Source organism: Pseudomonas sp. ML2-2023-3, from assembly GCF_037055275.1.
Classification (GTDB): Bacteria; Pseudomonadota; Gammaproteobacteria; order Pseudomonadales; family Pseudomonadaceae; genus Aquipseudomonas.
Genome location: NZ_CP146343.1, coordinates 4,035,796 through 4,151,138, shown reverse-complemented (window position 1 = coordinate 4,151,138; position 115,343 = coordinate 4,035,796). Strand labels below are relative to the sequence as shown.

Genomic DNA, 115,343 nt, shown 5'->3' with positions numbered 1-115,343 from the left:
GGAACCAGTTCAACAGCAGCGCGCAGATGCCGCCTGTGGCCACGCCGGACTCCAGCACGTTGCGCAGGGCAGCGGGCATGTGGGCGAGGAACTCGGGCACCTGGGACACACCCAGACCCAAGGCCAGGGAGACGGCAATGATCAGCAGGGCGCGACGGTCCAGGTGGATGCTGGCCAGAATGTTGATCCCCGAGGCCGCTACGGCACCGAACATCACCATGGCGGCACCGCCCAATACCGGCTCGGGCACGGCCTGAATGGCGCCTGCCACGCTTGGGAACAGCCCCAGCAGGATCAGCATGCCGGCGATCCATACGCCGATATGGCGGCTGGCGATACCGGTGAGCTGAATCACGCCATTGTTCTGGGCGAAAATCGAGCTGGGGAAGGTGTTGAAAATGCCCGCCAGAAACGAGTTGGCACCGTTGACCAGTACGCCGCCCTTGATCCGTTGCATCCAGATCGGGCCTTCGACCGGCTGGCGCGACACCTTGCTGGTGGCGGTCACGTCACCAATGGCTTCCAGGGAGGTCACGAGGTAAATCACCAGCATCGGAATAAACAGGGACCAAGAGAAACCCAGACCGAAGTGCAACGGCATTGGCACCTGGAACAGTTCTGCCTCGTGCATGCCGGTGAAATCCAGGCGGCCCAGATAACCCGCCAGTGCATAGCCCACGGCCAGCGCGATGACGATGGCGCAACTGCGCATCCATACCAGCGGGATGCGGTTGAGGATAACGATGATTGCCAGCACCACGCCCGACAGCATCAGGTTTTCGCCGTTGGCGAACGTACCGTTGGCCATCGCGGTAAAGCCGCCGCCCATGCTGATCAGGCCGACTTTAATCAGGGTCAGGCCAATCATCAGCACCACGATGCCGGTGACCAGCGGGGTGATCATGCGTTTTACAAAGGGCAGAACGCGGGAGATACCCATTTCGACAAACGAGCCGGCAATCACCACGCCAAAGATCGCCGCCATCACACCTTCAACTGGGGTGCCTTGCTTGACCATGAGTGCGCCGCCCGCAATCAGCGGGCCGACAAAGTTGAAGCTGGTGCCTTGCACGATCAGCAACCCGGCGCCGAAAGGGCCGAAGCGTTTGCACTGAACGAACGTTGCGATGCCGGAGATGACCAGCGACATGGAGACAATCAGGTTGGTATCGCGGCTGGACACACCCAGCGCCTGGCAGATCAGCAGGCCGGGGGTGACGATAGGCACGATGATCGCCAGCAGATGTTGCAGAGCGGCCAGAAAGCCAATCCATGGCTTGGGCCGGTCTTCAAGACCGAAGACCAGCTCGCTGGTCTGGGACTCGGCTTCAGGCGGGGTGTTGAGAGAGGTCATGGCGAGCGCCCTGGAAAAAAGAGCGCGATTCTACTGGTCTTGGGCCATTACGCCCAGCGCTGGATTGCTGGAGCAATGCTGGATGCCTGTAGTCGCTGACGAGGCACGAGGCTGCGATCGGTCGCGAAGCGATCGTAAATCCTGAGCCCCGTGCCGACAGACATACCGCACAACCTGAATTTACGACGACTCCGTCGCCGATCGCAGCCTCGTGCCTCGACAGCAACTACAAATGCACCCCTTACAGATGCAACGCATGCCCCAATGCGCGCAGGGCGGCTTCTTGCACGGCTTCACCCAGTGTCGGGTGGGCGTGAATGGTGCCTGCAATGTCTTCCAGGCAGGCGCCCATTTCCATTGACTGGCCAAAGGCAGTCGACAACTCCGAAACCCCCGCACCCACAGCTTGCCAGCCGACGATCAGGTGGTTGTCACGGCGCGCCACGACCCGCACAAACCCGGTCTTGGATTCCAGGGTCATGGCCCGCCCATTGGCTGAGAACGGAAAGGTGGCGCTGATAAAGTCCAGTCCCGCCGCCTCGGCTTCTGCCGGGGTTTTACCCACCACGACGATTTCCGGATCGGTAAAGCACACGGCAGCGATGGCCGTGGGGCTGAACTCGCGCTGTTTACCGGCAATGATCTCGGCAACCATTTCGCCCTGTGCCATTGCCCGATGAGCCAGCATCGGTTCGCCGGTCAGGTCGCCAATCGCCCACACGTTGCGCATGCTGGTGTGGCAACGGTTGTCGACGCGAATGGCCGGGCCGTTCATGGCCAGTGCCAGGGTTTCAAGGTTGAAGCCCTGAGTGCGCGGACGACGGCCGACAGCCACCAGCACCTGATCGGTTTCCAGGGTCTGGCTCTCGCCCATGGCGTTGCGCATGGAAAGGGTTTTGGTGCTGGCCTGGAAACCCTCGACACTGTGGGACAGGTACAGGGTTATGCCCAGAGCCTTGAGGGATTCGGCCACCGGCAGCGTGAGATCCTTGTCGTACGTCGGCAAGATTCGGTCACGAGCCTCGACCACGGTGACTTCGGCGCCGAGCTTGCGGTAGGCGATACCCAGTTCCAGACCGATATATCCGGCCCCGACCACGGTCAGGCGCTTGGGAATGGCGGTGGGCTGCAAGGCTTCGGTGGACGAAATAATCGCTCCGCCAATGGGCAGGATCGGCAGGTCGACGGTCTGCGAGCCGGTAGCCAGCAGCAGGTGTTCGCATTCGATGCGCTGTCCGTCGACTTCAACGGCCTTGCCGTCGAGGATCCTGGCCCAGCCGTGTATCACCTTGACGCCATGCTTTTTAAGCAGTGCGCCCACGCCGGAGGTGAGGCGATCAACGATGCCGTTTTTCCATTGCACGCTCTGGCCGATGTCCAGGGTCGGTGCCTGGGTCTTGATCCCCAGCGGCGAGTTGTTGGTGCTGTAGCGCTGGGTGGTATGGAACTGCTCGGCAACGTGAATCAACGCCTTGGACGGAATGCAGCCGACGTTAAGGCAGGTGCCGCCCAGGGACTGGCCTTCGATCAGGACCGTCGGGATCCCCAGCTGACCGGCACGGATCGCCGCGACATAGCCGCCAGGGCCGCCACCGATAATCAGCAGCGTGGTGTGTTGTGTTGGCTGCATGTTCACTCCAGAAACAGGTTGGCAGGTTGTTCGAGCAAGCCACGCATGGCCTGGATAAATTGCGCCGCGTCCATGCCATCGACCACGCGATGGTCGAAGGAGCTGGAGAGGTTCATCATTTTGCGCACCACGATCTGGCCTTTGACCACGACAGGGCGCTCGACGATGCGGTTAACGCCAATAATCGCCACCTCGGGCAGGTTGACCACCGGGGTGCTGACAATACCACCCAGCGCGCCAAGACTGGTCAGGGTGATGGTGGAGCCGGAGAGTTCTTCACGGGTGGCTTTGCCGGTGCGCACGGCGTTGGCCAGGCGTGCGATTTCATCGGCGGCGCCCCACAGGTTCAAGGTTTCGGCGTGGCGAACCACGGGCACCATCAGGCCTGCGTCGCTTTGCGCTGCTACGCCGATGTGCGCCGCGCCAAAGCGGGTGATGATCTGGGCTTCGTCGTCGTAACGCACGTTGATCTGCGGGAAGTCACGCAAGGCGACAACCATTGCCCGTACCAAAAATGGCAGCAAGGTCAGTTTGCCGCGGCTGTCGCCCCATTTTTGATTGAGCTGGGCGCGCAGTTCTTCGAGCGCGGTGACGTCCACTTCCTCGACATAGCTGAAGTGTGCAGCGCGGCGCTTGGCGTCCTGCATGCGCTGGGCGATCTTGCGGCGCAGGCCGATGACCGGGATCTGCTGCTCGTCATTGCGTTTGGCGTAACCACTGGCCGGTGCGGCGGCGGGGCTGGAGTCCTGTGCCAGATAGGCATCCAGGTCGTCATGCAGCACACGGCCAGCAGGGCCGCTGCCCACGACAAAGCGCAACTCGATCCCGGCATCCCAGGCGCGCTTGCGCACGGCCGGGGAGGCCAGCGGGCGTTCATTGGCTACACGAGCAACAGGCGCGACCCGCAGCACTGCTGCGGTTTTAATCGCGGGCGCCGAAACCACGGCAACTTCGACCCGGGCTTGTGGCGCAGTTTTAGGGGTGGCGGCAGGTGCTGGTGCAGGTGCAGGTGCCGCAGCAGGCTGGGCGCTTTCACGCAGGTTGCCCGCGCCTTCGACTTCGATGCGGATCAATTCACTGCCCACGGCCATGACTTCGCCGGGCTGGCCACCCAGGGCCAGCACTCTGCCGGCCACGGGGGAAGGAATGTCCACGGTGGCCTTGTCGGTCATGACATCGGCCACTACCTGGTCTTCGCTGACCATGTCGCCGACTTTGACAAACCATTCCACCAGTTCAACTTGAGCAATGCCTTCGCCAATGTCCGGCATCTTGATAACGTGCGTACCCATTCAGACCTCCATAACCCGTTGTAAAGCAGCACCCACTCGCGCCGGGCCGGGGAAGTAGGCCCACTCCTGAGCATGGGGATACGGCGTATCCCAGCCGGTGACGCGTTCGATTGGTGCTTCCAGGTAGTGGAAGCAGTGCTCCTGGACCAGTGCGATCAGCTCGGCGCCAAAACCGCAGGTGCGGGTGGCTTCGTGCACGACCACGCAACGGCGGGTCTTCTTGACGGAGGTGACAATGGCGTCCAGGTCCAGGGGCCATAGGCTGCGCAGGTCGATGACTTCAGCGTCGATGCCGGTTTCTTCAGCAGCCACTTGCGCCACATAGACGGTGGTGCCGTAGGTCAGGATGGTGACTTCGGTGCCGGGGCGCACGATGGCGGCGCAGTCCAGCGGTACGGTGTAATAGCCGTCGGGTACGGCGCTGGCCGGGTGTTTCGACCACGGGGTGACAGGACGGTCGTGATGGCCGTCGAACGGGCCGTTGTACAGGCGTTTTGGCTCCAGAAAGATGACCGGGTCATCGTTCTCGATGGCGGCAATCAGCAGCCCTTTGGCGTCGTAGGGGTTGGATGGCATCACGGTGCGCAGGCCGCAGACCTGGGTGAACATGGCCTCCGGGCTCTGGCTGTGGGTCTGGCCGCCGTAGATCCCGCCGCCGCAGGGCATGCGAATGGTCATCGGGGCGATAAATTCACCGGCGGAGCGATAACGCAGACGCGCCGCTTCGGAAACGATCTGGTCGGAAGCCGGGTAGAAGTAGTCGGCAAACTGGATTTCGGCCACAGGGCGCAGGCCATAAGCCCCCATGCCCACGGCAGCGCCCACGATCCCGCTTTCGGAGATGGGGGCGTCGAACACCCGCGAGCTGCCGTACTTGGCCTGCAGGCCTTCGGTGCAGCGAAATACGCCGCCGAAGTAGCCCACGTCCTGGCCGAAGACCACCACGTTATCGTCGCGCTCAAGCATGACATCCATGGCCGAGCGCAGGGCCTGGATCATCGTCATGGTGCTGGTACTCACGGCGTTCTCCATCTGAATTTTATTGTTGTCGTTCATCTGGTTATAACCCCAATTCCTGACGTTGCCGACGCAAATGCTCGGGCATTTCCTTGTATACGTCCTCAAACATTGTCGCGGCGCTGGGTATTTGACCGCCGGCCAGGGTGCCGAAACGCTCGGCTTCCTTTTGCGCGCCAATGATTTCGGCTTCGAGTTCAGCGCTGACCGCAGCGTGCTCTTCTTCCGACCAGTTGCCGGTAGCAATCAAGTGCTGCTTGAGACGAATAATCGGATCGCCCAGCGGGAAGTGGCTCCAGTCATCGGCAGGACGGTACTTGGATGGATCGTCAGAAGTGGAGTGCGGGCCTGCGCGATAGGTGACCCACTCGATCAGGGTCGGCCCCAGATTGCGTCGGGCCCGCTCGGCAGCCCAGGCCGAGGCGGCGTACACCGCGATAAAGTCGTTGCCATCAACCCGCAGCGAAGCAATGCCGCAGCCCACACCGCGCCCGGCGAAGGTGGTGGACTCGCCGCCGGCAATGGCCTGGAAGGTCGAAATGGCCCACTGGTTATTCACCACGTTGAGGATCACCGGGGCGCGGTAGACGTGGGCGAAGGTGAGGGCGGTGTGGAAGTCGGATTCGGCAGTGGCGCCGTCGCCAATCCAGGCTGAGGCGATTTTGGTGTCGCCCTTGATCGCCGAGGCCATGCCCCAGCCAACGGCTTGCACGAACTGGGTCGCCAGGTTGCCCGAAATGCTGAAAAAGCCGTAGTCGCGTACCGAATACATGATCGGCAATTGCCGACCCTTGAGCGGATCGCGTTCGTTGGACAGCAATTGGCAGATCAGGTCGACCAGGGGTACGTCCCGGGCCATCAAAATGCTTTGCTGGCGATAGGTCGGGAAGCACATATCGTCGATATTCAAGGCCAGGGCCTGGGCGCTGCCGATGGCCTCTTCGCCAAGGCTCTGCATATAGAACGACATTTTCTTCTGGCGCTGGGCGACCACCATGCGGGTGTCGAAAATGCGGGTCTTGAGCATGGCGCGCATGCCCGCACGCAACACGTCGGTTGAAACGCCTTCGGCCCACGGGCCAAGGGCTTGCCCCTGATCATCGAGCACGCGAATCAGGCCCTTGGCCAAATCAGCCGTGTCGGCAGGTTCCACGTCGATGGGGGGTTTGCGTACCAGACCTGCATCGGTCAGGCGCAGGTAACTGAAGTCGGTCTTGCAGCCTGGGCGGCCAGACGGTTCGGGAACGTGCAGGCGCAGCGGTGCATATTCATTCATGGCTTTCTCTACGCTCGATCTTGTCGTGTTTATTAGGCGCGGGAGCTAGGTGAAACGTCGAAGATCTGTCTGATATAAGACCAAGATCTTGTCCTACAACAATCATATTCCTGACGCTGAAGAATATTTCTCTGTAGTTCGTTGTGCTTTGAAGCATTTAAGGATAAGAATTCTTTATAAACATAAAAAACAGGTGTTTTTATCTCATGCGTAAGCTGGATCGAACGGATATCGGGATTCTCAACAGCCTTCAGCAGAATGCGCGCATCACCAATGCGGACCTTGCGCGCTCGGTCAATCTGTCGCCGACGCCGTGCTTCAACCGGGTCAAGGCGATGGAAGAGCGCGGCCTGATCCGTGAGCAGGTGACCTTGCTCGACGCCGATATGCTGGGGTTGCACGTCAATGTGTTTATCCATGTCAGCCTGGAGAAACAGGTCGAAGAGGCCCTGCAGCATTTTGAAGCGGCGATTTCCGATCGCCATGAAGTCATGGAGTGCTATTTGATGGCAGGCGACCCGGACTATCTGATCCGGGTGCTGGTGCCCAGTATTCAGGCACTGGAGCGCTTCATGATGGACTTTTTGACCAAGGTTCCGGGTGTGGCCAATATCCGCTCAAGCTTCGCCCTCAAACAGGTGCGCTACAAAACCGCCTTGCCGCTGCCACCGGGTGGGCTAACGCTGGAGGAGTGATTCAAACCCGCAGCCGCCAGCGTTCATTGAAGCGCAGGTCAACCACCGACAGCGGTTCTACGTCAATCAGGTTGAAGGAGGACGTGTCCGCTGCGAGTGCATGCAAAATGGCGGCACGGATCACAAAGGGATGAGTCACCACGGCAAAGTGGCCCTCTTCGCGAAACTCATCGAGCCAGGCGCTGACGCGCAGGCAAAGGTTTTGCACGGACTCGCCGCCGTGGGGCACTGAAAACGGGTTGTTGATCCAGTTTGTGAGCACCTGCGGCATGCTCTGTTGTAGGTCCGACAGACGCAGCCCCTGCCAGTCGCCGACATCGTAGTCTCCCAGGGCGGGTACGATTTCTATTTCGCCGCCCAGTGCCTGGGCAGTTTGCAAGGTCCGGGTTTCGGGCGCACAGAGTATGCGTACCGGTTTTTTCAGCCTCGCACTCAGTTCGGCTGCCAGCAGCAAGCCTTTTGGTTCTGCCGGTTCATCCAGTGCGAAGCGGCCCAGACGCTGGGCTTCAGTGCGGGCATGACAGATAAAACTCAGGCGTGTGGGCATGCTGGGATCCTTGCGGGGGAGGCGTCGGGTCAGGTTCCGGGTTGTTGCGTGCGCTCGCCCTTCAATCAGTTTAGGCGAGTATTATGACCGCGTATTTCACTCTCAAGGTACTGTGCAATGGCTGCTGCTCTCATGAAAAAAGTCCTCAATACCGCTGCATTGCTGACACTGATGGCCGGTGCCAGCGCGGCGTTTGCCCATGCCCATCTGGAACAGTCGACGCCCGCTGCCGGTAGCACCGTCAACCGTGCCAGCGAACTGCGTTTGGTCTTTACCGAGGGTGTGGAGCAGGCGTTCACCAAGGTCGTTGTGACCCGTGACCAGGCGCCGGTTGCAGTGAGCAGCATCAAGACCGAGCCTGCCAACAAGAAAGTTCTGATCGTGACCCCGGCCCAGCCGCTGCCAGCGGGCACCTATCAGGTGAAGTGGAATGCAGTGTCGGTCGACACTCACAAAAGCACCGGCGATTACAGCTTTACGGTGAGCAACTGAGTTGATTGTCAGTGAAATGGTCATCTGCCGTTTTGTGCATTTTTGCGCTATGCTGCTGATGTTCGGGGCCTGTGTTTTCAGGCCCTTGCTGTTAGGTGCCTGGCCATCAGTCGAGATTGACCAACAGCTGCGCAAGGTCAATCGCGTCCTGGCATGGGTCGGGCTTGGCAGTGGCGTGGCCTGGCTACTGTTGACCACCCATTCGATGGCCGGTAGCTGGCCCGAAACCCTGGAGCCCGCCACGTTGTGGCTGGTGCTGGGCAGCACGTTTTTCGGGCAGGTCTGGGCCTTTCATCTGGTGTTCTGCGTTCTGTTGCTGATCACCTTGTATGCCCCCGTCCGTTTTTACCTCACAGGGTTGCTGAGCCTGTTGCTGCTGGCCACGTTGGCGCCGGTTGGTCACGGCGCGATGCTGGATGGCTGGCGCGGTCAATTGTTGATGCTCAATCAACTGATTCACCTGCTGTGTGTCGCCACCTGGCTTGGTGGCCTGATGGGGTTGCTGCTGATCCTTGGACGCCCGGCCGGGCAAGCCGTGACCACGGTTTTGCATCGCTTCAGCAACCTGGGGTTTGTGCTGGTTGCCGGGATCATTCTGACCGGGCTGATCAACACCCGGGTGTTGACCGGAGCGTTCTGGCCCACGCCATTGTTTGAAGGGTTCGCACTGATCCTGTTGATCAAAGTGACTCTGGTGGGGGTGATGCTGCTGCTGGCGCTGTTCAATCTGGTCATGAGCCGCCTGGGGCACATCGCAATGTTGCGCAGCAGTGTTGCCCTTGAGTGGCTGTTTGGACTGGCGGCAGTGGCAGCGGTTTCGTTGCTTGGCACTTTGCCGCCGTTGGTGGTGGGTTAAGTACGGCGGCTACAAGCCTAGACCAGTAAAAAAATGGCCAGCAAACCGCCAAACACCAGCCATTTCTCCAGGTAGTAACGTGCGCGGTTGCGCTTTTTCAGCTCCTTGCCGCGCAGGCGGATCTTGTACAGCCGGGTAAACGCGCGGTTCAGGCCACCGGTTTTATCACTGGCACCGTTGGGTGAGCTGGCAGAGGCCATGACCGTGCGGCTGAACCACTGATTGAAGGCGCTGGCCCAGGGATATTTCATCGGGCGCTCGACATCGCAGAACAGGATGATGCGGTTCTTGTCGGTGGTGTTTTCGGCGTAATGAATAAAGGTTTCGTCAAACATCACGGCTTCGCCGTCACGCCAGACGTAGCTCTGGCCGTCGACATTGATATGGCAGCCCGGATCATTCGGTGTGTCCAGGCCCAAATGAAACCGCAGCGAGCCTGCATAAGGGTCGCGGTGGCGTACCAGTTTCGAACCGGGTGGCAACTCGGCAAACATGGCGGCCTTGACGGTTCCAATGCCGTTGAGCAACTCAATGGTTCGCGGGCACAGTTCGATCGCTGACGGGTGATTGTCGCCGTACCACTTCAGATAAAACCGCTTCCAGCCACTTTTGAAGAACGAATTGAACCCCACGTCGTTCGGCTGTTCGGAGCGTTTGATCTGGCCCGCTTGCATCAGGTTTCGCGCTTCCTCGCGGATCTCCTGCCAATGGGCTTGCAGGGGCTGCAATTCGGGGAAGTCTGAAGGTTTGAGGTACGGCTGGCTCGGTACTTTGGAGAACAGGTACAGAAAGCAGTTGATGGGTGCCAGAAAGGTGGAGTGATCGCTCAGCTGACGTCCCAGCTTATGGCGAACAGAGCCCCGCAGGTGGACGTAGGCGATGGACAAAACATAGACAGCAATAATGATGAGTTTCAAAAGTATCGTCACAAGTCAGGTGAAACGCAGCCCTGCATACACGCAAGTCGCCCGACATCCTGTAGGAGTTATCGGGCGCTGGTGTCGCTTGATGGGAGCCAAGGCGTAAGGTTAGTGCAGCACTTTGCGCATTTTCCAGCTTTTCATGATCTTTTTGAACATATCTGCTTACAGTCTTTGGTCGTGTTGCGGGTAGGGCTTTTCTATTTTTCTCAGGAAAGCATCCACCTCGTCGGCGCCTGGTGCTGTGGCGGGGCCGTGGCGGGTGACGGCCAGCGCCGCTGCGGCATTGGCCCGTGTAGCCGCATGCGCCGAGCTGCAACCGGTCGCCAATGAGGCAATCATCACGCCGGCATGGGTGTCTCCGGCACCGTTGCTGTCGACGGCCTGTACCTTGAACCCGGTCATGTGCTGCGGGCCGTGGCCCTCGATGATCCAGCAGCCCTGCGCCCCATCGCGCACAACCGTGAGGCACTGGTTGGGCAGGCGTGCAGGCAGGAGGGTCAGGGCGTCCGCCAGGGAGGAGCTGTTGGTGAAGACCTGCGCTTCGCTCCGATTGCTGGTCCAGAGGTCAAGGCGGGGCAACAGGAGGTTGAGCAGGTGCGGATCGATATCGGCCAGTAAGGGCCCAGGGTCGAACGACAGATGTACGCTGGGGGGCAAGCCCTGTATCCAGCTCAATAGCGGCCTGGCCTTGTCTGGATGGAGCAGGCTGTAACCGCTGACATACACGTAGTCGTCAGGCTGGACGGTGACGTGATCCAGATCCTGGGCGGATAACCCGCCTTCGGCACCGATGCAGGAAATAAATGTGCGCTCAGCGCTGGCTTCAGTGAGGGCTACGCACAGTCCGGTGTCCTTGTGCGGGTCGATGGGCAAGGCCATCTGTATGCCTTCGGTCTTCATGGCCTGGCGGGCCAGCTCACCGAACTGGCCCTTGCCATGACGCCCCAGGTACACAGTCTGTAGTCCATTGCGCTGGGCCGCGGCCATCACGTTGAAACCGCCGCCTGCGTGAAAGCGGGCGCTGTGGGCCAATGTATCGCCACCGGAACGGGGCAGAGTGTCGAGTGCCATTGCCAGATCGACGATGACCTGGCCGGTATGCAGCAATCTAGACATGGGCGTTATCCGATGCAGGTTGGCGACGGTCTTTGGCACCGCCCAGCAATGCGTACAAGCCACCAGCCACGACGAATGTCACGACCCAGCCCAAACCGTTATGACCCAACCAGGAGTCGGCCAGTGGTCCGACAAACGAGTCTGCGTCACTGCTGCCCACACGGGTAAAGCAAAAGCCCAGTACCAGGGCCAGCGCCCATGCTCCCAATGCTCTCCATTCAATGCCGCCGTTGTACCAGTAGGCGCTGTTGGCGCTGACGTCCAGCAGGTCCTTGGCGCTGTAGTACTGGCGGTGAACAAGGTCGATGACAAAGATTGCCACCCAGGCAGTAATCGGGATGGCGGTGAGTGAGATAAAGGTGATGAAGGGGCCGTAAAAGCTGCCAGCAAACAGCATGAAGTAAATCGAGCCACAAGAAATCGCCACGATATCGACGACGACGGCCTGAACCCGTTTGATCTTCACGCCCAGGGTCAAGGTGGTCAGGCCTGCCGAATACACTGACAGATGGTTGGACAGTAACAGGCCGCCAAATGCGCTTAGCAGGTAGGGAATGGCCATCCAGGAGGGCAGCATGTTGCGGATCGCGGCAATAGGGTCGGTGGCGGAAGCCAGGTCGTGGTTGCCGACAGACAGCAAGCCGCCAAGGGTAATCAGCAACACCAGTGGAATCCCGGCCCCCCAGGCCGCGCAGGCGACCAGCTGCGAGGCGCTGACGCTGCGCTTCTGGTAGCGCGACATGTCAGCCCCGGCGTTGGCCCAGCCAATGCCGGTGCCAGCCGCCATGATGCCGATCCCGATAATGACCGCGCTCATGGGGGCAGGGCGGGTGTTGAATACGCTTTGCCAGTCGATGGTGGCGCACAGAAAACCGCCAACCAGCAAGTTGAGCGCGCCGAACACGTAGGTTGCCCATTTCTGGATCAGCAGCAGCGTTGCATGCCCCAGTCCGGAAACGCTTAGGGTCAGCAGCGTGAAAATGCCGATAAACAGCAGGGTAAGCCCCGGTGCGTTTTTGGCTTGCGCAGGGGTGTCGAATACGATGGAGGACAGTGCAAGCAGCACGAATGCGGCGGTAGTGGTATTCACTGTTTCCCACCCTATACGTGAAATCAGTGAAACCAGTGTGGGGCCAATATTGCCACGTACCCCGAAGATCGCTCGCGACAGTGTCAGGCTTGGTGCTCGGCCCCGTCGTCCGGCAATGGAGATCACGCCGACCACGGCAAACGAGCCGGCAGCACCGATCAGGGCGACGATGACGACCTGCCAAATGGCCAGTTGATGAAAGGCCACCAGGGTCGCACCCAGTGGCAAGCCGAGAATGCTGATATTGGCTGCAAACCAGACCCAGAACAGTTGCAGGGGGTTGCCGTGGCACTCATTTTCGGGAACGGGCTCTATGCCGCGTGTTTCCAGTTGCCCGGCACTGTGCCCGGCGTTAGGAGGTGTCATGGAGAGTGGCTCCTGATGCGGTTGTTCTCGTTATCAGCAGGGTGTGTCCAGGGCAGGACTGCAAGGCCAGTCGCTTTGCTGCCCTTGGCAGGCTGCTTATTGATTACGAAGGGCCAGCAGTTGGTGGACCAACGGTTCCAGTTGCAGGCTGTTGACCTCGGTGATCTGTTCGATCAGCGCCGCTGGCCAATGATCCAGACCACCACAGGCGCCCAGCATGGCGCCGAGAATGGCGGCAATGGTGTCGGTGTCGCCGCCAAGGCTGGCGGCCATGCACAGGGCGTCAAAACTGCTCATGCTGGCGCTTGCCACGCGCTGTGCGAGGGCGAACGCTGCGACGACAGATTCCTGGGATGCGACTGATGTGCCGATCACGTCATACAACAAGTCGCCAATATTGTCAGGGTTGCACTCGGTACTTGCGTGTCTGGCCCAGCGAATGCGCGGGCCCATTCGGCCGCCCGCAACCCAGTGGCCGTGATGCTCGGCGATGAACGCCATTTCGGTGCCCGCATTGAGGGCGTGCTCCAGTTTTTTGCCATTGATCCCGCTGGAGACCACGGCGGCGACGGCGGCTGCGCTGGCAATCCCCAGGCTGGTGTTGTGAGTGACCTGGCACGCCTGAATAACGGCCTTGATAAAGCGTTCCGGATGGGCAATGTCGCTGGCGATACCCACCGGGGCGATGCGCATGGCGGCGCCGTTGGTGGTGCCGTAGCGGCCTGACTCTTCGGGGCTGTGGCCCGCGAGGATCATCTCTATCGCGCGCTTGGTGGAGGGCCCGAGCAGGTCTTGAGAGCCTTTGGCCTGCATGGCGGACTCCCAGCTGATCAGGCGCCGGGCAAGCTGGTCGGGGTCAATGCTGCCTTTGCCTTCCACCAGTAGTTGCGCCACCAGAATGGCTTGCTCGGTGTCGTCGGTGATTGAGCCCGCCACCATGCCCGGGGCAATGGGTTGATCGGCCGGGGCGTTTTCAAGTGTCGTGATGTGCCCGAACCGGGCCACAATCTGCCCCCGACTGAATGACTGGGTCGGCATGCCCAGTGCGTCACCCAGTGCCAGGCCGTAAAACGCGCCAAGCGCCCGGTCAGTGGGCGTCATGTGGGCGTTCCAAACGAGTGGTACATGCGAAAGTGCACCGGATCAAGCCAGCTTTCGACCAGCTCCATGAAACGTCCGTGGCGGTCGTAAGTGGTGCGCAGGGCCTTGAGGAAAACGGTTCCGGCAGGGCGTCCAAGCAATAGCGCGTCTTCTTCATTGAGAGGTTCGGCGCCAATCCATTGATCGCCCCGGTCGCCGACAAAGCCGTAGGCCGCCAGGGTGATGGTGAGCGAGTCGTCGATCAGCCCTACTCGTGGCAGGCCTTCCAGGCCGCCCGTGGCGGGCATGAAGGAGCGCTCCAGCGAAATCGCGGTGCCATCGTCCCGACGGCGTCGTCGCTCCAGGATGACAAACTGACTCAAGCCCAATTGATGGAGCAGATCCGGGCGCTCGATGGCCTCAAGTCGAAGCAGTTCTGTGTGGATGCGGGCGCCCGTATTGGCCAGCGCCTGGGTCCAGCCGTTGTTTTGGTCCAGCGTAATACCGTCATACGTGACGATGGCGCCGCCTTCTGTTCGCGTAGCGATATATTTTCGCCTTTCCAGTTCGGCCAGTGCTGCGCGCAACGTGCTGTGGCTGACCCGCAGTTCTTGAGCTAATTGGTCTTCTCCCGGTAGCAGATGTCCGTCTGCCAGGAGCCCGCTTTCGATACGATGGACGAGCTCGTCGACCACCCGTTGTTTTTTAGTAAATCGAACCTGTTTGATCATCCCGCAAGTAATAGCTCAGCAATGCAGGTTCGGCAATGTGCGCCCCCCTGAAAAAGCCATAATTCATTGGCTGTTGGTGGACATTCAATGGCAGGAGAAACGCCTTGAGCCTGCGCTGACATCAGGGCTCAAGGCTGTTGCAGTCGAGCAGAGGGGTTTCAGCCACAGGCCTTGAGGTTGACCGGGCCAACGAACTCGTTGCCGCGACCCATCACGCATGCCACCGCCTGATTGCGCTGACGCTCCCAGGACTGAACGGGATAGGACTTGTCCCAGGCTTCGTAGAGCTGCCGGTCCTGCTTTGAAAGGCGCAAGTTATAGCGCTTGCTCATGTAGAAGTAGGTACGAGCGATCATGCCGCGAATGTTGGGGCGGGGCATGACCTTTTTGGATTTGAAATCGACCTGTGTCAGGCACGAACCATACTGGCCCTTTTTCTCGGGCAGCCAGCCAAAGCTGAAGTTGCTTCTATCCCCGTTAACCTCGCCAATGCTGGGCACCAGGTTGTGCAGGTCAGCTTCGGCCACTTTGAATACCGGGTCGTTACGGGTGCAGTTTTTCCGCCCGCCACTTTGCCAGCACTGGCGCTGATGACCGATTTGCCAGGCAGGAACGATATGTTCCCACTCGATACGAGCGGCACGGTTGGCATTTTTGCGTGGGACGTAGCCGCAGGCTTTTAGGTCGATGCGGTTGCCGTTGTATTTGCAACCGCAGTAAAACTCGGTGGACTGGGGTGCGTAGAGTTTCCAGGCGACTTTTTTGGCTTCGCTGAAGGTTTGTGGGGCAGCAGCATGTGCGCTTGCAACGGTAAAAAGACTGAACAGTGCCAGTAAACAAAACCTCATTGACTCAGTCTTCCTCAAGCACGGTCCAGAAAATATTGACGCTGCCATCATCGCGATGGGCAACGGTGACGTTGTCGTTTTCGGAAATTTCTTCCAGCAGGCGTTCCCAGAACTCGGGATTGTCGCCTTCGAGTCGCTCAAGCACCGCCATTTTGTCTTTTTGGGCTTTGGGCGAACTGATGATTTTTTGTATGCGTGCGCCGAAGATTTCGTAGGGGCTCGGTAGGGTAGGCGCTTTCGCCGCTTTTTTAGCCATGATGCGATCCTTGGTGTGCTGTATGCGCATACAGTATTTAACTGTGTAAGATTTGGCAACTGTTTGGTGCGCGGGCGGGTACATCCGGTGGTTATTCAGCGCCAAATAAAAAGGCCGCCTCCCGGGGGGAGACGGCCTTTTCGAGTTCAAACCGCGAGCGCTGACGCGTGCGACTCAGTACTCCCAGAACATCCGCTGCAGCTCTTTGCTGTCCTGGGTCTTGGTCAGTGCGACCATCGCCAGGATGCGGGCTTTCTGTGGGTTCAGGTCGTGGGCTACAACCCAATCGTTTTTGTCGTCAGGCTGTTCTGCGTTACGCAGTACGAACCCGCCGTTGTTTACGTGGGAAGAGCGAATGATCTGTACGCCATCCTTGCGCAGTGCTTGCAAGGCCGGAACAACGCGGGAAGATACCGAACCGTTGCCGGTGCCCGCGTGGATGATGGCTTTGGCGCCGGATTGTGCCAATGCCTTGTAGGCGGTGTCATCGACGTTGCCATAGGAGTAGGCGATGCCTACGTTTGGCAGGCTCTTGATGTCTTTAATGTCGAATTCCGAATCCATGGTGTGACGCTTGGCTGGCAAGCGGAACCAGTAGGATTTGCCTTCAACGACCATGCCCAGTGGGCCCCAAGGGCTCTTGAATGCTTCGGTCTTGATGTTGATGGATTTGCTGACATCACGGCCGGACTGGATTTCATCGTTCATGGTGACCAGTACGCCTTTGCCACGGGCGTCTTTACTGCCGGCAACGGCAACGGCGTTGTACAGGTTCAGCATGCCGTCAGCCGACATGGCGGTGCCCGGACGCATGGAGCCGACCACGACGATTGGCTTGTCGGTTTTTTCGACCAGGTTCAGGAAGTAAGCGGTTTCTTCCAGGGTGTCGGTGCCGTGGGTGATAACGATGCCGTCGACATCATCGCTGTCAGCCAGCTCGGCTACACGGCGGCCCAATTGCAGCAGGTTTTCGTTGGTGATGCTCTCGGATGCAATTTGCATCACCTGCTCGCCACGAACGTTTGCCAGTTGGCTCAGCTCGGGAACACCGGCAATCAGTTTGTCGATACCCACTTTGGCAGCGGTGTACGTTGCGCTGTTTGCAGCGCTTGCGCCTGCACCGGCAATGGTGCCGCCTGTAGCAAGAATGACGACATTGGGCTTGGTGGCGGTTTCTTGCGCCTGAGCAATCGTTGGCAGTGCAAGCAGAAGGGCCAGTGCGCCCGGAACGATGGTTTTCAACACAGCATTTTTCATTGTTTTTTCTCTTATTAGTGAGTGTGCCGGTGTTCGCACACTAAACACGGCACAAGTGATCCATATGGCCGTGAGCGGTGTAGGGGAGCATTATTTATGCCAGTACACGCTCGCTCGGAATCTATGATAAGCCGTTGATTTATAAGGTAAAAATAAACGCATGAAATTTTTTGTATTGAATTGGTACGGTTTCCCGAACAAAAAAGGTTTTTGCGTTCGGAGATTCGAATGACCGCCGGTCTGGCATCGTCCTTTTTTCACATTGACAAATAACAGCCGGCTTTCCATAGTGAGGTTCAAGCAAACGTTTGCGCGGCGTTTTTTGAACCAGCCCTGGCAGGTTCATGAATCATGACCTATTGCCAGTCACACGGCTTTTGGCAGTCAGGCGTAGCGCGAGCAGGACGTTGCTCACAATAATCATAAGATCGGAGTTACTTCCATGAAGCTGCCATTTGCTGGACGCCTCCTCGCTGTCGCCATGCTGGCTGCGGCATCCCTTACCCTCCCTGTCGCTTATGCGGATACGCCTGAAAAACCCAAAGTCGGGCTGGTGATGAAGTCGTTGGCAAACGAGTTCTTTGTCACGATGCAAAAGGGTGGTGAGGACTACCAAAAAGCCCATGCGGCCAGTTTCGACCTGGTCTCCAACGGGATCAAGAACGAAACCGACACAGCAGGCCAGATCGACATCATCAATCAGATGATCATCGCCAAGGTCGATGCGCTGGTGATTGCACCGGCGGACTCCAAGGCTTTGGTATCGGCCATCAAGAAAGCCAAGGACCGCGGGATCGTGGTGGTCAACATTGACAACCAGCTGGACCCCGACGTGTTGAAAAGCAAAGGCATCGACGTGCCGTTTGTGGGGCCAAACAACCGCCAGGGCGCCCGTGAAGTGGGTGAGTACCTGGCGACAAAACTCCAGGCGGGCGATGAAGTAGGGATCATTGAGGGTGTATCGACCACCACCAATGCACAAATGCGCACGGCAGGTTTCAAGGACGCCATGACCGCCGCCGGTATGAAAATTGTGCCGGTGCAGTCGGGTAACTGGGAAATCGACGGTGGCAACAAGGTCGCGGCAGGCATGCTCAGCGAGTACCCCAACCTCAAGGCCATCCTCGCGGGTAATGACAGCATGGCACTGGGCGCGGTGTCGGCCATCCGTGCAGCAGGCAAGGTCGGCAAGGTTCAAGTGGTCGGCTATGACAATATCGATGCGATAAAACCGATGCTCAAAGATGGCCGGGTGCTAGCCACGGCCGACCAGGCTGCAGCCAAGCAGGCGGTTTTTGGCATTGAAACCGCGCTCAAGCTGGTCAAGAAAGAGCCGGTTGAAAACCTGAAGGACGGTGTCATCGATACCCCTGTCGAACTGGTCATCAACAAGTAATTCCACTCGGTGTCGCAGGCACCCGTCCGGTAGGGCGGGTGCCGGGAGAAATGATATGTCTGCTCCTGATGCCGGCGTGGTCCTCACGGTCAGCGGGATTGGTAAAACGTACACACAGCAGGCGGTGCTGGCCGATATCGATCTGTCGCTGTATCGCGGCGAAGTGCTGGCCTTGACGGGTGAAAATGGCGCCGGAAAAAGCACTCTGTCGAAAATTATCGGTGGCCTGGAAGTTCCGACTCTCGGTCAGATGCAATTCAATGGCCAGGCCTATGCCCCTGGCAGTCGCTCCCACGCCGAGAAGCAGGGCGTGCGCATGGTCATGCAGGAGCTGAACCTGCTGCCCACACTGACAGTGGCGGAAAATCTGTTTCTGGACAATCTGCCCAGCCGCATGGGGTGGATCAGCCGCAAGCAATTACGCACGTCGGCCATTGAGGCCATGGCCCAGGTGGGGCTGGAGGCGATAGATCCCGACACCCTGGTCGGGGAGCTGGGGATTGGCCACCAGCAAATGGTCGAAATCGCCCGCAACCTGATTGGGGACTGTCATGTCCTAATCCTGGATGAGCCCACCGCGATGCTCACGGCCCGTGAAGTTGAAATGCTGTTTGTGCAAATCGAACGGCTTCAGGCCCGCGGCGTGGCGATTGTGTACATCTCCCATCGACTTGAAGAGCTGGCGCGTGTAGCGCAGCGGATTGCCGTACTGCGCGACGGTTGTCTGGTCTGTGTCGAACCCATTGCCGATTACAGCAGCGAGCAACTGGTCAATCTGATGGTGGGCCGTGAGTTGGGAGACCAACTGGATTTGGGGCCGCGCACATTGGGTGAAACGGCCCTCAAAGTGAGTGGGATCGGTCGCTCGAACAAGGTTCAAGATGTCTCGTTTGAAGTAAGACAGGGTGAAATATTTGGTATTTCGGGACTGATCGGGGCAGGGCGCACCGAGCTTTTGCGATTGATCTACGGTGCTGACCTGCCCGATAGCGGTACCGTGGCGGTGGGCTCGCCGACGCGGGTGGTCAGTATCCGCTCGCCGGCTGATGCCGTGAAGAAGGGTATCGCCCTGATTACGGAGGACCGCAAGGGCGAGGGCTTGCTATTGACCCAGTCGATCAGTGCCAACATCAGCCTGGGCAACATGCACAGTATCTCCAGCGCGGGGGTGGTGAATGGTCAGCAGGAAGCCGCGCTGGCCCGGCGCCAGATCGACGCAATGGGGATCCGCAGCAGCGGCCCGGAACAAGTGGTGTCGCAATTGTCCGGCGGCAACCAGCAGAAAGTGGTTATTGGCCGCTGGCTGGAGCGCGATTGTACGGTCCTGCTGTTTGATGAACCCACTCGCGGTATCGACATCGGTGCCAAGTTCGATATTTACCGACTGTTGGGCGAATTGACGCGCAAAGGCAAGGCGCTGGTCGTGGTGTCGAGCGACCTTCGAGAATTGATGTTGATCTGTGATCGCATCGGCGTGCTGTCTGCGGGGCGTCTGATAGATACCTTCGAGCGTGACAGCTGGAGCCAGGAACAGTTACTGGCAGCAGCCTTTGCCGGTTATCAAAAACGAGATGCGTTGCTCGCAGAAGCCGCGCCAAAGGAAGCCTCATGAAAGCCACCCTCGTGCCGCAAAAAAATGCACACAACTATTACGGAACGGGCACATATCTGGGATTGGCGGGCGCCTTGCTGGTCATGATTATTCTGTTCTCCAGCCTCAGTGATCACTTTTTCTCCTATGACACGTTGAGCACCCTGGCCAATCAGATTCCGGATTTGATGGTGCTGTCTGTGGGCATGACGTTTGTATTGATTATCGGCGGCATCGATTTGTCGGTTGGGTCGGTATTGGCCCTGGCCGCGTCAGCGGTCAGTGTCGCGATTCTGGGCTGGGGCTGGGGCGTGATGCCTGCCGCGTTGCTGGGCATGGGGTGTGCAGCCCTTGCGGGTACGATTACGGGCTCAATTACGGTGGCCTGGAAAATCCCCTCTTTTATTGTGTCGCTGGGGGTGCTGGAGATGGCCCGGGGTGCTGCCTATCAAATGACAGGTTCGCGCACAGCCTATATAGGTGATGCTTTCGCCTGGCTTTCGAACCCGGTTGCCTTCGGGATTTCGCCCTCGTTCATCATTGCATTGCTGATTATCGTGATTGCTCAAGCGGTACTGACACGCACGGTGTTTGGTCGCTACATGATAGGCATCGGGACCAACGAAGAAGCAGTGCGTCTGGCCGGTATCAATCCCAAGCCCTACAAGATTCTGGTCTTCAGCGTGATGGGATTACTGGCAGGGGTCGCGGCGCTGTTCCAGATCTCCCGGCTGGAGGCTGCGGATCCCAATGCCGGCTCGGGTCTTGAGTTGCAGGTTATTGCGGCGGTGGTGATCGGTGGTACGAGTCTGATGGGCGGGCGTGGCTCAGTCATCAGTACTTTTTTCGGTGTGCTGATTATTTCGGTATTGGCCGCAGGACTCGCTCAAATCGGCGCGACTGAGCCTACGAAGCGTATCATTACCGGTGCTGTCATAGTGATAGCAGTGGTATTGGACACCTACCGCAGTCAACGTGCACAGCGACGGAACTAAGCGATGGCAACTATTAAAGATGTCGCGGCAATGGCGGGCATTTCGTACACGACGGTTTCCCATGTTCTGAATAAAACGCGCCCAGTGAGCGAGCCGGTTCGCTTGAAGGTCGAGGAGGCCATCGCGCGCCTCGACTATGTCCCCAGCGCTGTAGCGCGCTCGTTGAAAGCTAAAACCACGGCGACTATCGGTCTGTTGGTTGCCAATAGCCTGAATCCGTACTTTGCCGAGTTGGCGCGAGGGATTGAGGACTACTGCGAGCGCAACAATTACTGCGTGATTTTGTGCAACTGCGACGACGATCCTGAGAAGCAGCGCAATTACCTGCGGGTACTGCTTGAAAAACGGGTGGACGGCCTGGTGGTCGCTTCTGCCGGTGGCGACTTGGGCATGGCAAGCGGGCTGGTCGGGGTTCGAACGCCGATGGTCATCGTCGACCGCAGCCTTGAGGGTGTCGAGGCTGATCTGGTGCGAATCGATCACGAGCTTGGGGCGTATCTGGCTACACGTCACCTGCTCGACCTGGGGCACCGTGCCATTGCCTGTATTGGTGGGCCGGCAATCACCCGTGTAGCGCAGCTGCGCACGGCCGGGTATCTGCGGGCCTTGGCAGAGGCGGGTGTGATCGCGGATGAGCGCTGGATGGTCGAGAGCGACTTCAGCAGTGTGGGTGGCTATCAGGCCGCTGTCGGCCTGCTGGAGCACAATCGGCCCACGGCTATCTTTGCCTGCAACGACATGATGGGGATTGGTGTATTGCGGGCCGCAGCGGAGCGCAACATCCGGGTGCCGGAACAGTTGTCGGTCATTGGCTTTGATGATGTGCAGATGAGTCGTTATGTCTATCCGTCGTTGACGACGGTCGGGCAGTCGATTCTGCAATTGGGCGAAATGGCAGCACAACTCTTGCTGCGCCGCATTGCATCGCCCGAGCGAGCGGTAGAGCAGCGGATCGTGAAGCCTGACATCGTGTTGCGAGAGTCCACCAGAGCCTATGTCGAGGCACCTTTTAAGTATCCCCAAAATATCAATGGATGAGTGCCGATACATGCAAGCAAATGTAGTGGTGGTTGGCAGTCTGAACATGGATCTGGTCACGCGTACCGAGAGACTGCCTCGCCCGGGAGAAACGGTTTTCGGGCAGTCTTTTGGCACCGTGCACGGAGGCAAGGGCGCGAACCAGGCGGTGGCCGCTTCGCGCCTGGGGGCCCGCGTGGCCATGGTCGGGTGTCTCGGTGGTGACGCCTATGGCGTGCAGTTGCGTGAAGGGCTGCTGGCTGACCGGATTGATTGCCTGGCCGTACGCACCGTGCCCGGTACTGCAAGCGGTGTGGCGCTGATAACGGTCGATGCCGGCAGCCAGAACACGATTGTGGTCGTGGCGGGAGCCAATGGTTGTCTTGAACCTGAAGATATCAAGGCGTGTGATCAGGTGCTGCAAGGCGCGAAAGTACTTGTTTGTCAGCTTGAAGTGCCGATGGAGACTGTCGGCTGCGTCCTTGGTCGTGGGCGAGAACTGGATAAAATCGTGATTCTTAATCCCGCGCCTGCGAGTGGTCCGTTGCCCAAGCACTGGTACGGCGCCATCGATTATCTGATTCCCAATGAAAGTGAAGCCTGGGCGCTGAGTGGCGTGACCGTCGACTCACTTGAATCGGCGGAACTGGCTGCTCGCCGGTTGGTCGAGTTTGGGGCGCGCAAGGTGATTGTGACCCTGGGGGCCAAGGGCGCCCTGTTTGTCAGTGCGCAGCGTGTTGCGCACTTTGCTGCGCCCAAGGTTGAAGCGGTGGATGCCACGGCGGCAGGCGATACATTTGTCGGGGCATTTTCTGCCGGGTTGGCGGCGGGCATGGATCAAGACGACGCCATTCGCTTTGCTCAAGTCGCTGCAGCCTTGTCGGTAACCTGTGCGGGCGCTCAGCCTTCCATTCCCTCATTGCGTGATGTCCAGGGCTTTGCCACACCATGAAAAAAACACCCCTGCTTAATATTGCTCTGTCGCGGCTTGTTGCTTCGCTTGGGCATGGCGACATCGTGGTCATTGCAGATGCCGGATTGCCGGTGCCCAAGGGGGTAGAGCTGATTGATCTGGCTCTGACTCAGGGCATTCCGGATGTCGCCAGTACCTTGCGTACCTTGCTCAGCGAGATGCAGGTGCAAAGCCATGTGTTGGCCAGTGAGCTACTGCTCGCACCTTGTCCGGCTCTCATGTGCATCGAGGCGCTTGCCAGTGCGGGCGAGTTGGGTTCGAGGCTTACGCTTACTCACAGCGCTTTCAAGGAGCTGTGCTTGCAGGCAAAAGTGATCGTTCGTACTGGAGAGTGTCGTCCGTATAGCAATATTGCCCTGGTCTCAGGCGTAACCTTTTGAATGATTTTTACAGGGAGTTAGTCGTGTCGCGCTTTAAACAGATTGTTCAGCCATTGCTAAGGAGTGTCCTTTTCTTGTCCGCCATCACGATCTCAAGTGTTCAAGCCGCAGGCACGATTGATTTGATTATCGATACCGACCCCGGTGCTGACGATGTTGTTGCGCTGCTGTTGGCCCTGGCTTCGCCCGAGCAACTGAATGTGCGGGCAATCACAACCGTGGCCGGTAATGTGCGGCTGGACAAGACTTCGCGTAATGCCCGTCTGGCTCGGGAGTGGGCAGGGCGTGAAGACGTGCCTGTTTATGCCGGGGCGCCCAAGCCTTTGGTGCGTTCCCCGATTTATGCCGAGAACATTCATGGTCAGGAAGGTGTGACAGGTGTGCCTGTCCATGAGCCTGCAAAAGGGCTTGAGCCAGCCAATGCGGTTAACTACCTGATCGAGACACTGCGTGCTGCCAAGCCTGGCAGTGTGACCATCGCCATGCTCGGCCCACAGACAAACCTGGCGCTAGCCTTGATCCAGGCGCCTGACATTACTCGGGGAATCAAGGAAGTCGTGGTCATGGGCGGCGCTCACTTCAACGGGGGCAACATTACTCCGGTCGCCGAGTTCAACCTTTATGCCGATCCCCATGCTGCAGAGGTGGTGTTGAAGAGCGGTGTGAAACTGACCTATGTGCCACTTGATGTGACGCACAAGATCCTGACCAGCGAGGCCCGTCTCAAGCAGATCGCAGCGTTGGGCAATACGGCTGGAAAACTGGTCGGCGATATTCTGAATGAATATGTCAAAGGGGATATGGCGCACTACGGATTGCCGGGTGGGCCTGTCCACGATGCCAGTGTTATTGCCTACCTGCTGAATCCGGGGCTGTTTTCCGGGCGTGAGGTCAATCTGGTCGTGGATACCCGTGAAGGCCCCACCTTTGGCCAGACAATTGCTGACTGGTACAACACCTTGAACCAACCCAAAAACGCCTTTTGGGTCGAGAACGGCGACGCGCAAGGTTTTTTCGATTTGCTGACGACGCGCCTGGGTCGGTTGAAGTGATTTGGCGGGGCGCAGAGTCAGGTCAGTTTCGACAGTTCAGTCGGTTTGTACTTTTCGAAAACCTGGCTGACAAAAGCTCGGGCAGCCTCTGTCCCAAGCTCCTTGACTAAAAGGTCGATGCCGATGATGGCCAGCTCTTCAGGGCTGCCAGGGCTGTAGGAGCATTGCCCTTGATGCCATTTGGCCTTGATATCTGCATCGATGCTGACTGTTGTCATTGGGTGCTCATGATAAGGGGCGTGGGAAAGAGATTTTAGCAAAAAGTCGTCCCGAAGCTATCACGAGACCACCGTAAATCGTGTGACTGATATTTTGGGGCCTCAACTTTCCCATGAGATCCATGCTGCATGCCACACTTGCACTTTTCAAGAGTGGTGCAGGCCATGCAAATTGATCTTAACGACCCTGAAGGTTTAACCCTTGCTGCTGTACGTCAGTTACTGGCTTCGGCCAGTGACGATGCACATACGCAGTTGCGCGTGACCAAGGCGGGTATTGCCTACATTTCATCGGGTGTGGTGGGCGGTTTAGACATCGACGGGCTGCTTTTCAGGCTGGAGACATGGGCGGCAGGTTCAGGCTATGTCGGGAAAGTTGCGGCAAGTGATGAGGTCTGGGTGATGCAGATCTCCAATGCCCTTAAAGACAATTGGCCTAATCCGCCATTTGACTACATTGATGTGTACTGATTCCCACATATTTGGCAATGATTGGGTGTGCGCGTTAAATGCCTGCTCGGGCACACTTGTTCGTGCGTTGAGCAATCAGAAGATGCTATCAGGCACCATGAAACCTAATTGCGATATAGCTGTCGCAAGGGTTCGGACTATTTATTTTAAGGAGGCTTCATGTCTTGGAAGCTAGTGTCATTGGGTTCGTTGTTGGCGGTCGTAGCGCTGTCAGGGTGCAGCACGTCGAATTCGGATAAGGACCCCGTCACTGAGGCAGGGCATAGTCGTTGCGATGCTAAAGCTGCAGCATTTGTGATTGGCCAAAAAGCGTCGGCGCAGCTCCTGGAGCAGGCTCGTGTCAAGGCGGGAGCGCAGAATGCACGCCTCTTGTCACCGCACGACATCATGACGCTCGAGTATCGCTCGGACCGCTTGAATCTTAATACTGACGACAATGCAGTCATTACCCGCGTGAACTGCGGCTAAGCAGCACGGCTGGCTTTGTTTCAGGCATAAAAAACCCCGTCACATGGACGGGGTTTTTTTGTTCGAGGGAGATTTACTCCGGACGAACCTGTGCAGCTTGCATACCCTTTTGGCCTTTCTCAGCCACGAAGGAAACGGTTTGGCCTTCTTTCAGGCTTTTGAAACCGTCGCTTTCGATAGCTTTGAAGTGTACGAACAGGTCGTCACCGCCACCTTGAGGAGTGATGAAGCCGAAGCCTTTTTCATCGTTGAACCATTTTACGGTGCCGGTTTGGCGATTAGACATGGTGTATCTCCAAGAAACTTATATTTTCAGTAGTACTGTGCTGCTCAGGCCAACTGGGCACACCGAGGTATCATAGTCGAAATGTGCGCTTTGGGAGCCCCCCTGAGCTGCAGATTGCTGCAATGTTCGCTTTCTTTTACTGTTAAAAACTCTCGAAACCCCCGTTTTACGGGGGGTTGAGGGTTGAAAGCACTTAAAAAAAAAGCACGCCCGAATGCATGTTTTTTACGCAAAACAGGTTTTTAGGCCTGTTTTGCCCTCAATCAGGTCCCGATTCGTCATGGGGATGAGGGCTATTTAGTGGCTCGACAGGCCTGTATTGCATCCAGAGCTTTGGTTCTAAGCTCTGCGCTCGGCTGGGTTGTCTTGCTCATCAGTTGCTGGATTTCGGCAGTCGAAAACTTCTCGGACAACTTGTCCGCTCCGCATGCGCAATGCTGTTGGGCTGTCTTTACGTCGACGCTTTGGCTTGCCGCCGCTACGCAGTCCTTCATGTAGTCTTTTTTTGCGCCGGCTGGCCAGTTGTCGGCCTGGGCGCTCAGGGGTAACAGCATTGCCAAAGGTGCTGCGAAGGCGAGTAAGCGGATCATGCGCATAAGATGCTCCTTGTAAGCATTAAAACCGAGTGTGTATCACTGAGTATCTGAGAGGTTAGTGCAGCTCAAGTTCACCCATCTGTAAAAAACCTCCCTTTATTTTGGATGCAGGGCAGTGCGTATAACAGGGCGCGTGCATCTGTGCTAGCATGCCGCCCTTGGCTATTTTGTGTGTTTGCATGCTCTCAGAGTTGCAGGGCAATGCCATTAACCTTATTGATTTGAACTCCAGTCACTCTGGTTCGGTTTTAGGTTGGCCGCAAGGCTCCTGCCACTGTGAGGCAGGCATACCACCGAATCGCGTACTGGCTCATCCCAACCCACGTGACCTTTGGTAGGGGTCACCACTAGGAGAGGAGGCGCCATGCCAACTATTACTCTTCCCGACGGCAGTCAACGCTCTTTCGATCATCCAGTATCAGTTGCCGAGGTCGCCGCTTCGATTGGCGCTGGCCTGGCTAAAGCTACCGTGGCCGGCAAGGTCAACGGCAAGCTGGTGGATGCCTGCGATCTGATTGAAAACGACGCCACCCTGCAAATCATCACGCCCAAGGATGAAGAGGGGCTGGAGATTATTCGCCACTCTTGCGCCCACTTGGTTGGCCATGCAGTCAAGCAACTGTTTCCGACGGCCAAAATGGTGATCGGTCCGGTTATCGACGAAGGTTTTTATTACGATATCGCTTATGAGCGTCCGTTTACGCCGGATGACATGGCTGCAATCGAAAAGCGCATGCAGCTGCTGATCGAAAAAGATTACGACGTCATCAAGAAAGTTACTCCGCGTGCCGAAGTGATCGAGATGTTTGCCGCTCGTGGTGAAGACTACAAGCTGCGCTTGATCGAAGACATGCCGAACGAACAGGCCATGGGTCTGTACTTTCACGAAGAGTACGTCGACATGTGCCGCGGGCCTCACGTCCCGAACACTCGCTTCCTGAAGTCGTTCAAGCTGACCAAGCTGTCGGGCGCCTACTGGCGTGGCGATGCGAAAAACGAGCAGCTGCAACGTATCTACGGCACTGCCTGGGCTGACAAGAAGCAGCTGGCGGCATACGTCCTGCGCATTGAAGAAGCTGAAAAGCGCGATCACCGTAAAATCGGCAAGCGTCTTGGTCTGTTCCACACCCAGGAAGAAGCTCCGGGCATGGTGTTCTGGCACCCTAATGGCTGGACGCTTTATCAGGTGCTTGAGCAGTACATGCGCAAAGTGCAGCGCGAAAACGGTTATCTGGAGATCAAGACTCCCCAGGTAGTAGATCGCAGCTTGTGGGAAAAGTCCGGGCACTGGGCCAACTACGCCGACAACATGTTTACGACTCAGTCGGAAAGCCGCGATTACGCGATCAAGCCGATGAACTGCCCTTGCCACGTGCAAGTGTTCAATCAGGGCCTGAAAAGCTACCGTGAGCTGCCACTGCGTCTGGCGGAATTTGGCGCTTGCCATCGTAATGAGCCGTCGGGTGCCTTGCACGGCATCATGCGTGTTCGAGGCTTTACGCAGGACGATGCGCATATTTTCTGCACCGAAGAACAGATGCAGGCCGAGTCTGCTGCCTTTATCAAGCTGACGCTGGATGTCTACGCAGACTTCGGGTTCAAGGACATTGAACTCAAACTGTCGACGCGTCCTGAAAAGCGCGTTGGTTCTGATGAACTGTGGGATCGCGCTGAAAGCGCATTGGCTTCAGCCCTTGATAGCGCTGGCCTGGCTTATGATTTGCAGCCGGGCGAGGGTGCCTTTTACGGGCCCAAGATTGAATTTTCTCTGAAAGATTGTCTGGGTCGTGTCTGGCAATGTGGTACCCTGCAGCTCGATTTCAACCTGCCGATCCGTCTTGGCGCAGAATATGTGTCTGAAGACAACAGTCGCAAGCAACCCGTTATGCTGCACCGTGCGATCCTCGGATCGTTCGAACGCTTCATCGGAATTCTGATTGAGCATTACGAAGGTGCGTTCCCTGCGTGGCTAGCGCCGACTCAGGCAGTGATCATGAATATCACTGATAAACAGGCAGATTTTGCTGCTGAAGTTGAAAAAACTCTCAATCAGAGCGGATTTCGTGCCAAGTCTGACTTGAGAAATGAAAAGATCGGCTTTAAAATCCGCGAGCATACTTTGCTCAAGGTTCCTTATCTCTTGGTTATCGGAGATCGGGAAGTCGAGATGCAGACTGTCGCTGTGCGTACACGTGAAGGTGCTGACCTGGGCTCGATGCCCGTCGCGCAATTCGCTGAATTCCTCGCACAAGCGGTTTCCCGGCGTGGTCGCCATGATTCGGAGTAATTATTATTAAGCGTGAAATGAGACAAGATAAACGAGCTGCACCGAAAGCCCCGATCAACGAGAATATCTCGGCACGCGAGGTTCGGTTAATTGGGGCTGAAGGCGAGCAGCTTGGGATTGTGTCAATTGAAGACGCGCTTCTTAAAGCTGAAGAGGCCAAACTGGATTTGGTGGAAATTTCCGCTGATGCAGTACCCCCAGTTTGCAAGCTGATGGACTACGGCAAATCTATCTTCGAAAAGAAGAAACAGGTTGCCGCTGCAAAGAAAAACCAGAAACAGATCCAGGTTAAAGAAATCAAGTTTCGTCCAGGGACGGAGGAAGGGGATTACCAGGTAAAACTGCGCAACCTGGTACGTTTCCTGAGTGATGGGGACAGGGCCAAGGTATCTTTACGATTCCGCGGCCGTGAGATGGCCCACCAGGAGCTGGGTATGGAACTGTTGAAGCGGGTTGAAGGTGACCTGCTTGAATACGGGACCGTCGAACAGCATCCTAAGATGGAAGGACGCCAACTGATTATGGTCATCGCCCCGAAAAAGAAGAAGTAATCACTAGGGCACGGCAGGCCTTTTGATTATGTTTATCAACTGAATGCGGAGTACCGAACATGCCAAAGATGAAAACTAAGAGTGGTGCTGCTAAGCGGTTTCTGAAAACTGCTAACGGCATCAAGCACAAGCACGCTTTCAAGAGCCACATCCTGACCAAAATGTCGACTAAGCGTAAGCGTCAATTGCGCGGTAGCAGCTTGCTGCATCCGTCTGACGTGGCAAAAGTGAAGCGCATGCTGCGCCTTTGCTAATTTCGGTCAAGAATAGAGGAAGTAACTCATGGCTCGTGTAAAGCGTGGCGTTGTCGCCCGTAAACGTCACAAAAAAATTCTGAAACTGGCTAAAGGCTACTACGGCGCACGCTCACGCGTATTCCGTGTTGCCAAGCAAGCGGTAATCAAGGCAGGCCAATACGCCTACCGTGACCGTCGTCAGAAAAAACGTCAGTTCCGCGCTCTGTGGATCGCTCGTATCAACGCTGGTGCACGTATCAACGGTCTGTCTTACAGCCGTTTCATCGCCGGCCTGAAAAAAGCTTCCATTGAGATCGACCGTAAGGTTCTGTCTGATCTGGCAGTGAACGAAAAAGCGGCGTTTGCTGCGATTGTCGAGAAAGCTAAAGCCACCTTGGCTTAAGTATCCCCGACATTCACCTGGGCTTGCCTGTGTGAGCCCAGGTGCTAAACGTCTTAAATAGGGGAAGAGCCTTCAAGCTCTTCCCCTATTTTGTATCTGGAGTCTGTACATGGAAAACCTGGATGCGCTGGTCTCTCAAGCACTAGAGGCTGTGCAAAGCGCTGAAGATATCAATGCCCTGGAGCAAATCCGGGTTCAATACCTTGGCAAAAAGGGTGAATTGACTCAGGTGATGAAGACCCTGGGCAATCTGCCGGCAGAAGAGCGTCCGCAGGTGGGTGCCCTGATCAACGTTGCCAAGGAACGTGTCACAGAGGTTCTCAATGCACGCAAGGCACTGTTTGAAGAGGCTGATCTAGCCGCCAAACTGTCTGCCGAGTCCATTGACGTGACCCTGCCTGGTCGTGGCCAGACCTCAGGCGGTCTGCATCCGGTTACCCGGACTCTGGAGCGTATCGAGCAGTTCTTCACCCATATTGGCTACGGCATTGCCGAAGGCCCTGAGGTCGAAGACGACTATCACAACTTTGAAGCGCTCAACATCCCAGGCCATCACCCGGCCCGGTCGATGCATGACACCTTCTATTTCAATGCAAACATGTTGTTGCGCACCCATACCTCGCCGGTACAGGTCCGCACCATGGAATCGCAGCAGCCGCCGATCCGCATTGTCTGCCCGGGCCGTGTGTATCGTAGCGACTCCGATATCACCCACTCGCCGATGTTTCACCAGGTTGAAGGCCTGCTGGTAGATCGCGATATCAACTTCGCGGACCTGAAAGGGACTATCGAAGAGTTCTTGCGGGTGTTCTTCGAAAAAGAACTGGCCGTGCGCTTCCGTCCGTCGTACTTCCCGTTCACAGAGCCTTCCGCTGAAGTGGATATGGAATGCGTGATGTGCAGCGGCAAAGGTTGCCGTGTCTGCAAGCAGACGGGCTGGCTGGAAGTCATGGGCTGCGGCATGGTTCACCCGAACGTGCTGCGCATGTCCGGAATCGATCCGGAAGAGTTTTCGGGCTTTGCCTTCGGTATGGGCGTTGAGCGTCTGGCGATGCTGCGTTACGGCGTGAATGACTTGCGTCTGTTCTTCGACAACGACTTGCGGTTCCTCGCGCAATTTCGCTAGTCGTAACGAATTCTTAGGAGAGCAGGATGAAATTCAGTGAACAATGGCTGCGTGGTTGGGTAAACCCGCAGGTAGGTCGCGACGAGCTGGTTGCTCGTCTGTCGATGGCCGGTCTTGAGGTCGACAGCGTTTCGCCGGCCGCCGGTGTATTCAGTGGTGTGGTCGTGGGCGAGGTGCTGAGCACTGAGCAGCACCCCGATGCCGACAAGCTGCGTGTTTGCCAGGTCAGCAATGGTTCTGAGACTTTTCAGGTGGTTTGTGGCGCGCCTAACGTGCGTCCAGGTCTGAAGATTCCGTTCGCCATGATCGGCGCCCAGCTGCCAGGCGACTTCAAAATCAAGAAAGCCAAACTGCGTGGTGTCGAGTCAAACGGCATGTTGTGCTCGCAAGCAGAGCTGCAGGTGGGTGAAGGCAACGACGGCCTGATGGAGCTGCCTGCAGATGCTCCAGTGGGTGAAGATATTCGGGTTTACCTGAGCCTCGAAGACGCCAGTATTGAAGTAGATCTGACCCCTAACCGAGGTGACTGCCTCTCGCTTGCAGGTCTTGCTCGTGAAGTCGGCGCTTTGTACGCGGCACCAGTGACTCGCCCTGTTGTGGCTGTTGTACCGGCTGAACATGACGAAGTCCGTTCTGTCGAGGTTCTGGCTCCTGCTGCTTGCCCGCGTTACCTGGGGCGTGTAATCCGCAACGTTGACCTGTCCCGGCCAACGCCGCTGTGGATGGTTGAGCGTTTGCGCCGCGCCGATGTGCGCAGCATCGATGCGGCTGTCGACGTCACTAATTATGTGATGCTGGAACTGGGCCAACCGTTGCATGCGTTTGACCTTGCCGAAATCAATGGCGGCATTCGTGTGCGCATGGCTGAAGAAGGCGAGAAGCTGGTTTTGCTCGACGGCCAGGAAGTTTCCCTGCGTAGCGACACACTGGTGATTGCAGACCATGCCCGTGCCTTGGCGATTGCAGGTGTAATGGGTGGCGAACACAGCGGTGTAACAGCCAAAACCCGCGATGTCTTCCTTGAAAGTGCTTTCTTTGATCAGATTGCTGTCGCTGGCAAGGCCCGCTCATACGGTTTGCACACTGACGCTTCGCACCGCTACGAGCGTGGCGTTGACTGGAAGCTGGCCCGTGAAGCGATGGAACGCGCTACTGGTCTGCTGCTGGAGATCACTGGCGGCGAAGCCGGCCCGATCATCGAAACCGTGAATGAGCAGTATCTGCCATCGATTGCGCCGATCACTTTGCGTGCGGCTCGTATCAGCCAGATGCTGGGCATGGAAATGGACTTGGCGGAAGTTGAGCAACTGCTCAGCGCCTTGGGCCTGACCATTACCGCGGAAGGTGAAGGGCAGTGGCGCGTAGAAGTGCCTAGTCATCGCTTCGATATCAGCCTGGAAGTTGACCTGATCGAAGAGCTGGCCCGCCTGTACGGCTACAACCGCCTGCCGGTTCGTTATCCGCAGGCCCGACTGGCACCGCAAGCCAAGGCTGAAGCGCGCAGCGACCTGCCTGAACTGCGTCGTCTGCTGGTAGCGCGTGGTTATCAGGAAGCGATCACTTACAGTTTCATCGACCCGAAACAGTTCGAACTGTTCAGCCCGGGTGTTGAGCCACTGTTGCTGGCAAACCCGATCTCAAACGACATGGCAGCTATGCGCGCCTCGTTGTGGCCAGGCTTGGTTAAGTCATTGCAGCACAACCTGAACCGTCAGCAAGATCGCGTTCGCCTGTTCGAAAGTGGTTTACGTTTTGTAGGTCAGCTTGAAGGTCTTAAGCAAGAGCCGATGCTCGCAGGTGTGGTTTGCGGCAGTCGTCTTCCTGAGGGTTGGGCGCAAGGGCGCGAAGTCGTTGACTTCTTTGACGTCAAAGCGGATGTAGAGGCTGTTTTGGGTTTTGCTGGTGCACTGGATGCATTCAGTTTCGTGCCAGGAAAGCATCCTGCACTACACCCAGGCCAGACCGCTCGTATTGAACGTGATGGTCGAGAAGTCGGCTATGTCGGTGCCATTCATCCGGAGCTGTCAAAAAACCTGGGCCTTGATCGACCAGTGTTTGTTTTCGAGCTGGTTTTGGCTGAAGTGGCGCTAGGTAAAATGCCTAAATTCCATGAGTTATCGCGCTTTCCTGAAGTGCGTCGTGACTTGGCGTTGTTGGCCGATCGTGACGTTGCAGCCAGTGTTGTACTGGATGTAATTCGTGAAAATGCAGGCGAGTGGCTCACGGAGCTAAGGTTATTTGACGTTTACCAGGGTAAAGGTATTGATCCGCATAGAAAAAGCCTTGCAGTTGGCTTGACCTGGCAGCATCCATCGCGCACTCTTAATGACGATGAGGTGAACGCCACGACGCAAAATATTCTCACCTCGCTTGAAAAAAGGTTGAACGCCACGTTAAGGAAGTGACGTATGGGGGCTCTGACGAAAGCTGAAATGGCGGAACGTCTTTATGAAGAGTTGGGCCTGAATAAACGAGAAGCCAAAGAATTGGTGGAATTGTTTTTCGAAGAAATCAGGCACGCTCTTGAAGACAACGAGCAAGTCAAATTGTCAGGTTTTGGCAATTTTGATCTGCGTGACAAGCGACAGCGGCCAGGCCGCAATCCGAAAACGGGAGAAGAAATCCCGATCACGGCTCGCCGTGTAGTCACTTTTCGTCCAGGGCAGAAGTTGAAGGCCCGAGTAGAGGCTTATGCTGGAACCAAGTCATAACGACGAGCTCCCGCCGATCCCAGGCAAACGCTACTTCGCCATTGGCGAAGTCAGCGAGCTCTGTGCGGTAAAACCGCACGTGCTGCGCTATTGGGAGCAAGAGTTTCCTCAACTCAACCCTGTGAAGCGTCGCGGAAATCGCCGGTATTATCAGCGTCAGGATGTGCTGATGATCCGGCAAATTCGTGCACTGCTTTACGATCAAGGATTCACCATTGGAGGAGCGCGCTTGCGACTCTCTGGGGATGAAGCCAAAGATGACACTACCCAGTACAAGCAATTAATTCGCCAAACCATTTCCGAGTTGGAAGATGTTTTGCTGGTTCTTAGAAAGTAACTACTGCGTTTAAAATACTTCCGTATTTCAAAAGCTTAAGGTATATTTCTCGACGTTCTAGCAAGTTGTAACGCCTAGTCGGGGCGTAGCGCAGTCCGGTAGCGCACTAGCATGGGGTGCTAGGGGTCGAGTGTTCGAATCACTCCGTCCCGACCATATAATTCAATAACTTAGCCCGGTTCGGAAACGATCGGGCTTTGTTGTTTCTAGGATTTGATCATTTTGGTCACCGTTGGGTCACCGTTAGCAAAAAGCTCGTAAAGTGCCTGGCGGGGCTTCGTCGCGTTGAAACCTGTCAAGGCTGATCAGTTCTGACTGTATTGGCTGCGATCGTAAGCGTCCGAACTACACCGCCTTGCAACTCAAACCTTAATCCGTTTAAGCCACTGATTCACGCGCTCGCACTCAAATGCCGCCGGATCAAAAACATCGCCATGCCATTCAACCATGTCGTCATGCTCTGGATGATTGGGGTTGCCCATGGCCTCCAGAAAGTCCTCATAACCAGGCCCGCCACCCACGTCTTCCGGTGGGCAAGCATTGGCGCCATCGATGCAGTACGGCACCTGAGGACACGCAACCGCCGGTAACGTCTTTTCGACCTTGATACTGTGATGCCAACTGTCACCAAAGTCGTAGAGATAATTAAATGTCCGCTTTCCGCTCAGCGCCTTGATCAGCGTTTTACGGGCTTCAGGGTTTACCGTCGGCCCCCAACCATCAGGGTCGGGCATGCCGTAATTCTCACCGGCAATTTCAAACTCATGCAGATGGCTATCACTCCAGCCCATCACGACCTGGATGACATGGTGCAGTTTGCCCAAGGTGATGTTTTCAGGCACCGCGAACCGACGCCAGATCGTCGGAGTGATCCACTTCAGCTCAATGTGCAGCAGCAACAGGTCGGGGGCGGGTTTGGGTAAACGGACAGTTTTAACCATGGATCAGGCAGCCTCGCAGAATTCAGTCAGTGTGAGAGAAACGTTCCAGGGCAGCAGTTCGTCGACCCGATTGATTGGGTAGTCGGCGATGCGCTCCAGCACGTGTGTCAAATAGGCTTGCGGGTTCAGGTCGTTGAGCTTGGCCGAACCCACCAGGCTGTAAATCGCAGCCGCTCGTTCTCCGCCGGCATCGGAACCGGCAAACAGGTAGTTTTTGCGGCCCAGCGCGACGGCGCGCAGCGCCCGTTCGGCGGCGTTGTTGTCGATTTCGATTCGGCCGTCATCGCAGTAGCGCGTTAAAGCCTGCCACCGGTTGAGGGCATAGAGGATTGCACCGCCCAATGTCGATTTTTTCGACAGTTGAGCCAGCGTCTGGTTAAGCCACGCGTGCAGGTGCTCCAGCAGTGGACTCGCCCGACTTTGCCGAACCGTTTTTCTATGATCTGGCGGTTGTCCGCGGATCTCGCTTTCGATGGCATACAGGGCCGCAATCCGTTGCAGCGCCTCACTGGCAAGTGGTGAAGCCTGGTCTTTGTAGACATCGTAAAACTTGCGGCGGGCGTGAGCCCAGCAGGCGGCTTCCTGAATGCTGCCTGCAGCATACAGCTGAGCGAAACCGGCGTAGCCGTCAGCCTGCAAGATCCCGCTGAAGCTCTTGAGATGAGCACGGGGATGTTGCCCCTTGCGATCCGGCGAGTAGGCAAACCAGACCGCCGCCGGTGTCGTGTAACCGGCAGGTCGGTCGTCCCGCACGTATGTCCATAGGCGAGCCGTTTTGGTTTTGCCGTTGCCCGGCGCAAGTACACCAATCGGCGTGTCGTCGGCATGAACTTTATGGCCGCTCATGACATGACGCTCAAGGGTGTTGATCAGCGGCCTGAGCAATTGACTGCTCTGGCCGACCCAGTCGGCCAGAGTTGAGCGCTCCAGATCCACGCCCTCACGGGCGTAGATCTCGGATTGCCGATACAGCGGCAAATGGTCAACAAACTTGGAGACCAGCACGTGGGCCAGTAGCCCAGGGCCTGCAAGGCCTCGGGCTATCGGGCGACTCGGTGCCGGCACCTGAGCGATGTGCTCGCAGCAGCGGCAAACCCACTTGGGGCGAACATGGCGGATCACTTTGAAACGCGCTGGGACGTACTCCAGCACCTCAGACACATCCTCCCCCAAATGGCGAAGTTTCCCACCGCAACCGGAGCATTGCGATTCGGGCTGATGGACGTGAATTTCGCGAGGCAGGTGTTCAGGCAACGGCTTGCGCCGAGAGACGACGCGAGGGGGCGGTTCGATTGGTGGTGTCAGTTCAGTCTGGCTGACTTGCAACTCTTCAAGGCTCAACTGGAGTTGGTCGATCATGGCGTCCAGTTGCTCGGAACTGCGACCGAACTGCATACGACGCAGCTTGGCGATCATCATTTTCAAGCGCTCAATCTCTGCCCGCTGGGCAGAGACCAGAGCCTTCAAGGCTTGAAGATCGTTAGGCAAAGAGTCGGTCGCGAGCGTCATGACCGAATGTTACTTGGGATTTTTTCAGCGTGGCAAGTCAGACCGCGAGGATGGGTGCTGTACGAATTGGCCTGCGCCAATCAATGCCTTCCAACAGCATCGACAACTGCGCAGCCGTCAGCGACACGCTGCCGCTGGTTGCTTGCGGCCAGACAAAGCGTCCTTGTTCCAACCGTTTGCAAAACAGACACAACCCGTCGCCGTCCCACCATAGCAATTTGATCCGGTCACCGCGCCGTCCGCGAAAAGCAAAGATCTGACCGGAGAACGGATCGGCTTCAAGCTGAGTCTGCACCAGTGCGGCTAAACCGTCGAAGCCACGGCGCATGTCCGTGACGCCGGCAGCGATCCAGATGCGGGTTCCAGCGGGCGGAGCAATCATCGCAGTAACTGCTGCAAGATGAGTTGCAGGGTCTGCGGGTCAGGCGTGCCAGTGATGCGCAGCTTGGCTTTTCCCGCCTCAACAACGATCACGGAATGACACTCAGGCGGTGACTGAATGACTTGCGGTAAATCTATTGGCGCCTCGATCACCTGGACAGGCAAAAGCGTTGCACTCTGGCTGGCCGGGCCGAACAAGCCCTCTTGATATTGCTGCCGCCAGCGAAAGACCAGGTTGGCATTGACGTCATGCTCACGAGCGATCAACGACACGGAGGCGCCAGGCTGGAACGTGGCTTCGACAACTTTGCGTTTGAACTCTGGCGGGAAGTTGGGGCGACGACCGGGTCGACGGGCTGGGGCAATGATATCCAAGATAGTGTCCACTAAAAAATGGTGTCCACTATCTTGGCCAATTCGGAGGGCTGTCAGCAGAGGGTGCTGGCCGGACGGTTACCTGCGATCTGTTCCTTTTCGCGAACTTTCTCTTGGCGAGCACTGGCTGGCATCGACACGACGAGCTGTCTTGAAATTTTTTTCTGATCACCACCAGAAAGATATGGCAAATCAGGGCGAGGTCGATCACCAACTGCTTGCGGTGGGTGTTTTTGTGCAGCTGGCAGAGTTCCCATACCTGTCGCAACAGTGAAAGTGGATGGCGCCAGCCAGATGGTCTCAGGAGGCGGCGCAAGCGCGAACCCATCACTAGGCATTGCTTGAGCGGAGATCGTCGTATGAAGAGCGTTGTGGGAGGTCGGTTTTTCTCTTGTTCGGAGGCAGGCCCGAACTGGGTAGTCAGGCAAAGCTCGAAGCGACTGGCAAAGTAAGGCTTTCTCGATGCTCGTCACATTGAGTAGATTCGATGTAGCTGCTCGCCCATCCATCGTCAGTGCCTGCTTGCTCGAAGAGGCGTCGCTACCTATCACCAAGGCCGTCCGTTCCTGCAGTGACGCTGCCTTTTCACCGATCTGAACGAGCCAAGTCGAATTGTGTTAAGCAAGCGTCTATGGACGCCTGGATAGCATCTGTATATGGTTCAATCAATCTTGTGATCGCGGTGTAATTCGCAATGGAGTTTACCCAGGAGGGGCCCGTGTCTTCGAGTAGTGCTTATCATCCAGGTCCGGTAGAACCAACTCCACAGCAGCGCTTGCTACTGATGGATGACGTGCAGTGGGAGTCGTTTATAGAGCGCTGCGCACGCCAGCTCGAGAAGGAGGGCCAATACGCGCAGGTTCTGAAGCTAGGAGGCGCAAATGACAAGGGGCGAGATATATGTGGGTACACGGTACATCCACCTGCTTCGGATACTTGGGACCTATACCAAGCTAAGTATTACAGCAGCACTCTCTCCCCGAGCCAAATCGTAGGCGAGCTGGCCAAGTTTCTTTCTTGCGTGCAGGACGGAAGCTATACCTGTCCAAGGCGCTATTATCTTTGTGCACTACGAATTGGGGCGACTTTGCTCGATTACCTCCTGAATCCAGAGATCATGCGCACCTGGATACTGGCGCAATGGGAGGAAAAAAAAGGGGAATTCGGTACGTTCAAACGGAGTCTAGATCCGGCGCTAAAGTTATTTGTGCAGACATTTCCCTTCGAAATTATTGGCCGCCGTACTCCCGAAGAACTGCTGGAGATTCATTCGAGGAGTCAGACGCAGCACTGGGAGCACTTCGGCGTGCTTGACGTGCGTGGATCGAACCCGCAAATGCCCGAGGAACCAGACCCCATTGAACAGCGGTATGTTGATGCTCTACTGCTGGTGTATGAGGAGCAGTGTGGAAACTGCGTTGCTGTGGTGCCTGAGATCCCTCGGAATTTGAAGAGGCATTTCGTGGCACAACGTCGGCTGTTCTACAGCGCTGAGGGGTTGAACCGCTTCAGCAGAGATAAGCTCTCCGGTGCCTTTGATGGGCTCCTCACTGAGGTCGAGATTGGTATTGGCGGTATAGTGGCAACCCCTCACGATAGCGGCATGATTAGACTAACGGAGACATTGGCCATCGCCAATGCACTTCAAGTCGTTAACAACCCCTTGCATGCTCGGTTGCAGGCCGGTGACCTCCAAGGTGCCTGTCATCATCTTGCCAACCAAGATCGCCTGAGCTGGATAGACACCGATGAGTAGCTCAGAAGTCTTCAATACCCCGTTCGAGTTAGGACTGCGAATGGTCTTTCTGCTGAACGCGCTGCATCCACGGAAGGCCGATTTACAGACCCTGATGTATCTGGATTACGCAGTCATCTACACCGGCGACTTGAATGGACCGCCAAGTCTGCACACACCGGTTCCGCTGCGTGGTGCCGAATATATTAGTCGGCGAGAAATAATTGAGCATGGTCTGTCTCTCATGGCATTCAGAGCATTTGTCGACGCTATGGCTACACAAGAGGGAATCAAGTATGGCATTGGCGAGAGTGGACCGGCTCTCGTCGACCTGCTAGGAGGTCAGTACACCAAGGATTTACGTGATCGATGTAACTGGGTTTCGGAACACTTTGGGGGGCACACCGATTTTCAGCTAGAAGAAGTTTTTGGAGCTAAGGGAAGACTTTGGCGAACACATTTCATTGGGAAGGAAGGCTTGCCGAGGGCAGTATGAGAATCGCAATCCATGGACTGGTGCTTACCGGACCCGATAAACCCAATGCCGAACTGAAACCCGTCGGGGAGTCGCACCTTGTATTTGGTCCGACTGATACGGGCAAGTCTTATATTGAGGAATGCATAGCCTACTGCTTAGGTGGCGACGAACATCCGCGAAATGTTGGCTTTTCAGAGGGCTATACGCGCGCGGCTCTACAAGTCCTCGGACCGGATGGATCTGAGTACACTTTCTTTCGGGATCTCTTGGAGGAGCGTCAAGTCGTTTACTCGGGCTTCCATTCTTTGCCACCGCTGTCGTCTCAATCCCCTGTCGCAGAAGAAATTGGCCCATATCTAATTGAATGGGGTAGGGCGTCAGGGAACAGGATTCTCGTTAAAGCCGGAACTCTCGGTAACGTGACTGCGAACGACCTGCGCTTTTTGAGTCTTTTTGACGAAATTCGTACCTTAGATAAGGTCCCGTTGAAAGGGAAAGACAAGCTTCTCAAGATGCGCTTTCAGTCCGTGATTATGCTGGCTTTGATTGGAGTGGATGATTCGGGAGCGACTCTCACAGTTAAAACTGATCAACGTAATATCGCTAAAGGTCATGTGCAGGCGATCGAAGACGAATTGAAAGTGCTACATGCCGATATTCCGAGCACATGGTCCAAAGAGGACTGCGCAGAAGGACTTACGAAGATTGAGCATGAACTTCGAGAAGTCGGGACATTCCTTAGGACTAACGCTCAGGAGTTAACGGAGCTAAAGACAGCGCACGAAAGTCTCGAAGACGGCCTTAGGGGTGTTCAGGCAGAGCTTGCCGAGGTATTAGAAGCGAAGGGCCGGTTTGTGCTTCTGGACGAGAAATATCAAAACGACGTACATCGACTCAGTTCGTTGATCACGGCCTCGGAGATTGTCGAGACCTTCGAATCCCAGCCCTGCCCACTGTGTCGGACGGATCTGAATCATAAGCGTAACCATGTCCATCTAGAGCAGGGCGACATGCTACGGGAGGCGGCTCGCGCGGAGGTATCAAAGATCAATGCTCTGAGGCAAGGGCTTGCGATCGCACTATCAGATATCGATGATGACATCGAGAGTTCGCGCTGTCGGGAAACGAGCTTTCAGCGTGAAGCCGCTGCCAATCTGAGCGAGCAAGCTAGGCTTCTTCGCCCGGCTTCGCCCAATATGGAAGCCGACTATTTAGGAACACTTACCGCACGACGAACTGAGATGGCCATGGCAGCCAGGAACTTCGAGCGGATTGATACGCTCAATGCGCGTCTTGTTGGTATGAAGGCAAAGACGAAGCGACAAAAACAATCTATTTCACGCGACTTCTCCACCAGCGCCACTGAGCTTTGTCGCCGAATCTCGGAGCTGCTGACGGCATGGGGTGTACCAATGGTGGAGTCGGTCCATTTTGACGAAGACGACGCTGACATCCACATCAACAATCGACAGCGCGTGTCGTTCGGAAAGGGTAAGCGCGGGATCTTCCTGACCGCGTTGGCTGTTGCATTAATGGAACGTGCACTCCACCAAGGAAATCCTCACCTTGGATTGATCGTCATCGACTCCCCAGTGGTTACTTACAAAGATCCAAAGCATGGCAGCAACAATCCGGAAGAGGCTCTTGATCCGACCGTTAAGGACAAATTCTACGCTTGGCTCGCGGATCGGCAGGAGTCTGGTCAGATCATTGTGCTAGAGAATGAGGAGCCAGACGGTCAGTTGCAGATGCGTCTCGCTCATACAGAGTTTGTTGGCGTAGGTGAAGCAGAGGGTCGTCGTGGCTTTTTCCCGATTTAGCATCGTGCCAGTCCCTATAGCGGCACTTTGCTAAGGATAATACGTAAATTGGACTGGTCATTCCGTCTGCGGTGTTACCTTTTGAACGCAATATCATGCTCAATCCGTGCGACCCGGCGATCAGCCGGGTTAACGACCATGTCGATACCACCCGGCTCAGTGAGTTTGGTGGCGTCGGCGTGGTGGAGCAGCTTTCTGTGCAGCACCAGCAAGTCACGGCGGAACCAAAGCCGATTCTGATTCCGCATTGCAGATAATGCACAAGCAGCCCACCTCAAATCCGTAAGCGGGCTATTAGATGGCCTTGTTTCAGTCTACGCCCATTGCCTTAAATACAGCCTCTACTGGTTCGCCATAAAAGCTGGTCTGAAACTTGGTGAACAGTTCGGCTGGGATGCTGGGGATGTCCTTGGCACTGCTCATAGGAAGCGCAACGCGCTTTCCTCCCGCGTCGAAAGCCACTTGCAGGCACTCGGCGATACTTTCAACTGGCGTGATGCTGCCGCCCAAGCTCATATCACCGAGCACGACCATTTGACCTTGCGCAGGCCTGCCCATTAGGCCGGAAGCAAAAGCTACTAGGCTGGGTAGTGCCATATGAGTAAGAGGGCCGGTGTTTTGCAGTTCAACCACATGTAAATGGAAGTCGTGCTCCAGCACCTTAGCCGAGGCGCTGATGCGCGAGGCGTTGGCCTTGAAGTAGTCAAAGGCAATTTTCACCTGTTCTTTGGCAGAGCTGGAGTTCCATAGGCCGGAGGTAGCTAGCTTGCCAGTACCCTTGGTCACCTGCAGTTCGATCCGATATAACCCAGGCATGCCTTTGCCGCTCAAGCCTATAGTGTGGATGAAACCGGGCTTTCCCGGCCCTTCTGGGATAAGGCCACCACCGCCTTGCTCTTTCACAGTGACGAAGTGTTCTTCGAGGGTTTCGTTGTCGATGTAGCTGAAGTGAACATCGTAGAACTCCATTCCACCGATCTTCTTTAGCTGTTCTTTCACACGTCGGCGGACCTGGAGTGCGTATTCGAGGCACTGGCGCACGTCTTCTTTGGTGAATACGTCGTGCGGGTAGAGCAGCTTGAGCAGGCCGGATACTGTTTTGCGTACTGCGATCACATCGCGCTGGTTTAGGTTGTTACCCAGTTTGAAGTGTTTGTCGATGGCGTCGGCGAAGCTGCGCTTGCGCATTTCGCGGAAAAACTCTGCCAGGTAATCGACGATTAGCCCGTACCTGTTGGTGAAAAATTCCGGGCGCATTTTTGGGATTTCCCAGCCAGGAATGTAAGCGTGAAATCGGTCGAAAAAGGCTGCGTCGATCATCTGCTCAGGGAAGGGGGCGAGCAGGTGACTGGTTTTCACCAGCGATTCGACGCTCTGATTGATGTTGCCGACGAAGACCATGGAAGCGGAGGCTTCCATCTGCTCACGGCCGCGACCGAAGGAGCCGGAGGCCATGAAATCCTTCATGATTTGCACGCCGTCCCTGTCCTTGAAGTTGATGCCTGCCACTTCGTCGAAGGCCACCACATCCCAAAGACCGACCAGGCCGATGCGGCGACTGCTCATGTTGTAGAACAGGTTAGCAACGGTGGTTTGGCCGCCGGACACCAGCATGCTGTTCGGTGAGCACTCCTTGTAGATATGGCTCTTGCCTGTACCGCGTGGACCGAGTTCGCAAACGTTGTAGTTGTTCTCCACGAAGGGAATCATCCGGGCTAGCAAATGCCACTGTACGGACTCATCCAACGTCGATGGCTCCATGCCGATGGAGCGAATCAGTGTCTCGCGCCAGTTTACGGTACTCAGTGCTGCGCGCCCTTCGAACAGCTCCTGCATGTTCATGTTAGGCATCTGGATAGGCTTGAGCAGCGTGACGCCAAAAGGAGATCCCGATTGGCCTTCCTCGTGGTAGTAGCTCAGCGTTGCGATCACCCAGATGCCGCCCACAAGGAGCTTTTCGTATTCTTTAACGATGCCAGCAGAGATTTCAGCGTCCTTGATGCCAAGGTTGCTGAAAGAGGCTTCGTATCGGTCTTTTTTTTCATTCAGTCGCACGGTGACTCGGTCGATCACCTTGTACGTGCCGCGCTCGCGAACTAGAGACTTGACCTTCTCGGCTTCATCGGGTCGAACATAGTTCTCCGCTAAAATTTTCTTGACGTTCTTCAGGCCCTGTTCGATCACCTCTGAGTCATCGGACGCGCAGTACATACCCAGCAAGTACTCAAGCACGTAAACCGGTACGTTCGCGCCTTCCTTTATCAGCTTGGTCAGATCCTTGCGCACCACGCGACCGGCAAAGTGCTCGTTAAGCAACTGATCGAGATCTTTATCCACTTGGGTTTCCATCTAGTGTAGTGCTCTCAAAAAAAGTCGTCGGTGAAGGCCAGGTCAATCGTCACACGGTAGCGCTCAAGCTCAGTGTTCAAATCTTTATCGCGGATCACCAGGAAGTAATCTTTCTGCCGGTCGAAATCGCTGCCTGATAGTGACAGGCGTACCTGCTTAAGGCGCGCGCTCATGGAGTCCGTCGCACAGTCAAACGTCACGACCTCCTCACTGGAGACCGGCTGCTCCCCTTCGTAGATCGACACAGCAACCGTAACCGGCAACACCTGTTCGCTTACCGACTCGGTCTGGATCAGGTCAAAGCGCTGGATATTGGTGACCATCTTCAGGGCTGACTTCGGCGAGATCACCCCGACTTTGCGCTTAGTGCGTTTCTCCGCTTTCTCACCGCGCAACTGGTTTACCGTCAGCACAGGTACAACGATTTCCTGAGGCATGGCCCCGCCATGAACGAAGCGTGCACCGCCGACAAAGTGGAAACGATTCGCGCCTTTGGGTATCCAGAACTGAGTGTCCGATGTTGTGCCCGCGGTCTGCTTGGTCGATCCCTGCCAGACATCCTTGGCAACAGGCAGAGTATGGCCAATGACATAGCGTTTCTTACTCTTGATCGCACTATCCGGCTTCTCTGCGAGTGAGGTGCGATCCGCCGCCTCAAGCTTACTCTGCTGAAAGAGGAACCCATGATCGGCCGTGATCAATACCGTGCTGGTGTTGAAGTGCATGAGGATCTTGCGGGTCAGCTCGGTCAGCTCCTCAATGGCGAACTCGACGTGGTGGAAGGTATCCACCTCGGAGCCGCCGCCTTTGTCACTGCGGTCATCGATCACGTTGTGATAGACGTAAACCAGCTGCTGATCCTTCAGCGCTTCACGCCCAGCGTCACGGGACCACTCTTTGACCTGTAGTGCGGTCACGGCCATACCGCCATGCCGGGCAAGAGCTTTGTCGCGAGTGATGGTGTTGCCAGTATTGAGTCCGTTTACAAAAACACCATCACTGCCCTCGCGATACTCCAGCGTCTGGTGTGGCAGCAGGGACGCCATACCCAACGTGGTATAACTCGGCAATACGCCCAACTGGCTATTCAGGTTGGCCTTGCTGTAACGCTTTTCATTGATGCGCTGGCACAGCTCGACGGCGGCCTCATAGCGGAAGGCATCGCTGATGATCACTACAACGCGCTTGCTACGATGCCCCTCCAACAAGGGCGCTACCCAACGCTCATAGAAATTATGCTGGTTAGGAACGCCAGATATTTTCCAGTGCTCCAAGCGCTGTTCGGCCTCAACGCGGTCGCCCCAGGAGCGTCCGAGCTGATCGAGATACCAATACGCATAGCACTGCTCTACGGCCTCATCAAGCTTCTTCAGCAGCTCAACGTGGGCGCGCTGGGAGGCGGCGAAATAATGGCGGTAAGCCGTGTCAAATCGATACAACTCGCTCTCATAGGCTTTGTACAGTGCCTCTGAACTGGTGAAGTGGAAGCCAGCCGCGTACTTGTGGCGCTGCGTAAACAGGTCGATCGCAGCCGACAGCGCCGTGTATAGCAGCCGGTACTTGCGGCGTGTCTCATCGTCCTTATGGCGAGTTGCCCAATAGTTATCCAGTCGCTCGGAAATGATCTTCGCAAACAGACTAAGGTCACGCGGATCTGCCTCCGGAATAGCCTTGGTCAGATCGACAATGATCTGCCGCTCGACGGCTTCGAAGGTTGCAACATTGGCCAAGTTCTCCAACGAGATTTCACAAATTTTCTGAGTGATATGCAGGGCTTCACCGACCCAGCCAGAAACTTCATCATAGGCTTGGTAAAATCGTGAGCTGTCACGCCAGCGGGAAAGCAGTGCTCGTGAAGTAGCACGTGCGCTGGCTGAGGGGATGGCAATCGCTGAGGCCCAGCTGGGTATATCGCCGATACTTTCGCAGTATCCGGTTGCCAGAAGTCGAATTAGGAAATGCCCAAAGCTGAAGGGTTTATCGCCACTGATTTCCTCGATGGAGGCTGGATAGCCTACCTCGTCACGCAGGGCTTGCAGCAGCGCAGGCATCAGGTCGAGCTTGTACAGTTCATCGATGATCGCTGGATTCTGCTCAAGACCCAAATCGTCACGTACGGCACCATCGGCCAAGGTGCAAAGCAGCGTCATGACGTCACTGCCACTTGCACCCAGCACAACGGCAATCATCGCCAGATCCAACTCATGCTCAGTGTCAGTTGGTTGGATCAAACGCTTCAGGCTAGCTAGTCGAGCCTTGCTGCCAAGGAAGCGCTCACGCTTGGCTAGATGTTCACGGAGCACCTGCTGGTGTAAGCCCAGGTCATTGAATATCAGTGACACGTTGTCGGCGTAGAAACTGCGCGAGTACAGCTTGATGTCCAGCAGCCAGTCATCATTCGCGTCTGGTTCGGAGCAAGGGAAATAGAGCAGGTACTTACCTTCAGTATCCTCAAGCTCCAGCTTGAGCTTGGTACCGAAGGTGGAATGCCCCTGCATGTTCAGCACCTGGACGCCAGGTAAATCAAGCTGTTCGAGCACATCCATGAAGCCTTGCTCAGGGTCGTACCAGAAAACGATGCGATGGCTTTCTTTGAAAAATGCCTGCCGCAGCCCTTGGTTAAGTTGTTGTGTATCCATAATTAAATCCTTGGCCTACAGCAGAATCTCAGGCATGAAATTTACGTTAGGCTTATCTTAATAGGCGCTTTGGATCTCTTCGCGAAGTTTTGTCACCTCAGCCAGTTCAGCGCGGAGGGCGTTTGCGCTGTCTGATTTGTCGACAGACTGAGCTCGTATTTCCTGGAGAGCTTCGTCAATATTCACGATGGATTGATCAAATCCTTTATCAAGTAGCTTCTCGACCTGAGCGTCGATACTCTTACGCACGGAATCGCTGTAATCTTTAAAGTTTTTTCGGATATCCCGCTTTATTTTACGAATCTCTTTTTCATGTTCAGATTGCTGATAGTCGTCATACATCTGCATGCCAACCCCGAAGATCGCCATTGCCGGGCCTAGAAATTTGGCGCCTTTACCGATTTTGTCCGCTATTTTCACAGCTTCCCAAGCCTTGAATTTGTAGCCAAAGAAGCCGCCGATCTCTTTAATAGCGGTATGTAGCGTGCTGCCTGAAACTGATTTGAGCCCTGTTTTAGATGCATCGCCAACAGCGCTTTTAGCAAGGAATGAGAATCCCTTTTCTGCGGATTTCGTCATGCTCTGGCTGAGAGCGCTGTTAAGCTTCAGGGGATCATCTTTGGAGACGCTGCCGACTTTCTCTTGCTCGGCTTCTGGATTAAAGTTCTTTGCAGCTTCCAGGGCTTCATTGATTTTCAAGCTGGCTGGGGTATTTGCCAACTCGACTAGCTCCGCCTCGAGGTCTACAAGGCACTCGTCCACAGTGACCTGCAGATCTTCCAGGGCAGAAGTTATCAGTCGCTCACATTCGTGAGTCGAACTGTCCTGTATTTTTTCAAATTCTTCCTGCTCTCCACCCAAAGTATCGGCAAGCCGATTTCCTTGTTCAACAATCTGGCTGTTCAGTTTGTCTAAGTCCGCGTTGACCTTTTTGATGAGGTCCCGTCTGTTGACTTGAAACACGCGTTTGTTTTGCGTGAGCAAGCTAACCAAGCCCTTTTGCAGCGGGTCAGAAATGGTCAGATCGTCAATTTTTGACTCCAGCTTGATTTGAAGCTGCTGGAGCGGGGTCGTCAGTCTGGCGTATAAGCCGCGTTGCGCGACAAAGTCATCAATTGCTTTGGCGAACCCTTCAGCGTTAGAAAGCGCTAATAACTCATAGCGCTCTTGCTCGTCATCCTCATCGAATGCGTCGAAGAATGACTGTGCGTCAGTAAAGACGATGGGGAAGTCTTCTGGGATCTTTGGCTCAAGTACCTGGGTGATGCCGGCGATCTTGGTCTCTTTGTCGGCCGAGTCACTTTCAAATTTGTTGATGACGATCATCATCTCCTTCGCGCGACCCTGGTTAAAGCAGAGGTTGCGGAAGGCGGCGCCTACTACATCGTCGAACAGTTCATTGGTGATTACGTAAACCAGCAAGTCTGCTTTCGCTATGGCTTCAAGCGCTTTGGCATCATGTTGCTCGCACTCACCAGCAAGGATTCCAGGGGTATCCCAGATATTTAACGATTTATGCTGGTATTGAGTGACAAAGTCTGTTGTTACGCCAGCTCCAATTTTAATATGCTCAATGCCTGTCAGCATCTTAATTAGGGAGGACTTACCAGCGCTGTACTGGCCGGCAAAAACAAGATTCAAAGGCGCTAAATCAATATCGAACTCTGCCTCCGATGCTTTGAAGTTGCTGGCGCTCCAGAGCACGTTAGAGCGCAGGTAAAGACTTTCGACCTTTTCTTTGAGAATGCTGTAACAAATCTCGCTCATGATTTTTCCTTAAATGGCGATGGGGGTGATTTCACAGGAGCAAAGTGCAGCCACCATTTTTATTCGACGATGATCTTTTCCAATGATCTTGCTAAGATTTTGCTTCTGGGCGAACACAGATACTTTATCTTGTTCGTAAATTTCGACTTTTTCTACAAGTCCCTTGTAAAGATGGGAGATTTTTTTATCCAGGCTGGTGTTATACACTGCAAGAACTGTTTCTCTCATGGCGTTACTCATAGCCTTGAGAAGTTCAGTATTGCGGAAATAATCTGAAATCAAAAAATAACAAGCATATCCAGGGGCTCTAACTATTTTGATAGTTTTTGGTAGGGCGAAGTGTTGTTTTGTGATGACGTAAGCGACTCGATTTAGTAGGCGAAAATTAATCTCGTGCTTCAGTGCGTGGAGTTGGCTATCAGTATCATCTAACTCGGTTATAAAGCCACTGAGTGACAGGCAAAGAAGTGACAGATTGTGTTCTGTCGGTAAGATGATAGCGCGATGAAGGTTTGTATCGAACCAGCCTTCTAGATTGGTTTTGATTTTTCGTTTGCTTTTCTCGATATCTTCAAGCAGGGCCTGGCGCTGTTTGGATTTGGCGTCTTTGAGCTTCTTAGCGCGGCTATCAGAAAAAAAAGAAAATACCGTAAAAATTAAACCAATGCCGGCAGCTACCCAACCTACTGGATTCCACGCATTGAAAAAAGCAATGGCACTCACAACTCCAGCTATCGCAGAGCCCCAACCATTTATGCGCCTGAAGTCGGATTCGCTGAAATTTTTACCATCATGGACAACCTCGAAAGACAAGGTTATATCCAAACCTTCGTTCATTTCTCGATTAAAGTCTTGAAGCTCTTCTACCACTTGCTCTGCTAAGGCTTGTGTCGATCGCTCTACTTTTTTTGCAATATTGAAGCTTTTGTAGTGACGATCCCATGCCCCGGCTGCATTTTTGTCTTCAATATGATCATCAACAAAGTCTGCAACAGAGTCGATTAGAGGTTTAAAAGCAGAATCAACTTCTTTGGAGAGTAGTCGTGGTGCATCCCGGAGGGTTTTTACTTTCCATTGGGATATGCGAGTGTAGCTACTTTCATACTGCGGCAAAAGTTTGGCAAGCCGATCCCTTTGGCTGAGAATGAGCAAGCTCTGCTCATCGATATGATGGAGACTAGAGTCAAGAAACGTTTGGATCCTTCGAGTCGGCCCATTAATTTCAACTTCGTCAATAAGCGCGTTTAGAAGGTCATTGATTCTGCTCAGTGTATTCAGTTGCGAACCTTCCTCGCCCGTAATCTTTGTTGCTAAAAAAGCAGCTTGAGCATGGATTGGGATGATTCGAACTGTGCTTGGATTGATGCCTGCGCGTGCGGCAAGACTCTTAAGTCGGTCACCATGGGACTGGATATCTTCTTCCTTGAATATATACTTTTCCGGGCTCTTCAGTGCTCGTCGCCGGTTACCTTCGCTTTCCAGATCCTTCTTCATGTTTAAAACGAAGATCAGAGGCTTGTTGAGCTTATGGACATGTTCAAGTTCAACGAAGGTCGATTCTTGGATGCTGTCGCTGTTGAGCATGAACAGCACAACGTCTGATTGCTCAAGGATCTCGTGTGCTACCTCGGTGTCTTCTTGGCCGTTATAGGCTCCGAAGCCGGGAGTATCAATGATCCTCAGGTTGTTCCATTCATACTCTTTAACGTCGCGCGTTGTTCTTTGCGCCCCTTTACCAATGGTTTTACCATCCCCTCGTGTAATGGCCTCGCGTATAGTGCTTTTACCAGCCATTGTTCGACCGAAAAGCATGACATTGAAGCAGTCAAGGCTTCGTTTTTGCTTGCCGAGATTGGTGTTTCGTTTCGAGAGCAGCTTTCCGTAGTCGTTTGCAAGATCCTGAAGCATGTTGGTCAGACCATCTTCCACCATCTTGTCTTCGGATAGCGTCTGGCGGCCATGATTAATCACGCCCTGCAGTTTTTTACTCAGCGCATCAATAATGGTGTCGCATTGCTCAAAGTGAGCATGAACAGTCTCATATTCTTCTTTGGCGATACGCTTGCAGGCTTCGAGCGAAGCTAGGTAATTATTATGAGCCGTCATACCTCTACTCCGCCTTCTCGCCAGTGATTGATTTCACTTCAGCCAACAGTTCCCCAAACTTGCCGTAGTTCACCTTCACGCCATCATCCAGATCCAGGCTGATGCGTTGGTCGGAGTGGTGACGGAGTTTTTCGTCGAAGGTGGCGAGTTCGGCTTGTTGGTTGTGCAGGGTGGCGAGTTGTTTTTCCAGAGCCTTTTTCTCGGCGGTGCTGGTGCTGGCGTCGATGTCCTGTTCGAGCTTGTGGGCGTAGCTGTTGAGCTTGGCGCTGAGCGGGATGACGTGCAGGGTGCGCATGCGCGCCAGGGTGTTTGCGTTGTAGCGGTGCAGATACACCAGGCACTGGAAGGCCTTGTGCTTGCCGGAGCTGAACAGCCAGTAGATCGGACGCTTTTTGTAGGTTTGCAGATGGTCTTTGAAGAAGCTGTCGCACAGGTAGCGGCGCAGGGTGTCGCGGCTGCCTTCGCCTTTTTTCGGCGACAAGTTGTCGGCGAGAAAGCGTAGGTTGGCTTCGAGGTGGGCTTTGTCCCAGGCCAGTGCTATAAATTCGACCAGGCGATTGGCCACGTCATCGGTAAACCACTCTTTGTCGGTGAGCGGGACGATGCCGTCGTCGTCTGCCGGGAAGGTAGGGTATCGGCTAGCATCAAAGCCTTCGTTGCCGCTGTTGGCGTAGATCAGGCCTGGTGCGTCAAGGCTGTAGCGGCCCATCATGCAGCCGATGGCGTAAGAGACCAGCTCCTGCATCGAGTCTTCACGAAAGCGCGTCCACAGCTCGTCTTCCGCCAGCTTGCCGCCGTAGCGATAGGCCGGGTTGACAGTAAGGGTTATCTGCTCGATGGATACGTCGGGGGTAAGCTCATCCGCCAAGCCGTAGGCCTCGATAAAGTGGCGGTTGTTCTCTTCTTCGAGGCGCTTCATCTCGGCGATGGTGTCGCGGTTCTGGGTGACCCAAGCGGTGTAGCTGGATTCGAGGGTGAGAGTGGGCTCGGGGGTAGCCGTCAGGATGGGGAGGGATTGGAAGTCCCAGGAGCGCTCGTAGGCATTCCAGTCGGCACTGCCGATTGCAATCAGCAACTTTGAATTCGGCACGCTCGAGTCGACGACGTGAGGCGGGGGCGTTGGGATTGCGCCAATATCCCCAACCTGAAAATGTATTGTTGGGTTGATCAACCCAAGGAAGTACTGAGTCGTCTTCGCGGCCAGCAGCGCAGTGCTTGCTTCAGGGGCGCGCCAACTCGCAGTTGACCCACCCTTTTCGTAGAGCATTCCTGTTGGCAGGTACCTTGCGCCAAAAGCAATGCCAATATCGTTCCAGGTGGCTGCCGCCTCGAAGTAAGGGTTCGTCCTCTTCAAAACGAGCCCTGAGTTTCCGTTGAGATATGGATACTTCCGAACCACCACTTCGTGAAGAGTCTCTCCGTCGTCCTTCCAATCAACTACATGTTCAAGATTTCCGTACCATTTACGGTAGTCGCCGCCCTTGTTGATCGGAAACCACCGCAAGCCCGAGGCCTTGGCTTCGGCTCTAGAGAAGCCAATGCCCACACAGTCGAACGCGACTTCCGACCATGACCGTAAGTACTGTTGATTGTCTGTGGTCAGCAGGCCCTGCCTAGCTGCCCCTACGCTGCCCAGCTTTGGCAATGAAAACGCAGTCAGTACTTTTTCGGATGCCCAATATGCTATCGGGCTACCAGGAATCCTTTGAAAATCGTCGGCTAAAGCCTCAAAACATATTGAAGGTTGCCTTGCTAAGAACACCTCTTCTTTGTCTGCAGACTGAGGCGCGCTATTGAGGTCGACGTAGACGCCCGCATGCCCAGAGATAAGTTGGTTTCTCAGCGAGAAGACGGCCGCTACCGCAAACTTCGAATTTAGTGACGGAAAACTGTTGAAGCCGATCTGAGTCATGGTGCAGATGGTCTTCCCTTTGAGCATACGCTCGCGCGTCTTCTGGAACGAGGACAGGAACATCCAGCTCTGCATCGTAACCATGGCATTGAATCCCGCGTCCTTAGCGAGTGTGTAGCCACGTTCTATGAAGCATGCGAAAAGGTCAGCCTTGGAGTCCGGGAAGTAGTCCTTCGAGAACTTCTTCACTTGGGGATTCATCCCCTTGCCACCCATATACGGCGGGTTCGCCACCACCGCATCGTACTGTACTGCCAGCATCTCGGTTTGCTGCACCAATGGGGACAAGCGCTTGAGCTCCTCCGCTAGAAACAGATCCTGGCTGGTCGCCTCGCACAGCTGTTTAAGCGCCGGCAGCTTCTCCGCTACTCCCTCCGGCACCTGAATCAACGAGCCAAAGGTCGTCGCGTGCTCGAACAGCCGTATTAGCTCCGTGAGGTCGCTCAGCTGCAGACTGTAGTCCAACAGCTTAACGCCGTTAGCCAGCATCTCGGCATCGAAGCCCGTGCTATTCACCAGCGCCATCACATTGAGCTTTACTCCTCGCTCGAACAGTCGACGGTCATCAGCACGGCCCTTCATCATCAGCGCAAAACCCGTCAGCTGCGCTGCTCGTTCGTCGATGTCGAGGCCGAACAGGTTTTTCTGCAGGATCAGCTGTGCCACGTCGCGCTGGCGGTAACCGCGCTCCAAGTAGATGGCTTTGAACAGATCGTAGGCTTCTACCAAGATGTGCCCAGAACCACTGGCCGGGTCGATCAGGGTTAACTCTTCGGGGTTGAGGCTTTCGGGGGTGATGGCGGTAAGCTGCGCCTTGACCTCGCCAGTCTGCTCGGCGGGCTTAATGTAGTACTCCATCTGCGTTTTGAGTGGCGAGTCGGGATAGGTCGCCAGCCACTGCGCGCCCAGTGAGTTCTGCACCATGTACTTGACGATCCAGTTCGGCGTGAACAGCTGGGTCGCCGCCGGAATGTCTTCCGACTTGACCACCTTGCCGATGACCTGATCCTTCTTCTCCGAGATGTAGAACTGGTAGAGCCAGCCGATGATCTCGATATTGGCCCAATCCTCTTCGGGAATGGCGCTGACCAGTTCGCGGATCAGTGAGTCGGTCTTGGTTAGGTTGTCCGGCAGCAACAACTCGGTGGCGTCATCCACCGCTTCGAAGAGGAATGGCATGGCCCGATGCAAGGCGTGACACTGGGCTAGCAGCAATTCGCGGTAGAGCTCTTCGTCCTTGTTGCCGTCGAGCTTTAGCTCGGTAATGTGCTGTTTGTCGAGGTCTGGCAGGTCGATATCCAAGCAGTCGTCGAGGATTTGGGGTGTGCCAGCGCTCCCATCGGCGGCGCTGAGTACGCGACGACCGTGGTCGAGGTAGTCCTTGAGTTCCATATAGCGGATGGCACAGAGGCGGTTGAACCAGCTATAGGCGGCCTGTTCCATTGCCTGGGCGAAGCCCAGTTGCTCGACCTTTTTCACCAGCGCAGCGCGCGGGCGGATGATGCTGGCAGGAAAGGCCCGCTCGCCGATCAGGGCCAGATCACCCTTTTGCTCTACTGGCGCGATGCCCATGCTGGGGGTGCTGGACTCGCGGATGCCAAACAACTCAGCACGCTTGGTCATGGCGGCGATAAAGGCTGTGCGCGCTTTGGGAGCGTAGTTTTTGATGCTGCTGGTGTTCATATGGGCGTTTCCTAATTCTTTTTGAGCTGGCTTTGGCGCAGTTTGCAGCTTGGAGAGGGCAGACCCTTTTCCATGCAGCAAGGGGTCAGCGAATGCGAATGCGTTTATCTTGCTGAATAGCGCTTTCCAGTTCGGCCTTGAGGGCCTCGATGAAACGATCGATATCATTCTGGCTTTCCAGATACAAGCCGTTGCCAAGCTTGTTGAACACACTGGTGGCTGCAACTTCCACCACAGGCTTTGGCGGAGCTACAGGTTTGGGCGTTGGCACCAAAGCAAGCGCCCGGTCTTCTTTGGCGCCGCTTGCCGAATTGGCTGCTTGTACGGCCTTGGCCTGCTCTTGCTGAAGCTTCTGCTGGCGTTCGGCCTCGGCCTGAATAGCACGCTCTAGCTCAAACACACCGTCGTGTAGGCGCTCGTCGGCAGTCTGGGTTTGCAACATGTAGATGTTGGCGATGCTGGTTTCGGTCTCCAGATCTGCCTTGACCAGCTGCAGTGGGCGCAGAAGGCGGTTACCCAGTTCGGCGGTTTCGATACCACTCTTGGCAATTTCGGCTTGCAGCTGGTTGATTTTCTCGTCGACACGAACCAGGGCATGTTGTCGCTTTTCAGTCAGGATGGCGCCGTTAATGGCTTCTACCGTTTCAACCAACGTAGCGACCTGGTGCAGCTGACCGTAGGGCGTGGTGTTCTGCTCAATAGCTTTCAACTCGGCCAGCGCTTTGCAGGCTTTCTCGTCTTTATCTAGCGCTGGTTTGTTCTTCTCGAAACGACGCAAGGCCTGCTGCAGTTGCTGCCAGGTATGTAGCTGATTGGTGAAGAACTCGTGTAGATCCCGGTAGTCCTCTTCCAGATCCAACAAGTCATCCTTGTTGTCGACCACGGCCTTGAAAAAGTCGACGCTATCAGTGTTGCTCAGCAGGCGCTGCAGGCTGAGCAAGGCCTGTTCTATGGACTCTTTGCCAGGGAAGCGGCCGGCGCTAACCGTTGCTTTGTATTTTTCCAGGTTGGTGCTCCAACTGCCGAAGTGCACGCAGTAATACTCAAACAACTCCTTCTCGCCTGCTGGGCCAAGAGCGTTGAACAGCTCCTGGGTCAGATTACGTGCTTGCTTGAGCAGTCCTTCGTCGGTCTGGCGCTTCTTTTGCACCGAGACTTCACGGCGCTTACGGCTGTTGGTGAGGTACTCGAAGGCGTCCGGCAGCGGCATGCTCGGGCCTGCGGCGTGGAACGAAATACGGCTGGAAGCGGCCAGGCGACCGAGGACCAGCAGGATTTCTCCGTCCGGCCAGCCATAGGGGCGCTTACTGAAACGCTCGATGATGTCTGCGACCAGTAAGCGTTCGTTGCCGGAGGCGCGCAGCGAGATGAATTGTTCAACTTCCTTGATGGCCTGCGGATTGCCTTCATCACCATCGAGGGTCAGGCCGAGTTGGCCTATGTCGTTAGTGTGCAGAATGGCGTGGAGTTCACGTTCGGGCTCCTGCTGTAATACTCGCAAGTAGCCTAATTTGGTGAAGGTGTTTTCAAGGAGGTACTGGCACGCCTCGTCGAACTTGCTAACAATATTGTTGCTTTTGAGTTTCAGGTGCTGCCCTTGTGCATAGACCTCTGCGCGCTCGGCCAGCTCTTCAAGTAGCAAGCGCAGGCGCTTTTTACGCTCTTGGTTTTCGCGACCGCGTTCGGCGAGGATCTTGCTCAGCTCAGGCTGGCTGCCGTCGTCGTTGAGGCGGATGAACTTGTTGGTCTTCAGCCAGGTGCGCAGCTCGGTGAAGAAATCCTTGCTATCGGGTAATTTGAACAGTGCCATGCCGGCAGGAGCTTCGTTGCTTTTATTGATGCAGCCGGCTTCGCCATAGAGGGTGTAGTCGAGATCCAGTGGCGAGATCACTTCGGTACGGAGGTCGTGCTCGTAACGGCCTTCCAGGCTGTGGCCGTCGAGGTAGCGACCGATGCTGTAGTCGGTCTTGTTGACGCTGTAGCGGAACTTGTTCTTGTCCTTGAGCAGGTCTTTGTAGATCAGGTCCGACAGTGCCTTGTTCTCTTCTGAACCGGCGATCTCTGTGGCCTTGATCTTGCGGGTGATGTCGCGTTCCTCGTTTGTGAGGAAGACAAATTCGTCACCGTTGCGGGTGATCAGGCTTTCCTTTTCAAGGCGCTGGAGGGTTTCTTCGATGCGGCGACGTAGCGCTAGTTTGTCTTCGTCGACCTGTTCAATGGAGAGGGTGACGAGGTTGTCGAGGGTGCCCTTGATCAAGTCGACATAGCGGATCATGAACAGGGTGCGCAGGATCTGTACGTCGAAGGCGTCGAGGACGCTGCTTTCGCCCGCTTGGTCGATGGTGCGCTTGACGGCTGTATCGAGGAAGCCTTCGACGGCGCGGTAGAAGCTGTACATGGGAATCAGCGCGCCGAGCGGTTTCTCCGCAATGGCCATGGCTGCCATCTGGAAGGCATCAAGCATGGAACGCTCGCCGTAGGCCAGGTGTGCCCCGGTGGCACCGACCTTGCGGATTTCCTCGAAGACCTTTTGCACCAGCTGGAAGTGGTACGGCGCAAAGGGGTAGTTGCTGATGAAGCTTTCCGGACCATCGAAGTTCTTCAGGGTCGGGCCGGAGCGGTCGAAGGTGATCTGGTTGCGCAGGATGTCGCCTTTATGTTCCCAGAGGGCGCGAAGTTCGGCTTCAGCTTCCGGTGTTTTACGCAGTAGACGCTTCTGGATGACTTCGTCAGTGTTGGAGCTGGACAGTGAAAGTCGGGTTTTGAAGCGCCCGGCAATTTTCGAGAAGTCGTTGGCCTTGGAGGCGGACAGCTCACCCAGTACGGCATCCATATCGGCTTGAGAAGTGACAATGATCCAGGCGCGGCCTTTGCAGATGGTGCCGAGGTTTTCGGTGATGGTCTGCAGGGTTAGCATCAGTTTGGTGTCGCTGCCGATGAACTGGCCGACTTCGTCCACAAGGAATAGGACGCGGTGTTTGGCTGGCTGGGTGGCGAGGTATTCGCGTACCCAGTTGCAGAAGTTTTCGACCGAGACGCTGAACGTTTGTTCGGAGTCTTCGAACCACTTGTGCGCGGCCTCAGCAGATAAGTCGAGGGCTGCGGCTACCGCTTGCTCAATGTCATCCTGGTAGAACTGATAGCCATCACGCTCCTCAGTCCAGTCCATCCCGGTGGAATCATTAAAGGCTTGCTTGAATCGCTCGTAGACGCCGCGCTGGGCCAGATGACGCTCCATGTGGGCGATGTGAGGATGGTCGCCACTGAAACCTTGATGTTCGTTGAACACCCGTAGGAAGACATTGAGGATCGGGTTTCCAGCATCGTTGGAACTGGCTTTGCTGTCGATGTTGAACAAGATGACATCGGCACTGTTGGCAACGGCCTTGTCGATGTCGGCACGGATGGTGGCATCACGCAGTTTGCTCGCATCAAAGAAGGAAACAGCCTTGCGAGCGTTGCCCTGGTCGTCGCGTGCTTCGATGTTGGCCAGCAGGTATGACAAGGTCTTGAGGAAGTGCGACTTACCCGAGCCGAAGAAACCGCTGATCCATACGCCCACGCGGTTGGCGATGGAGGGATCGTTCAAGTCAGTACTGTAGGACTCGAAGAAGCTGCGGAAGTGTTTTTCCAGCTCGTTGGTGACAACGTACTCATCCAGCTCTTGGTGCACGGTTGCGTCGTCGGACTGATCCGCCTTAACCACGCCGTTGATCGGGCGATCGAGTTCCTTGAAGAAAATATCTTTAATGCTCACGGCAATCGTCCTTATTTATCAGGGAACCAGCTTGAAGGCGCGGTAGTAGTTGTTGCTGGGAATGCGGTCGAACAAGGCGAGTGACTGCCCTGAGTAATGACCGGGGTAAAAAAGAACCAGAGGCTTGTGGCCAAGCAGCGCGTGTAGCTTGTTGAGAAGGTTGTGGGCGCGAAGAACCGGCCAAACTGAGCCCACACCACTGATTAGCACCACGTCGTGTTGATCGGCGTCGCTGTGTTCCATTAGGAAGGGCGCGAATTTGTCCATATGCAGCGGTCCGGACAGCGCCTTGAGCAACGCGAGGTCACCTTTGGTTTGCTGCATCTGAATGGCTTTTTCAGTGAAGCTGCGTTGATCCAGATATTCGCGCATAGCCTGCAGCAAATTGATATGAGCCACTTTGAGCTGGCTATGCTTCTTGGCGAGGAACCCCTGTAGAAAACTGAGGTATTCACGCACCTGCAGCTCATCCTCGGGGGCGTAGTCGAAGATCCAGAAACCGAGCTCATTGCCCAATCCTTGGCTCCTCAAGAACTCTTCGGTGAGGATCTTGTCTGGGATCTGGTTTAGCCGATCCTGCAGTTGCTGATTCATGCGAACACTCCTTATTCCACGCCTACTATCCGGTGGCATTGGATACTTCCAAACAGGCTTTTATGCGATTGCGGTAGCTGTCATCCAGCAATACGCGGACCTCTGACCGAATCATCAGGTTTTGTAATTTCATGTTGCGGGTGCTTTTCAACAGGCCGACCTCGGTCAGCATGCGATAGGCGACCTGCGCCATCTTCTTGCGACTGGACTCCGTCCAGGTGGTGATGGCCGAATCTCGATGGCTGCGTTCATCCAGAAACTCATTCCAGTGGTAGGATTCGAGCACGCCGGCGCGGGTGACGAAAGCGTCTTTGAGGACGGTCTCGATGAATTCGACGAGGAGCAGGTTGCGCTCCAAGGCCGAGCAGAACACCACTTGGGTAGCGAGTTCATCATCTCCATCTCGAATTGCCCGCCAGAAAGGGGCATCCAATCGCTCCAGCCGCTTGCGGATGGCTTGAGCCACACGCTTGGCCGAAGCTGGTGCGCGTTTCTGCAGCCGGTTCTGTTGCTGTATGACCTCATGCCATTGCTCAGGGCTAGCGTCCTGTAGCAGCAGGTCTGCAACGATGCGTGATTCACGCACCTGCAACGAGCCGCCGATTAAGTCGGAGTCGTAATGGAAGCTATGCATGCCTATTTCCCATCACTGCTAAAGAGGAAGGGAGTTAGCTTGGCGCGATCAGTTGGAAGCAATTGCAAAGGATGCTCGCGTACTCGCTCGGCTTCTTCTGAGGTGATGGCAGCCTGATATCGTTGAAGGGTGTAGTGGGCAAGTGCTGTACGAACTGTCAGCTGTAGGCGGCCTTCTGGCATACCGAAATCGCGCTCAACTAAAGACTTTTGGGCATCGCTGAGTAGTTCATTAGGGATTAGTGTCAGGTTGACTTGGTCGTGCCAGTCACTGTCTGTACTCGATAAGGGAGCGTGAGCGTCGCACGATTTTGGCGTGCGATAGATACGTGAGAGTAAAAAATCGCGGAAGGCCTGGCGCTTATGGCACCAAGCGCGAACGTGCCAGCGGAAACCCGTATAAACGAGAGTGTGAGGTGAAATCACACGTTCATGAATTTGCGGGTTGGTCATGGAGGCGTAGAGTATTTTCAGGCTGCCGGCATTGCGGCAGGTTCTGATTAACTCGCGAACCACTTCAGGGCGGGCTGCACGGTCTGGAAGTTGGACAGTAGTGACGCTGGGGTGAGCTTCCAAAATTTCAGACACGGGCTGATCAGATTGATCGCAGATGAGTGCCATGTACTCATTGATGTGCCCAGCGCTCAGTAGGGGCTGAAAGCCAGCCGTCGGGACATAGCCTTTAACTGCAGGGCTGTGAATTAGCGAGCCTGGATTGAATTCGCTGTTATAGCGATTGATGTCGGAAGAAGCTTGCTGGCGGCTTATGCCAAACCATGTCATCAACTGAGTGGTGACGAGGCGACCCTCCCAATAGCTGATTAGCTCTATCGCGCGTAGCCTGAGGAGGGCTTCGTGTTTGGGGAGCGGCATTGGCATTCCTGAATGTGAGCTGGTCCAGATGATGCCTGATACGAGGCATCAGTGTAAATTTATTTACTGTAAAGTTTTTTGCGTTTTGAGTGGTTTCGCGTGGATTGCTGATAGCGTCGGCGCCCGGTGCGTGAAAAATAACGTCGATCGATTTTTAGCGAGCGCAATTCCTAAGCCCTATTTACAAGTTCACTTGGCCGGGCCGCATTGTCAGGAGCTTGAGCAGAAAATAATAAAGTGCACGACACTCATGGATGCCGCCGTGGTGCGGATGCTGGCGAAGCCTGTAGTGCGGAAAACGGAGCTGCCCAGACGGTCATTGTCATCGATCAACACATTGGGTCCCCTGGGCTTTCAGGCATTGCCTTCGGCCAGCGAAGGGCAGGGGAGTGACTTGATGCAATCCTCGCACTAGTGTTTGCAGGTTTCGCTATTACCCACGTAGCGCGGTCGTCCCGTTGCATGGTCAGACAGGCTGTACTCAGTACGGAAGTACGGGTCCGGCCTAGCCCAACTATCAGCTATACAGCCATGGCTCCAGTTCAGTCAGATTTCTCACGACGATCTGCTGGGATTCAGGTCGGGGCTCCATTTTTGTAGGGTCGATCTGATAACACTGCAATACATACTGCACCAGCGCCTTGCGAGTAGGAATCAGCAGTTGGCCGTTCAGCATGCCGTAATCGGTTTCGATGATTGCTTTCTGTGCTGGAGTAAGGCGCGAATCGGGTTCGATAACCTCGAGGAGGTTAACCAGGCTGATCGGCTGAAAAAATACCTTAGTCGGGCCGGAGGCTGAGCCAGGTGTCGACTGAAGACTTCCATAGACTCAAGTTCCCTGCCGCGTCGGCTTCAGGGGGGCACGTCCAGCTAAGTGCAGTCATGTAGATGACGATTTACATGATTGATATGAAGGGAAAATTGTACCGGTGGCTTTACGCTTGAAGGGCAACGCGGATAATGTGACTGCTATCGTATTAAAAAGGCTGCAGTATCCCAAGGATGGTCCATCACGATTACTCCTTCACCAACAAGCATGCTTGCTTTAGTTCCTACGAGGTCCAACCTGCGCCGAAGAAAAAGGCCACGACGTCGATGACGTCGATGACGTCGATGACGACGAAGACAATGATGCTGATGACGGCCAGCAAGCTGCAGGCGAGCAGAGCGGTAGCACCGATGTGATGGACAGCGCCTGGTTTATTCCGGCCAACCGCGAAGCCGACTATCGCATCGCCTGGGCGTTTTTCGCCGAATAGGCCGAGGGGAATTGAACTATGCGTTATGGACAGGGAAGTAGAAGAATTAGCCTGCCGATGCAGCGCGTTAACGGGCAGTGGGAGTTCCTCTATGGTGGTGATGTTCCGTTGCGCGATGGTGCTATTGCCGACCTGGTGGTCAACATGGATTCCATCCAGGATCGTGACTTTCTGAAGCTGATAAGCCAGGAACTGTCTGTTGAGGTGCTGCCAATGGGGGCGCCCTTGCTGGTCGCGCTTAGTGACCGAGGGTATGCCTTGCAGCAGGCCGAACCTACTGGTATGCCGAATATCCCTTTGCAGTATCGGCCACCCGGTTGCACCCGTTTCGTCACCGTGCACATCGGCCCAAAGAATAAACGCCAGAATGATCTGTTCGCTGAGGATGAGGGCGGCCTTTGGCTCCGTCAGATAGGCCTGGACCGCTGCGAGCTGGAATGCAGCCCCATCCAGATGCCTGAGGGCTTTCCAAAAAAGGTGGCGCAGAGTCCTAACCATGCTTTCACGATGCTCTCCGAACAGTACGAGACCCATCGTCTGTCGCACACAGGTAACGCCTACACGCATTTCTTCTATCCGGAAACAGACGGTCAATGGCTACCACTATCGGTCCTGCGCGATGGAGTTTTCAAACGCGCTGAGCGTTCCTTGATCGATCAAGCCTGGCGACAGCTTGAGGAAAAGCTAGGCTGGTGCCATCTACCACCAGTGCCGAAGAAGTCTATTCCGAAGCGCGGCAATAGGGATTCCGGTGATGAGTAAGGAGCAGCAGTAATGACTACGCATATCACCGCTCGATTGGCTTGGCATGCAGATGGCTGGAATGGTCATGTTTGTAAGGACCCTGCTGCCAATACCTTTTGTGTCGGACAACAGTCTTATCCAGGCACCATGATCGGCGAGCAGCGCGATTTGGCCCAAGAACAGAAGGTATGTGGTCAAGGGTGTAGCAAGTTGGGCAAGGATGTACCGCCTTGCATGTATAGCATCAATGCTTTCGGCCAGGACAGGATTCATGCCTTTGCTGATACGCCGGAGTTCTTTCGTAAGGAAGATAGAAGTCCTGATGGCGTGCGCCGCGAGTGGGATATGCCACCGTCCAGTTGCAGCATTTGGCCTTATGAGGAGATGTATAAGGATGAGGTCAAGCTAGCCAGGGGGGGATACGATCCAGACAAACGTTTGGCCGCGGTTCGGAATTTTTTTGCCAAGGTTGAGGTCGGTCGAAGCCTGGTTTTTTACTACGCTAACTTCAGCAACCCGTTCAGTGAGGAAGACAACAAGCGCTATGTGCTACTTGGTGTCTCGCGGGTCAAGGCTCTGGGTGAGGAGCTGTTCTATGACGAATGCAGCCAGGAGACCATAGACCGATATGGTGGATTCGTTTGGCAGCGAGTGGTATCCAGCCACTACCCCGATCAGGGCATGCGGATCCCTTATCACCGCTATACGGATAAGCCGGAGGTGTTGGAGCAGATTCTTGCTGTACCGGCGAACCCACGAGTATGCAAGTACGCAGCGAGGCATGTATCTGACGACGATGCCCTCATTCTGGTAGAGCAGCTACTTGGGGTTGCTTGCCGTCTGCAAGAGCTGGGCGACGATAGCGAAAACTGGGGCAGCCGGATTAGCTGGCTCCAATCAGTGATTGCCGAGCTTTGGCAAGGTCGAGGGCTTTATCCCGGGTTGCCGGCTGTGCTTGATGTCATCGGCTTTCAGGCCGCCATCCCTGGCTTGGTCAAGGCGAAAGCTGAGGAGGCTGTCGCGATCAAGGATGCTGTTTTTGCCTTTCTCGATGGTACTGCAAAAGCGTTTGATGGACTTGCCCTTAACAGCGATGAGGTCAGTAAGGTCAAGCGGCAGTGGCAGCTAAGGACGGATGAGGAGCGAGCACTCAGTCGAGATTTGTTACCTAGGTTCGGCTTGGATGGCACTCAAGTGAGGCGCTTGCTAGGGGAGGATCGAACGACTTATGGCCTGCCGGCCAAATTGAGTGAGATCATCGACAACCCCTACATCCTTTGCGAGTCATATATCGGCGACGGACCGGATGACACCATTGGGCTCAGCAAGATCGAACACGGAATCTTCCCATCGCCCAACATCGCGCCGGCTTTCTTGTATGAGGTGGACGACTGGAGGCGTCTGCGTGCGTTCACGGTCGGTCAGCTGCTCATCAAGTCGACGCAAACATTCCTCGAGTTATCTCAGGTTTTGCATGACGTTAACCATGACTTGAGCTTTGTCGCTGAGTGGAAACGACACCAGTTTACCGAGCGCTACTACGAGGTCGATAAGGAGCACATGCTGGGCGCTCTCGAGTTTCGGGAGCACGAAGGGCAACGCTACGTGTACCTGCGCTCTGCCTGGGAAGACGAGCAACTGGTTTCAAAGTGCTTGCGTGAGCTCAATAAGCGAGCCGACATCAGCTTTAAGGTGCCTCTGACGGAGTCTCATTGGGGCGATTACCTTCGCGATGACTGCAGCATCCTGAGCCGGATGGACGCTGATCAGTACCGGGAGGCGATAGAGGGCCAGATTGCAGTCTGTCAGCAGATTTTTGTCAGGCCATTGTGTGTGCTGGCTGGCTCTGCTGGGACCGGAAAGACGACCGTTATTCGCTCATTGATTCATGCTGTCGAAAGAGTCCACGGCAGCGGAGCATCTTTTCAGCTTTTGGCCCCAACAGGTAAGGCCGCAGATCGCATCCGTGAAAAAACGGGCAAAGCTGCCTCCACCATCCACTCGTTTCTGGCTCAGCGCGGCTGGTTGAATGACAACCTGACCTTCAAGCGGCAGGGAGGTTTTCGAGAGGAGGGTATAGAGACCTACATCGTCGATGAGTCCTCCATGCTCGACCTTACGTTGGTTGCCGCGTTGTTCCGAGCCATCAATTGGAATTCGGTGAGGCGACTCATTCTGGTTGGTGATCCCAGCCAGCTGCCACCAATAGGTCGCGGCAAGGTGTTTGCGGATTTGATCGATTGGCTAGGTAAGGACTATCCCGAGTGTCTGGGGACCCTGTGCACTAATGTGCGGCAAATGGAAAACCGTCTCCAGAAGACGGGCACCGGGATTATTGACCTAGCCTCGCTGTTCATTCGGCGTAACAGCGGTGGCGAGGTAGAGCTTCAGAAGGCCCATGCCGAACAGATGCTTGCCCGAGTTCAAGAGGGAGGGAAGGTCGACGAGGATTTGCAGGTTATCTATTGGAGTGGCCAGCAGGATCTCGAGGACAAGCTGGTGTCTAGTCTGCAGTCGGATATGCAAGCTGATACGGGCCTGACGCTCAATAACGAGAAGCCATATGAGCTATGGCGAGCAGCCTTCAAGAATAAGGAGGGGGTAGATCGCCCTGAGCAATCCCAGGTTATCTCGCCATATCGCGGTGAGTTTTTCGGTACTGATCATCTCAACGGGCTGCTTCAGGTCGCCAGTAAGGGACGGAGGCCGGATCCACATCGGTTGATTGATGGGGTAGCGCTGTTTGATAAGGTCATGCAAATCCGAAATCGTTCGCGCTCCAAGCCTCTGTGGGCCTGGGATACTCATGGACGCTCAAACAAACCTGTAGAGGTTTTCAACGGCGAGCTCGGGTTTGTCAAAGCCCATGCATTGGATGGGAAAAATGCGTTTGGACCCTGGTTCCGAATTAAGCATTTTCAAGTTCTTTTTTCCCGCAAGGAGAGCTTCTGGATCGGCTATGGGCGTTCTCTGGGTAAAACACCCGATGGAAAATGGATTGGGGACGAGAAAGTGGAGGATAACCTGGAGCTTGCCTATGCCATTTCAGTGCACAAGTCTCAAGGTAGCGAGTTTGAGCGTGTTTACTTCGTGCTGCCCAAGAGCAAACAGGCACTGCTTTCACCTGAGCTGCTCTATACCGGTCTGACGCGTGCCAAAAAGCACTGCACGCTTCTGATCGAAGAAGACCTTTCCCCACTGTTAACTCTGCGTCGCCCTGAAGCGTCACATCTGGTAGTTATCAACTCCTCACTGTTTGATATGAGGCCTGTTTCGCAACTGCTCAGCAGAAAGTGTGATTGGTATGAGGAGGGCAAAATTCATCATACGCTTGCCCAGTTCATGGTGCGATCGAAGTCAGAGGTCATCATCGCGAACATGCTGTTCGAGCGTGAACTTCCCTTCGAGTATGAGCAGCCTCTATACGCGAAAGATGGAACATTTTACCTGCCTGACTTCCTGGTTCATTGCCAAGGGCAAACGTACATCTGGGAGCACTGGGGCATGATTTCCGACGAGGGTTACCGCAACCATCGGGAAACCAAGCTTGAGTGGTACGAAAAGCATTTCCCAGGTCAGCTCATTGAAACATTTGAAGGGGCTGAGCTGAGCATGGAATCAGATAGGTTAATTCGGAAAATGCAGGGAGCTCCGGAGTGAGCATTCTGAATCCAGGCGACAAGGTCAGGCTGAAAGCCAATCCGGCGCGGCTCGGCATCTTGGGTAACGAAACCGATGGCCCTGCACATCGACAGCGGGTGTTGGTTTCGTTTCTCGATGGCAGCGAGGATTTCGTTTTGCCCTCGACCCTCGAAAAAGTTGAAAACAAGCCTCTACGCCCCTACGAATGTATTGAACGGGGACGGTTCAGTGGCGAGGATGACCTGCGGGCGGCGATTACTTTTCACCGGCTCAGTGGCAAGCTGGCCAACTTGATCTACAGCCTCAACACTACCAATACCCAGTTTCTGGCGTATCAATTCAAGCCGGTGTTGCAGTTTCTCGATTCGCCCTGCAACGGCATTCTGATTGCTGATGAAGTGGGTCTAGGCAAAACCATTGAGGCTGGCTTGATTTGGACTGAATTGCGCGCGCGATTGGATGCAAAGAGATTATTGGTTGTTTGCCCGGCTATGTTGAGGGAGAAGTGGCGTGATGAGCTGGCCAACCGCTTTGGTGTGCTGGCGGAGATGGTCGATGCAGGAGATTTGCTGAAGAAGCTTCAGGCAGTGCGGGAGCGACCACAGGATGGCTTCGCGGTCATCGCGAGCATGCAAGGGTTGCGCCCACCTCGTGGCTTCAATTCGCCGGATCAAGTCAGTCAGCGCTCTGCTGCTAAATTGGCCAGATTTCTCGAAGATGCAGAGGTGGACGAGCCGTTGCTGGATATGGTTGTGGTCGATGAGGCGCACTATCTGCGTAACAAGGGTACTCAGACCAATCTGTTGGGACGGTTGCTTCGCCCCGTAGCCTCAAGTCTGGTCATGCTTTCGGCCACACCCATCCAACTGCGCAGTTCAGACTTATTCAACCTGCTCAATCTGATCGACGAAGATGCCTTCCCCTACGAGGAGAGCTTTCGATACAGCCTTGAGGCTAATGCTCCTATTGTAAGGTTGCGAGATCGAATTTTGGCTGGGCCAATTACGCGCACGGATTTTGTCGAAGGCCTGGATGAGGCGCTTGAAGCACGCTTTTTCGAGGATAACGAGCAGATCACCTATCTGCGGGGGCATGCCCCCAGTAACAAGAGATTGGCCGATCCCAAAGGGCGGGCAGAGCTGGCTGATCAACTAGACCGAATAAACCCGCTCAGTAAGGTAGTGACCCGTACCCTAAAACGGGACGTGCACGAAGGGCGGGTAGTGCGTGCGCCATACGCGATCCGCGCAACCATGAGCGGTAGTGAGTCCGATTTTTACGAGCAGGTCACTGAAGCGATTCGTGGGTACTGTGTGGCGCGTGCTGTATCCACTGGCTTCATGCTGACTATCCCGCAGCGACAGATGTCCAGCTGTATGGCGGCAGCCTGCCGAGCCTGGCAGAAAAAACATGCTGCTCTGGAGCAGGATGAACTTGAGGAGACCTTGTATGACTTACAAGGTGATCTGCTGGAAGAGAAGGCACCACAGCCTGATGAGATGGGGTCGCTGCTCTCGGCGTTGGTGGATATTGCCCGAGAGGTGGGCGATTACGAAACGCTGAGGCACAACGATAGCAAGTACGCTGAGTTGCTGAAGAATCTGCGTATCTATTGGGCTGACAACCCAGGTAAAAAGGTAGTCTTATTTGCGTTCTACCGGCAGACCCTGGCCTACCTTGCTGAACGTTTACGTGAAGATGGCTATGCCTCTGTGTTGGTCCAGGGGGGCATGGATAAACAGCAGGCGCTGGCGCGCTTTCAAGAACCTCAGGGCCCCAGTATTCTGTTGTCTTCTGAAGTGGCTTCAGAGGGGGTCGATTTACAGTTCTCCAGCTTGGTCATCAACTACGATCTTCCTTGGAACCCAATGCGCATTGAGCAGCGGATAGGTCGAATTGACCGCATCGGCCAGGAAGCTGAGCGGATCATGATCTGGAATTTTATGTATGCCGACACCATCGACGAACGAGTCTATGACCGCTTGCTGGATAGGCTGAATATATTCACGTGCGCGTTGGGTAGTATGGAGGGGATTCTTGGAGAGCAAATTCGGGAGCTAACTCAAGACCTACTTACCCATAAGCTGACTCCGGAAGAAGAGACTCAACGTATCAATCAAGCCAGCCTCGCGATTGAAAACACCAATCGGCAGCAAGAGGAGCTCGAGGCTCAGGCTACTCAGTTAATCGCGCATAGTGACTTCATCCAGAACAAGGTGCGGGCTGCCAAGGAGTTGGGCCGGTACATCCGGGGGGAAGACTTGTTGAGCTATGCACGTGATTTTTTGATCGTGCACTATCCCGGCTCACGTTTTGTGCCGTCTGATCGAGACCCAATGGAATATGACCTTGAGCTTTCCGTGCAGGCTCGAGTCGAGTTCGCTGAGTTTGTAGATCTGTATCGCTTACAGGGGCGAAGCCAGCTGTTGAGTCAACGTCCTAAACCATTGCTCTTCGAGAACCGTCAGGGAAATCCGTCCAGTGCTTTTGAGCGTGTAACGCAGGATCATCCACTGATTCGATTTGTCACCGATCGTCTTCGCCAAGCGGGCAAAAGCCCGGCAAAGTTCCCGGTTTCAGCGATCGACCTTGCCGCATTTGAGGTGCAAGGTTTTGAGCCTGGCATATATGTCTTTGGCATCTATCGCTGGACCGTTTCCGGTACCCGCGACATCGAGCGATTGGAGTATGTTGTTCGGCCTTTTCAGAACGATTGTTTCGTCGATGGGGAGCTAGCAGAGCATCTTGTTAATACCGCAGCACTTTGTGGGAGCCAGTGGTTGAGTGTTGCCAACGAGTTAGACACCGAAGCTGCAGCCGCTTATTTCGATGCTTGTCGTGATCAGTTGGATGAACGTTTTGATGAATTTCAAAGCGCCCAAGGCCGGGAGGATCGTGATCGGCTAAAGATGATGAAAAAGGCTCTCCAATCACATTTGGACAAGCAAGTAGAGCGACTCATAACGACAATCCAGTCGCACCGCTCTTCTGGTGAGGAGCGACGCATGCGCATGATTCCAGCAGCCGAGGGGAAGCTGAAAAAATTGCGTAACAGATTTCAAGAGCGCATTGCTGAGCTTGAACTGAAGAGCGGTGGAAGCTCAGACAAAAACTTCGTAACAGGTGGTGTAATTCGGCTGCTTTGATCTCAAGGGACTGACATATGCGCGTGACGTTAGAAGAAAAGCTTAAAGAAGCCTTCGCCAAGATAGGGCAGGAGCTGCCTGTTCGACCTTTAACTATCCAATCGACGGGGCATAAGCCCGGGCATGCTGGGCGCCATCAGCACGCAGAATGCAAACCCGAGCGGGGCCAGGCACCGGCCGAAGTAATAACAGAACAGACACCGGCGTCCCGACAAGGAGCCGCAAGTAAAAAGAAAAAGGTAGAGAAGGCGCGGCCGCCTCTGTCGTCAAAGCAACCCAATGCAGCAGCTCAGCAACTGAGTATTGACTTGAGCGTTTACCGCCAAGGCGTCAATCCTCGTGAGACTAGAGATGCCAGTACCAGCCCTGATAATCGATATGAAATGTCACTTGGTGCTGACTCTGCACCGTGCTGGGGGCACTCTGATGGAATGAAAACACTGGAGTTACTGAAACTCGAACTAACGGGGCAACAGGTTCAGCCGATACCGAAGGAGGGAATTACTGCTCAGGAGGATCGGGCGTTGGTCCTCGGACTGGATTTTGGTAGCTCCAGTGTGAAGGTCGTTATCGGTGACAGTGCTTTGGAAAAAGCATTTGCTGTGCCATTTCGCAATGCTACTGGATTACCGAGTTTTTTGCTGCCGTGCCGGCTTTACAAAGAGGGAGGAGTGTTTTCGCTTGAAGATGGGGGTAGAGCAATGGCTGATATCAAGTTGGCTTTCCTTGCCCACCCTACAGTTGTTAAGTACCAGCAGCGAGTCGTAGCGTTTCTCGCTCTAATTATCCGAAGAGCGCGTGCCTGGCTGTTTAGCGAAAAGGAAGTAGTTTACCGCTCGAGTAATATTGTCTGGCGAATGGCATTGGGATTCCCTACGGCCAACCACTTGGATCCTGAACAAACGAAGGGGTTTAGGTTACTGGGTGCGGCGGCCTGGATTTTGGCTGGAAGCTCAGAAGAAAAAATTGATGACATTGGGGTTATCGCTGCATTACACCGTGCTGAGGCGCTTGATGCGGGAGAGCTCCCGTCCGATCAGGAGGATGTGGAGCTTTCCGTCGTCCCAGAAATCGCAGCGCAGATCTACGGCTATGTCGCTTCGGAACGGTTTGATAATAATGCCGCTAACAACTTCATGATGGTGGATATAGGCGCGGGGACCATTGATGCTTCTCTTTTTCACGTCAAGCGAGGCCGCGGTAAATGGGACTTTGAGTTTTATACCGCGACTGTTGAGCCCCTTGGCGCTGTCAACCTGCATCGAAATCGTCTGGACTGGTGGGCTCGTGCTATTGAAGAGCGAACATCCAATCGGGAAGATCTTCTGGAGGCGATTTCAGCTGCAAGAAAGGTGACAGATGGCGAGGAAGGAATGCCACAACAGCTTGAAGCCTATTTCTCAGCGGCCAAGGTCCAATTTTTAGATCCTCGCCAACATTCAGACCGACAGTTTTACGGGAAGGTGTTTAAGCAAGTGGGGCACGAAACATATTGGAAGACCTCACGAGGCTACCTGACGCGGGAGCAGCTAACAGATATTCCTGTATATCTGTGCGGGGGAGGGAGCCGTATGCCGTTTTACGGTCGATTGAAAGAAACGTTGAACAACCATCCCAGCCTGTACGAGTGGATGAGAGTGAAAGTCAGGCCGTTGGAGCTACCCAAGCGACTTGATGCCCCAGGGCTTGTGAGAAATGATTTCGACCGTTTGTCAGTGGCTTACGGCTTGAGCTTCCTCAATCTTGGGAAGGTTTTGAAGTCGATACCTAAGTCAGTGATACAAGTTACCGTTTCAGACGGCTGGCGAGATAACTACATCGAGAAATAGGGAGAGAGGCACAATGCGTAAATCATTGGCAATCTTCGCCTCGCCGGACCGCCCGTACTAAGGATTTTTGTTCGCCATGCTTCCACCACTTCTTTCGCATGACTGTTGGCGCTCGTGCCGAATTGACCCACGTGCTGATGCAAGACTGACCCATCTCCAAAACCGCACAAATCCGGCAAAGGTAATAGCTCGCGAAGTATCAGACTGGGTCACTGACATCTCGGCACTGCGTCAATTCCGCGTCGGCGCCAACATTCTTGGACTCAGTCAGTGCCCGGCCTTTAGACAGACGACTCATCGCCAGCTGTTGAGCCATCTGCAGAATGTCGGCCTCAGTGACAGGCGACTCCATGACATAATAACCAACGTCCTCTCGCTAGTGCAGTAAGACATACGCGAGAAATGTGATACCTCCCGCCAACGCAAGTATACCCAAGACAGTCATTGCCTTTAGCGACTTGAGTGACGCCTGATGAGCGCGATTGGCCTGTTCGATCTTCTGCGCCAGTTCACTAATCGTATAGTTCAACTCTTCATTAGCAGCTTGACGTCCTTCGTCGTACTGGACCGGGGTCAGGAAATTGAGCTCGGTAAGCTTCAACAGGATTTTGTCTCGCCCATGCTCGAACTGGTCAGGGGAGAGGATCTTCAGCTCGCCGATGATTCGCAGCACTCTATCCTGGCCTTCTTCCAAGTGAGTCAGCTTCTTTTCGAGATCGGAAAAGCGTTTGTCAAAGTCATCAAACTTGCCGTAACAGTCCTTGATGAGTTGCTTCTGTTCATTGGACAGTGATGCTAGGGCGCCATTGCTCGCATTAATCTCCGAGCGCGCATCGTTTATCGCTCGCAGAATTCCATTGAACTCCGTTACTTGGGAGGCTTGCTCCTCAAGCGAACCTATGACTTTGTTCAGTTTTTGTAAGTCGTTCACCACTCGATTCCTTTATAAATAGTCGTGAGCTTGGCGAGCCTCGTAAGCAGGGGAGTCAAAAGCTGATGGTAGGAATAGGGATCCTCGAATTCGGCATTTATTATTTCAAGGAAAGGCGATTCGGGGAATTTTTCATTAATCAACCTTGCGAAACGGCACTGGGCATCAACCGAGAACAGCGGTTTGAGCTTCAAGGTATCCCGGATCAACGCTTCGACCTGTTCACTGCACTGCTGTTTGAGACGCTCCAGGGACGAGGCCATGCGCCGCTCTCCATCAGCGTCATCGAATTCATCGGTCGTCAGACGGAGTATGCCGCTTAAGTAATTCAGGCAGATATTGTCCTTGTAGGACTCCAGAAAGCGCGAGAGTTGCTCTTTCAGAGTGGAGAGCTTCGCTGTGCTGATGATTTCCTTCGAGTCGGATGCGCTATCTTCCTCAAAAAAGATAGATAGCCAGACAGAGATGTCATCAGGATTTTCCGCAAGGTGAGCCATCAGATGGCTGGACTCGTTGAACTTGAAATAGCCTTCCAGGCGGTTCTTGAAGTCCTCCTCACTGATCTTGCCGGCCGCCAGATCGCTGCATTGCTCATACACTGTTTTTAGTGACTGGCGGCGGTTATACGCAAAATGATCGTATGACCAGAGGAGTAGAACAAGAAAGATGAACTGGTTTTTGTCGATCGTCCCCTTGTCCAAGCGCTCGCACAGGATCCTGTGGTACTGATTGCTGCTTTGGAAGATGTCGCTCAGCTTGAAGCTGGTATCGTATTTTCTGAGCTTAATCTCAAGATTCTTCTGCAGTTGCTCTTCATCGGGGCAACTGAACTCGATCGTCAGCCGGCCCTTGAAGAAATCTTCAACGAGCCAGTCTAAAACGATGCCGAGCTGGAAGAGTCGATAAACCGCCTTTTCAAATTTGAATTTGTCAGTACCAAACTGGGAGGCGCTTGCTGAGATGGTCTGGACATCGCTGTTCTGCAAGAAATACTGATAGATTGCGGTCAGCAGCTTGAACTCATCATTTATAGTGTCGAGGTTTTGCGTCATCAGATAAAGGTTGGTGTTTACATCGCTTTCGCGGCTCAAACCTTTGACGGACTCCTTGAGCTCGGCCACCGAGGTTGCAGCATCCCAGACCTTGTCCAACAGGCCGATATTTCGTTCCTTTGTCAGAAGTACGTAGCAGTCGGCAGGGGCGTCTGTAAACAATCGTTTGTCCCGACCCGCCCGACCGGCCTCCTGGTAGAGGGCTTCCATGGATCCGGGAATGCCATAGTGAACGGTATAAGCAATGTTCCCTTTGTTGACCCCCATGCCAAAGGCTTTGGTGGCGGTCAGCAGGCGGTATTTGCTGGCCTTGAAGTCGTTTTGCACCTCTCGCTTGTAGGCATCGAATGCGTCGCCCCCCATGCTTCCGCTTGACGGCGCTGAGCCTGAAAAAAAGCGGACATCCATGCCCAATGTGGAGGAGAGCTTTCCTGCCAGCTTGTAACAGCCCTTTTGCCCGTTGACGGTCGAAGTAAAGATGATACCAGCCTTCGATCCTTGCTCTGCCGAGGCAGATCCGTTCCACTTGGCCTCCATCTCGTCCACCAGTTGGATCAGTGCGTCAGTCTTGTGGCCCCGGTCATCAATCACATGAAATGACAGCTCTTCCCTGGTGTAATCAAGAGGTGTGCGCACATTTTCATCAGGGATGTTGAATTCCGACTGAATGTCCTTGAGAACATTGACGGAAGCGGTTGCGGTCAAGCCGATGTAGCTGGCATCGGGAGCGAGCCTCTCGATGGTGTTGGCCAGATTTAGGTACGAGGTTCTGAAGTCGTGTCCCCACTCGGATAAACAGTGGGCCTCATCGATCACGGCATAGGCAAAGGCACGATCAAGACCGATGGCGGTCATCTCACTTCGGAAGCTCTGCGTCTGGAACCGCTCCGGGGAGATAAACACGAGGAAGTATTTGCCCCGCCCGAAGTCATTCTGGATCCTAATTTTCTGATCAGGCTTCAGATCGCTGGTGATGAAATTGCTACGCATAAAGCCGATGGTGTCCAGATCAGCCTTCTGGTCATACATCAGGCTCTTGATTGGGCAGACCACGAAACTGATAGCGGGCTGCAGGACCGCAGAAAGCTGATAACAGATCGACTTGCCTGCTCCGGTTGGTAACAGACCGATAGTGCCTTTCCTCGACAATGCGGAGCCGATGATTCCGAGCTGACCCTCTCGAAAATTCACATCGTCCAGCAGAGGGAGGAAAAGGTTTCCGAGGAAGAATTTCAACGCCTCCCTCTGACTGCTTCCCGGGCTTAAATCGAGTTGATAGCAAATGGGCTCGGAGCACGACATCTCGAAGAAGTCGTAGTCAACAAGCGCGCAATTCTCCATGGAGAGCGCATTGGAGTTGGCAAAGCAGCGATAGAAGTCGAGGTAGTGAGTACGTGCATAGATGACATTTGGGTTGACCTGGAACGAGTCATCAAAGCGCTCCAAAATGCTGAAATCTATTAGTAGGGCATCGTCCGAGGGAAAGCTTACTGAGTTTTCGATCTCCTCCAGATCCACTTTAAGCTCCAGCTTCGGCAGCCCCCTGAGCGTCAGTAGCTGCGACAGCAGTTCTGCCAGATCTCCGATGCCTTGATGCGCGAAATCGATACCGTCGCGGTTTAGGAAAGCAAGCTTTTTTGCTTCACCCAGCCGGATTTCGCCACATTCGATCAGCTCCAGAACAAGCAGTTGAAAGCGGATCGCAGCCGTCAATCGAATGCTGGGGCTGCCTATATCGACACCCTCGTTGTAGGCGAGCCGGTAGTCCCGGAGAGTCAGCCCGTTGGGAGGGCTCAGTATCCCCTCTTGTTCAAGCCGGTCAATCATTCTCATATGATCGACAGCGCTGGACATTTTGCCAATGAAGCTCTGACTTTCGGTGGCAATCTCTTCGGTTGTGAATCGAATGGTTTTCAAGCCAAGTGTCTGGGTGAACTCATCGCGGCCTTTGTCATCCACTGACGCTTCATGCTGCTTACCATCAATTTCGAAGATCAGTCCCGCCTGCGGAATGAAAAAATCTACCTGCCGATTTTGGAACTGATCGACGTAGACTTGCGTCATTTCGAAAATATTAACTTCGGGCAGGGTAAGCTGTTTGACGAATTGATATTCACCAAAATACTTCCTCATCAGCTCGTCGAAAAAGCGCTTGGCCGGATAGTTTCCGGTTCTGCTATCTCCTCTGATCAACCGTCGCCAATCAAGAGGCTTGGGCGAAATAAGTGCTTGGCTGGCAAACTCCAGTCCGCTCTGGCAGTACTTGAGCCCAAACGCACTCCTCAGTCTACGTGAGGCGATAGTGGGCTTGCCACGCTGGAGCATATTCCTGAGGACATACACAACATCGAGGATTGGCTTCGACTCAGGTTCCGATGCAATGGAGTAGGATCTGAGGTTGTGGAAAACGAAGTTGTGGTTGGTGTTTGCGTAGTTTGCACTGAACTTTTTGCTGACCAGACGTGCTCTGCCTGAGTGGCGAGGTGCATCAGTCCTTACGCTAGCTGCCTCAGGCAGCTTCTGCGTTGAACTGTAAAGGTTTTGAAAGAGCTGGGCGTTGTGTTGTGCTTCGGTACTGTTGTGCTCGCATTCGGCCCGGTAAAGGGTCTTGACCAGTGTAAAGATGAATACCCGCGCCCTGGGATACGCCTCCGAAAGCGCCCGGACAATGTCGCCGGTTGTGGCGCCTGAAGTTAGTACATCGTCGACAACCAGGAAGGTCGGTCCGCTATCCTCTTGCGACACCGCAATGCTTGGGGTTGCGATATACGCGCCGTGCGCCTGTTGGGCACGTTCCTTTGCCGAGCACATCGTTGACTTAACAAATGGGCGGCTCTTGTGCAGGCAATCAGGGCGGTAGTCGGCGCCGATCGAGGCGGCCAGCCTGGCGCCGAGTAGATCTAATGGGGTGGTGTTGGCAGAGGTATCCAGCTCCGCATGGCCGAAGGCCCTTACGACGAAGTCTATTGGTGGTAGGGAGTCGCAAACCTCCAGCGCTTTGTTGATCCAGCGTTCAACCGCTTTTTTCTCGTGATTTTTGAAGGCCCAGACTTCCTGCTTGATGTCGCCTAGATAATAGCCTAGGTGGAGTCTGTGGCCGTTCTGAATGAGGTTGGTGCGAAATTGCTTCGGCTGGTTATGACCGATGCTGGTCTCGATGCACTCAAGTATTTCGGCCGCGCTTGATCGGTGAGTTCCGATATCAGGAGCCTCTCCCCAGCCGGTTGCGAAAAACTTCACCTGGGCATTGAGTGCACACTCTCTATCCTGCTCGCTATCGCCGATATAAATCGTTTCTTCGCAGGAAACTCCGAAATGCTGTCGTATCTTTTCGACGCCGTCGCTTGCCGGCTTGCGATTCCGAACGTCGTGATACGCAACGATGTAGTCAACGGCAAGTTGAAAGTGCTTTAGAATATTCCGAACATAGTTCAAAGGAGAGTTTGTAAAAAGGGCCACCTTGATGCTGGCGGCGCGGGCTGTGTTAAGTAAGTCAACGGCTTCATGATAGGGTGTGCAGCGCTGGATATTGGACTCCACTTCCCTCCATCTTTTTTGGGCACGCAGCTCCGCTACGGCAGAGGTATCAACAAGCGTTCCATCTAGATCGACAATAATGCATTTGATCATAGAGAACTTCCTGTTTCCCTCGACCTTTCTTCAAAGGATGCTGCCAGCTGAGTGAGCTCCAGGGAGATTTCCGCGTAGGTGTCACGTGTGTATGGCGTTGCTATTCCGGAATTCACCAACTGCTGTGTGCCGCTGATCTGTTCGATGCCGAGGTCCGGATACCCGGCGGCGCTAGCATTGGGGACGTAGACCTTGCGATGCATGGAGTTGGCCGCCTTGACCGCGTGCATGGTTCCGCCGTCGATGGCCGTTTCAATGGCAAAAACCGCCCGCGTGAGTCCTGCCTGAATGCGATCGCGCTTGGCGAAAAAGGCAGGAATTACTTTGGTGCCGGGTGGGTTTTCCGAAACCAGCAGACCGCCCTGGCTAAGTATCTGTTCTGCCAAGCCACGGTGATTGGTCGGGGCTATACTGATCAAGTCGACCAGTACCGCTACGGTATGGCCATGGTTATCAAGGGCTGCGCGGTGTGCGATGGCATCAATGCCGAGAGCTAGGCCGCTGACTATGCAGAACCCTTGTTTGGAAAAGTGCTCCACCGTTTTGTAAGCGATTATTTCGCCTAGTCTGGTGTTGTTGCGGGTGCCGACGACCGCAATGGACTTGGGATATTTTATAAGGTCGCAATTGCCTTTACAGAACAGTAGCGGTGGCGGGTCGGAAAGTGAATTGAGCTGGCTGGGATATTCGGCAGAGCCGTAAACCAAGACATGGATTCCCGCTTCATTCCATTTGGAGATGGACTTCTCATAGTCCAAGCTCAACGCGTCATATTTACCGCTGGCGAATAAATCTTCGACTGTCTGCGTTATCGAGCTGCTGAGTTTTGGTACCTTAGCGAAATCTAGCTCGCGAATCGTCTTCAGGTTGTTAGCGTGGTAAAACTCAATGAGTTTCACCAAGGTGCGGTTGCCGACACCTTTCAAGCTTCGAATTACAAGAATGTCTGTTATTCGCACTGAATTTCCTTATTTCTCTCTCGCCAAACAAAGAGATGACTACCAATCCCGGCATTTTCGCATCGGTAGGATCGCTTTTTCAGATGCCAAGTGCAAATCAAAAGATTTGGGCTGTCCGCTTGCATTCACAGTGTTCATGGGGAGCCTCGTCGCGTCCAACTGCCCTGAGCTCATAGACTGTAAATGACCGTTTTTGGCCGATTCTGTTGAAAAGAGAGCTGCCGGCAGAATCGCGCTCTAAGCGAGCATGGGGGAGTCAAATCAGAACTGTGGCCCAGTGCATTGGCCGTTGAGCATCCGGCCATAGCAGGCCGCTTGGGGTTGCGCTGCGCCGGTGCTGCCATGACACTCACCATTGACCGCTGCGCCGATGCAATCCTGTGCGCGGTATACCGGATGCCTGTGGGAGTTCAGCTACCTGACTACACGTACACGAACCAGGTCATTGAGCGTTTCATCGAGTTTTTTAAAGCCTAAATCCGACATAACCGCAACATAGCTCGCCAATCCAATCCCTATACTCACGACAGCAAGGTCCGATACGTCTGGGCGCGAGAGCATGGCCAGCACTGCAAGCCGCACCACCATCTGGCTATCCTGTTGAACTACGATGCCTTCAACGCGCTGGGTAAGTTTGAGCCCGGCAGGGACAATATGTTCAACCGTCTGGTGGAGGCATGGGCCAGCGCCTTGGGCCTATCAGTAGGGGCTGTCAGCGGCTTGGTCGAGATCCCGCCGAATCCCTACTACCACTTACGTCGTGACGACTTGGTTGGGCAGGCTGTGTTCTTCCACCGAACAAGTTATCTCTGCAAGTCGGCTACCAAGGTCTTTGTGGATGGCAGCCATGGCTTTGGCTGCAGCCGAAGCTGAGTACAAACGCTGGATCACCACAAAAAATAAGTAATTGGGGGCCGTGCCGATGACCGCCCAGGCATCAGCCAAGGGCAGTCTATCGGACGGCGTGCCTATAGAGATTACAGGTAGCCTCGTTCAGCCAACGACACGCAGCCTTCACATCCCACGACGACATGATCCAATATCTGAGTGCCTTCCATGTTGAGGGCATTCTTGAGGGTTTTAGTCAGTGTGCGATCGGCTTGGCTGGGTTCTGGATCGCCAGAGGGGTGGTTGTGAACCAAGATCACGGCTGCCGCGTTGTGCTCCAGAGCGATCTTGACTACTTCCCGTGGATATACGCTGGCCCCATCCAGCGTGCCTCTGAACAGTTCTCTAAAGCCTATAACCCGGTGCTTGGTATCGAGTAGCAGCAAAGCAAAGACTTCGTGCTCATGGTATTGCAACAGTGTTTGCAGGTGGCTGAAGACCTGCTTCGGCTCAGTCAATGCTCTGCCTTTAGACAGACGGCTCATTGCCAGTTGTTGCGCCATCTGCAAGATATCGGCTTCGGTAACCGGGGAGTCCATGACATAGGTGCCGGTCGTTTCACCGGCTTTGAGCTTGTGATATTTCATGGGTATTCTCTTGAATTGGAAGACATTGGGTCAGGTTGGACGCGTGATCAGTGGGCGCGAGCAGAGTGGTCACTGCCGCTTTGGAGGGATTTGGATTCCAGTTTTTGTACCAGTGAGGTTTTGGCAGGGGCCGCTGGTTTGGGGGCTGCTTCTGTCTTGCTGGTCTGATCTTCAGCTGCGGGAAAGAACTCCTCGACGATGGCCCCGGTGTCCTCATCACTGTCTTCAAAAGCTCCGTTGCTAAATCCCTGTTGTGCCGCGTGATCCAAGGCGGTCTGATCAAAGCCTGCGGCTTGCCGGGTTTCCTCCAGTTGTTTGGCTTCCAGCAAGGCGTCTTCTAGGCTAAACCCGCTGCGCACGGTGATGTCCACGTAGAAGATCGGCGTGCCGTGGCTTTGGCGGGTGGACTTGCCGCGAAGACGCAACTCCAGCGGCAGGCAGGCGAGACGGTCTCCGGAAATGGCTTGTAGGTAATGTAGGCGTGCCGCCAGGGTACGGATGCTGTTGTAGCCCGTGGTACGAAAGACAAAGCTGCCCAACGGATCGTCATCGCCAATCACCACGTTCAGCCGGCCGTAAGGCTTGCAGGCATTGCCTTGAGCCAATGAACAACCATCCGGTGAAGGGCAGGGCAACGACTGAATGCCGTCCTTGGTCAAACGCTTGCAGGTCTCACCGTTGCCTACACAGACTGGTCGTCCGGTGTTACGGTCGAACAGGCTATAGTCAGCCCGAAAGTTGAGGTCGGGCTCGTTGAACAGCAGCCGGATCGGAATGCTGCGCAGCTTGCCGTCCTGGCCATTGCGCAGCTCCTCGTTGAGTGGATGCAGTAACCAGCCCTCGCGGCTCTGTACTTGGGAGGTGAGGGTGAATTGATCGTCCTTTTCCGGCAGACGCTTGCCGTTCTTTTCGACGACCTTGCCGATGGAAATGCGGCCCAAAATCGGGGGCGTGATGGCTAAACCTTTGAGCATGAGAGTTCTCCTGTATCTGAAATAAAAACGCCACCGAGACCGCGCAAACGGCCAGGGGGGCGTTGGAGAGAAAGGGCATGGGAATAAGGGAGGAGCGAACAAACGTTCAGGCCAGCAGAAAACGTCGACTGCCGGTTTTGGTGGTCGAGTAGCGCACTTGCAGATGGGGCTTTTCTTTCAGCAGACGGGGGATATCCAGGGCCACGCTGTCTTTGGCTTTCTTCCAAGTGATGTAGCCAGTTGCGAAGATCGCCCGACTGGCATCGCCCATGGCCTGTTGCAACGTTTGCTTGAGCTGAGCTTCCTGCTTCTCCTGCAGAGCAATCGATTCTCGCACGCGCTGTAGTTCGGTAAAGGTCGTACAGAGCCGCGTGTCATGGCTGAAGTCCAGGCTTTGCCCACTGTCCTGCGGATAAAGGCAGCGCAACGCCTGCTCCGCCGAGGCAGATCCGTCTGCCGGCGGCGGGGTATCACTGACGACGTAATCCCAGAACAACCGCTCCAGGTCGATCAGCCGAGCAATCAGTGGTTCATCGCGTTCAATGCGATGGATTTCCAGGTGCTGACCACCGAGCAGTACCGCCACATCAGCGGCCTGCTTGCCGGTGACGGCGAGCTGGTGCATGACTTGCAACTGCACATACTCGGGCACACCCTCCTTCCAGAGGCGTGCGCCGTTTATGCCGGCGGTTTTGCATTCGAGAATCTGCACTTCTGATGCGCCGATCACCTCACGGTCGATATTGGCCAGCATCCAGTTCAACTGCGGAGCCGGGTGTTGCAGCACGGCATTGATCCGTCGCACCCGGTGACCGCTACGCTTGGTGTAATGCGCAGCCACGATAGGCTCCAAAATGTTGCCCCAGTAAGCCGGGCTTTCCTCGTCTTGCGGATCGAGCTTGGGCAGTGATTCATCACGCCCGGTTTTCTCCATCCACAGCTCCAACTGGGACTTGTACGGGTTAAGCCCGACGGCAGCGGCCGCATCCGAGCTGCCGATACCTAGCTTGCGCACGGCCAGCCAGTCCTCACGCGGCAGTTGTTGGGTACCCACCAGGCGCAACGCCGGACGGGGTTTAGTACTGAATTTTTGCAGCGATTGAGTGCTCATGATCATTTCCTGAGGCATAAAAAACGCCCGACCAGCACGAGGCTTACCAGACGTTTTAAGGAGTGAGAAGAATGAGAAGGGGGTGAGGTTGATGAAGACAGCGAAAACAGGGGCTAAGCTGCAAGTTGTAGCGCAGCCTCCAGCGCCCGTTGCTTGATCTGTGCACCTTGACCGAACCAGGCAGAGTCCATGCGGTATTCGTTACTACGAGCCCTGCGTTCGTGATCGACATACTCGGTCACAGCATTGAGCAAGCCCCACGCAGTTCCTTGGGCCGATTCCAGCGTGGCGCCGCGACCTCCGCCTTCGTACAGGCTTTGAACCTTGCGCAGTGCGCGCTCGTTCGGCAGGACTTCGGGCAGTTTGCTATGGGGGGTTATCCGTGTCTTGGCGGACCTCTGTCACAACGTGCTGAGCGACAATTCGCACCGCCTTGGCTTTATGGGTGAGGCAATGTCCGACCAGCTCCAGGTAATCCTGATCCAGCTCCATGGCTTCGGCGGGGGTTAACGGTTCATCGTGCAGGACGTACAGAGAACCTTGTAGGCGTCCGCTGAGCTGATCGCGGCCACGACTCACCAAGCTGAGCCAGCGCGTCAGCCTGAGCATCGTCAAGACGCGTGCGATGGTTTCACGGGAGGCTGACGCGCCATAGGGCACGCTCGACAGGTAAGGTTGCAAATCCTCATAGCGGGGTGTGACCACACCCTGGCCTTGTAGCATGAGTCGAAACACCTGCCAGGCATTACGTTCCAATGGCGTCAGACGATTATCCAACAGCAACCGACGTGGCACGACTTCGTGTGATTGGCCGCTGAACAGAAAGCCAGCCTGCAGAGCCTGGTAGGAGGGCTGTTCAGTGGTAGGGCGTGCGGGCCAGCGTTCACTCAGCTGCTGGGTGCATTGCTGCAGGACACGCTGCCAGCGACTGGAAGGGGCAGTGTTCATGTTCCGTTGCTGTACTGGTCGATCTGCTGCCAAACGATGGTCAAACTGATCTGTTGTTCTTCGGCCAGCATCATCATGGCGTCGAGCTGATCCTCAGTTCCGTCCTGCGCGCGTAGCTGGCACCATCGCTGCCAGAGCGCATGTTCCTGCGCTTCGCTCAAATGCTGAGGGCGACCCTTACGGGTTTCTATCTTGAGCAGACGTCGGCGCAGGGCGGTTTCCGAATGCGCCAAGCCGAAGCGCTGATACATGATGGTGCTGCTGGCGCCTAGCTTGAGCGCTCGGTTGATCAAGCGCTCGTTCTGCTCGTCGCGGTCGGCTTGCTCGATCAGCCGGTGCAGCACTGGCGAGTCGATCTTGACCTCGACCCAAGACACGGTGGCATGGGCCAGGCGCGACAGCGTGGTGGGGGGTAAAGATTGCAGCAGGTAGATGTCGTCCTCACTCAATCCGAGTGCCTTACAGCGTTGCAGATTACCCAGGCGTAGCTCATGCAGTACCTGGGTCAGCATGGCCTGGTTGAGCACATTGAAGGACGGGCTCATGGCAGCTCCTTCGGTGAGTTGTCATCAGGGGGGAGCGTTAAGTCGATCAGACGGCGAGCCAAACGAATCAGCCGATACAGCTTGATTAACAAACTGTCGGGCAGTCGCTCCAGTCCTACGTCCACGGCGGGACGACCTGTCAGCGGGAGTTGATAGATCCCCAGCAACAGCTGGCCAAACAGGGCTGAGGGCAGTTGCTTGCGATCCTCCCAGTTCACGTCGTCTTGAGCGCGCAACAGGGCCAGGAGCAGTAGGTGAATGCCGGTCGCGCAAGGCGCTGCAAGATCAAGTCGCTCGATGTCGAGGGCGAAGCCCAAGCCATGCTTCTGATCGATGATGCTCTCGGGATGTCCGGCATAGGCGGCCATTTCCCGCGCCAGTCCGGCGATGGCTAAACGCAGTTGTTCGGGGCTATCCAGTGCTGGTGCAATGGGCCAGATGTCGTCGATCGTGCAGCTCTCGTCGGTCGGTGCTGTTTCGGTGGCGGTCTCGCGATCGATCTGTTCGCGAATCTGTTGAACGCGTGACGGAGGGCTGATCGCTGATACAACATTCGTTTCAGGTGGTGTGAGCACTTCCTCTCGCGCTGTTTCGGTCTGGGTTCTGGTCTCAGTTGATTTGGGACGGGACTCGGAGGAGGGAGGTCCTGGCGCGGCTTCACCAACGCTCGGCGGATGGCTGTTCTCTGAGGGTGTGGTGACGACAACGCCAGGAGTCGAGATGACCTGTTGGGTGTCGCTCAGTTCCAGCGCCAACATACGGTAGGACTGTCCGAGCAAGCGGCTCATGCGTTCGAGCAGTTCATCCTGGATCTGCTCAAGATCGAAGGACTCGGGTTCGGCATCGAAGTAACCCAGGGTATCGAGCCAAAATTCGGCGAACGCAATGGTGGCGGTTGGATAACGGTTCCAGGTTCGTTCAGCCTGGCTACGTAGGCCGATCAGGCGTTCGATCTGCGGCTTACCCAATCCGGCATACAGGGTTTGTGGAATGGCGGGTAGTAAGTGTTCAAGGGTGTCGAGCATCCGGCTAATGTGCGACTGCGAAATGGGATAGCCTCCAGCGGCAAGGCGTCGTGCCAGCTCACGTTGCGAGAGCACAGCGCCATCTGGTTCGAGCATGGTTTTGAGTTTGGCTACCGCCAGAGCACGCTCGATGAAGGTGAGTTGGCCGTGCAGATCGCTTTCGGCCAGATGGCCGAGTAGGGCGGTGATTTCATTGGCCCAGGGTCGGAACAGGCAGTGAATGCGAAAAAAACGTTCGTCGCGGGTTTCCTGCCACAGCTCGCCGAGAATCGCCAAGCGCGTATTACCGCCGTTGCGGATGATGAAATAGGTTTCTCCTGGGCGACGGGTAATCGGCGGTGGTTGATCCAGCCCGCGTTCACGGATCGAGGCCTTGATATCGTCATACAGCGGATTACGGATGAAACGCGGGTTGTGTTCATAGGGCCGCAACTGCTCCAGAGTGACCAGCATAGGTGTGTCGATGACTGGATCGGACAGCCGCTCCAGTTCTGGACCCCGAGGGAAAGGGTGGGTTGGCTATCCAGATCCAGTAGCAGGACGCGTAGGCCTGCGTCAGCCAGTAGGCCGCCGAGATTGGCGGCTACTGTGGTTTTGCCCACCCCGCCTTTGGTGGAAACCACCGATACCACACGCATGGCATCAGGCCTGTTGGCCTAAGCGTTCAACGACCCACTGCTCGATTTCCAGCGAGTCCCAGCCGACTGCCCGCAATCCAATGCGTTTGGCTTGAGGGAATTTACCTTCCTTCATCAGGTTGTAGATGTGCGCGCGTTTAAAGCCAGTTTTTCGCTCCACCTCGTCACGTCGCATGATGTGACGTTCTACCTGCGGTTGAGGTGCTTCAGCGATGGGTGAGGATTGGCTGGACATGATGGTCACTCCTGGCGTCGTTTGGCGCTTGGTGGGAAGTGACCTGAATTGAATAGCAGAAAACAGAGGTAGTCATTGCACTGCAACGGACAGGATTGCAGTGCAATGCTTCGTCCTACTTAATCTTTTTAAGGCTGCGATTTGCAGCAGCAAATTTTGCATCCAACGTGCGTTTACTTAGGCCGGGAATTTCTCTGTAACGTGCAACGAGTGCATCGACGATTGCCGCTTGGTTCTTGAACACAGACAACGGCCTGCCCGCAGGTGACTGATCCAGGAACAAGTTGAGCAAAACTCCGATTATATTCTGATACGTCTGTTCACTTCGTTCGCTGAGTTCTCCATGATTTTTGACGATTGCTTTGAGGTCATCCCGTTCGAGCCCTATCAATTGAAGATCTTGTAAAATCTCTTGATGATGACGTTGCAGAGCGTCCAGCTCTCGTATAAGCGCATCACGCTCTGCTTGTAACGCAAGAAAAGTTCCTAGTGTTATTTTTTCATGCCCGTCGCTGCTGGATTCAAACAAAAATGCAGGTTTTTGATCCGGGTAATAAAGCTGCATCCAGTGGCGAAAATCGGAGTGGCGTATCGTCAACTGAAAAGGTTCTACGTAAGTCCCCATGGGAACCGAAATGCCGAGACAACCATAAGGCAGTTCACCATTACGTATTGCGTCGTAAATTGCTTCAGTAGTTGCCCGCAAGCACGGCCATTGCGGGAAAATTTTTCCAAGCCTCTCTGGGCAGACCTCATCAGCTCGTATTATTTCTGCTTCGTGGCGAATGAGGTTACACCAACGTAATGCTGCATCTATGGGTCTATAAAAGATTTTAGTTTGCGGATTGAAAATTTGCACAGACATATAGGTCGGACCTCCATTTCCCATGGAGAAGGCCTCCCGCGAGGCATCTCTATCCCAGCAAGCTGATGGCAGCCGCTGATCTTCTGGATTCCTCGCTCGGTGAGGTCGCTCCAGCTACCAATGCTTCAATGCTCCGCACAGGAACTGCCGCTCTGAATGCCAAAAGCCAATCGTGGTCGTTATGTTGACTTTTTTGGTCGATAGTGGACAGCAAAAAATGATAATGATTCCATTCGAGTTTTTTAGTATTGGCCCAACTGGACGGCCTAATCACGGCCTCGCAACGCCGCACGCAAGCCAGCTACTCAACCGCGCCCCAAAAAATCGGGTCTTTGAAGCTCCTCTGATGGAGCGGATGGGTTATGTCTGCCCGGAGGGGAGAAGTGATCAGCGCTGTGAAAAAAACTAAAATATTGCTAATGAACAAATGTTCAGCATGAGATTGCTCCAGTCGTTCACTGCAACAACTGAATCCCCTCCAGAAAGTACCTTATGAAAACAATTGTTGTTGCTGACTCGATGTTGCTGCTCATGCGGAATTGACCCAGTCGCTGCGATATTTTTCAGGGGTATTACTTTGCCAAACCAATGCCCTACGCAGAAATCGAAGCGTTCCTGAGCCATCCCGCGTCCCTTCCCTGAGCGGCCATTCTGTCGGGTCCCAGTCCTGTAAATCAGACGCTAAGGCAAATTGTCAGACTCCAACGCAGAACTCCCTCTCCCCAGGCAAGGCGCTCCCTGCGCCTTTCTCACACACTCGGCTCTAACGCTATCGCGCTGCATAACAACAAGAGCCGCGAAAAAATGACTAGTTTCCAACCTGCTACCGAAAATCAGACCGGCCACATCGGCGCCCGTCAGGCCCGTGTCGAGGACGCCGCATTGTTGCGCGGTCTCGGCTGCTATGCCGATGACGCTGCGATCCCGCCGGGGACGCTCCATGCGGCGATCATCCGTTCACCCCACGCTCATGCGCGGATCACCTCGGTGGACTTTTCCAGTGCGCTGCTGATGAAAGGCGTGCACGGCGTGCTGGTCGGCGAAGACGTCAAACGCTGGGCGCTGCCATTTCCGGTGGGTGTACGTCAGCCGATGGAGCACTGGTGCGTCGCCGTCGACAAAGTGCGCTACGTCGGAGAGCCGGTGGCCGTGGTGATCGCCGAGAGCCGCTATCTGGCCGAAGACGCCATCGAAGGTGTGCGCGTTGAATACGAGCCGCTGCCCCCGATCATCGATCCAGAACGGGCCACCGCCGAACAGGCGCCTATCCTGCACGAAGCCGTCGGCAGCAACGTGGTCAACGAACGACGCTTTCGTTATGGCGAGCCGGAGCAGGCCTTCGAGCAGGCGCCGCACAAGGTCTCGCTCAAAGTGAAGTTTCCGCGCAGTTCCTGCACACCCATTGAATGCTATGTGGTGTTGGCTCAGTACGAGCGCGCCACCGGCATTTATGACGTGCTGGCCAATTTCCAGGGCCCCTATGCATTACACACGGTCATGGCCCGGGCTCTGAATGTGCCTGGCAACCGCTTGCGTTTGCGCACACCGAAAGATTCCGGTGGCAGCTTTGGCATCAAGCAAGGGGTTTTCCCTTACGTGGTGATGATGGGGCTGGCGTCACGCAAGGTCGGCGCACCGGTGAAGTGGGTCGAGGACCGTCTGGAACATCTTCAGGGGGCTTCTTCGGCGACCAATCGGGTGACCGAAATTGAAGCGGCGGTAGAAGCAGACGGGCGCATCACCGCTTTGCGTTATGACCAGATCGACGATTGTGGTGCCTACCTTAGAGCGCCTGAACCGGCGACTTTCTACCGCATGCACGGCAACCTGACGGGTGCCTATGCGATCCGCAATCTGCAAGTGCGCAACCGCGTGGTGCTGACCAACAAAACCCCTTCCGGCCTGAACCGTGGTTTCGGTGGCCCGCAGGTATATTTCGCCCTGGAGCGGCTGCTGCAACATATCGCCGTGCAGTTGAAGCTTGATCCGTTGGACGTGATCCGCCGCAACCTGGTGCCGGCCGATGCCTTCCCATATCGCGCGGCCGCCGGTGCGTTGCTCGATTCCGGCAACTACCAAGCTGGCATTGCCTTGGCGGCGGCTGATGGCGGTCTCGACGAGTTGCTCAAGCGTCGTGATCAGGCGCGTGCCGAAGGCCGAATCTATGGCATCGGTTATGCCGCCGTCATCGAACCGTCGATTTCCAACATGGGTTACATCACCACCGCGATGACACCCGAAGAGCGACGCAAGGCCGGTCCGAAAAACGGCGCTGTCGCAACCGCAACCATCAACGTCGGCCCATTGGGTGACGTCAGTGTGCACGTGTCCTCGGCACCGCAAGGGCAGGGCCATCAAACCACGGTCGCTCAGGTCGTCGCCGAAGTGCTCGGGGTTGCGCTGGAGTCCATCGTGGTCAACGTCGAACTGGATACCCAGAAGGACGCTTGGTCGATTGCCTCGGGCAACTATTCCAGCCGCTTCGCCGGTGCTGTGGCTGGTGCCGTCTACAAGGCAGCGCTGAAGATCCGTGATCGCCTCGCCGCGATTGCCGCCGAGCAATTGCAGGCCAGTCCCGAGGATATTCGTTTCGCGGGCGGCAAGATTTTTGTGGTCAATGGCGGGGCGGTGGCGCCATTCCATCGGATTGCCGGTGCGACCCACTGGTCGCCGGGCCTGCTGCCGGAAGGTGAAAGCGGCGGTCTGCGCGAAACCGCCTTCTGGAGCCCGCCGCAATTGGTGGCACCGGACGACCAGGATCAGGTCAATAGCTCGCTGTGCTACGGCTTTGTCTTCGACATCTGTGGTCTGGAAATCGACCGCATGACCGGCGAGATCCACATCGATCGCTACGTCACCTGCCATGACGCTGGCCGCCTGCTCAACCCGGCACTGGTCGATGGCCAGATTCGTGGTGGCTTCACCCAAGGCCTCGGCGCGGCGCTGATGGAAGAGTTCGCCTATGGCGAGGACGGCAGCTTCCTCTCCGGGACCTTCGCCGATTATCTGGTGCCGACCGCGCCGGAAGTGATCGAACCGGTGATCCTGCACATGGAAACGCCATCGCCATTCACCCCACTGGGCGCCAAAGGTGTGGGCGAGGGCAACAATATGAGCACGCCGGTGTGCATCGCCAACGCGGTGGCCGACGCCCTCGGTCGCTCGGACATTCGTCTGCCACTAACGCCATCGAAAGTACGCACGCTCATCGGGATCGACGAACCACCACGGCCCGCCGGTATGGAGCCCGATGAAAACCTGGACGCAGCACCTGCCGGTGGACCGGCATTGCGGGCCAACGACTCGGTGGTGATTCCTGCTCCGCCGCAGCAGGTCTTCGATACCTTGCTCGACCCACAGACGCTGGCGGCGATCATTCCCGGTTGTCACGACCTCGTGCTTGAAGGCGAAAACCGTTACCGCGCAGACGTCACCGTCGGCGTCGGCATGATCCGTGCGCGCTTCGAGGCCAAGGTTGCCCTGAGTGATCTCGACCCTCCGCATTCATTGCGTCTGTCCGGTTCCGGCAGCAGCTCGATGGGCTCGGCCCAAGGCCAGGCCAAGGTGCGTTTCGTCGAACTGGAAAATGGCCACACACGCCTGGAATACCAATACCAGGTGGCGGTCAGCGGCAAAGTCGCCGCGGTCGGCGGCCGAATGTTGCAAGGGGCCTCGAAAGTGATCATCGGACAAATTTTTACTCGCCTGTCGCAACGGGTCAGCGGCCAAGCCATCTCCACCGGCTGGTGGGCGCGACTGCGGGCCTCGCTTGGCGCGCTGTTTGGCAAGGGAGGTGCGCAATGAAACCGGCTGCTTTCGATTACGTTCGGGCTGACACCCGTCGTCAGGTGGTTGAGTTGCTCGCCGAGTACGGCCAAGAGGCTCGCATCATCGCCGGTGGCCAATCGCTGATGGCGGTGCTGAACATGCGCCTGGCTCAACCCAAGTTGCTGATCGATATCAATCATGTGGCTGACCTGGCCTATATCGAACTGCGCAAGGATTGCCTGGCTGTAGGTGCCGGGGTGCGACAGGCGCAGTTGCTGGCGCGTTCGACCCTGATGGACGAGGTGCCTTTATTGGCACTGGCGATGCCCTGGATCGGCCACTTCCAGACGCGTAATCGCGGCACAGTCTGCGGTTCGGTGGCTCACGCCGACCCCAGCGCCGAGTTGCCGCTGTGCCTGGTGACGCTGGGCGGCGAGATCGTTCTCGAGTCGAAAAAAGGCAAGCGCATCGTCAAGGCTGCGGACTTCTTTCAAGGCATTCTCACCACTGAAAAGCGTGCGGATGAACTGGTCGTCGAGGTGCGTTTTCCGCTCAAGCGCGAAGGCATCACCTATCGCTTCCGCGAAATCGCCATGCGTCACGGCGACTTTGCAATTGTATCCCTGGCCGCAGCCATCGGCACGGACCAGGTCGAACTCGGCATCGGCGGGGTCGCCGACCGTCCGCAACGTCGCAGCCTGCCTCGTGGTGCGGCGTTACCAGACGCGCTCAATCAAACCGCCTGGTCGCTCGATGCACAAGACGACGTGCACGCCAGCGCTGCCTATCGCCGCCAACTAATTCGCGAGCTGGGTCATCAGCTGATCGAAGGAGTCTGAACATGCGTGTAACTGCCGAACAAACCTTTGCGATTCGCCTGGAACTCAATGGCCGCACCCGCGAAGCGCTGGCCGAACCGCGGACCCAACTCTGCGACTTCCTGCGCCACGACCTCGGTGCCACCGGTGTCCATGTCGGATGCGAACACGGAGTCTGCGGTGCCTGCACGGTGCTGGTGGACGGGGTCGCCATGCGTTCCTGCCTGATGCTCGCGGTACAGGGGCACGAGCGGCGTATCGAGACCGTCGAGTCCCTGGCCGACGACGACACACTGAGCGACCTGCAACAAGCCTTTCGCCGTCATCACGCCTTGCAGTGCGGCTTTTGCACTGCGGGCATTCTCATGTCCTGCGTGGATTTCCTCGAACGGGTACCCAACCCGGACGAGACCCAGGTACGCGACATGCTTTCGGGGCATTTATGTCGCTGCACGGGCTACACCGGCATCGTCCAGGCCGTGCTCGAAGTAGCTGCCCAGCGCCAAACGAACAAAGGGGAATAACAATAATGTTCGATCTCGGACGCAGCTTCCTCGCTGCCGTTGAACGCCGACCACACGCCGTGGCGGTCAGTGACGGTGCGTTGAAGAAAACCTATGAAGACTGGTTCGTCGATATCCAGAGCGCAGCTCGGGGCTTGCAACGCCTCGGGCTGCAGCGGGGTGACCGACTGCTGGTAGCGATGCAGAACCGCTGGCAGATGGCGACTCTGCATTGGGCCTGTCAGTTTGCGGGCATCGTCATGACCCCGTTGAACTGGCGCTCGACTGCCGATGAGCTGGGCTACTGCATCGAAGATGCACAAATCCGTGCACTGGCTTACGACGACTCGACGGTGGCCGCGGTGGCCGGTTGCAGCGCCGCCACAAGGCTGCCACGGATCGCCGCCGGTATCCGTGCCGCCGACACCGACCTGAGTTTCGAGGAACTGTGTTCGCAGACCCCGTCCGGAATCATTTTGCAGGCCGACGCCGAAGACTTTTCACTGCTGCTGTACACCTCCGGCACCACCAGCAAGCCCAAGGGGGTGCCCCGTCGGCACCGTTCCGAACGCGCCGCGGCGGTTGCCCACGTAGCGCAAAACCTCTACCGCCAGAGTGAATGCACGCTGGGTGTCATGCCGCTTTACCACACCATGGGCGTGCGCTCGTTGCTGTCCATGGCGCTGATCGACGGGCATTTCGTCTGTGTGCCGAAGTTCGACGTGGAAGCCACGCTGCAGGCCATCGAACGGGAAAAGGTCACCAACCTATACCTGGTGCCGACGCTCTACCACATGCTCATCGAACACCCGGCCTTTGCCCGCGAGCGAGTAGCCAGTGTGGAGAAAATTGGCTTTGCCGGCGCACCGATGAGCGATGGCTTGATGCGTCGCGTCGAGCAGGCGTTCCAGCCGCAATTGTTCGTCAATCATTATGGCAGTTCGGAGATCTACACCTTCACCATCGACCAGCAGGCCAGCCGTAAACCCGGCTCGTCAGGGCGCAGTGCAATGAACCAGCGAGTGCGCGTGGTGCCGATCGATGCTGAAACGGTGGACGTGCAGGCCAACCCATTGGAGGAGGGCCAGATCATCGCCGACCTGGCGAGTGACGAGGCGTTCGAAGGCTACCTGAACCGCCCCGAAGCGACCGCCAGGGCGTTGCGTGACGGATGGTATTTCACCGGTGACATCGGCTACTTCGATCTGGAGGGCGATCTGTTCGTCACGGGGCGTGTCGATGACTTGATCATCACCGGCGGCGAAAACGTCAGCCCGGCGGAAATCGAAAACATGCTCTCCCTGCACCCAGCAGTAGAAGAAGTGGTGGTGGTCGGCCTGCCGGACGAGCAGTGGGGCAAGATCATTGCTGCGTTTATCAAGCTGCGCGCCGAGGTCTCGGAATGCGACCTCGATGCCCATTGCATCGCTTCGGGTCTGGCCAAATTCAAGCGGCCACGGCGTTACCAGTTCATCGATCAGATTCCCAAATCTCCAGTTGGCAAGGTGCTGCGACGCGTGCTGCTGGCCCAATTTCAGGAACAGGCCTTGAAGGCCATCAGCTAATCATCCAGAGGACACTCCCATGCAACAACAAGCAATCCAGCAATTTCTCGACACTCAGTTCGATGGCTTCCAGGTTGAAGTCGATGTGTCCCGCGAGCGCGCCGACATCATCCTCAACCGGGCGCCGTTGAACGTCATTTCCATGGGCCAGCGCGATCAACTGCGCCTGGTCTTCGAAGCCCTCGATGCACACAAAGACGTGCGCGTCATCGTGCTGCGCTCGGTGGGTGAACACTTCTCCAGCGGCGGCGACATCAAGGGCTTCCTCGAAGCTTCGCCGGAGCACGTTTCGAAGCTGGCCTGGAACGTTGCGGCACCGGCGCGTTGCGAAAAACCGGTGATCGTTGCCAACCGTGGTTACACCTTCGGCGTCGGTTTCGAACTGTCCCTGGCCTGCGATTTCCGCGTTGCTTCGCAAACCACGCGCTACGCCTTGCCTGAGCAGAACCTGGGTCAGATCCCCGGCTCGGGTGGCTCTGCACGTCTGCAGAAAATCATCGGCATCACCCGCACCAAGCACATGGTGATGCGTGCCAAACGCATCACGGGCGACCAGGCCTATGCCTGGGGTATCGCAACCGAGGTCGTGCCGGATGCCGAACTCGAAAGCACCGTCGATGCGCTGGCAGATGAGCTGCGGCGCTTCTCGCCGCTGGCTCAGCGCACGGCGAAAAAACTGATCAACGACAACGAAGATGCACCGCTGACCGTCGCGATCGAAATGGAAGGTCACTGCTACAGCCGACTGCGCAGCTCCAAGGACTTCAAGGAAGGCGTCGAAGCGTTTCACAGCAAGCGTCCGGCAGTGTTCACCGGCGAGTAAATGCGTACCAGCGAGCAGGCCCGGGAGCATGTCGGAAACGGCGTGCGCCCCTACGGAGCGGGGCCTGCCGCCCCTTCACTGAAACTGATAGGGCGCATCAATATTCGTTAATAGAAAACCCGCTGCGGGGCTCTTAGGCTGAGATCGGCTGCATCGAAATCCGTCCAATAAATATAAAAATCGGAGTTCCACTTATGGCTTCTAGCTGGCTGGTATTAACCATCGTGGCCGCCTACATGGTGGTCTTGGCGTTGATCAGTTTTTGGGTTCGACGCTCTACACAAAGCGCGAAAAACTTCACCACCGGAGGCAAGGACTTCCCGGCGGTGCTGATCGGTTTTCTGATGATGTCCGAGTTCATTGGCACTACCGCGAGCATTGGTACGGCTCAGGCGGGTTACACCTATGGCATTTCCGCTGCCTGGAACATCGCCGCCCTGGGCGTCGGTTTTGTGATCTTCTCCATGCTGTTGGCGAAGAAGTACAAGGACCTCGGCGAGAACACCATTTCCGGGGCGCTGGCCCGCACTTACGGCGAGCCGGTACGCTTCGCCACGTCAGTGATCATGATCTGCGCGCTGTCGATCGTTGCGGTCTCAATCTATGCCAGCGGCGGGGCAGTGCTCGCGACCTTGCTGGGCATCGAGCGGACGTCCGCGATCATCATCGTTGGTATTGTTTCGGTGCTGTACGTCGGCATCGGTGGCATGCGCTCGGTGATCTATACCAACGTCTTGCACGCGCTAATGATGTACGCCGGGATCATCCTCGCCTTGGGTTTTGCCTTGAGCAAGGTTGGCGGCATGGGCGAGTTGGTGGCGCGACTGCCAGCGCCGATGTTCGAAGTCGGCAACGTCGGTTGGCCGAAGATTTTCGCCTGGCTGGTGGCCGGTATCGGCGCGACGTTCGCCACCCAGTACGTGGTCCAGGCGGTGAATACCGTCAGCGACGGGCGCAAGGCCCAGCACGCGAGTTTCTACTGCGCGTTGATGTTGATTCCCTACGGCTTGATCGCTGCGATGGTGGGGATGTGCAGCGCGGTGCTGTTTCCGCAGATTCCTTCGTTGCAGGCCTTTCCGCAAATCCTCGGGCACATGCACGAATGGATGGCCGGGATCGTCGTCGCAGGACTGACCGGGGCGCTGTTCGGCACCATGGCCGCGCTAACCATGGGCATCGCCACGTTGTTGCTCAAGGACTTCTATCAGCCGTTCTTCAACCCACAAGGTGATGATCGCAAGAACCTCAATTTTGCCCGGACCGCGACCATCGTCGCCGGCCTGCTGCCCATCACGCTGGCGCTGTACGCCTCCGACGTGCTGGTGGTGACCTTCCTCGCCAAAGCCTTGCGCGCCTCACTCGCGGTGCTGGTGCTGATGGTGTTTTACGCGCCGACATTCGGCACGCGGCAGGGTGCGTTCATCAGCATCATCGCGTCACTGATCATCACCATCGGCTGGTTCCTGATGGGCAATCCCTACGGCATCGACAACGCCTACATCGCGCTGGCCACGCCACTCGTGATCATGACCCTGAGCCATATACTGCGCGGTGGCAAACCTGAACACACCGACAGCGCCAAACCCATCAGTGCGAGCGCTACCGGACGCTGAACCCCAACGATTTAAACGGGCATGCCGCCGGGTGACCGGGCATGCCACCAAAACAATAATGACGAGGTAAGGCCATGCAGCCTGTGACTCTTTCCACCCCCGAAGCCGACAGGGCCGGGGACCTGCCAGCAGGCGCCAGCCTGCGTGGCTGGCTCGACCATTTGCAGCGCCGGCAGCGTTTGACAATGATACGTCCCGGCGTGGACCTGCGTTTCGGCGTTGCAGCGATTGCCAATCGTCTGGACGGCAAGAGCGCTTCACTGTTCCCCCAGCCGGGCGGCCATTCGATCGCGGTGGTGTCCGGCCTGCTGTCCGACCGGCAGTGGATGGCCGAAGCCATGGGCGTGGAGTCCGCTGAAGTGTTGGCGCGTTTCGAAGCCGCCAGCCTCAATCCGCTGCCGTGGCGCGAAGTCGGCGATGCAGCTTGTCAGCAAGTGGTGCATCGCGAGATCGACCTGAACAAACTGCTGCCCATTCCCACCCACAACGAGCACGACAGCGGCCCTTACATCACCGCTGGCCTGCTGATTACCCGAAACCCGCGCACCGGGGTACAGAACGTTTCGATTCACCGCTTGCAAGTGAGCAGCCCAAATCGCCTGGGCGCACTGCTGCTGCCACGCCATGCGCTGGCCTTCTTTCAGGAAGTCGAGGCGCTGGGAGAGGATCTGGACGTGGCGGTGGTCATTGGCGCTGATCCGCTGACCTTGCTGGCGTCCCAGGCCATCGTGCCGATCGATCACGACGAACTGGAAATTGCCGGTGCGCTGCATGGCCGTCCGCTGGCGGTGACGCGCTGTGTCACCAACCAGATTCGCGTACCTGCCGACGCCGAGATCGTCATCGAGGGCCGGCTGCTGGCCAAGGCGCGGGAGATGGAGGGCCCGTTCGGCGAGTTTCCGCAGTACTACGGCGAGCGCGCCGAACGCCATGTGATCGAAGTCGACGCCGTAACCCATCGTCACGACCCGATCTTTCACACCATCGTCGGCGGCGGCCTGGAACACTTGCTGCTCGGCGGCATCCCGCGCGAAGCGACCATGCTTGCGCACTTGCGCCGCAGCTTTCCGTGCGTGCGTGACGTGCACCTGAGCAAGGGCGGAGTGTGTCGTTATCACCTTTATGTGCAGATCGACAAACGCTCCGAAGGCGAGGGCAAGAACGTCATCCTCGGCGCGCTGGGCGGTCACTACGACATCAAGCACGTCACCGTGGTGGATATGGATGTGGACATTCATGACCCCATCGAAGTCGAGTGGGCTATTGCCACCCGTTTCCAGGCCGACCGCGACCTGGTGCTGATCCATGAATCCCAGGGCTCGAAACTCGATCCGTCCACCCGCGACGGTGTCGGCTCGAAGATGGGCTACGACGCCACGGTGCCGCTGTCGGCACCGACCATGCGCTTCAAGCGAATCCAGGTGCCGGGCCAACAGGAAGTCGAGCTCGACAAGGTGGCGCACGCGGCGCCGCAGGACTGGCAGTGCGTGCTCCAGAAGCACGATTGAACCCGGAGGTCGCTGGTGTTCAGCGGCCTGTTCCCGATAGTTCCAACCAGCTCAAGACACGTCTTGTGTGAGGCAATCATGACCACGACAACAACAACTGCGCCGCCAACCAGCGCCGCTACCGATACACCGCAGATTCCACCGGGCAAGGCCTTGCTTGCGGCATTTGCCTCGACATTCGGCTGGGCGCTGGATTTGTTTGACCTGTTCATTCTGCTCTACGTGGCGCCGATCATCGGCCGTATGTTCTTCCCCTCGGACACCCCGACACTGTCGCTGGCCGCGGTGTATGCCTCGTTCGCCGTGGCCTTGCTGGTACGTCCGCTGGGCTCGGCGATCTTCGGCGCGTATGCCGACAAACACGGCCGCAAGCGTGCGTTGATGGTGTCGATGGTCGGCGTCGGTATTTCCACGGCACTGTTTGGCGCCTTGCCGACCATTCACCAGGTCGGGGTGTTGGCCCCGATACTGTTTTTGATCTTGCGGATCATTCAGGGCGTTTTCGTTGGCGGCATCGTCGCTTCCACTCACACCATCGGCACCGAATCCATCTCGCCGCGCTATCGCGGCTTGATGTCCGGGTTGATCGGTGGCGCCGGTGCCGGCATGGGCGCGCTGTTGGCGTCATTCACTTATCTGGTGTTGTCGGAGATCTTTCCCGGGGAGGAATTTGACGTCTGGGGCTGGCGCTTCATGTTCTTCTGCGGCTTGCTCAGCACGTTCTTCGGTCTGGTGATGTTCCGTTACCTGGAAGAAACCCCGGTCTGGCAGCAACTGCAACAAGCGCGCAAAACCAAGGGGCCGGCGGTGGTGGCCGTGTCGCCACTCAAGCGTCTGTTCGGTCGCGAGTACCGCGGCGTGATGCTGGTCAACCTGCTGATTACGTTCGGCGGCGGGGCTACGTATTACCTGGCGTGCGGTTATCTGCCGACCTTGCTCAACGTGGTCGCCAAAGTACCCCATACGCAGACTTCGCAGCTGCTCATGTACGGGTCGGTGGCAACCATTGTCGGAGCACTGGCCTTCGGCTACCTGAGTGACCTGATCGGCCGCAAGAAGACCTTCATGCTGCTGGGTGTGCTCAATCTGGTGAGCTTGCCGATGATGTTCCTCGGTGTCGCCGAGCCGGGTTCGCTGGCCCGCACTGCGCTGTATTGCGTGGGCATTGCCTTCATGGGCGGGGCGATCATCGCGCCGATCCTGATCTTCCTCAACGAACGCTTTGCCACCGAGCTGCGTGCCAGCGGCACCGGGTTGTCCTGGAACATCGGCTTCGCCCTCGGCGGAACCATGCCGACCTTTGTGTCCCTGTTCAGCAGCAGCCCGGCTCAAATCCCCATGGTGCTGGCGATGTTCGCTGCCGGCCTGTCGGTGATCTACCTGATCGGCAGCGTGGTGATTCCGGAAACCCAAGGCAACTTCAAGTAAAGGAAAACGCAATGAGCAGATTGAAGGGAAAAGTCGCGATCATCACCGGTGCCGCGCAAGGCATCGGTGCCACGTATGCCCAGGCCCTGGCGGCCGAGGGCGCGAAGGTGGTGCTTTGCGATTTGAAGGCGCCTGATGACACCGCTGCCGCGATCCGCAACAAGGGCGGTACGGCCCTGGCAATCGCTTGCGACGTGACCGACGGTGCCGCGGTTCAAGCCATGGTCGAGGAAGCCGTGGCGCAGTTCAGCGGTGTGCACGTACTGATCAACAACGCGGCGTTGTTTGCCACCCTGGAACTCAAACTGTTCGAGCAGACCAGCTCGGCGGAATGGGACCGGATCATGGCGGTCAACGTGCGCGGTTCCTTCGAGTGCGCGAAGGCGGTCATGCCGGTGATGCGCCGTCAGGGCTACGGCAAGATCGTCAACATTGCCTCGGCAACGGCGTTCAAAGGCGCGCCGATGATGGCGGCGTATGTCGCGTCGAAGGGCGCAGTCATTGCCATGACACGCTCGATCGCGCGAGAAGTCGGCGACGCCGGCATCCGCTGCAACTGCCTGGCACCCGGCCTGACCATGAGCGCCAACGTCCAGGCCAATGCCGCCTGGGCCGGGGACATCGTGCGCAACAACATCGCCAGTCGCTGCATTAAGCGTGAAGCGGTGCCGCAGGACCTGATCGGCGCGCTGCTGTTTCTGTCCAGCGCCGACAGCGATTTCATGAGCGGCCAGACCCTTGTGGTCGACGGCGGCTCCGTGACCCATTGATTCGAGGAGGATTCATGCAAAGCCAACACTTCATCGATGGACAATGGACCGCTGCGGATCGTTGGACCGACAGTCTCGATCCGGCAAACGGCGAGCTGATAGGGCGCTTTGCCGACGGCGGCGAGACCGAAGCCCAAGCCGCCGTGGCCGCTGCCGCCCGAGCCTTCAACGACCCGCAATGGGCGCAGAATCCACGCCTGCGTCAGCAGCTGTTGCTGGAGTGGGCGGCCGGCCTGAAGGCGCGCCAGGAACCCCTCGCGCAGTTGTTGACCCGTGAGAACGGCAAGGCATTGGCGCAGTCCCGAGGAGAGATCGGCGGGGCTATTTCCGAGATTCTGTATTACGCCGGCCTGGCCCGGCACAACCCGGGGCACATGCTCGAAGTGGCGCCCGGCGAGTTCTCCAGCATGCTGCGCGAACCCGCCGGGGTGGCCGGGTTGATCATTCCATGGAATGCCCCGGCGGTGCTGCTGGTTCGTGCGCTGGCGCCAGCGATCGCGGCGGGCTGTACGGTGGTGATCAAACCCTCGCCGCTCACCGCGCTGTTCAATGCTGCGATGCTTGAACCGTTGTTCGCGCTGCCAGGCCTGCCGGCAGGGGCGGTCAATCTGTTCGCCGAGAGCGGGCATGCCGGGGCAGCCTATTTGGTGGCTTCGCCATGGGTGGATGTGCTCAGCTTCACCGGCTCGACTGCTACCGGTCAGCGCATCATGCGCGACGCCGCCGCGACCATGAAAAAACTTTCCCTGGAACTGGGCGGCAAGTCCTGCTGCCTGGTCTTTGAAGACGCTGATATTGCCGCCATCGCGCCGAAACTGGCAGTCGCGGCCACCATCATCTCTGGCCAGCAATGCACCGCCGCCCGGCGCGTGCTGGTGCATGCCAGCCGTTTCGCCGAAATGAAAACCGCCCTGAGCGCCGCACTTGGGCAGATCCGCCTGGGCAATGGCCTCGATCCAGCGACGAACATGGGACCGCTGATCGACTGGCAATCGCGGGACAACGTCGAGCGACGCATTGGCGAAGCGCTGGACAGCTGTGATGAAGTGCTGCTGGCCGGTGGCCGCCCGCAGGGTGAACTGAGCAAAGGTGCATTTCTCGCGCCGTCGCTGATCGTCCATCGCGACAGCAGCGCGTTCTTTTGTCAGGAAGAAATTTTCGGCCCGTTGCTGGTACTGGAGTCCTTCGAAGATGAGGCAGAGGCGGTAGTGCGCGCCAACCACACCGAGTTCGGTCTGTCCGCGAGTGTCTGGACCGAGCAGGGCGCTCGCGCCTGGCGTGTCGCTCGGGCACTGCGCAACGGCACGGTGTGGCTCAATGAGCACAACAAATTGTTCGCCGAGGCGGAAACCGGTGGCTACCGAAAGAGTGGTCTGGGGCGCCTGCATGGGGTCGATGCGCTGCTGGATTTCAGCGAGCTCAAACACGTTTATCAGAACGTCGGCACGCTGGGTTGAGCGCGAACGCGAGGGTGATTATGGAGCTGCGCCATCTGAAGTACTTTACCTGCCTCTACGAGGAGGGCTCCGTCACCCGGGCGGCACAGCGCTTGAATATCGTGCAACCGGCGTTGTCGATGCAGATCGCCAGGCTTGAGGAAGAACTCGGGCAGACGTTGTTCGAGCGCAGCTCCAAGGGCATGGCGCCGACCGAGGCCGGAGATCAGGCTTATCGCTTGTTCATGCCGATCCTTGGCCAGCTGCTGGCGGCGCGTCAGACCCTGATCGACCGTAGCGGCCAGATTGGCGGACGCATCAGCGCCGGGCTGATCGCGTCTGCCGCCAACAACGCGTTGGCGAGCACGCTGGCGCATTTCGTCGAGCATCAGCCACAGGTTGAATTGAGCGTCACCTCGGGCTACAGCCAGGAATTGATCGCGAAGGTCCTGACCGGCGTGCTGGATTTCGCGGTCATCAACCAAAGCTTTCAGCATGAGCACCTGATCGGCCACGACATCTTCGATGAGGAGCTACTGGTCGCCACCGGTGCAGCCAATCGCCTCAACGGAGCGTTGCCCTTGCCGTTGGCCAGTCTGGCGGGATTCAAACTGGTGCTGCCCTCGCGTCGTCACGGGTTGCGCAGGGTGATTGACCAGCACCTTGCTGCCCAGGGCATTGAAGTCACCCCGCAGTTGGAGGTGGACGATCTGGCGGTCATCGAGGACTTCTTGCGTCGCAGCGACTGGGTCAGCGTGCTGCCGGCAACCATCCTGCATCGCGGATTGCACGAAGGCGCGTTGCGCGCCTATCCGCTGGCCGCGCCAGGAATCAGCCGGCGCATGGTCTGTGTGCACGACGCCCGTCGACCATTGACCCCGGCGGCAATGCTGTTCATCGAGATGATCGGCAAAACCATGACCACCGCACTCGACACCATCCATTTCTACAAAGAAGGTCCGATAGAGGAAGGCAACCATGGTCACTCCCGGTAATAGCCGGCCGCAGCGGCTGATCGTAGGAATTTCCGGTGCCTCAGGCGCCGTCTATGGCGTGCGTCTGTTGGAGCTGTTGCGCGACACGCCGATTGAAACCCATCTGGTGGTCAGCAAATCGGCGCTGATTACTTTGGCCCATGAAACCGATATGTCCTGGTCCCGGATCAAGACCCTTGCGGACGTCAGCTACGTCAATCAGGACATTGGCGCGGCAATCGCCAGTGGCTCGTTCAAAACCATGGGCATGATCATCGCGCCGTGTTCGATACGCAGCTTGTCGGAGATTGCCAGCGGCGTGACTTCAACACTGCTGACTCGCGCCGCCGACGTGGTGCTCAAGGAACGCCGGCGCCTGGTGCTGATGGTTCGCGAGACGCCACTGCACCGCAATCACCTGCGCAGCATGACCGAGTTGGCCGAACTCGGTGCAGTGATCGCGCCGCCAGTGCCAGCGTTCTATGCCAAGCCGACCAGCCTGGAAGACATGATCGATCACACCGTTGGCAGGGTGCTGGATATGTTCGATATCGAACTGGGTGTCGTCCGTCGCTGGCGTGAACGGCCGGAGCGCGTAGCAACGCTTGATGAGGTGGTCGATGGTTGAGTCACGTTCGGTACATTCAGGCGGGGAGGCGCTCCAGGAATTCGCAGACCAGCTCCAAGGTCCGCTCGGTCGCTTCGGTCTGGGGAAAGTGCCGGCAGTCATCCAGCAACACACAGCGGCACGGCCCAGGCACCTGTCGTTCGATGACCACCAGTTGCTCGGGCGTGGCGTAGTGGTCTTCACGACCCTGAATGACCAGCAGCGGCTTTTCGATATAAGCCAACTGCGCTTCAAGATCGTCCAGGGAAAAGTCCGGGTGCAACCAGCTGTCGCTCCAACCGTGAAAAGCGCTGTCGACATTGGTCCCATGGTGGCGTGCCAGGCGTTCGCGCAATTCGCCCTGATGCCAAACCTCGGTGGTATGTCGAATGCCATCGAGGCTCTCGGTCTCGACAATCACGTGAGGCGCCAGTGCAATGCTGCCCAACACCCGTGGATCGTTGGCGGCGGCATAGGCGAGGACGATGGATGCACCGTCACTATGACCGAGCAAGACCACATGCGGCAGTTGCAGGGCATCGAGCAATTGCCGCAGTTCACGTGGGCCGTCGCTGCTCAGGTAGTTCAGCGGACGCGGCAGGGTTACCGGGCTCGATTGCCCATAACCCTGACGGCTGTAGGTGACCACACCGCAACCGCTGGCCTGGGCCAGACGCAGGGGGAAGTCTTTCCATTGGTCGGCGCTGCCGAGGCCTTCGTGCAACAGCACAAGCGTCGGTCGCGATGGGTCAGCCGCACGAATGTGGCGATATTCCAGGCGCAGCGACCCAAGGTGCAAAAACGGTTGTGGCGACATGTTGAACCAACGTTTAAACAAGGTTGCTCGCAGGTTACCGTAAACGTAACCCTGCAGGCAGCACCACGCTTTGCTTGAGGTGTAGAAATCATGCGTCATCTTGATGTTCAGGTGATCCAACAGGCACTGCAATGGGCTCGCGAAGGGCAGGCGCAGTGGCTGTGCACAGTGCTCTCCACCTATGGTTCGGCGCCGCGTGCACCGGGTGCGATGCTGGTGACCAATGGCACGGGCGAACACGTCGGTTCGTTGTCCGGTGGCTGCGTCGAAGAAGAATTTCTTGAAAGCCTGGCGCGTGGAGAATTACGTGAACCGGCACAGATCGTCAGTTATGGCGACAGCGTAGAGCAACGGCATCGTTTGCGATTGCCTTGTGGTGGCGTGCTCATCGTGTTGGTCGAGCACCGCGCTGCCAGTGTTGAATGGATCGTACATCTGGAGAGTCTGCAAGCGGCATTGCTGGGTCAGCGCCGTCTGCAGCGCCATATCGAGTTGAGCAGCGGTGCAGTGCGCCTGGATCCAGACAGCGGACACGGTAGCGAGCGGGTGCAAGTCATTGATGAGCGAGTGCGCATCAGTGTTGGCCCGGCGTTACGCCTGATTCTGGCAGGGCTCTCGCCGGTCGCGGAAGCCTGCGCCAGTTTTGCCCGCGCCATCGGCTGCGAAGTCATCGCCTGCGACCCTCGGGAAGAGATGCTGCATGTCCAGCTCGAAGGCGTGGAGATGCAACGTGTGCTGCCTTCAATGTTTATTGCCGCCGCAGGTTGCCACGCGGCGACCGCCGTGGTGGCGCTGACTCATGATCCACGAATCGATGATCTGGCGCTGATGGAAGCGGTCCATACCCCGGCGTTTTACATTGGCGCCATGGGGTCTCAGGCAACCTCGGCCAAGCGCGCCGAACGACTCAAGCGCATCGGTGGTTTGACGGATGAACAGATCGCCCGTTTGCACATGCCCATCGGCCTCGACCTAGGGAGCAAGGCCCCGGCGGAAATCGCTCTGGCAGTGGTGGCCGATATCCTGCGTGTTTATCACGGCAGAGAACGCCATGCCTTGTGAGTCGGTTTTTCCGACGAGCGTGGGGGCTGCGAAAGTCGAGGTAGACGCTCCATCATTCGAGCGCGATAGTGGTGGGCCAACTGTTCTGAACCATTGAGAGATCACCACAGTCCATAAACAGACAGACGCCGCGATCACTGTTCATTGTGGCCGATAACGATATTGCTCTTAACGAGCGGAGGTATCTGATGTCCATAGCCCAACGGGTTTTCCACGGCAGGTTTGGCCGGGTCGCCTTGCTGAATATGGATCGTTCGCTGGTTACCCACACTCATTCCGAGTGCCATGTGCTGGTCAAGGTGTCTGGCGAAGACAGTTATTTCAACGTCAACGGTCGGCGGGTCCCGCTCAGCGATCGCACGGCGGTGCTGGTCAACGCCTGGGAGCCGCATTTCTACGATCCGCAGCCAGGCGCCGGTGCCACCGTAATCCTGGCGCTCTACATCGAGCCCGCTTGGCTGGCCACTGCTCAGCAGTCGCTGGCACTCAGCGCCCGACCTGACTTTTTTGCCCAGTCGTGCATCGAATTGTCGAGCCGTAATCGCACCTTGGCCGACATCCTGGTCGCCGAAGCCCATGGCTGCGGGATCGTGCCGAAGGAGCGCATGGAGTTCATGCTGTTCGACTTCCTGATTGAACTGATCGAGGACTTTTCCAGCTGGAGGCACTTGTCGCTACTTGGAGCGCCGACTTCTGGTCAGTTCCGGGACGCGCGTGTACGCCGTGGCACCGCCTGGTTGCTTGAGCACCTCAATGATCCGAACCCGATCGACAATGCCGCGCGGGCTTGTGGCCTGTCCCGGGCGCACTTCTTTGCGCTGTTCAAAAAAGATACCGGCATGACGCCGACCCTGCTGCTCAACGATGCGCGCATGCGCCGGGCTTTTGCCTGGCTTGAGCGTGAACGCACTGGAACCTTGGGTCTGTTGTCGGAGAACCTCGGGTTCTCCGAGCAGGGTCATTTCACGCGTTTTTTCCGTCAGCACATCGGCGCCTCTCCCAGCCAGTACCGAAGGGTAGTGGATAGCTATGCGGGGGTTTGAATATCGCCTCAATCCTGGCCTGCTCAGGTTATTTCGTGAAATTCAGACTCCGAGGCAAACTTGCAGGCGTCCGCGCAAAACTCCATCGCTCAAGGCAAAGCTTTCCCTCGTGCCTTTCTCCCACACTCGGCTCTAATGATAGCGGCTGGGTGTCGTTGGCAGAAGCGTTGGCTATGTCTATAGCCGCTTAACCTTCCCCAGTCACAATACTGAAAATGGCTGGACTCGAGAAAATAAAGACCTTTTACGTATAAATAATTCCTTAAAATAATATTGGACCAGTATTAGTCGACGACTTAGATTCACATTACAAGAAAAGCAAGAACGTGAGTTGAAAAATAATATGGCTAATGATGCGATTCTGGAAACTGTTGGTTTGACCAAAGAGTTCAAAGGATTTACCGCTGTTGAAAATATCAACTTGCGTGTGAAGCGTGGCTCAATTCATGCCCTGATCGGTCCCAACGGTGCCGGAAAGACGACATGTTTTAACTTGCTCACCAAGTTTCTCGATCCTACCCAAGGGACTATTCGCTTCAACGGCCAGGACATCACTCGTGAGCACCCGGCTGCAGTAGCGCGCAGAGGGATGATTCGCTCTTTCCAGATATCGGCAGTCTTTCCTCGCCTTACCGTGCGAGAAAACATCTATATTCCGCTACAGCGAAGCCTGGGGACTTCCTTCCATTTCTGGAAGTCGCGCGCTGCACTTGCCGCTCTTGACGATAGAGCGATGGAGTTGCTCGCCCAAGTGGGATTGGAGTCATTCGCCGATCTAACAGCAATGGAACTTTCTTATGGCCGCAAGCGAGCGCTGGAGATAGCCACCACTTTAGCGCTGGACCCTGAGTTGATGTTGCTCGATGAACCCACCCAAGGCATGGGGCATGAAGACGTCGATTGGGTCATGGAGCTGATCAAGAATGTCGCCGCCAACCGCACTGTCCTGATGGTCGAGCATAACATGAAGGTTGTAGAGGGGATTTGCGACACGATCACGGTACTTGCTCGCGGCAGTGTGCTCGCCGAGGGCAGTTATTCTGAAGTTTCAGTCAATCCACTCGTGGTCGAAGCCTATATGGGGAGTGCCGACAGTGAGCTGCGCTCTCCAGGGAGCCATTGATATGACCAATGCTACCGAATACATGCGAGTTGCCAACTTGCAAGCCTTCTACGGTGAGTCTCACGTTCTCCACGGCATTGACTTCACTGTGAAACAGGGTGAATGCGTTACCTTGTTAGGTCGCAATGGCGCAGGCCGCACCACCACCTTGCGAGCCATTATGGGGCTCACGGGGAAGCGCCAGGGTTCGATCATAATAGACGGTACTGAAACCATCGATCTATCGCCCCATAAGATTGCGCGCCTGGGTGTGGGTTATTGCCCAGAGGAAAGAGGCATCTATGCCAGTCTTTCGTGTGAGGAAAATCTGCTGTTGCTGCCGCGTTTAGGAAACAATGGAATGTGCCTGGAGGAAATCTATGAGATGTTCCCCAACCTCTACGAGCGTCGTCACAGCCAAGGTACCCGCATGTCGGGTGGTGAACAGCAAATGCTGGCCCTGGCCCGAGTCCTGCGCACTGGTGCGCGCCTTCTACTACTTGACGAGATATCCGAGGGACTTGCACCGGTCATCGTCCAGCGGCTCGCCGAAATCATCCGCCAGCTCAAGAGCAAGGGCTTCACAATTCTTCTGGTCGAACAGAATTCACGTTTTGCCGCCCCCCTCGCGGATCGCATGTACATCGTCGAGCACGGCAAGATTATCGCTGAGATTCACCAGCACGAAGTTGGGCAAAAAAGCGATCTGCTTCAAGAATATTTAGGGATCTAATATCGGCTAAAGCACTTGTCTGGTTTAGACGGTTCCAACGGCGAGCCAAGGGATTTAAAGCCTGCAACCCCTACAACGCACCTTCTGGGTACAAGGCTGAAGCGTGTGGCTCTATAAGTATTCCAGGCTCTTCGGCGAATATCCTACTAATAACAAATCGTCAGGATAAACAATATGGCAACACTCTTCGATGTTCCATTGTCGGCCTTGACAGGCCAACTTATGCTAGGACTGGTTAACGGCTCGTTTTACGCGATCCTCAGCCTGGGCCTGGCAGTTATATTTGGCATGCTTCGCATCATCAATTTCGCGCACGGTGCGTTTTTCATGATGGGAGCGTTTTTTTCATGGATGTGTCTCAATTATTTTGGCGTCAACTATTGGTGGTCATTGTTGCTTGTACCACTCACGGTGGGTATTGTCGGTGTTGTGATCGAACGCGCTCTGCTGCAGTGGTTGTATAAGCTCGATCATCTATACGGTTTATTGCTGACATTTGGGATGGCGCTCATCATCGAGGGCGTTTTCCGTAATGAATTTGGTGTTTCAGGTCAACCCTACGCAGTCCCAGAAGCATTGAAAGGGGCAATGAATCTGGGTTTCATGTTTCTACCCGTCTATCGAGGCTGGGTGATTGTGGCCTCGCTTGCCGTATGCGCCCTGACGTGGTTCATGATCGAAAGGACACGCTTGGGATCCTATTTGCGTGCTGCCACTGAAAACCCGGCATTGACCCAGGCCTTCGGCATTAATGTACCTGTCATGGTGATGCTGACTTATGGTTTCGGTGTTGCGCTGGCCAGTTTTGCCGGGGTGCTGGCTGCGCCAGTGTTACAAGTCAGCCCCATGATGGGCTCGCAGTTGATTATTGTGGTATTTGCGGTAGTGGTGATTGGCGGGATGGGCTCAATTTTTGGTGCCATTATTACCGGTCTTTCACTCGGCGTGATTGAGGGTTTGGCCAAACTGTTCTATCCGGAAGTTTCCGCAACCATTGTTTTTATTATCATGGCGATCGTCCTGTTATTTCGGCCGGCCGGTCTATTTGGGAGGGCTGAGTAACATGTCATCGAGAACGCGACTATTAGGCTGTATCCTTCTGCTCATCTGCGGCGCTATTGTCCCCTTCGCCATATACCCGATACTGGCCATGAAGGTGCTTTGTTTTGCGCTGTTTGCCTGTGCATTCAATCTTTTGCTTGGCTATACCGGCTTGCTTTCGTTCGGTCATGCCGTCTTTTTCGGCGCAGCCGCTTATGTGAGCGCCTACAGCATCAAGGTGTGGGGCTTCCCGCCCGAGCTGGGGATCCTCACAGCGGTTGTGGCTGCCGCCGTGCTGGGGTTGGGATTCGGCCTGTTGGCGATACGGTGCTCAGGCATCTACTTTGCGATGATCACATTGGCGTTGGCGCAGATGATGTATTTCGTCTTCCTGCAATCTCCGTTCACCGGAGGGGAGGACGGTTTACAAGGTGTGCAGCGCGGGCTGTTATTTGGGTTTATCGACCTCAGCAACGACGTAAATCTGTACTACCTGGTGTTTGCCATCTTTGTTTTTGGCTTCTGGTTGATTCATCGCGTTATCCAGTCTCCTTTTGGCCAGATTCTCAAAGCCATTCGAGAAAACGAGTCGAGGGTGATTTCCCTGGGCTATCAGGCAGCCCGATACAAATTGTTGGCCTTCGTTCTTTCGGCTGCTCTGGCGGGGCTCGCTGGCGGTACAAAAGCCGTGGTGTTTCAGTTCGCGACCTTGAGCGACGCCCATTGGCAGACCTCGGGCGAAGTAGTGCTGATGACCCTGCTCGGAGGCCTGGGCACCGTCTTCGGCCCACTGATAGGGGCCGCCATCGTTGTGACTCTGCAGAACGCATTGGCCGATAAGGTGGGCGCGCTCTTGCCAGTCATCATGGGCGTCATTTTCATCGTTTGCGTGCTGCTCTTTCGCCGCGGTATTGCCGGGGAGTTTGCGGCTTTCTACCAAAGCAGGCTGGCGGCAAGGCGCGCTGATGCAAACCGCCGAAAGTCTCTTGGGGCCTCTCGCAAAGGGGGCGGTGCAAGGGGAGCGGATGGTTCGGCGAGGGAGGCGAACCCGTGATGCGGATGTCGAGCATTCAACTTCGAAAAATATAAAAAAACCCGTACTAAACACCCGAATGAACGAGTAGGAGAAAATAATAATGATCAAACAACTGAATACTCATCTGCGCAAGATCTGCTTCGGGCTGTTGGTAGCCGCTCCGGCCGTGCAAGCCCAGGTTTCAGATGGTGTAGTGCGTATCGGCGTATTGAATGATTTGTCAGGTACCTATGCCGGGCTTTCCGGTCCGGGCTCGGTGTGGGCGGCAAAGCAGGCGGTGGCCGACTTCGAGCCTGAAAAACATGGCCTGAAGGTCGAGGTCGTGGCGGCTGATCACCAGAACAAGCCAGATGTAGGGGCCAGTGTGGCCCGTCGTTGGTTCGATGTGGACAAGGTGGATGTGATCGTCGACGTGCCGACTTCGTCGGTCATCCTGGCCGTCAATGAAGTGGTGAGGGAAAAAAACAAGGTGCTCCTGGTATCCGGTGGCGGCAGTTCCGATCTGACCGGTAAGGCGTGCAGCCCGAACACCATTCATTGGACCTACGACACATGGGCGCTTGCCAACGGTACCGGTAAAGCGGTGGTGGGGAGTGGCGGCAAAAGCTGGTTTTTCATGACGGCGGATTACGCTTTTGGTCACGCATTGGAACGTGATACGGCGTCGGTCGTTGAAAAAAGTGGCGGAACAGTGATGGGCAAGGTTCGCCATCCGTTCCCGGGCACCGATTTTTCGTCTTACTTGTTGCAGGCCCAGGCTTCCGGGGCGCAGATAATCGGGTTGGCAAATGCCGGTGGGGACACCATTGTCGCCGTCAAGCAAGCGTCTGAATTTGGCATCACCGCCGGTGGCCAGAAGCTAGCCGGTTTGTTGGTGTTCATTAGCGACGTGCAAGCGTTGGGCCTGGAGGCGGCACAAGGGTTGATGCTGACTGCTGCCTGGTACTGGGACATGAATGACGCGAGCCGTGAATTCGGCAGAGCATTCGCTGCTGCCAACGGCGGGAAATTTCCGACAATGGCGCAGGCTGGTGTTTACTCCGCCGTCACGAACTATCTGCGAACAGTTGCCGTCAACAATGACGATGGTAATGGCGCAGAAGTCGTCGCCCGGATGAAGGCGGTCAAAACCGAGGATAAGCTCTTCGGCGAGGGAAGTATTCGTGCCGATGGTCGCAAGATCCACCCACTCTATCTCTTCGAAGTGAAAAAGCCCTCCGAGTCCAAGTACCCTGGCGACTATTATAAGTTGCTGTCCACAATACCTGCCGATGAAGCATTTCGGCCGATGTCCGCAGGCGGTTGCTCGCTTGTTACTTTGAAATAAGCACTGGGGTTTCAAGCCGGTCGAGCATTGGCTTGGCCGGTTTAGAACAAAGGGAGAGCTATAGTGCTATTCGCGGTAGCGATATTGGGTGGCTGGATATAAGAGTTAAAACATTTTCCTTGCAAGTTATGGCGCCACAGAGGGCGCCTTGTCAATTATTAAAGTCGCTCGTGCTCGAAGGCCGTCATCACTTCTTTTGCGGTATCAATAAACGACTGCAATAGCGGCGAAGTGTTACTGCTGCGCCATCCAAGCATCACTTTTACCAAGGGCATCTGCCCTTGAATAGGCCGGTATGTAAGGTGCTCAAGGTGAATGCGCTGAACAGAACTCGGTACCAGGGCCAGGCCTACGCCTGAGCTGACGAGGCCCAGGCAGGCATAAATCTGGCCGACCTCCAGTGCCGCGTTGGGTGTGAAACCTGCTTCCGCGCAAAGGCGATAAATCATGGTATGAAAATCGGGAGCCAGTTTGGGCGCGTACAGGACAAAGCGCTCGGTGGCGCACTGACTCAGCGCCACGCTGTCCTGGGACGCCAGCGGGTGGTGCTCCGGGATCGCAAGTACGAAGGGTTCTGTCAGCAGCGTCTCGGTGCTGATTCCGTCGAATTGCGATGTGGGGCGCATGAAGGCGATATCGACATCGCCTCGCAGGAGCGCATCGGCCTGGTCCACCACAGGGAACCAGCGCAGGACCACTTCCACATCCGGGAAGCGTTCGCAAAAGGCGCGGTAAATCGGCGGCAGCAGGGTATAGGACATATGTTCGAAGAAGCCCACGGACAGCCGGCCAATCTCTCCGCGTTCGGCGCGTTGTGCCTCCAGTGCCGCGACATCCGTGGCCCGAAGAATCTGCTTGGCATGAATATAAAATACCTGGCCGGCATCTGTAAGTTGCACATGGCGCTTGGTCCGTTGAAATAGCGTTACGCCGAGCTCCTCTTCTAATTGACGAATCTGTTGACTCAGAGGCGGCTGGGCAATGTGCAGTCGTAACGCGGCCTGAGTGAAACTCAGCTCCTCCGCAACTGCAATAAAATAGCGCATGTGCCGCAGGTTCATATTAATACCTTTTTAATATTATTCTTGATCAAATTATATATTGGAAGTCTCGGAAGTCAACTCGTAACATGTCTTCCGTGGCCTCAAGACAGTGGCTCAATACATTGATTCGGCTCTTATCGGAAGACATTTTCTGCCATTTGCAAACGGCGCAACTATAGGAGAGATAAGTTGGATAACAAGATTCTCAAGCGCGCAATCGATAGAGTGTTGACACGCATTGACGCGACCCTCGATCAGCCCGGCCAAGGGTTTCCCCATTACGCCGACCAAACCACTGGTGAATGGACTCGTAGTCCGGCAGGCGACTGGACGGGGGGGTTTTGGGTGGGCATGCTTTGGCTTGCCGCCTGGCATACAAAAGAGCCGCGTTACCATGATCAAGCGCGGATCTGGGCCGAGCGCCTTGGGCCACGCGCTTCGTCCCAATCGGCGTTCAAGGGCTTTCTCTTCTGGTATGGCACCGAGCTGGGCGCTGAGCTTCTGAACGACGAAACGGCGCGCAATTTGTCGTTGGCAGGCACTCGCGGATTGCTCGACATGTACAACCCCCAAGCGCAATTGATTCCCTTGGGCAAAGAGGCCGAGGAGGCCTCGGATGTCGGCAGCAACGAGGCAAACATCGATGCGCTGCCAGGGCCGGTTCCTTTATTGATCAAGCATGCGGCAGCGCTTGACTCCCTCGAGATTGCTCGCAATCACCTTCGCCAACATATCGCACTCTGCGTGCGCGATGACGGATCTGTCTGTCAGTCCGCCAGTTTCGATCCGCAAACCGGGGCATTGCTGCGCCGTTACACCCACAAGGGCATTCACGGCGAAAGCACGTGGACTCGTGCGCAGGCTTGGGCGATGGTTTCTCTCGCTCAGGCGCTCAATCGCGGAGAAATGGAATTCCGAGACGTCGCCATTCAGGTTGCTGACTGGTGGTTGGAACATCAGCCCAAGGACCATGTGGCGTACTGGGACTTCGATGATCCGGCAATTCCCGATACCAGTCGCGACACCTCGGGTGCTGCCATCGCCGCCGCCGCATTGTTAAAGCTTGCTGTCTGCCTGCCGGAAAGACGTGAGCGTTATCGGCAGTCCGCAGAGGCGATCGTCGAGGCATTGGTGCTGCGCTATCAGACCCCGGTCGATGCTAGCGACTCCCGTCCCGTCGGCATCCTCACCCATGGTTGTTTCAATCGAAAGCTCGGTGTCGCGATGGAAAACGAGCTGATCTGGGGTGACTACTTTCTTTTCGAAGCACTGTTGGTGCTCGACGGTCGCCTGGCTTCCGAGCGGGTATGAGCACACAAATCAGTCACAAGGAGACAACCATGCGTGAGTTCAATAGCCCTCATCGCGGAGAGGTTTCGTCCCTCATCGGCACGCAGACCAGCTACACCCGCACAGTCAGTGAATACGATATCTACGCGTTTGCCGGGATCAGCGGTGACAACCATCCCAATCATGTCGACGAGGAGTATTGCAAGCGCGTCGGCTTGGGCGCTCGGGTGGCCCAGGGGGCAATGTTGGTGGGTTACATCGCTGGCGCCGTCACCAAGTACCTGGGGCTGATCGACCGCCCGGCCGTTTCCTACGGATACGACCGGGTACGTTTCACCCAGTCCGTATTCATTGGTGACACCTTGACCGTGAGCTACCGCATCGCCCGTGCCGATGATGAGAAGAAGCGGCTTTGGGCAGAGGCGGTACTGACCAACCAGCACGGCGACACCGTGTGCGTCGGCACCCACATCATTCACTTCCAAGAGTAACGCCCTCGGCACTCATAAAAACAAGAGGAGAGTGTAATGACCAAAATATGCTCGGCTGCCGAGGCCGTGGCCGATATTCAGTCTGGCCAGACGGTTGGCTGTGTCGGTGTTATCGGATGGCTCACGCCGGATACCTTGCTGCAGGCGCTGGCGCAGCGTTTCGAGGAGAGTGCCTCGCCCCGGGATCTGACTTTTTTCTTTCCGGTCAGCGTTGGCGACGCGATGGACATCCGCGGGATGGATCATGTCGCGATAGAAGGCTTGATGAAGCGCGTCATCTCGGGCAACTACATCAATACGCTGGATCCGAAGACCGGAAAACGTCCGCAAATGATGCGCTTGATCCGCGAGAACAAGGTCCAAGCCTATTGCTGGCCCATCGGCGCGACCATGCATTGGCTCCGGGAAGTGGCGCGCCGCGGTCCGGGTTACCTCACGCGCATCGGCCTGGGTAGTTACATCGACCCGCGCCAGCAAGGGGGTAAATATACGGCGTGCGCTGAGGAAGATCTGGTCAAGCTGGTGGAGTTCGAAGGCCAGGAATATCTGTTTTATCCCGCTCGGCCAGTGGACGTAGCCTTGCTGCGCGCAAGCAGTGCCGATGAGTACGGCAACCTCAGCTTCGAAGACGAGCCGATCACTTCCAGCGCCTTGGCCATGGCGCTCGCGGTAAAGGCCTGTGGCGGCACAGTGATCGCGCAGGTCCGCAAGATCGTCCCCCGCCAGGCGCGGCCGGTGCACTCTGTGCGTGTTCCCGGCGAACTGGTGGATCGTGTTGTCGTTGCCCCTCAAGCCATGATGACCACCGAGGTCGTGTATGACGACAGCTACCTGGGGGGGCAGCTCTTTCCTGGTGGCTGCACGGCAGTACTGCCTGCCGGTGCCGACAAGATTATCGCCCGGCGGGCGGCTTGCGAGATTCGTCCGGGCGTGCCGAGCATCTTTGGCTTCGGCGCATCTTCCGATATCCCGAGCGTGATGATGGAAGAGGGCGCCTTCGATGGCGACGGACTCCTGCGTCACCGCTTTACGACGGAGCACGGTCCGTTCGGTGGCATCGTCATGAGCGGCTGGCAGTTCTCCGCCAACAAGTATCCGGAGGCGCTGCTCGATGGCCCGGCCCAGTTCGACTTCATCAATGGCGGCAACTGCAAGGTCGCAGCGCTGGCGTTCGCCCAGTTCGATGAAAACGGCAACGTCAACGTCAGCCGATTCGGCGCTGCGAACCCGGGGCCTGGCGGGTTCATCGATATCGCCTACAACGCTGAAACCTTGATTTTCACCGGCACCTTCACGACCGGTGGGCTGGAGGTGGCGTACGAGGGCGGCGAGTTGCGCATCGTGCGTGAAGGATCGGTACGCAAGTTCGCCCGCCACGTGCAGGAAATTACCTATCCGGTGCGTCTCAACGTCGCCACGCGTGGCCAGCGCGCCATGCTCATCACCGAGCGGGCGGTGTTTGCCATCGAGCCCGATGGGCTGGTGCTGACGGAAATCGCTCCCGGGATCGACCTGCAAAGCCAGGTACTCGATCTGATGGACTATGCCCCGGTGCGCATAGCCAACCCCTTGCCCCTGATGAATGCGGCCGTGTTCAAGTCCTGAGCACGCCATCGTCGCGCCAATAAACGAGGAGATTCCACGCTATGGCTGTTATCAACTATTTGACCACCATCCAATTCGAACAGGGCGCAATCGAGCTATTGCCGTCCGAGCTTGACCGCCTGGGCATACGGCGGCCCTTGATCGTCACCGACCAGGGCGTGCGCGCTGCCGGGCTGCTTGATCGCGTACTCGGGACCCTGGCCTCGCCGCCCGGCGCGATCTTCGACGAGACGCCAGCCAATCCCACCGAGGAGGCGGTCATCGCCGCTACTGCGATGTTCAAGGACAACGACTGCGATGGCATCGTTGCCCTGGGTGGCGGATCGCCGATCGATCTGGGCAAAGCGACGGCGCTTCTGGCCACCCATCCTGCGCCGCTGCAGCAGTATTCGGTGGTGGATGGCGGTGTCGGGCGAATCACCGACAAAGTCGCGCCACTGGTGGCGATTCCCACGACGGCAGGGACTGGCAGCGAAGTAGGGCGGGCCAGCGTTATCGTGATGAAGTCGGGGCGCAAGCTTGGCCTGTTGAGCCCTTATCTGCTGCCAAAAGTGGCCATTTGCGACCCGGATCTGACGCTGGGCCTGCCGCCGATGTTGACAGCGGCTACCGGCATGGATGCGATCGCCCACTGCATCGAGACTTTCCTGGCGCCTGCCATCAACCCGCCCGCCGAGGCCATCGCCCTGGATGGTTTGCGTCGGGGTATGGCCAATATCGAGCGCGCGACGATCGATGGCAGTGACCGGGAGGCGCGCTGGAATATGATGATGGCGGCGACTGAAGGCGCGATGGCGTTTCAGAAAGGACTGGGAGCGGTGCATGCCCTGTCCCATCCCCTGGGGGCCGTGCCCGGCATTTCCTTGCACCATGGCACCCTCAATGCGGTGCTGCTGCCGGCAGTGATGCGTTTCAACCGGCCAGCCGTCGGTGCCAAGTACGAGGCGTTGGCCCAAGCCATGGGACTGAGTGCAGGCGTCGCCCCGGATGAAGCCATTGCCCGGTTGACCGCCCGCCTGGGTCTGCCCGTAAGCCTTGGCGCGATGGGCCTGGACCGGGCTGCGCTGCCTGAGATTGCCCAGGCAGCCCTCAAAGACCACTGCCACGCCACCAACCCCCGTCCTGCCACCGCAGAGGACTACCTGCGGATGCTCGAGGAGTCTTATTGATGAATGAGCAACATGTAATGATTCGCGATGCCGTCAGGCGGTTCGCCGAGCAGGAGATTGCACCGGTCTCCGAACGCCTTTGGGAGGAGCAGGAGTTTGCCTATCAGGTCTGGAAGCAGGCCGGAGAGTTGGGCTTCCTCGGCCTTCCCTACCCGGAGGAGCATGGTGGCGGTGGCGGGGACTGGCTTGGCTTTACCATTGTGCTGGAGGAAATCGCCCGCGTAGACGCGGCTGTGGCATCGTCCATGATGGCCAATTCCACGCCCGCCAGCCTGATCAACAACTATGGCACTCCCACGCAGAAGGAGCATTACTTGCGCCCCATCATCGACGGGACGCAGGTGGGCTGCATTGGGCTGACCGAGCCGAATGCAGGCTCGGACGCCGCCAATATCCAGACCCGTGCCGTTCTGCGAGACGGTCAGTGGATCATCAAGGGTTCCAAGACCTTCATCACCAATTCGGGTACCGACATCACCGGCCCGATCGTGATCGCAGCCGTTACCGGCACGCGGGACGACGGGCGCAAGGAAATCTCCAACTTTATCCTGCCGTCCGATACCGCCGGTTTCAGTCTGGGGCGCAAGCTGCAGAAGATCGGTTGGCGCGGATCGACCACTTATGAAATGTTCTTCGAAGATTGCGTGCTGCCGGCCGACCATCTACTCGGCGAACAAGGCGCGGGGCTCAAGCAGACCCTGGGCAACATAAGCACCGGGCGCATCCTGATCGGCGCGCTGGGGCTGGGTATTCTGCAAGGCTCCATGGAACGCTCGGTCGCCTACTTGAAGGATCGCAGCGCCTTCGGCAAGCGGCTCGAACATTTTCAGGCGCTGCAGTTCAAGGTCGCCGACATGGCCACCCATGCCCACGCCGCCCGCCTGATGCTCTACGACGCGGCCTCGCGCAAGGACGCCGGTTTGTCATGTGATGTCGAGGCGTCCATGGCCAAGCTCTTCGCTACCGAGAGGGCGATGGAGGCGGCTCACCAGGCGATCCAGATCCATGGCGGCAACGGCATCATGACTGAATACCCGGTCGCACGCGCTTTCGGCGACGCCAAGGTATTGGAGATCGTCGAAGGCACTTCCGAAATCCAACGCATGATCATTTCCAGGCAAGTGCTGAGCTAAACGCGTCCTGCAGCCTGTGCCGGTTCCGTTGGGGAGCCGGTCGTTCAGCTTTCTTCGGGGAAAATCAGCATGCCAGGCTCCAATCCTTATGACCTCGGCCTTGAGCAAAGTCCGGTCAACTACCGGCCTCTCACGCCGCTGGGCTTCATAGCCCGCAC

The 115,343-nt window shown here is 56.3% G+C and carries 94 protein-coding genes, 1 tRNA gene and 9 pseudogenes (2 of these 104 only partly in view); 55 read left to right on the top strand and 49 right to left on the bottom strand.

Going from position 1 to position 115,343, the window contains the following annotated elements:
* From V6P94_RS19010 to V6P94_RS18990, 5 genes are all read right to left on the bottom strand, one after another.
* Positions 1-1,354, bottom strand: partial view of a nucleobase:cation symporter-2 family protein gene (locus V6P94_RS19010; RefSeq protein WP_133076123.1) — the 5' portion only. The gene continues 29 nt to the left of window position 1, outside the view; the window shows 1,354 of its 1,383 coding nt (coding positions 1-1,354); its start codon is at positions 1,352-1,354; its stop codon lies beyond the left edge, outside the window.
* Positions 1,355-1,595: 241 nt separating this feature from the next.
* A complete protein-coding gene (gene lpdA / locus V6P94_RS19005) occupies positions 1,596-2,984 on the bottom strand; it encodes a dihydrolipoyl dehydrogenase (protein WP_133076125.1) in 1,389 nt (462 codons plus the stop codon).
* 2 nt (positions 2,985-2,986) lie between these two features.
* On the bottom strand, positions 2,987-4,276 hold the full coding sequence (locus tag V6P94_RS19000) for a dihydrolipoamide acetyltransferase family protein (protein WP_326397688.1): 1,290 nt from the start codon (positions 4,274-4,276) through the stop codon (positions 2,987-2,989).
* On the bottom strand, positions 4,277-5,332 hold the full coding sequence (locus V6P94_RS18995) for an alpha-ketoacid dehydrogenase subunit beta (protein ID WP_019826497.1): 1,056 nt from the start codon (positions 5,330-5,332) through the stop codon (positions 4,277-4,279). It abuts the gene before it with no gap.
* Between the two features lie 4 nt (positions 5,333-5,336).
* Entirely contained in the window at positions 5,337-6,569 is a 1,233-nt protein-coding gene (locus V6P94_RS18990; RefSeq protein ID WP_133076128.1) for a 3-methyl-2-oxobutanoate dehydrogenase (2-methylpropanoyl-transferring) subunit alpha, read from the bottom strand.
* A gap of 206 nt (positions 6,570-6,775) precedes the next feature.
* Between V6P94_RS18990 and bkdR the strand changes: the two genes are divergently transcribed.
* Positions 6,776-7,264, top strand: coding sequence for a Bkd operon transcriptional regulator BkdR (gene bkdR, locus V6P94_RS18985; protein WP_016781430.1), 489 nt, complete (start codon positions 6,776-6,778; stop codon positions 7,262-7,264).
* A 1-nt stretch (position 7,265) separates the two neighbouring features.
* On the opposite strand, the gene V6P94_RS18980 is transcribed toward bkdR, so the two are convergent.
* Positions 7,266-7,811, bottom strand: coding sequence for a histidine phosphatase family protein (locus V6P94_RS18980; protein ID WP_326397689.1), 546 nt, complete (start codon positions 7,809-7,811; stop codon positions 7,266-7,268).
* A 117-nt stretch (positions 7,812-7,928) separates the two neighbouring features.
* Between V6P94_RS18980 and copC the strand changes: the two genes are divergently transcribed.
* Positions 7,929-8,303: a copper homeostasis periplasmic binding protein CopC gene (gene copC, locus V6P94_RS18975; RefSeq protein ID WP_219261068.1), complete on the top strand. Its 375-nt coding sequence runs from the start codon at positions 7,929-7,931 to the stop codon at positions 8,301-8,303.
* A gap of 4 nt (positions 8,304-8,307) precedes the next feature.
* Positions 8,308-9,159 (top strand): copper homeostasis membrane protein CopD, encoded by an 852-nt coding sequence (gene copD, locus V6P94_RS18970; RefSeq protein ID WP_326399035.1) that lies wholly within the window; start codon positions 8,308-8,310, stop codon positions 9,157-9,159.
* 17 nt (positions 9,160-9,176) lie between these two features.
* On the opposite strand, the gene lpxO is transcribed toward copD, so the two are convergent.
* From lpxO to V6P94_RS18930, 8 genes are all read right to left on the bottom strand, one after another.
* Positions 9,177-10,076: a lipid A hydroxylase LpxO gene (lpxO, locus tag V6P94_RS18965; RefSeq protein WP_133076132.1), complete on the bottom strand. Its 900-nt coding sequence runs from the start codon at positions 10,074-10,076 to the stop codon at positions 9,177-9,179.
* Positions 10,077-10,244: 168 nt separating this feature from the next.
* Positions 10,245-11,198 (bottom strand): PfkB family carbohydrate kinase, encoded by a 954-nt coding sequence (locus tag V6P94_RS18960; RefSeq protein WP_326397690.1) that lies wholly within the window; start codon positions 11,196-11,198, stop codon positions 10,245-10,247.
* Positions 11,191-12,654: a cytosine permease gene (locus V6P94_RS18955; protein ID WP_326397691.1), complete on the bottom strand. Its 1,464-nt coding sequence runs from the start codon at positions 12,652-12,654 to the stop codon at positions 11,191-11,193. Before V6P94_RS18955 ends, V6P94_RS18960 begins: the two co-directional genes overlap by 8 nt.
* 96 nt (positions 12,655-12,750) lie before the next feature.
* Positions 12,751-13,755, bottom strand: a complete 1,005-nt coding sequence (locus V6P94_RS18950) for an ADP-ribosylglycohydrolase family protein (RefSeq protein ID WP_326397692.1) — start codon at positions 13,753-13,755, stop codon at positions 12,751-12,753.
* Positions 13,752-14,465, bottom strand: coding sequence for a GntR family transcriptional regulator (locus tag V6P94_RS18945; protein ID WP_133076139.1), 714 nt, complete (start codon positions 14,463-14,465; stop codon positions 13,752-13,754). Before V6P94_RS18945 ends, V6P94_RS18950 begins: the two co-directional genes overlap by 4 nt.
* A gap of 158 nt (positions 14,466-14,623) precedes the next feature.
* Entirely contained in the window at positions 14,624-15,313 is a 690-nt protein-coding gene (locus tag V6P94_RS18940; RefSeq protein WP_326397693.1) for an endonuclease I family protein, read from the bottom strand.
* A 4-nt stretch (positions 15,314-15,317) separates the two neighbouring features.
* Complete coding sequence (locus tag V6P94_RS18935; protein ID WP_133076142.1) at positions 15,318-15,569, bottom strand: DUF1654 domain-containing protein; 252 nt, start codon at positions 15,567-15,569, stop codon at positions 15,318-15,320.
* 174 nt (positions 15,570-15,743) lie between these two features.
* Complete coding sequence (locus V6P94_RS18930; protein ID WP_133076143.1) at positions 15,744-16,826, bottom strand: asparaginase; 1,083 nt, start codon at positions 16,824-16,826, stop codon at positions 15,744-15,746.
* Positions 16,827-17,268: 442 nt separating this feature from the next.
* Between V6P94_RS18930 and V6P94_RS18925 the strand changes: the two genes are divergently transcribed.
* From V6P94_RS18925 to V6P94_RS18895, 7 genes are read left to right on the top strand one after another with little or no spacing between them, the layout of a single operon-like run.
* Positions 17,269-18,222, top strand: a complete 954-nt coding sequence (locus V6P94_RS18925) for a substrate-binding domain-containing protein (RefSeq protein ID WP_133076144.1) — start codon at positions 17,269-17,271, stop codon at positions 18,220-18,222.
* A gap of 55 nt (positions 18,223-18,277) precedes the next feature.
* Positions 18,278-19,834 (top strand): sugar ABC transporter ATP-binding protein, encoded by a 1,557-nt coding sequence (locus tag V6P94_RS18920; RefSeq protein ID WP_338648253.1) that lies wholly within the window; start codon positions 18,278-18,280, stop codon positions 19,832-19,834.
* A complete protein-coding gene (locus tag V6P94_RS18915; protein WP_326397695.1) occupies positions 19,831-20,808 on the top strand; it encodes an ABC transporter permease in 978 nt (325 codons plus the stop codon). Before V6P94_RS18920 ends, V6P94_RS18915 begins: the two co-directional genes overlap by 4 nt.
* A gap of 3 nt (positions 20,809-20,811) precedes the next feature.
* On the top strand, positions 20,812-21,846 hold the full coding sequence (locus V6P94_RS18910) for a LacI family DNA-binding transcriptional regulator (RefSeq protein WP_326397696.1): 1,035 nt from the start codon (positions 20,812-20,814) through the stop codon (positions 21,844-21,846).
* 10 nt (positions 21,847-21,856) lie between these two features.
* On the top strand, positions 21,857-22,777 hold the full coding sequence (gene rbsK / locus V6P94_RS18905; RefSeq protein ID WP_326397697.1) for a ribokinase: 921 nt from the start codon (positions 21,857-21,859) through the stop codon (positions 22,775-22,777).
* Positions 22,774-23,178, top strand: a complete 405-nt coding sequence (gene rbsD, locus V6P94_RS18900; protein WP_133076149.1) for a D-ribose pyranase — start codon at positions 22,774-22,776, stop codon at positions 23,176-23,178. Before rbsK ends, rbsD begins: the two co-directional genes overlap by 4 nt.
* 23 nt (positions 23,179-23,201) lie before the next feature.
* Positions 23,202-24,230 carry a nucleoside hydrolase gene (locus V6P94_RS18895; protein WP_326397698.1) on the top strand — a complete coding sequence of 343 codons (1,029 nt, stop codon included), beginning with the start codon at positions 23,202-23,204 and terminating at the stop codon, positions 24,228-24,230.
* A 17-nt stretch (positions 24,231-24,247) separates the two neighbouring features.
* On the opposite strand, the gene V6P94_RS18890 is transcribed toward V6P94_RS18895, so the two are convergent.
* Positions 24,248-24,448 carry a hypothetical protein gene (locus tag V6P94_RS18890; RefSeq protein WP_019829192.1) on the bottom strand — a complete coding sequence of 67 codons (201 nt, stop codon included), beginning with the start codon at positions 24,446-24,448 and terminating at the stop codon, positions 24,248-24,250.
* A gap of 165 nt (positions 24,449-24,613) precedes the next feature.
* Between V6P94_RS18890 and V6P94_RS18885 the strand changes: the two genes are divergently transcribed.
* Positions 24,614-24,919 (top strand): hypothetical protein, encoded by a 306-nt coding sequence (locus V6P94_RS18885; RefSeq protein WP_326397699.1) that lies wholly within the window; start codon positions 24,614-24,616, stop codon positions 24,917-24,919.
* A 159-nt stretch (positions 24,920-25,078) separates the two neighbouring features.
* Positions 25,079-25,387, top strand: coding sequence for an I78 family peptidase inhibitor (locus tag V6P94_RS18880; RefSeq protein WP_133076152.1), 309 nt, complete (start codon positions 25,079-25,081; stop codon positions 25,385-25,387).
* Positions 25,388-25,460: 73 nt separating this feature from the next.
* Here V6P94_RS18880 and V6P94_RS18875 read toward each other — a convergent pair whose 3' ends face one another.
* A complete protein-coding gene (locus V6P94_RS18875) occupies positions 25,461-25,673 on the bottom strand; it encodes a cold-shock protein (RefSeq protein WP_003179963.1) in 213 nt (70 codons plus the stop codon).
* Between the two features lie 293 nt (positions 25,674-25,966).
* Positions 25,967-26,269, bottom strand: a complete 303-nt coding sequence (locus tag V6P94_RS18870) for a hypothetical protein (protein ID WP_133076153.1) — start codon at positions 26,267-26,269, stop codon at positions 25,967-25,969.
* A 364-nt stretch (positions 26,270-26,633) separates the two neighbouring features.
* Between V6P94_RS18870 and thrS the strand changes: the two genes are divergently transcribed.
* From thrS to V6P94_RS18825, 9 genes are all read left to right on the top strand, one after another.
* Positions 26,634-28,556: a threonine--tRNA ligase gene (gene thrS / locus V6P94_RS18865; protein WP_326397700.1), complete on the top strand. Its 1,923-nt coding sequence runs from the start codon at positions 26,634-26,636 to the stop codon at positions 28,554-28,556.
* Entirely contained in the window at positions 28,556-29,107 is a 552-nt protein-coding gene (gene infC, locus V6P94_RS18860; RefSeq protein ID WP_171970586.1) for a translation initiation factor IF-3, read from the top strand. The genes thrS and infC overlap by 1 nt, the downstream gene beginning before the upstream one ends.
* A 59-nt stretch (positions 29,108-29,166) precedes the next feature.
* Positions 29,167-29,361, top strand: a complete 195-nt coding sequence (rpmI, locus tag V6P94_RS18855) for a 50S ribosomal protein L35 (RefSeq protein ID WP_003442181.1) — start codon at positions 29,167-29,169, stop codon at positions 29,359-29,361.
* 28 nt (positions 29,362-29,389) lie between these two features.
* Complete coding sequence (rplT, locus tag V6P94_RS18850) at positions 29,390-29,746, top strand: 50S ribosomal protein L20 (protein WP_003442184.1); 357 nt, start codon at positions 29,390-29,392, stop codon at positions 29,744-29,746.
* Between the two features lie 109 nt (positions 29,747-29,855).
* Positions 29,856-30,872 carry a phenylalanine--tRNA ligase subunit alpha gene (gene pheS / locus V6P94_RS18845; RefSeq protein WP_019829200.1) on the top strand — a complete coding sequence of 339 codons (1,017 nt, stop codon included), beginning with the start codon at positions 29,856-29,858 and terminating at the stop codon, positions 30,870-30,872.
* Positions 30,873-30,898: 26 nt separating this feature from the next.
* Positions 30,899-33,277, top strand: coding sequence for a phenylalanine--tRNA ligase subunit beta (gene pheT, locus V6P94_RS18840; RefSeq protein ID WP_326397701.1), 2,379 nt, complete (start codon positions 30,899-30,901; stop codon positions 33,275-33,277).
* Between the two features lie 3 nt (positions 33,278-33,280).
* Positions 33,281-33,583 carry an integration host factor subunit alpha gene (gene ihfA / locus V6P94_RS18835; protein WP_002553164.1) on the top strand — a complete coding sequence of 101 codons (303 nt, stop codon included), beginning with the start codon at positions 33,281-33,283 and terminating at the stop codon, positions 33,581-33,583.
* Entirely contained in the window at positions 33,564-33,920 is a 357-nt protein-coding gene (locus V6P94_RS18830) for a MerR family transcriptional regulator (protein WP_019829202.1), read from the top strand. Before ihfA ends, V6P94_RS18830 begins: the two co-directional genes overlap by 20 nt.
* Positions 33,921-33,999: 79 nt before the next feature.
* Positions 34,000-34,076, top strand: a tRNA-Pro gene (locus tag V6P94_RS18825).
* A gap of 206 nt (positions 34,077-34,282) precedes the next feature.
* On the opposite strand, the gene V6P94_RS18820 is transcribed toward V6P94_RS18825, so the two are convergent.
* The 5 genes from V6P94_RS18820 to V6P94_RS18800 are packed head-to-tail and all read right to left on the bottom strand — an operon-like array spanning position 34,283 to position 37,680.
* A complete protein-coding gene (locus V6P94_RS18820) occupies positions 34,283-34,861 on the bottom strand; it encodes a plasmid pRiA4b ORF-3 family protein (RefSeq protein WP_082136488.1) in 579 nt (192 codons plus the stop codon).
* 3 nt (positions 34,862-34,864) lie between these two features.
* Positions 34,865-36,370 (bottom strand): IS66 family transposase, encoded by a 1,506-nt coding sequence (tnpC, locus tag V6P94_RS18815; RefSeq protein WP_153380244.1) that lies wholly within the window; start codon positions 36,368-36,370, stop codon positions 34,865-34,867.
* A 37-nt stretch (positions 36,371-36,407) separates the two neighbouring features.
* Positions 36,408-36,752 carry an IS66 family insertion sequence element accessory protein TnpB gene (gene tnpB, locus V6P94_RS18810; RefSeq protein WP_048351026.1) on the bottom strand — a complete coding sequence of 115 codons (345 nt, stop codon included), beginning with the start codon at positions 36,750-36,752 and terminating at the stop codon, positions 36,408-36,410.
* Positions 36,749-37,126: an IS66-like element accessory protein TnpA gene (tnpA, locus tag V6P94_RS25100; RefSeq protein WP_048351027.1), complete on the bottom strand. Its 378-nt coding sequence runs from the start codon at positions 37,124-37,126 to the stop codon at positions 36,749-36,751. Before tnpA ends, tnpB begins: the two co-directional genes overlap by 4 nt.
* Before the next feature lie 53 nt (positions 37,127-37,179).
* A complete protein-coding gene (locus tag V6P94_RS18800; protein ID WP_338648231.1) occupies positions 37,180-37,680 on the bottom strand; it encodes a hypothetical protein in 501 nt (166 codons plus the stop codon).
* Positions 37,681-37,844: 164 nt separating this feature from the next.
* Between V6P94_RS18800 and V6P94_RS18795 the strand changes: the two genes are divergently transcribed.
* The 4 genes from V6P94_RS18795 (at position 37,845) to V6P94_RS18780 (ending at position 41,416) form a co-directional block, all read left to right on the top strand.
* Positions 37,845-38,882, top strand: a complete 1,038-nt coding sequence (locus V6P94_RS18795; protein WP_338648229.1) for an ABC-three component system protein — start codon at positions 37,845-37,847, stop codon at positions 38,880-38,882.
* Positions 38,875-39,357: an ABC-three component system middle component 2 gene (locus V6P94_RS18790; protein WP_198830856.1), complete on the top strand. Its 483-nt coding sequence runs from the start codon at positions 38,875-38,877 to the stop codon at positions 39,355-39,357. Before V6P94_RS18795 ends, V6P94_RS18790 begins: the two co-directional genes overlap by 8 nt.
* Complete coding sequence (locus V6P94_RS18785) at positions 39,354-41,159, top strand: hypothetical protein (RefSeq protein ID WP_338648226.1); 1,806 nt, start codon at positions 39,354-39,356, stop codon at positions 41,157-41,159. The genes V6P94_RS18790 and V6P94_RS18785 overlap by 4 nt, the downstream gene beginning before the upstream one ends.
* Positions 41,160-41,254: 95 nt before the next feature.
* Positions 41,255-41,416 carry a hypothetical protein gene (locus tag V6P94_RS18780; protein WP_338648224.1) on the top strand — a complete coding sequence of 54 codons (162 nt, stop codon included), beginning with the start codon at positions 41,255-41,257 and terminating at the stop codon, positions 41,414-41,416.
* A 52-nt stretch (positions 41,417-41,468) separates the two neighbouring features.
* On the opposite strand, the gene brxL is transcribed toward V6P94_RS18780, so the two are convergent.
* The 11 genes and pseudogenes from brxL to V6P94_RS18725 all read right to left on the bottom strand — a co-directional run.
* The gene (gene brxL / locus V6P94_RS18775; RefSeq protein WP_198830854.1) at positions 41,469-43,508 is read right to left on the bottom strand and encodes a protease Lon-related BREX system protein BrxL; all 2,040 of its coding nucleotides are present in this window, start codon (positions 43,506-43,508) and stop codon (positions 41,469-41,471) included.
* Positions 43,509-43,522: 14 nt separating this feature from the next.
* Positions 43,523-46,147, bottom strand: coding sequence for a BREX-1 system phosphatase PglZ type A (pglZ, locus tag V6P94_RS18770; protein ID WP_338648218.1), 2,625 nt, complete (start codon positions 46,145-46,147; stop codon positions 43,523-43,525).
* A gap of 57 nt (positions 46,148-46,204) precedes the next feature.
* Positions 46,205-47,914 carry a LeoA/HP0731 family dynamin-like GTPase gene (locus V6P94_RS18765; RefSeq protein ID WP_338648216.1) on the bottom strand — a complete coding sequence of 570 codons (1,710 nt, stop codon included), beginning with the start codon at positions 47,912-47,914 and terminating at the stop codon, positions 46,205-46,207.
* Between the two features lie 9 nt (positions 47,915-47,923).
* Positions 47,924-50,020: a GTPase gene (locus V6P94_RS18760; protein ID WP_338648214.1), complete on the bottom strand. Its 2,097-nt coding sequence runs from the start codon at positions 50,018-50,020 to the stop codon at positions 47,924-47,926.
* A 4-nt stretch (positions 50,021-50,024) separates the two neighbouring features.
* Positions 50,025-53,615, bottom strand: coding sequence for a BREX-1 system adenine-specific DNA-methyltransferase PglX (gene pglX / locus V6P94_RS18755; RefSeq protein WP_338648212.1), 3,591 nt, complete (start codon positions 53,613-53,615; stop codon positions 50,025-50,027).
* Positions 53,616-53,700: 85 nt separating this feature from the next.
* Positions 53,701-57,372 carry a BREX system P-loop protein BrxC gene (brxC, locus tag V6P94_RS18750; protein ID WP_338648211.1) on the bottom strand — a complete coding sequence of 1,224 codons (3,672 nt, stop codon included), beginning with the start codon at positions 57,370-57,372 and terminating at the stop codon, positions 53,701-53,703.
* A gap of 18 nt (positions 57,373-57,390) precedes the next feature.
* Positions 57,391-57,966 (bottom strand): DUF1788 domain-containing protein, encoded by a 576-nt coding sequence (locus tag V6P94_RS18745; protein ID WP_047303169.1) that lies wholly within the window; start codon positions 57,964-57,966, stop codon positions 57,391-57,393.
* Positions 57,967-57,991: 25 nt separating this feature from the next.
* The gene (locus V6P94_RS18740; protein ID WP_338648208.1) at positions 57,992-58,600 is read right to left on the bottom strand and encodes a DUF1819 family protein; all 609 of its coding nucleotides are present in this window, start codon (positions 58,598-58,600) and stop codon (positions 57,992-57,994) included.
* A gap of 2 nt (positions 58,601-58,602) precedes the next feature.
* The gene (locus V6P94_RS18735; protein WP_338648206.1) at positions 58,603-59,472 is read right to left on the bottom strand and encodes a WYL domain-containing protein; all 870 of its coding nucleotides are present in this window, start codon (positions 59,470-59,472) and stop codon (positions 58,603-58,605) included.
* A 231-nt stretch (positions 59,473-59,703) separates the two neighbouring features.
* Positions 59,704-59,976: pseudogene (locus tag V6P94_RS18730) on the bottom strand (hydrolase or metal-binding protein); the annotation flags it as partial.
* Between the two features lie 13 nt (positions 59,977-59,989).
* Positions 59,990-60,211 (bottom strand): annotated as a pseudogene (locus tag V6P94_RS18725) (WYL domain-containing protein); the annotation flags it as partial.
* A 538-nt stretch (positions 60,212-60,749) separates the two neighbouring features.
* Between V6P94_RS18725 and V6P94_RS18720 the strand changes: the two are divergent.
* The 4 genes from V6P94_RS18720 to V6P94_RS18705 are packed head-to-tail and all read left to right on the top strand — an operon-like array spanning position 60,750 to position 70,092.
* On the top strand, positions 60,750-61,493 hold the full coding sequence (locus V6P94_RS18720; RefSeq protein WP_153330404.1) for a hypothetical protein: 744 nt from the start codon (positions 60,750-60,752) through the stop codon (positions 61,491-61,493).
* A 12-nt stretch (positions 61,494-61,505) separates the two neighbouring features.
* Positions 61,506-65,135 carry an AAA family ATPase gene (locus tag V6P94_RS18715; protein ID WP_338648204.1) on the top strand — a complete coding sequence of 1,210 codons (3,630 nt, stop codon included), beginning with the start codon at positions 61,506-61,508 and terminating at the stop codon, positions 65,133-65,135.
* Positions 65,132-68,263 carry an SNF2-related protein gene (locus V6P94_RS18710; protein ID WP_338648202.1) on the top strand — a complete coding sequence of 1,044 codons (3,132 nt, stop codon included), beginning with the start codon at positions 65,132-65,134 and terminating at the stop codon, positions 68,261-68,263. Before V6P94_RS18715 ends, V6P94_RS18710 begins: the two co-directional genes overlap by 4 nt.
* Before the next feature lie 23 nt (positions 68,264-68,286).
* Positions 68,287-70,092: a hypothetical protein gene (locus V6P94_RS18705; protein ID WP_338648200.1), complete on the top strand. Its 1,806-nt coding sequence runs from the start codon at positions 68,287-68,289 to the stop codon at positions 70,090-70,092.
* 250 nt (positions 70,093-70,342) lie between these two features.
* Here V6P94_RS18705 and V6P94_RS18700 read toward each other — a convergent pair.
* The 4 genes and pseudogenes from V6P94_RS18700 to V6P94_RS18685 form a co-directional block, all read right to left on the bottom strand.
* A pseudogene (locus tag V6P94_RS18700) lies at positions 70,343-70,444 on the bottom strand (DNA repair protein RadC); the annotation flags it as partial.
* 24 nt (positions 70,445-70,468) lie between these two features.
* On the bottom strand, positions 70,469-71,023 hold the full coding sequence (locus V6P94_RS18695) for a hypothetical protein (protein ID WP_198809627.1): 555 nt from the start codon (positions 71,021-71,023) through the stop codon (positions 70,469-70,471).
* Positions 71,020-75,705, bottom strand: coding sequence for a RecQ family ATP-dependent DNA helicase (locus V6P94_RS18690; protein ID WP_153330407.1), 4,686 nt, complete (start codon positions 75,703-75,705; stop codon positions 71,020-71,022). The genes V6P94_RS18695 and V6P94_RS18690 overlap by 4 nt, the downstream gene beginning before the upstream one ends.
* A complete protein-coding gene (locus V6P94_RS18685; RefSeq protein ID WP_198809626.1) occupies positions 75,702-76,664 on the bottom strand; it encodes a DNA-processing protein DprA in 963 nt (320 codons plus the stop codon). The genes V6P94_RS18690 and V6P94_RS18685 overlap by 4 nt, the downstream gene beginning before the upstream one ends.
* 393 nt (positions 76,665-77,057) lie before the next feature.
* Here V6P94_RS18685 and V6P94_RS18680 point away from each other — a divergent pair.
* Positions 77,058-77,537, top strand: a pseudogene (locus tag V6P94_RS18680) (inovirus-type Gp2 protein); the annotation flags it as partial.
* Between the two features lie 104 nt (positions 77,538-77,641).
* Here the strand turns inward: V6P94_RS18680 and radC are convergent.
* The 10 genes and pseudogenes from radC to V6P94_RS18630 all read right to left on the bottom strand — a co-directional run bounded on the left by radC (position 77,642) and on the right by V6P94_RS18630 (position 84,480).
* Positions 77,642-78,139, bottom strand: coding sequence for a DNA repair protein RadC (radC, locus tag V6P94_RS18675; RefSeq protein ID WP_338648190.1), 498 nt, complete (start codon positions 78,137-78,139; stop codon positions 77,642-77,644).
* A gap of 47 nt (positions 78,140-78,186) precedes the next feature.
* On the bottom strand, positions 78,187-79,113 hold the full coding sequence (locus V6P94_RS18670) for a hydrolase or metal-binding protein (protein ID WP_198809625.1): 927 nt from the start codon (positions 79,111-79,113) through the stop codon (positions 78,187-78,189).
* 106 nt (positions 79,114-79,219) lie between these two features.
* The gene (locus V6P94_RS18665) at positions 79,220-80,224 is read right to left on the bottom strand and encodes a YqaJ viral recombinase family protein (RefSeq protein ID WP_057711621.1); all 1,005 of its coding nucleotides are present in this window, start codon (positions 80,222-80,224) and stop codon (positions 79,220-79,222) included.
* 113 nt (positions 80,225-80,337) lie between these two features.
* Positions 80,338-80,601 (bottom strand): annotated as a pseudogene (locus V6P94_RS18660) (DUF932 domain-containing protein); the annotation flags it as partial.
* Position 80,602: 1 nt separating this feature from the next.
* Positions 80,603-81,172, bottom strand: a pseudogene (locus V6P94_RS18655) (STY4528 family pathogenicity island replication protein); the annotation flags it as partial.
* The gene (locus V6P94_RS18650; RefSeq protein WP_034113345.1) at positions 81,169-81,717 is read right to left on the bottom strand and encodes a DUF2857 domain-containing protein; all 549 of its coding nucleotides are present in this window, start codon (positions 81,715-81,717) and stop codon (positions 81,169-81,171) included. The gene V6P94_RS18650 and the pseudogene V6P94_RS18655, both read right to left, overlap by 4 nt.
* Positions 81,714-83,249 (bottom strand): annotated as a pseudogene (locus V6P94_RS18645) (ParB family protein); the annotation flags it as partial. The pseudogene V6P94_RS18645 and the gene V6P94_RS18650, both read right to left, overlap by 4 nt.
* 26 nt (positions 83,250-83,275) lie before the next feature.
* Positions 83,276-83,380 (bottom strand): annotated as a pseudogene (locus V6P94_RS18640) (ParA family protein); the annotation flags it as partial.
* 4 nt (positions 83,381-83,384) lie between these two features.
* Entirely contained in the window at positions 83,385-83,615 is a 231-nt protein-coding gene (locus V6P94_RS18635; RefSeq protein WP_034113338.1) for an AlpA family transcriptional regulator, read from the bottom strand.
* 115 nt (positions 83,616-83,730) lie between these two features.
* Positions 83,731-84,480, bottom strand: coding sequence for a hypothetical protein (locus V6P94_RS18630; protein ID WP_034113335.1), 750 nt, complete (start codon positions 84,478-84,480; stop codon positions 83,731-83,733).
* Between the two features lie 804 nt (positions 84,481-85,284).
* Here V6P94_RS18630 and V6P94_RS18625 point away from each other — a divergent pair.
* From V6P94_RS18625 to V6P94_RS18570, 12 genes are all read left to right on the top strand, one after another.
* Positions 85,285-88,284 (top strand): molybdopterin cofactor-binding domain-containing protein, encoded by a 3,000-nt coding sequence (locus tag V6P94_RS18625; RefSeq protein WP_338648176.1) that lies wholly within the window; start codon positions 85,285-85,287, stop codon positions 88,282-88,284.
* Positions 88,281-89,087: a xanthine dehydrogenase family protein subunit M gene (locus V6P94_RS18620; protein ID WP_201147773.1), complete on the top strand. Its 807-nt coding sequence runs from the start codon at positions 88,281-88,283 to the stop codon at positions 89,085-89,087. The genes V6P94_RS18625 and V6P94_RS18620 overlap by 4 nt, the downstream gene beginning before the upstream one ends.
* A gap of 2 nt (positions 89,088-89,089) precedes the next feature.
* Positions 89,090-89,590: a (2Fe-2S)-binding protein gene (locus V6P94_RS18615; RefSeq protein ID WP_201147774.1), complete on the top strand. Its 501-nt coding sequence runs from the start codon at positions 89,090-89,092 to the stop codon at positions 89,588-89,590.
* Between the two features lie 5 nt (positions 89,591-89,595).
* Entirely contained in the window at positions 89,596-91,134 is a 1,539-nt protein-coding gene (locus V6P94_RS18610; protein ID WP_338648169.1) for an AMP-binding protein, read from the top strand.
* Between the two features lie 19 nt (positions 91,135-91,153).
* On the top strand, positions 91,154-91,957 hold the full coding sequence (locus V6P94_RS18605) for an enoyl-CoA hydratase/isomerase family protein (protein ID WP_338648166.1): 804 nt from the start codon (positions 91,154-91,156) through the stop codon (positions 91,955-91,957).
* Positions 91,958-92,151: 194 nt separating this feature from the next.
* On the top strand, positions 92,152-93,570 hold the full coding sequence (locus V6P94_RS18600; RefSeq protein WP_338648163.1) for a sodium:solute symporter family protein: 1,419 nt from the start codon (positions 92,152-92,154) through the stop codon (positions 93,568-93,570).
* A gap of 74 nt (positions 93,571-93,644) precedes the next feature.
* Positions 93,645-95,078 (top strand): UbiD family decarboxylase, encoded by a 1,434-nt coding sequence (locus V6P94_RS18595; protein WP_338648162.1) that lies wholly within the window; start codon positions 93,645-93,647, stop codon positions 95,076-95,078.
* Positions 95,079-95,153: 75 nt separating this feature from the next.
* A complete protein-coding gene (locus V6P94_RS18590; RefSeq protein WP_103406151.1) occupies positions 95,154-96,506 on the top strand; it encodes an MFS transporter in 1,353 nt (450 codons plus the stop codon).
* Positions 96,507-96,517: 11 nt separating this feature from the next.
* Positions 96,518-97,276 (top strand): SDR family oxidoreductase, encoded by a 759-nt coding sequence (locus V6P94_RS18585; protein ID WP_338648157.1) that lies wholly within the window; start codon positions 96,518-96,520, stop codon positions 97,274-97,276.
* A gap of 14 nt (positions 97,277-97,290) precedes the next feature.
* Positions 97,291-98,733: an aldehyde dehydrogenase family protein gene (locus tag V6P94_RS18580; RefSeq protein WP_338648155.1), complete on the top strand. Its 1,443-nt coding sequence runs from the start codon at positions 97,291-97,293 to the stop codon at positions 98,731-98,733.
* Between the two features lie 20 nt (positions 98,734-98,753).
* Positions 98,754-99,707, top strand: coding sequence for a LysR family transcriptional regulator (locus V6P94_RS18575; RefSeq protein ID WP_338648153.1), 954 nt, complete (start codon positions 98,754-98,756; stop codon positions 99,705-99,707).
* Positions 99,691-100,314, top strand: coding sequence for a UbiX family flavin prenyltransferase (locus tag V6P94_RS18570; RefSeq protein WP_338648151.1), 624 nt, complete (start codon positions 99,691-99,693; stop codon positions 100,312-100,314). The genes V6P94_RS18575 and V6P94_RS18570 overlap by 17 nt, the downstream gene beginning before the upstream one ends.
* A gap of 16 nt (positions 100,315-100,330) precedes the next feature.
* On the opposite strand, the gene V6P94_RS18565 is transcribed toward V6P94_RS18570, so the two are convergent.
* On the bottom strand, positions 100,331-101,110 hold the full coding sequence (locus tag V6P94_RS18565) for an alpha/beta hydrolase (protein WP_338648149.1): 780 nt from the start codon (positions 101,108-101,110) through the stop codon (positions 100,331-100,333).
* A gap of 90 nt (positions 101,111-101,200) precedes the next feature.
* Here V6P94_RS18565 and V6P94_RS18560 point away from each other — a divergent pair, with 90 nt between their 5' ends.
* The 7 genes and pseudogenes from V6P94_RS18560 to V6P94_RS18530 all read left to right on the top strand — a co-directional run bounded on the left by V6P94_RS18560 (position 101,201) and on the right by V6P94_RS18530 (position 108,454).
* Positions 101,201-102,172 (top strand): XdhC family protein, encoded by a 972-nt coding sequence (locus V6P94_RS18560; protein ID WP_338648147.1) that lies wholly within the window; start codon positions 101,201-101,203, stop codon positions 102,170-102,172.
* Between the two features lie 188 nt (positions 102,173-102,360).
* A complete protein-coding gene (locus tag V6P94_RS18555) occupies positions 102,361-103,215 on the top strand; it encodes an AraC family transcriptional regulator (RefSeq protein WP_338648145.1) in 855 nt (284 codons plus the stop codon).
* A gap of 343 nt (positions 103,216-103,558) precedes the next feature.
* On the top strand, positions 103,559-104,338 hold the full coding sequence (locus V6P94_RS18550; RefSeq protein ID WP_338649458.1) for an ABC transporter ATP-binding protein: 780 nt from the start codon (positions 103,559-103,561) through the stop codon (positions 104,336-104,338).
* Between the two features lies 1 nt (position 104,339).
* Entirely contained in the window at positions 104,340-105,050 is a 711-nt protein-coding gene (locus V6P94_RS18545; RefSeq protein WP_083348737.1) for an ABC transporter ATP-binding protein, read from the top strand.
* A 174-nt stretch (positions 105,051-105,224) separates the two neighbouring features.
* Positions 105,225-106,112 (top strand): branched-chain amino acid ABC transporter permease, encoded by an 888-nt coding sequence (locus V6P94_RS18540; RefSeq protein WP_069556819.1) that lies wholly within the window; start codon positions 105,225-105,227, stop codon positions 106,110-106,112.
* 1 nt (position 106,113) lies between these two features.
* A pseudogene (locus tag V6P94_RS18535) lies at positions 106,114-107,010 on the top strand (branched-chain amino acid ABC transporter permease); the annotation flags it as partial.
* A gap of 217 nt (positions 107,011-107,227) precedes the next feature.
* Complete coding sequence (locus V6P94_RS18530) at positions 107,228-108,454, top strand: ABC transporter substrate-binding protein (RefSeq protein WP_083348740.1); 1,227 nt, start codon at positions 107,228-107,230, stop codon at positions 108,452-108,454.
* Between the two features lie 158 nt (positions 108,455-108,612).
* Here the strand turns inward: V6P94_RS18530 and V6P94_RS18525 are convergent, their stop codons facing one another.
* Positions 108,613-109,515 (bottom strand): LysR substrate-binding domain-containing protein, encoded by a 903-nt coding sequence (locus tag V6P94_RS18525; protein WP_069556822.1) that lies wholly within the window; start codon positions 109,513-109,515, stop codon positions 108,613-108,615.
* A gap of 171 nt (positions 109,516-109,686) precedes the next feature.
* On the opposite strand from V6P94_RS18525, the gene V6P94_RS18520 reads away from it, so the two are divergent.
* The 6 genes from V6P94_RS18520 to V6P94_RS18495 form a co-directional block, all read left to right on the top strand.
* Positions 109,687-110,808 carry a glycoside hydrolase family 88 protein gene (locus tag V6P94_RS18520; protein WP_083348741.1) on the top strand — a complete coding sequence of 374 codons (1,122 nt, stop codon included), beginning with the start codon at positions 109,687-109,689 and terminating at the stop codon, positions 110,806-110,808.
* A 29-nt stretch (positions 110,809-110,837) separates the two neighbouring features.
* Positions 110,838-111,278 (top strand): MaoC/PaaZ C-terminal domain-containing protein, encoded by a 441-nt coding sequence (locus V6P94_RS18515; RefSeq protein ID WP_083348742.1) that lies wholly within the window; start codon positions 110,838-110,840, stop codon positions 111,276-111,278.
* A gap of 36 nt (positions 111,279-111,314) precedes the next feature.
* Positions 111,315-112,883: a CoA-transferase gene (locus V6P94_RS18510; protein WP_338648127.1), complete on the top strand. Its 1,569-nt coding sequence runs from the start codon at positions 111,315-111,317 to the stop codon at positions 112,881-112,883.
* A 41-nt stretch (positions 112,884-112,924) separates the two neighbouring features.
* Positions 112,925-114,052, top strand: a complete 1,128-nt coding sequence (locus V6P94_RS18505) for an iron-containing alcohol dehydrogenase (protein WP_338648125.1) — start codon at positions 112,925-112,927, stop codon at positions 114,050-114,052.
* Positions 114,052-115,185 (top strand): acyl-CoA dehydrogenase family protein, encoded by a 1,134-nt coding sequence (locus V6P94_RS18500; RefSeq protein WP_338648123.1) that lies wholly within the window; start codon positions 114,052-114,054, stop codon positions 115,183-115,185. Before V6P94_RS18505 ends, V6P94_RS18500 begins: the two co-directional genes overlap by 1 nt.
* Before the next feature lie 69 nt (positions 115,186-115,254).
* Positions 115,255-115,343 carry the 5' end (the start) of an acyl-CoA synthetase gene (locus V6P94_RS18495; protein WP_338648121.1) on the top strand. 1,570 nt of this gene lie beyond the right edge of the window, so only the first 89 of its 1,659 coding nucleotides appear in the window; it begins with the start codon at positions 115,255-115,257; its stop codon lies beyond the right edge, outside the window.

What these genes read in the sequence shown, in the direction of transcription:
- V6P94_RS18935 (WP_133076142.1), bottom strand. Translation starts at nt 15,569, where the DNA reads ATGGCTAAAAAAGCGGCGAAAGCGCCTACCCTACCGAGCCCCTACGAA.
- tnpB (WP_048351026.1), bottom strand. Translation starts at nt 36,752, where the DNA reads ATGATTGCTCCGCCCGCTGGAACCCGCATCTGGATCGCTGCCGGCGTC.
- rplT (WP_003442184.1), top strand. Translation starts at nt 29,390, where the DNA reads ATGGCTCGTGTAAAGCGTGGCGTTGTCGCCCGTAAACGTCACAAAAAA.
- V6P94_RS18875 (WP_003179963.1), bottom strand. Translation starts at nt 25,673, where the DNA reads ATGTCTAATCGCCAAACCGGCACCGTAAAATGGTTCAACGATGAAAAA.
- V6P94_RS18610 (WP_338648169.1), top strand. Translation starts at nt 89,596, where the DNA reads ATGTTCGATCTCGGACGCAGCTTCCTCGCTGCCGTTGAACGCCGACCA.
- V6P94_RS18630 (WP_034113335.1), bottom strand. Translation starts at nt 84,480, where the DNA reads ATGTCTGTGCAAATTTTCAATCCGCAAACTAAAATCTTTTATAGACCC.
- V6P94_RS18720 (WP_153330404.1), top strand. Translation starts at nt 60,750, where the DNA reads ATGCGTTATGGACAGGGAAGTAGAAGAATTAGCCTGCCGATGCAGCGC.
- V6P94_RS18930 (WP_133076143.1), bottom strand. Translation starts at nt 16,826, where the DNA reads ATGAAAAATGCTGTGTTGAAAACCATCGTTCCGGGCGCACTGGCCCTT.
- V6P94_RS18950 (WP_326397692.1), bottom strand. Translation starts at nt 13,755, where the DNA reads ATGACGCCCACTGACCGGGCGCTTGGCGCGTTTTACGGCCTGGCACTG.
- bkdR (WP_016781430.1), top strand. Translation starts at nt 6,776, where the DNA reads ATGCGTAAGCTGGATCGAACGGATATCGGGATTCTCAACAGCCTTCAG.
- V6P94_RS18955 (WP_326397691.1), bottom strand. Translation starts at nt 12,654, where the DNA reads ATGACACCTCCTAACGCCGGGCACAGTGCCGGGCAACTGGAAACACGC.
- V6P94_RS18595 (WP_338648162.1), top strand. Translation starts at nt 93,645, where the DNA reads ATGCAGCCTGTGACTCTTTCCACCCCCGAAGCCGACAGGGCCGGGGAC.
- V6P94_RS18665 (WP_057711621.1), bottom strand. Translation starts at nt 80,224, where the DNA reads ATGAGCACTCAATCGCTGCAAAAATTCAGTACTAAACCCCGTCCGGCG.
- V6P94_RS18745 (WP_047303169.1), bottom strand. Translation starts at nt 57,966, where the DNA reads ATGAATCAGCAACTGCAGGATCGGCTAAACCAGATCCCAGACAAGATC.
- V6P94_RS18550 (WP_338649458.1), top strand. Translation starts at nt 103,559, where the DNA reads ATGGCTAATGATGCGATTCTGGAAACTGTTGGTTTGACCAAAGAGTTC.
- V6P94_RS18635 (WP_034113338.1), bottom strand. Translation starts at nt 83,615, where the DNA reads ATGTCCAGCCAATCCTCACCCATCGCTGAAGCACCTCAACCGCAGGTA.
- V6P94_RS18670 (WP_198809625.1), bottom strand. Translation starts at nt 79,113, where the DNA reads ATGCTCAAAGGTTTAGCCATCACGCCCCCGATTTTGGGCCGCATTTCC.
- V6P94_RS18920 (WP_338648253.1), top strand. Translation starts at nt 18,278, where the DNA reads ATGTCTGCTCCTGATGCCGGCGTGGTCCTCACGGTCAGCGGGATTGGT.
- V6P94_RS18510 (WP_338648127.1), top strand. Translation starts at nt 111,315, where the DNA reads ATGACCAAAATATGCTCGGCTGCCGAGGCCGTGGCCGATATTCAGTCT.
- V6P94_RS18580 (WP_338648155.1), top strand. Translation starts at nt 97,291, where the DNA reads ATGCAAAGCCAACACTTCATCGATGGACAATGGACCGCTGCGGATCGT.
- rpmI (WP_003442181.1), top strand. Translation starts at nt 29,167, where the DNA reads ATGCCAAAGATGAAAACTAAGAGTGGTGCTGCTAAGCGGTTTCTGAAA.
- V6P94_RS18575 (WP_338648153.1), top strand. Translation starts at nt 98,754, where the DNA reads ATGGAGCTGCGCCATCTGAAGTACTTTACCTGCCTCTACGAGGAGGGC.
- rbsK (WP_326397697.1), top strand. Translation starts at nt 21,857, where the DNA reads ATGCAAGCAAATGTAGTGGTGGTTGGCAGTCTGAACATGGATCTGGTC.
- pheT (WP_326397701.1), top strand. Translation starts at nt 30,899, where the DNA reads ATGAAATTCAGTGAACAATGGCTGCGTGGTTGGGTAAACCCGCAGGTA.
- thrS (WP_326397700.1), top strand. Translation starts at nt 26,634, where the DNA reads ATGCCAACTATTACTCTTCCCGACGGCAGTCAACGCTCTTTCGATCAT.
- V6P94_RS18525 (WP_069556822.1), bottom strand. Translation starts at nt 109,515, where the DNA reads ATGAACCTGCGGCACATGCGCTATTTTATTGCAGTTGCGGAGGAGCTG.
- V6P94_RS18565 (WP_338648149.1), bottom strand. Translation starts at nt 101,110, where the DNA reads ATGTCGCCACAACCGTTTTTGCACCTTGGGTCGCTGCGCCTGGAATAT.
- radC (WP_338648190.1), bottom strand. Translation starts at nt 78,139, where the DNA reads ATGAAATATCACAAGCTCAAAGCCGGTGAAACGACCGGCACCTATGTC.
- V6P94_RS18605 (WP_338648166.1), top strand. Translation starts at nt 91,154, where the DNA reads ATGCAACAACAAGCAATCCAGCAATTTCTCGACACTCAGTTCGATGGC.
- V6P94_RS18885 (WP_326397699.1), top strand. Translation starts at nt 24,614, where the DNA reads ATGCAAATTGATCTTAACGACCCTGAAGGTTTAACCCTTGCTGCTGTA.
- V6P94_RS18715 (WP_338648204.1), top strand. Translation starts at nt 61,506, where the DNA reads ATGACTACGCATATCACCGCTCGATTGGCTTGGCATGCAGATGGCTGG.
- V6P94_RS18830 (WP_019829202.1), top strand. Translation starts at nt 33,564, where the DNA reads ATGCTGGAACCAAGTCATAACGACGAGCTCCCGCCGATCCCAGGCAAA.
- lpdA (WP_133076125.1), bottom strand. Translation starts at nt 2,984, where the DNA reads ATGCAGCCAACACAACACACCACGCTGCTGATTATCGGTGGCGGCCCT.
- V6P94_RS18740 (WP_338648208.1), bottom strand. Translation starts at nt 58,600, where the DNA reads ATGCATAGCTTCCATTACGACTCCGACTTAATCGGCGGCTCGTTGCAG.
- V6P94_RS18620 (WP_201147773.1), top strand. Translation starts at nt 88,281, where the DNA reads ATGAAACCGGCTGCTTTCGATTACGTTCGGGCTGACACCCGTCGTCAG.
- V6P94_RS18910 (WP_326397696.1), top strand. Translation starts at nt 20,812, where the DNA reads ATGGCAACTATTAAAGATGTCGCGGCAATGGCGGGCATTTCGTACACG.
- pglZ (WP_338648218.1), bottom strand. Translation starts at nt 46,147, where the DNA reads ATGGATACACAACAACTTAACCAAGGGCTGCGGCAGGCATTTTTCAAA.
- V6P94_RS18880 (WP_133076152.1), top strand. Translation starts at nt 25,079, where the DNA reads ATGTCTTGGAAGCTAGTGTCATTGGGTTCGTTGTTGGCGGTCGTAGCG.
- V6P94_RS18820 (WP_082136488.1), bottom strand. Translation starts at nt 34,861, where the DNA reads ATGGTTAAAACTGTCCGTTTACCCAAACCCGCCCCCGACCTGTTGCTG.
- V6P94_RS18990 (WP_133076128.1), bottom strand. Translation starts at nt 6,569, where the DNA reads ATGAATGAATATGCACCGCTGCGCCTGCACGTTCCCGAACCGTCTGGC.
- V6P94_RS18515 (WP_083348742.1), top strand. Translation starts at nt 110,838, where the DNA reads ATGCGTGAGTTCAATAGCCCTCATCGCGGAGAGGTTTCGTCCCTCATC.
- V6P94_RS18540 (WP_069556819.1), top strand. Translation starts at nt 105,225, where the DNA reads ATGGCAACACTCTTCGATGTTCCATTGTCGGCCTTGACAGGCCAACTT.
- V6P94_RS18650 (WP_034113345.1), bottom strand. Translation starts at nt 81,717, where the DNA reads ATGAGCCCGTCCTTCAATGTGCTCAACCAGGCCATGCTGACCCAGGTA.
- V6P94_RS18890 (WP_019829192.1), bottom strand. Translation starts at nt 24,448, where the DNA reads ATGACAACAGTCAGCATCGATGCAGATATCAAGGCCAAATGGCATCAA.
- V6P94_RS18600 (WP_338648163.1), top strand. Translation starts at nt 92,152, where the DNA reads ATGGCTTCTAGCTGGCTGGTATTAACCATCGTGGCCGCCTACATGGTG.
- V6P94_RS18625 (WP_338648176.1), top strand. Translation starts at nt 85,285, where the DNA reads ATGACTAGTTTCCAACCTGCTACCGAAAATCAGACCGGCCACATCGGC.
- V6P94_RS18945 (WP_133076139.1), bottom strand. Translation starts at nt 14,465, where the DNA reads ATGATCAAACAGGTTCGATTTACTAAAAAACAACGGGTGGTCGACGAG.
- V6P94_RS18690 (WP_153330407.1), bottom strand. Translation starts at nt 75,705, where the DNA reads ATGATCAAATGCATTATTGTCGATCTAGATGGAACGCTTGTTGATACC.
- tnpC (WP_153380244.1), bottom strand. Translation starts at nt 36,370, where the DNA reads ATGACGCTCGCGACCGACTCTTTGCCTAACGATCTTCAAGCCTTGAAG.
- V6P94_RS18780 (WP_338648224.1), top strand. Translation starts at nt 41,255, where the DNA reads ATGCTCAATCCGTGCGACCCGGCGATCAGCCGGGTTAACGACCATGTC.
- V6P94_RS18555 (WP_338648145.1), top strand. Translation starts at nt 102,361, where the DNA reads ATGTCCATAGCCCAACGGGTTTTCCACGGCAGGTTTGGCCGGGTCGCC.
- V6P94_RS18785 (WP_338648226.1), top strand. Translation starts at nt 39,354, where the DNA reads ATGAGAATCGCAATCCATGGACTGGTGCTTACCGGACCCGATAAACCC.
- V6P94_RS18735 (WP_338648206.1), bottom strand. Translation starts at nt 59,472, where the DNA reads ATGCCGCTCCCCAAACACGAAGCCCTCCTCAGGCTACGCGCGATAGAG.
- V6P94_RS18940 (WP_326397693.1), bottom strand. Translation starts at nt 15,313, where the DNA reads ATGAGGTTTTGTTTACTGGCACTGTTCAGTCTTTTTACCGTTGCAAGC.
- V6P94_RS18960 (WP_326397690.1), bottom strand. Translation starts at nt 11,198, where the DNA reads ATGTCTAGATTGCTGCATACCGGCCAGGTCATCGTCGATCTGGCAATG.
- V6P94_RS18570 (WP_338648151.1), top strand. Translation starts at nt 99,691, where the DNA reads ATGGTCACTCCCGGTAATAGCCGGCCGCAGCGGCTGATCGTAGGAATT.
- copC (WP_219261068.1), top strand. Translation starts at nt 7,929, where the DNA reads ATGGCTGCTGCTCTCATGAAAAAAGTCCTCAATACCGCTGCATTGCTG.
- V6P94_RS18500 (WP_338648123.1), top strand. Translation starts at nt 114,052, where the DNA reads ATGAATGAGCAACATGTAATGATTCGCGATGCCGTCAGGCGGTTCGCC.
- V6P94_RS18790 (WP_198830856.1), top strand. Translation starts at nt 38,875, where the DNA reads ATGAGTAGCTCAGAAGTCTTCAATACCCCGTTCGAGTTAGGACTGCGA.
- ihfA (WP_002553164.1), top strand. Translation starts at nt 33,281, where the DNA reads ATGGGGGCTCTGACGAAAGCTGAAATGGCGGAACGTCTTTATGAAGAG.
- V6P94_RS19000 (WP_326397688.1), bottom strand. Translation starts at nt 4,276, where the DNA reads ATGGGTACGCACGTTATCAAGATGCCGGACATTGGCGAAGGCATTGCT.
- V6P94_RS18980 (WP_326397689.1), bottom strand. Translation starts at nt 7,811, where the DNA reads ATGCCCACACGCCTGAGTTTTATCTGTCATGCCCGCACTGAAGCCCAG.
- brxL (WP_198830854.1), bottom strand. Translation starts at nt 43,508, where the DNA reads ATGGAAACCCAAGTGGATAAAGATCTCGATCAGTTGCTTAACGAGCAC.
- V6P94_RS18925 (WP_133076144.1), top strand. Translation starts at nt 17,269, where the DNA reads ATGAAGCTGCCATTTGCTGGACGCCTCCTCGCTGTCGCCATGCTGGCT.
- V6P94_RS18585 (WP_338648157.1), top strand. Translation starts at nt 96,518, where the DNA reads ATGAGCAGATTGAAGGGAAAAGTCGCGATCATCACCGGTGCCGCGCAA.
- V6P94_RS18530 (WP_083348740.1), top strand. Translation starts at nt 107,228, where the DNA reads ATGATCAAACAACTGAATACTCATCTGCGCAAGATCTGCTTCGGGCTG.
- V6P94_RS18765 (WP_338648216.1), bottom strand. Translation starts at nt 47,914, where the DNA reads ATGAGCGAGATTTGTTACAGCATTCTCAAAGAAAAGGTCGAAAGTCTT.
- rbsD (WP_133076149.1), top strand. Translation starts at nt 22,774, where the DNA reads ATGAAAAAAACACCCCTGCTTAATATTGCTCTGTCGCGGCTTGTTGCT.
- V6P94_RS18870 (WP_133076153.1), bottom strand. Translation starts at nt 26,269, where the DNA reads ATGCGCATGATCCGCTTACTCGCCTTCGCAGCACCTTTGGCAATGCTG.
- V6P94_RS18560 (WP_338648147.1), top strand. Translation starts at nt 101,201, where the DNA reads ATGCGTCATCTTGATGTTCAGGTGATCCAACAGGCACTGCAATGGGCT.
- pglX (WP_338648212.1), bottom strand. Translation starts at nt 53,615, where the DNA reads ATGAACACCAGCAGCATCAAAAACTACGCTCCCAAAGCGCGCACAGCC.
- V6P94_RS18615 (WP_201147774.1), top strand. Translation starts at nt 89,090, where the DNA reads ATGCGTGTAACTGCCGAACAAACCTTTGCGATTCGCCTGGAACTCAAT.
- V6P94_RS18545 (WP_083348737.1), top strand. Translation starts at nt 104,340, where the DNA reads ATGACCAATGCTACCGAATACATGCGAGTTGCCAACTTGCAAGCCTTC.
- V6P94_RS18995 (WP_019826497.1), bottom strand. Translation starts at nt 5,332, where the DNA reads ATGAACGACAACAATAAAATTCAGATGGAGAACGCCGTGAGTACCAGC.
- V6P94_RS18760 (WP_338648214.1), bottom strand. Translation starts at nt 50,020, where the DNA reads ATGACGGCTCATAATAATTACCTAGCTTCGCTCGAAGCCTGCAAGCGT.
- pheS (WP_019829200.1), top strand. Translation starts at nt 29,856, where the DNA reads ATGGAAAACCTGGATGCGCTGGTCTCTCAAGCACTAGAGGCTGTGCAA.
- V6P94_RS18915 (WP_326397695.1), top strand. Translation starts at nt 19,831, where the DNA reads ATGAAAGCCACCCTCGTGCCGCAAAAAAATGCACACAACTATTACGGA.
- V6P94_RS18505 (WP_338648125.1), top strand. Translation starts at nt 112,925, where the DNA reads ATGGCTGTTATCAACTATTTGACCACCATCCAATTCGAACAGGGCGCA.